We start from the raw sequence: 111,293 nt of genomic DNA, 5'->3' as shown, positions 1-111,293 counted from the left end.
GGCGAGTTCAGCAAGGTCGTGCTGGCCCGGACGCTCGAACTCTCCTCCGACAGACCGCTGGACATCCCCGCCATGCTCCAGCGGCTCGCCCGCAGGGACCCCTCCGGCTACACCTTCGCGCTCCCCACCGGGCCCGGCCGCAACCTGCTCGGCGCCAGCCCCGAGCTGCTGGTGTCCCGCCGGGGCGACCGGCTCATGTCCAACCCGCTGGCCGGATCGACCCCGCGCAGCGCGGACCTCGCCGAGGACGTCCGCCGGGCCGCCGCCCTGCTCCAGTCCGCCAAGGACCAGCACGAACACGCCGTCGTCGTCGACGCTGTGCACCAGGCCATGGCCCCGTACTGCGTCTCCCTCGACGTCCCGGAGCGGCCCACCCTGCTCCGTACGGCGACCATGTGGCACCTGTCCACCACCGTGACCGGAGTGCTCGCACGGCCCGACGTGTCGGCCCTGGAGATCGCCTCCAGCCTGCATCCGACCCCGGCCGTCTGCGGCAGCCCCACCGACGTGGCCCGCCGGGTGATCGGCGAGACCGAACCCTTCGACCGCGGCTTCTTCACCGGGATGATCGGCTGGGAGGACGCCACCGGCGACGGCGAGTGGGTCGTCACCATCCGCTGCGCCGAGGCCGAGGAGAACCGGCTGCGCCTGTACGCCGGGGCGGGGATCGTCTCCGCGTCCGAGCCCGACGCCGAAACCGCCGAGACCGCCGCGAAGTTCCGTACCTTCCTCGAGGCCGTCGGAGCCCGGCTGTGACCGGCTCCGCGCCCGCCTGGCACCCCTGGCCGGCCGAGTTCGCCGAGCGCTACCGGGCGGCCGGCTGGTGGAGGGGCGAGACCTTCGGCTCGGTGCTGCGGGAGCGGGCCGCGGCCCATCCCGACCGGACCGCCCTCGTGGATCCGGCCGGCGGGGCCGACGGCGGCCGCCGCACCTGGACCTACGCCGAACTCGACGCGCGGGCCGACCGGATGGCCGCCGGCCTCGTAGCCCGCGGCATCGGCCCAGGCGACAGGGTGGTCGTCCAGCTCCCGAACACGGCCGAGTTCTTCGAGGTCGTCTTCGCGCTGTTCCGGATCGGCGCCCTGCCCGTCTTCGCCCTCCCGGCCCACCGGCGCACCGAGATCTCCTACTTCTGCTCCTTCACCGGGGCGGCCGCCTACGTGATCCCCGCGGTGCACGGCGGCCACGACCACCGCGAACTCGCCGCAGAAGTCCGCGCCGAAGTCCCGGGCCTGCGCGAGGTGTTCGTCGCGCACGGCGATCCGGGCGAGTTCACCGCGCTCGCCGACGTGCCGGTCGACGTGCCGGACGGAGGGCTCGGTGACGGGCCCGCCCCGCACGACCTCGCCTTCCTCCAGCTCTCCGGCGGCAGCACGGGCGTGCCCAAACTGATCCCGCGCACCCACGACGACTACATCTACTCGCTCCGGGGCTCGAACGAGATCTGCGGCGTGGACGCGGACTCGGTCTACCTGGTGGCCCTGCCCGCCGCCCACAACTTCCCGCTGTCCTCGCCCGGTTCGCTCGGCGCCCTGTACGCGGGAGGCCGGGTGGTGCTGTGTCCGCAGCCGGCGCCCGACGTGGCCTTCCCCCTGATCGAGTCCGAGGGCGTGACGATCACCGGTCTCGTGCCGCCGCTGGCCCTGCTGTGGACCGACGCCGCCGCGCACACCGACCGGGACCTGAGCAGCCTGGATGTCCTGTTGGTGGGCGGTGCGAAGTTCAGCGAGGAGGCCGCCCGGCGGGTCCGGCCGCGGCTGGGCTGCACGCTGCAGCAGGTCTTCGGGATGGCGGAGGGGCTGGTGAACTACACCCGCCTCGACGATCCCGAGGAGACCGTCGTCACGACGCAGGGCCGGCCCATCTCCCCCGACGACGAGATCCGGATCGTCGACGACGAGGACCGTGAGGTGCCCGAGGGCGAGCCCGGTCATCTGCTCACCCGCGGCCCGTACACGATCCGCGGGTACTGGAACGCACCCGAGCACAACGCCCGGTCGTTCACCGCGGACGGCTTCTACCGGACCGGGGACATCGTCCGGACGACTCCCACCGGACACCTGGTCGTCGAGGGACGCGCCAAGGACCAGATCAACCGGGGAGGCGAGAAGATCGCCGCCGAGGAGGTGGAGAACCACATCCTGGCGCATCCCGCCGTCCACGACGCCAACGTGGTCGGGGAACCGGACCCCTACCTCGGCGAGCGCACCTGTGCCTACGTGATCCTGCGCGAGGGCGCCGAAGCGCCGCGCCCCGCCGAGGTGAAGAAGTTCGTACGGGAACGCGGCCTGGCCGCGTACAAGGTGCCCGACCGGGTGGAGTTCGTCTCCGCCTTCCCGAAGACCGGCGTCGGCAAGGTCTCGAAACGGGACCTGCGCACGGCGGCCGTCGGGCCGCTCCCCCGGCCCGCCGCACCCGCCGCCGTCCCCGCCCCTCCCCACCAGCACTGAACGGAAGAACCCATGGCCCTGCCCGCCATCGCCCCCTACCCGCTGCCGACCGCCGACGAGCTGCCGGCCAACCGCGTCGACTGGACGGTGGACCCGGACCGCGCGGTCCTGCTCGTCCACGATCTGCAGAACTACTTCCTGTCCGCCTTCGACACGGACGCACAGCCCGTCACCGGCATGCTCCAGCAGGTCGCGCGCCTGAAGAAGGAGGCGGGCCGGGCCGGCGTACCCGTCCTCTACACCGCGCAGCCCGGCGGCCAGACCCCGGCCGAGCGCGGCCTCCAGCAGGACTTCTGGGGACCCGGCCTGCCCGCCGACCCGGAGGCGGCCGCGATACCCGCGGCCGTCGCGCCCGGCCCGGGCGACACGGTGCTCACCAAGTGGAAGTACAGCGCCTTCGTACGGACCGACCTCGCCGAGCGGCTGCGCGCGACGGGCCGGGACCAGCTCGTGATCACCGGCGTGTACGCGCACATCGGCGTGCTGATGACGGCGTGCGACGCCTGGATGCAGGACGTCCAGGCCTTCGTCGTCGCGGACGCCGTGGCCGACTTCTCCGCCCGCGAGCACCGGATGGCCCTGGAGTGGGCCGCCGGCCGCTGCGCCGTGGTCACCACGGCCGACCGGGTGTGCGCACAACTGTGAGACCGGCGCCGCGTCGCTCTTGCAGCCGCGGACGGCCTGGACGGCGGCCGTCCGCGGCTGCCGTCCAGGCCGCCCCTTCCGGAGCCACCGGACGACGGGACTTCGGCTCAGCGCCCGGACGGGGCGGCGGCGGCCACCGGCTGGTCGGTGTCGCCGTGCCAGGTGGGCCAGCCCAGGAGGCGGGGGCGTTCGGTGACCCATGCGTGGGTGTCGGCGCCGATCTCGGCGCTGATGAGGTCTTCGAGCAGGGTGTTGTAGCGCGCGACGAGGTCGCGGTGGGCCGGGTCGGCGGCGAGGTTGCGCGTCTCGTGCGGGTCCTCGGAGCGGTCGTAGAGGACCACGTCGTTCTGGGCGTACAGGTCCTCGGGGCCGGTGGGCCGATTGGGGTTGAGCGGGGAGAAGTAGCGGCCGAAGGTGTAGCGGCTGTCGGTGTAGCCGCGCAGGAACCCGCGCTTGCTCCAGTCCGGGCGGAGGTCGCCGGACTGGATCCGCCCGGGTGCTTCGGGGTCGGCGAACTCGAACCAGAAGGAGGCGTCCAGGGCCGTGACCGACTCGACGGCGGTGAGGACGCCGTCACGGATGGTGCCGCCGTTCAGGGCGGGGGTCATCGAACGGCCCTTGAGTGCGGGGTAGCGGGTGGCGGCCTCGGCCGGGCCGACGCCGGCGAACTCGAGCAGGGTCGGGGCGATGTCGACGGCCGAGGCGAGGGCCTCGATGCGCGCTCCGTGGGGGAAGTCGGGGTGGCTGAGGATGAACGGGACGTGGAAGTTCTCGTCGTAGACGAGGGCGCCCTTCTGGCGCAGGCCGTGCGAGCCGGCCATCTCCCCGTGGTCGGAGGTGAAGACCACGACGGTGTGGTCGGCCTGCCCGGAGGCCTCCAGGGCGTCGAGGACGAGGTCGATGCTGCGGTCCACGTCGCGGACGGCGTTGAGGTAGAAGTTCAGGCCGTCGTGCCAGTGCCGGTCGTCGGCGACGGGGCCGAAGATGGTGTCGAGCATCCGTGCGAACTCGGCCACGGCCGGTGCCGCCCCGGACAGGTCGTCGTGAAGGCTGGCGGGCAGGTCGAGGTCCCACCGGCGCTGGTAGACCGGAACGTTGGCGGCCGCCTTGGCCACGACGGCGTGGGCGAGGCCGAACGGGAGTTGCACCTGAGACGAGCCGCCGTAGTCGAAGCTCATGATGTCGTGCGGGTTGACGAAGTTGACCGCCATGAACCAGGGCTGGTCGGCTTCCACGACCGGGGCCCGGTTGCGCAGCCAGCGCACGGCCTGGCCGGCGATCACCGGGTCGAGCTTGAGCCCGGCCCAGGCACCGCCGTCGATGTCGCCCCAGTCGTTGAACTCGCTGAACCCGTAGGGCTCCAGCGCGTTCGTGGTGGGGCCGGGGTTCTGGGGGGTGACGTAGGCGTTGGAGAGGTGCCACTTGCCCTGGTAGGTGCAGTAGTAGCCGGCCTCGCGGAGCATCGTGCCGAGGGTGCCCAGTCGCGGGTCGAGCGGGCGGATGTACGGCATGTTGTCGTTGTCGTAGATCTCGGTGAGCGGCAGGTGCTGGCCGGTGTAGATGACGGACCGGGCGGAGCTGCACATGGCCGAGGCGGTGTAGTACCGCTCGAAGGTGGTGCCCCGCTCGGCGATCCGCTCCCGGGCGGGCAGCGAGAAGCCCTGCGGACGGGGAAGCACCGCGCGTTCCTCGTCGGTGACGATCATCAGGATGTTCGGACGGCGTGTCATGGCCCTCAGTCCTTCGAGGTGATCCAGGCCCGGCCCGCGTGTGACGCAAGAGGGCACGGGCACCCGGCGGTGCGTTCGGGCTGAATCTAGATCTGCGGCCACATGAAGCATGCGAGGACGCGGCCGGCCTCGGCCGTCCGGGTGATCCCGGCGAAGGGCCCTAGGCGGAGCGGTCCAGCGAGTTCTTCACGTACGCGCCCGGCGTCTGCCCGAAGTGGCGGCGGAAGGCCAGGATGTAGCCGTTGGTGCTGACGAACCCCACCCGGGCGGCGACCGCGCTGACCAACTGGCCCTGTTCCAGCAGGCTCAGGGAGTGGTTGAGCCGGAGCCGGGTGCGCCATTCGGAGAAGGCCATGCCCGTCTCGGCGCGGAAGGCCCGGCGCAGGCTGGTCGAACTCGTGTAGAGGTTCTCCGCCCACTCCGTGGCCGTGCGCGGGTCGCTCGGGGTCCGGGCCAGCTCCCGTGCCACGGCGCCCGCGGTGTGGCTGGTGGGCTGGGGCAGGGGCAGGCAGTTGCGGTGCCCGGCGGACAGCGCGGCGAAGACCCGGGGGTCGTCGGCCTCGGCCACGGTGCTGCGCATCCGGCCGAGGACCAGGCGGCGCTGGGCGCCGGTGATGTTGATCGTCGTGACGTCCCGGTACGGCAGTTCGAACAGATCCGCGTCGAAGGACTCGACGGCGATGACGGAGTCGGCCCCGAACCGTGCGCTGTGCGCGATGCCGGCCGGGATCCACAGGGCCAGCGAGGCGGAGAGTTCGTAGTCCCGGCCGAGGGCGGTGACCACGATCCGGCCGACCGGCACGTGCAGGAACTGGTGGAACTCGTGTACGTGCAGGGGGTGTCCGCCCTCGGCGATGAAATCGTCGTCGGTCGCGAGCACGGAGTCCGCCCGGATCTCCTCCTCGCGCACGCTGCGCAGTCCCGTCTCGGCCACAACATCCTCCCCGTACCGCAGAGGCCGTGTTCTTGACCTCTGATTGTGAGCGGTTCGCCTCCGGCATTGGACCGGACCCCGCTTTGGTAAGGCTAGCCTAACTTCGAGCTTGAGCAGGTGAGGAGCACCCCAACACCCATGAAGCAATCGGCTTCGCCGGCGCCGCCGCCGGCCCCACCACTTCCGAGGCCCCGTTCCTCGCGCGCAACGGTGATCGTGGTGCTCGCCGGCCTGATCCTGGCCGCCGTGACCATCGCGAGCATCGGCCTCGGCGCCCGTGACATCTCACCGCTCGAAGTGGTCCGGATCGTGCTCCACCCGGGCGCGGAGGGCTACAACAGCGACGTCCTGTGGACGGAGCGGATACCCCGCACCTTCCTCGGCCTCGCGGTCGGCGCCGCACTGGGCGCGTCCGGGCTCATCATGCAGGCGCTGACGATGAACCCGCTGTCCGAACCGGGCATCCTGGGCGTGCAGCAGGGTGCGGCGATGTTCGTCGTACTCGGCATCCTCTTCCTCGAAGTGTCCAGTGTGCAGGGCTACTTCTGGATGGCACTGACCGGTTCGGCGGTGACCGCCGTCCTCGTCTACCTGATCGGGACCCGCACCAACGCGGGCAGCAGCACCATCGGTCTCGTCCTCGCGGGCGTCGCCGTCGCCGCGGTGATGTCCTCGCTCATCACCCTGCTCGTCGTGCGCGACGAGGCCGTCTACGCCCACCTGCGCTTCTGGTCGGTGGGCCAGCTCACCGGCCGGGGCCAGTTCCTGGGCCAGATCACCCCGTTCGCGATCGTGGGGCTGCTGCTGGCACTGCCGCTGGGCCGCACCCTGAACCTGCTGAGCCTCGGCGACGAGACCGCCCGCGGCCTCGGCATCCGGGTGGAGCGGGCCCGGCTCGCGAGCGCGGCCGTGGCGGTCCTGCTGTGCGCCGCCGCCACCGCGGCCGTGGGGCCGGTGGCCTTCGTCGGGCTGGTCGCCGCGCACTGCGCCCGGATGCTCGTGGGCGCGGACCACCGCTGGTCCCTCCCCCTCTCCATGGTGTGCGGAGCCGTCCTGCTCGTCGGCGCCGACACCGCGGGACGGCTGGTGATCGACCACGGCGAGATCCAGGTGTCGGTGATGACCGCCCTGGTCGGCACCCCCTTCTTCGTGTGGCTCGCGCGCCGCCGCGACCTGGTCCGGATGTGAGTGGAATGCCGAGAACACACCAGGAGCGCAGCCGCGTCGAGCAGCCTCCCGGCGCCGCGCCCCTCCCTCCGCCCCGGGGCGGTTCCGGGGACACCGCCGCCGAGCTGAGGGCCGCCACGGTGCTCCGGCTGCGCCGCGCCCACCGGGCCAAGGGCCGCCGTGCCGCCACCGTCGCCTGCGTGCTCGTCCTGGCCCTGCTCGGCCTGGTCGTCGCCTCGGTGCTGCTCGGGGGCGTGAAGCGGATCCCGGCGGCCGACATCCTGCCCGCGGCCTTCGGCATGCGCACCGGCCTCGCCGACTACGTGATCTTCCGCATCCGGATGCCGCGCGCTCTGGCGGCCCTGCTCGCCGGAGCCCTCTTCGGCCTCTCCGGGGCCCTGTACCAGCGGCTGGTCCGCAACCCGCTGGCCACCCCCGACATGATCGGGATCTCCGCCGGGGCGGGAGCGGGCGCCACCACGATGCTGCTGTTCGCCCCGGCGGTCCCCTTCGGGGTTCCCGTGGCCGCCCTCGGCGGGGCCTTCCTCCTCGTGACGACGGTGCTCGCGCTGAGCCGCCGCGGCGGGCGCGTGGACACGTACCGCCTGGTCCTCGTGGGCATCGGCCTGGGTTCAGTGTGCACCGCCTACGTGAACTACCTGTTCACGGTGGCCGGCCAGCACGGCATCGCCCAGGTGATGCGGTGGCTGGTCGGCAGCGTCAACGACGTCACGTGGGAAGGGGTGTCCACGCTGGCGGGAGCGCTCGCCGTGTGCGGGATCTGCACGGCGCTGCTGTCCCGCTCCCTCGGGAGCATGGCCCTCGGCGACCAGCTCGCCCAGGGACTCGGCACCCGGGTGGCCGCCGCCCGGACCGCGACCCTGCTGCTCGGGGCGGGGGCCGCGGCTCTGGCCACCAGCGTGACGGGCCCGATCGGTTTCGTCTCCCTGATCAGCGGTCCGATCGCGGTCCGGCTGGTGGGCGCGGACCGGTCCGTGGCCCTGGCCGTCCCCATCGGCGCGGTCATCGTGCTCGGCGCCGATGTCCTCGCCCAGCACGCCCCCCTGATCAGCCCGGTGCCGACGGGCGTCCTCACGGCGCTGCTCGGCGCCCCCTACTTCGTCTGGCTGATCCTCCGGCGCAGGCAAGGAGCCACCGCATGAGCGCACGACCCGTACTCGCCGCCCCGGACGCCGGCTTCCGGCTCGAAGCCCGCGGCATCAGCGCCGGCTACGACCGCAAGCCGATCATCGAGGAGCTGTCCCTCGGGATCGAGCCCGGCCGGATCACCGCACTCGTCGGCCCGAACGCCTGCGGCAAGTCGACCCTGCTCAAGTCGGTCGCCCGGCTGCTGCCCGTCGCGGCCGGCTCGGTCCTCCTCGAAGGCCGGGAGATCCACGCCCTGTCCACCCGCGAAGTGGCCCGGCGCCTCGGCATCCTGCCCCAGTCGCCGATCGCCCCGGAGTCCATCACCGTCGGCGACCTCGTCTGGCGCGGCCGTCATCCGCACCGCCGGTTCGGGCAGCGGCGCACCGCCGCCGACGACGAGGTCATCGCGGACGCCCTGACGGCGACCGGCACGGCCGAGCTGATCGACCGCCCGGTCGACCAGCTCTCCGGCGGCCAGCGCCAGCGCGTGTGGATCGCCCTCGCGCTCGCCCAGGACACCCCGACGCTGCTCCTGGACGAGCCGACCACCTACTTGGACATCGCCCATCAGATCGAGGTCATGGACCTCCTCGCCGACCTCAACGAACAGGCCGGCAAGACGATCGTGCTGGTGTCCCACGACCTCAACCAGGCAGCCCTGTACGCCTCGACCATCGTCGCCATGCGCGACGGCCGGATCGTGCGCCAGGGCACCCCCGAAGAGGTGCTCACCGAGCGGACCGTGGCCGAGGTCTTCGGCCTCGACTGCCTCGTCGTCCCCCATCCCCGATCGCAGCGGCCGCAGATCTTCCCGCTGGGCCGTCGTACCCCCGCATAGGAGCCCAACACCATGTCCGTCCTGAACAGAACGAGCCGCCGCCCGGCCCGTGCCCTCGCCGCCGTCGCCGCGGCCGTCACCTGCCTCGGCCTGCTCACCGCCTGCGGCGAGGACTCGACGGCCGCGAAGGACAAGCCCGCCGCCGAAGCCGACGCCTCCGCCGGCTTCCCCGTCTCGCTCGCCAACGCGTGGGGCAAGACGCAGGTCAAGAAGAAGCCGGTGAAGGTCGCGACGGTCTCCGACGGTGACACCGCCATCGCCCTGGCCCTCGGCAACGTCCCGGTGATCACCCCGGACGTCGAGGACGGCGCCAAGATCCCCGAGTACAAGCAGCGGGCCATCGACAAGCTGGGCGCCGGCAAGCTGAAGACGTACGACGACGCCGACGGAACCGCCTACGAGGCCATCGCCGCCGAGGCCCCCGACGTCATCCTCGGCATGAACACCTGGGAGATGGACGCCGACTACGCCAAGCTCCAGCCGATCGCACCGGTGGTCACCTTCACCGACAAGGCCCACGCCGACACCCTCACCTGGCAGGACCGGCTGAAGACCGCCGCGAAGGCCCTCGGCCTGAGCGCCAAGGCGGAGGAGGTGATCGCGGCGAACGAGAAGGCCACGGCCGACGCCGCCGCCGCGCACCCCGAGTTCAAGGGCAAGACGTACACCTACACGGTCGTCCACCCCGAGCAGATCAGCTTCATGTCCTACGCCGCCCAGGACCCGGGCGTCTTCGAGAAGCTCGGCTTCACCAAGACCGACAAGGCGAAGAACTACGCGCCGGACAAGAACGCCGTGAGCCTGGAGAACCTCGACCAGCTCGACGCCGACGTCCTCCTCGTCACCTACCCCTTCGGCGACCGGGGCGTGATCAGCGCGACCGAGCTGGAGTCCAACAAGCTGTTCCAGTCGCTGAACGCGGTGAAGACCAAGCACTTCACGGTGATCCCCTCGGACAACTCCCTGTCCTCGGCCATCGCCTACCCGGACCCGCTGAGCGCCCCGTGGGTGGTCGAGCAGCTCACTCCGCTCCTCGCGAAGGCCGCCGCCGGCCAGTGACGACCGCCGTCACACGGTGTCCCGGACGGGCCCGTCTCCCTCGGGAGGCGGGCCCGTCCGCGTCCCGGTTGTGCGCAGGGTGCCAGTGCCGTGGCCCGTGGGTTGGATGCGGGGCGCACGGCTCGACGTAGCGTGGCCGCAACCCGGATGTACCGGACGGATGTGAAGGAGCAGTCGGATGTCCACCCGCAGTCCCCGCTCGGTCGTCACCTTCCCCATCGTGCTCAGGGAGCTGACGGTGTTGCGCGTCTCGGACGTCACGCCCGGGATGCGGCGGGTGACGCTCGGCGGGCCCCAGCTGCACGCCTTCGAGCACGCCGGTCTGTCCCTCCCGCCCCTGCGCACCGAGGGGTTCGACGACCACGTGAAGTTCTTCTTCGCCGAGGAGGGCCGGGAGCCGGTGCTGCCCCGGCAGAACGTGAGCAGCCTGGACTGGCCCTCGGACGGCCGTCCGATCTCCAAGGACTACACGCCGGTGCGGTTCGACCAGGTGGCCGGGGAGATCGACTTCGACTTCGTCCGGCACGACGGCGGGATCGCCTCGTCCTGGGCGCAGCAGGCGGCTCCGGGCCAGGTGACCTGGATCGCCGGTCCGAAGATGTCGCACGGTCACCCCGAGGGCGCGGACTGGCTGTTGGTGCTCGGCGACGAGACGGCCCTGCCGGCGATCGGCCGGTGGCTTGCGGAGATGCCCGCGGGGACCCGGGCCCGGGTGTTCGTCGAGGTCGGCGAGGACGGCCACCGCCAGGAGCTGCCGACGAAGGCCGACGCCGAGGTCACCTGGCTGGTCCGGGACGGTGTGCCGGCCGGCCGCAGCGACCTGCTGGAGCGCGCGGTACGGGACATGGAGTGGCTGCCGGGCACGGTCTTCGTCTGGGCGGCCGGGGAGGCCGTCACCCTCAAGGGCATCCGGCGTCATCTGACGGTGGACCGCGGTGTCCCGCGCGAGCAGACCCACATCACCGGCTACTGGCGGCGTGCGGAGGTCGCGCCGGGCCTCGCCGAGCCCGCCGACCCGGACGTCCTGGAGGGCGAGGACGCGCACGGGCGGCTGCACGAACTGACCGACCTGGCCCCCGGGCTGGCGATCCGCGTGGCCGTCACGCTGGGGCTGGTCGACCTCGTCTACCAGGGCGTACGGGAGCCTGCGGAGCTGGCCCGGCGCAGCGGGACCGAGCCGCGCACGCTGGGCGCGCTGCTGAAGTACCTCGTGGAGATCGAGGTGTTCGCGGTGGCGGAGGACGGGTACCGGCTCACCGCGGTGGGCGAGGAACTGGTGGAGGACGACCACTCGTTGGAGGAGTACGACCTGCGCGGCGCCCAGGCCGCCTTCGACCTGTCGCTGGCGGGCCTCGCCGAGCGGCTGCGTTCGGGCGGGAACGGCTGCCGGACGGCGTCCGGCGAGACCTTGGCCGAGGCGCTGCGCACCGATGTGCGGCTGGGCGGTTCGGCCCGTACCGCGATCGAGGACGAGGCCCGGTGGGTGGCCTCCGGAGTGGTGTCCGCCTTCGACTGGTCGGCGGTGGACGTCCTCGGCGCGTCGGGCAGCGGCGCCGGCACCGTCGTCAACGCGCTGGTCAAGGAGTTCCCCGGGCTGCAGGTGCGGCTCGCCGCCCTGCCGTCGGTGCTGGGCGTCCTCGGCGGGCAGATCCTCGATCCGGAGGTGCTGCCCCGGGTGGAACTCGTGGCGCAGTCCCATCCGGTGCCCTCCGGTGCAGGGACGCTGCTGCTGTGCCGGCTGCTGGAGTGGCTGCCGGACGAGGACGCGGTGCTGACCCTCTCCGAGGCGGCGGCCGCACTGCCGGCCGACGGCGCCCTGGTGCTGGTCGAGCAGGTGGAGGCGGCCGACCCGGACGACATCGACGCGGTCCTGCACCACCTGCGGCTCACCGCGGCGTTCGGCTCCGGGCTGCGCTCGGCGGCGGACGTGACCGGCCTGGCGGAGCGCGCCGGCCTCGGGGTCCGCGCCTGCCGTGACATCGGCTGGGACCACCGCCTGTGGGTCCTCACCCCGTCGGCCTGATCCGGCCGGGGCCGTCCGGCCCAGGTCCGGAAAACGCCGTACATGACCATGTTCGCGCCACTAGAATCCGGCCGGGTTCGGGCGCGACGCGGGGGGCCGAGTGGACGCATTGGTACCGGGTGATCCCGCGCGGGTGGGGCCCTACCACGTCGTGGCACGGCTCGGCAGCGGCGGCATGGGGCGGGTCTACCTGGCGCGGACGCCCGGCGGGCGGAGCGTGGCCGTGAAGGTGGTGCATCCGGAGCTGGCCCGGGATCCGGAGTTCAGGCGGCGGTTCGCCCGCGAGGTCGCCGCCGCGCGGGCGGTGGACGGGAGGTTCACCGCGCAGGTCCTCGCCGCCGGAGTGGACGACCCGACGCCGTGGCTCAGCACGGTGTTCGTACCCGGGATGTCGCTCGCCGAGGCGGTGGCCGAGCACGGTCCCTTCCCCGAGGCCTCGGCCCTCGCCCTGGCCCGCGGACTGGCGGCGGCGCTCTCGGCCGTGCACGCCGCCGGGCTGGTGCACCGTGACCTAAAGCCCTCCAACGTGCTGCTGGGCCCCGACGGGCCCCGGGTGATCGACTTCGGCATCTCGCGGGCCACCGAGGCGAGCGCCCTGACCCGGACCGGGATGACCGTCGGGTCTCCCGGCTTCATGTCACCGGAGCAGGCCTCCGGGGCTGCCGTCGGCACCGCCTCCGACGTGTTCTCGTTCGGGGCGGTGCTGGCCTTCACGCTCAGCGGCGAGAGCCCGTTCGGGGACGGCGCCACTCCGGCGCTGCTCTACCGGGTCGTGCATTCCGAGCCGCGGCTGGAGGCTCTGTCCGGGGTCGTGCTGGACCTCGTACGGCGTTGCCTGGCCAAGGACCCGGCGGAGCGGCCTTCCGTGGAGGCCCTGCTCGCAGAGCTCTCGGCCGGGGCGGACGGGACGGCTGAGGCGGACCGGGCGGACGGAGCCAGTCCGGTCGGATCCGGCTGGCTGCCGCCCGCCGTCGCGCACAGCCTGCTCTCGCGCGCCTCCTCGGCCCTGGCGGCGGACTCCGACCCGTCGCTGACGGCCGCTCCCGCGGGGTACGAGCCCACGCGGGTGGACCCGTCGGCCGCGGCCCTCGCCGACCCTTCGACCCCGCCTGAGGCGGCCGGGGCGGCCGGGGCGGGGTCCACGGCCCGCGCGCGGATCCGGAAGGCACCCTTCCTTGCCGCCGCGGCCGTCGTGGTGGCCGCGGCGATCGGCGCCCTGGCGTACACGGCGGTTCAGCACGGGAAGGATGCGGACGACCCGTCCTACGCGTCCCAGGACGACAACGGCGCCGCGACGTCCGAGGAACCCGCCCCGGAGACCACCGACCCGTTCGACGGCTGGTCCATGGCGGACGAAGCGGAGATCCGACTGCCCACCGGACACGGCATCGACGCCTCCGACTTCAAAAGCGCGAAGGCGGGGGACGGTTTCGACGTCAATCTGCACGAGAACGGGGACCTCGCCGGGGACGACATCCTGCTGCTCAAGGACGCGGATTCCGACGTGCACGGCGACTGCCTCGCGGAGGAGTGGACCTCCGACTACGGGACCCTGGTGGAGGACGCCGACTGGGGCGTCTCCGACACGATCTGCGTGCGCGTCTCCGGCGGCATGCTGCTCGTCCTGGAGGTCAACCACATCGCCGACGGCCAGGACGGGTACCTGGAGGCCCTCGCCGAAGTGTGGGAACAGGAGTAGTGGGACGGGGCGCCGGCACTCACTGCTCGCCGAGCACCATCCACTTCTCCGGCTCTCCCAGCGGTTCGAATCCCACCTCGGCGTAGACCGCGTGGGCGTCTGCGGTGGCCAGGAGGATGCGGCGCAGCCCGCAGGGGGCGAGGTGCTCCTTGACGGCGCTCACCAGGGCCGTGCCCAGGCCCTTGCCGCGTACGGCGGGATCGATGTAGACGTCGCAGAGCCAGGCGAAGGTGCTCTGGTCGGTGACCACCCGCGCGTAGCCGGCCTGCGCACCGGACGCACTGTCGTAGAGGCCGAAGTTCAGGGACTCGGCGATGGCCAGGTCCTGCTTCTCCCGGGGCCGGCCGAGGGCCCAGTACGCGTCCTGCGACAGCCACCGGTGTATCAGCGCGCGATCGAGGCGCTCGGGGGCGGTGGAGATTTCATAACCGGGCGGAAGGGCACTGTTCATGCCCGCATCCAAGCAGCCGGGCCGTACGCAGGCCAACGAATTCCCGCAGGACGGCGGGTGATCCGTCCGGCGTGTCCGTCGACGGCCGGCAGGGGCGGCCCGGTACCGCTGGAGGACCTCCGCGCTCCGGGGAGCGGGTATCGGTTCGGCCCTGGTGGACGATGTGGCGCGAGCCCGGCCACGGAACGGGTCCCGTGGCCGGTGGGCCCACCCGTCACCCGCGTCGGTGACGGGTCAGGCGGCGGCCGCCGGGGCGGCGACGGTCTCCCAGGCGTACCCGTCCGGGTCGGTGAAGGCCCCGGCGCCGGCGCCGAGGACGAGACGGTGCGATCCGGTGCCGTCGGCGGGGACGCCGACGTCCTTGGCGAGGGCGCGGCGCCCGTACAGCGCCAGCTTGACGGGGCCCTGCCCGGCGGCGAACTCGACGTACTTGCGGCCGTAGCTCTTCGCCACCACGAGGCCCCGGCCGACGTAGAACTTCCTGCTCTCGGCCACGTCCTCGGCTCCGAGCAGGAGGACGACCTGTTCGATCTCCCGGGTGGCCGGGCCGGTGTCCTTCTTCGCCGAAGTCGCGATCTTCAGGATCGTCCCGTCCGGGGCCCGTACGACGCCGCTGTAGCCCCAGAACGACTTCGAGGCGGGCTTGAGCGTCGTCGCGCCGGCGTCGAGGGCGGCGCCGACGAAGGCGTTGACGTCGGCCGGCCGGGCCACGGTGAGCGCGAGCGCGAACCCGCGGAAGCCGGTCGTCGGCGCGTCCGAGGCACGCAGGCGCACCTGCGTGCCCAGACCGAAGGCGGTGTAGAAGCGGTCGGCGGCCGTGGGGTCGGCCACCTCGAGGGTGACGGATGCGAGGGAAGTCATACCCGTCACGCTAGGCGCCGCTCCCCCGCCGGTGCTTCTCGATTCCTGACCGATCCGGTCAGGTGTGCAGACGGCTGTTGGAGCCTTCCTGGTCTCCCGCGCTCTCGTCGTTGAACCAGTAGTCACCGGCCGCCAGGTAGCGGAAGCAGTGCGTGCTCTCGTTGGGCAGTTCGACGGTGACCGCGCGCTTGCCGTCCTTGCGCGGCCGCAGGGTGTGGACCCCAGGCTGCCAATCGTTGAAGTCGCCCACCACACTCACCGTCCCGGCCGGGCTGTCCGCGGGGAGGACGAAGGTCACCTGGGTACGGTCCTTGCGCAGCTTGCGCTCCAGCATCAGGGGCTCCTAAGGGCACGGGGGCGGATCCCACCCATCCTGGGCACTGGAGCTGCCGCTCGCATGCCGACGCCGCCGCCGACCCTCCGGCATCACCCTTACGCCACCATCCGTAGCCGGATGCGTGCGGAACGCTCCTGCCCGGTCCGCGCCCGTGCGGGTCGCGTCGCGCCCCGTCGGCGGTTCGCCGGCGCGAACCGCGACACGTGCGGCATTAGGCTCGGAGGAGGCCGAGAAGGAGATGTGGCATGTGTCGCTGGCTCGCGTACCTGGGTTCGCCGATGCTCCTCGATGCCGTGCTCTACCGGCCGGAACACTCGCTGATCAACCAGAGCCTCCGCTCGCGGATGGGCGTCGAGTCGACCAACGGCGACGGTTTCGGCATCGGCTGGTACAGCGGGAACGACGACGGCACGCCTGCGGTCTTCCGTGACATCGGCCCCGCCTGGAACAACCGCAACCTGCGGGAGCTGGCCGCCCACGTGCGCTCCAGCCTGTTCTTCGCGCACGTCCGTGCCTCGACGGGCTCGGCGATCCAGCAGACCAACTGCCACCCGTTCCGGCACGGTCGCTGGCTGTGGATGCACAACGGCGCGGTCACGGACTTCCACCGGCTGCAACGGGACCTCTGCATGGCGGTCGACCCGGCGCTCTTCCCCTCCATCGAGGGCTCCACGGACTCCGAGGTGATGTTCTACCTGGCAGTCACGTTCGGCCTCGACCAGGACGTCCCCGGCGCCGTGGCCCGCATGGCGGGCCTGGTCGAGGATCTCGGAAGGCAGCACGGGGTGCCGAATCCGCTGCAGATGACGGTCGCGGTGAGCGACGGCGAGCGGGTGTGGGCGTTCAGGTATTCCAGCCAGGGCCGGTCCCGGTCGCTGTACTACAGCAGCAGGGCCGACACCGTACGCCATCTCTATCCGGAACTGGACTACCTCCGCGAGGTCTCCGACGAGACCCGGATCGTGGTCTCGGAACCCCTGGGCGACCTGCCCGGCGTCTGGAACGAGCTGCCGGAGGCCAGCTATTCGGTGATCCCTTCCGGCCGGCACACGGACTACTTCCCGTTCCACCCGAAGTCTCCGTGACCGGTCGGCCGGCCGCGCGCCGCGGGACGGCCCCGCCGCTGCGGCGGGGCCGTCCCTTGAGGTGCCGTGTTTGCCGTGTTGGCGCGTTGCGGCGTGTCACTCCGGCGCGGTCGAGTGCGTCCAACTCGTGCACAGCGCCCAGATGATGAACACGTCGATCGCGATGATGATGATGGACCACCAGGGCTGGTACGGCAGCCACATGAAGTTGAAGAGCACACTGAGGCTGGCGAGCGCGATGCCCGCGCCCCGGGCCACGTTCGATCCGGCGATCAGGCCCACTCCGGTGAGCACGACGATGATGCCGAGGACGAGATGGATCCAGCCCCATGCCGTCAGGTCGAATTCGAAGACGTAGCTGCCGATGCGCGCGTAGACGTCGTCATTGGCGATGGCCGCGATGCCCTGGAAGATCGCAAGGCAACCGGTCACGAGGAGGAGGACCGCGGCGAACAGCGTGCCCGTGCTCCCCGCACCATCGTGTTGGCTGCCGGGGAACAGCGGCGCGTTGCCCGGCGCAGGGCCGGTGTTCCAGTTCCCCCCGGTCGGTGTCGGCTGACCCATGGAATTCACCTCACAGATGGCGGTACGGCGCCGGACCGTCCTGCTCCGGCTGTGCCGGGTCACAGGCATCGGCGCCCACATCGCAGTGTCGTCCGGCGGACGGGTTGTTGTGATCACCCGAAGCGGGTGGTCTTCGCTCCCCCGGGGAGCGCGTGCGCCGTCAGGCCGGCAGCTGGCGCATTTCGAGGACCCGCAGGCCCAGGGACTGGAAGCGCGTGAGCAGACCGTACAGGTGGGCCTCGTCGGCCACGCTGCCGTGCAGGAGGGTCTGCTCCCGGACGGGGACCCGGGCGAGCTCGGGGAAGTTCGCGGCGAGCGTGTCCGGCACGACGCCCGAGACGCGGAATTCGTAGCGCATGAGAGCACTTCACTCCTCTCGGAACGAAGGCGTCGGGGGTGGGACTGGGACGGTGCCCGGCCCGCTCCTGGCCTTCGCTCCCATCGTCGGTCCTCGCCCGGCGGCTCGGCATCGCCCGGTACGGGCGAGAAGGCCGGGTGCCGCCCTCGGCCGCCGAGCCCGACCTCACGGCGTCACGGCGTCACGGCGTCACGGCGTCACGGCGTCACGGCGTCACGGCGTCACAGCATCCCGAGGTCCTGCGCCCGGTGCACGGCCTCGCTGCGGCGGGTGACGGAGAGCTTGCGGTAGATGCTCTTCAGGTGGGTCTTCACCGTGTTCGCCGACAGGTACAGCTCGGCCGCGATCTCCTCGGTGGACAGCAGCTCGGCGGCCTTGCGCAGCACCTCGGTCTCCCGCCCGCTGAGCGGCTCCACCACGGGCGGCTGCTGCCCGCCGGCCATCGACGCAGGCGCGCGTGCCGGGGTGCGGGAGTGCAGCCAGCCGTGCAGCCGGGCCAGCTCCGGTTCCCGGCGCAGGATCCGGCGCACCCAGGGACCGCTCTCCGTGAACATCCGGCGCAGTCCCTCCGGCCGGGCGAGCCCCAGCGCCTCCCCCAGGCGCCGCCGGGCCTCCTCGGGGTCGCCGTCCGCCGCGGCGATCTCCGCCCGGAGCAGGCGCGCCCGTGCCCGTACCGGCGCCGCCACGCCGTCGTCCGCCGGCATGCCCGCGAGCACCTCCGCCGCACGGTCCCCGTGGCCGGCGGCCAGCAGGGCGCGGGCCCGGGCCAGCACCTGCTCCGGCCGGTCGCCGTCCTCGCCCCCTGCGCCCTCCACGGCGTCCAGGACCTGGAGTGCGGCGACGGCGTCACCCCGTACCAGGTGTGCCGCCGACTCGGCCACCGCCAGCCCGGCCACCGCCCAGGAGTGCAGCCGTACCGGCGCCCCTGCCGTCCGCAGCGGACGGAGGGCGGCGAGCGCGGCCTCCGCGTCGCCTTCGGCCGTCGCGATCCCGGCGCCGGTCACGGCGGTCAGGACCGCGGCCACGGGTTCCGGCCGGGGCCCCGCCTCCGAGCCCGCCAGATCGAGGTGGGAGCGGGCGGCCGCCAGGTCGTCCTGCTGGAGGGCCACGCCCGCGAGGGCGAGGTGGCCGGCACCGGTCCGGCGTCCGGTCGGCAGGGCGTACTGCTCGGCCGCGGCGAGCGAGGCGCGGGCGTGCGCGACCGCCTGCCGCAGCCGGCCGCGCAGCAGCTCGGCCAGGGCGAGTGAGCCGAGCGCGTCGCAGAGCGGGTACTCCGTACCGGGCTTCCCGCACACGTCGACGGCGGAGGTGAGGACCGACACCGCGCGGTCGGGGTGTCCGGCGCCGAGCTCGGCCGCGCCGAGGGCCGCCAGCACCAGGGCGCGGATCTCGGGACGCTCGGCGAGCAGGTGCGGCGGCAGTTCAGGGAGCACGCGCTCGATGTCGGTCGCCGCCCGTTCGGTGGCCGTCAGGTCGTCCGCCAGCCGCCCTGCGAGTACGCCGACGAAGGCGCGGGCCAGCCTCGCCGCAGGGCCGGCGTCCGGGCCCGGGTGGGCGTCCGCCCGCCGCAGCCCGGCCTCGCACCCCGCGAGGTCCTGTTCGGCGAGCCGGCAGGCCGCGCCGACCAGTGCGGGAGCCGCACCCGTCCGATCGGCCGGCATTCCGGCGAACACCCGGCCCAGCTGATCCGCGTCCAGGCCGGTGAAGAGCCGGCCGATCGCCAGGTTGTCGACCACGTGCGCCGCCGCGAACTCCCAGTCACCGGCGGCCGCGCCCTGGACGACCGCTTCCGTGAGCCGGCCGGTGCGGGCCAGCCAGCGCGCCGCCCGCCCGTGCAGCCGGGGTTCGAGTCCGGGACTGCGCTGCCGCAGGTGCGCGCGCAGGACTTCGGCGAACAGCGGATGCAGCCGGTACCAGGCCGACGCGTCGATCCGTTCCAGGAACGCGTTGTCCCGGGCCAGCCCGACGAGCGTCCGGGCGGCGTCGCTGCGGCCGGTCAGCTCGTCCGCGAGCTCCGGATGGATGCGGTCCGTGACGCAGACCCGCAGCAGCAGGTCCTGCGTCAGCGGCGGCTGCGCGTCGAGGACCTCCTTCAGGAGGTAGTCGGCGATGATCGTGCGGTCGGCGGCGAACTGACGGAGGAACCTCTCGGGGTCGGCGCTGTGCTGCATCGCCAGGGCGCACAGGCGCACCCCCGCCGCCCACCCCTCGGTCCGCTCCACCAGCAGCCGGATCCCCTCCTGGGAGACCGCCAGCCGGTGCTCGCCCAGCAGCGCCTCGGCATCCTCGTGGGTGAACCGCAGGTCCGCCTGGCGGATCTCCGTGATCTCGCCGGCCGCCCGGTAGCGGTGCAGCGGAAGGACCGAGTCCGTGCGGCCGGTGAGCACGATGCGCAGGCCCCCGGCCGCGTTCCGGAGGACAAAGTCCAGGCCCTCCGCCACCGCCGCGGGCGGCCGGGCCGTGTCGAACTGGTCGAGCACGAGGACGGCGGGCTGCGCCGACTCGGCCAGCCCCTCCGCCAGACGTACCAGGAACGACCGGGTCACTCCTTCGGCGCGCGTGGGCCTGCCCACCCCGGCCGGCAGCGCCACCCCGCCCCGGTGGAGCGCCTCCAGGACGTACGCCCAGAGTGCGCCCGGGGCATCGCCCGGCTCGACGGTCAGCCACACCGGGGGACGCGGCGCGAGCCCGCCCGCCGCCCAGTGCGCGGCGAGCACCGTCTTGCCCGAACCGGCCGGACCGTTGACGAGGGTGAGCGGCCCCCGGGCCCCGGCCGTCATGCGGTCCAGCAGCTCGGGCCGGTGCACGAGGAGCTGCGGCACGGCCGGAACGGCGAACCGCGCCGTGAGCATCGGGTCACCGGACGACGCCGGGCTCCCATACGGCGGGCGTACGGGTGAATCGGGCCCTGCGGGGTTCTCCATGCGGTCACCGGGTCGGGTCGGGTGGTCTGCGGAACGACTGCGGGTGCGGGTAGCCGGGGCGGATCGTGGCTCGCCCGCGCTCTCCACTGAAACCGTGATCAGTGGTGATCACCAGTCGTGTCACCTGATCCGGGTGACGTGTCCCGTTCGGCGCAGGCTACGGCCGTGTTCACCGCGCCTCGGCCGACGACAGGGCAGCCTGGGGAGGGAGGTCCGCCCGGGAGCCCTTCGCACGTCGACCGGGCGGCCCTTCCCCGGCACCCTTCAGCGGCACGGCGGGCCGACGACCGATCGCGCCGGTGGCTCCCGCCTCAGCCTCCGGCCAGCTCGGCGTTCGCGCGCTCCGTGACCAGGGCCAGGACGCGGCCCGCGGTCACGAGGTCCTCGGCGGGGATTCCGGCGTACAGCCGGGCGGCGATCCGGGCGCTCTCCGCGGAGGTGCTGTCGTACAGCTCCCGTCCGGCGTCCGTGAGCCGCATCCGGGCCGCCTGCGCCGGGTCCTCTTCCAGCAGCTCGGCGGCCGTCAGCTCCTCGATCGCTCCGTGCACGACCGACGCGTCGGTCTTCAGCGAACCGCGGACGTCGCCGACGAGCTCGTCGCGGCCGATGGACCCGCCGGCGGCCACGACGGCCCGGAGCGTCACGCTCTGGTGGAACGTGGCACCGTGGCGGACCAGCACGTCCTCCAGGAGGGCCCGCCCGGCGTGGTGCGCCAGGGCTATGGCACGGGCGTTGACCGCGGTGGGTGCGGTGGTGGTCATGGTTGCTCCTCGTCGTTCTCGGTGTACGGATCAAGAGGTGCGTCGAGCAGGGTCGCCAGCTCGCGGGTGAACTGCCGCGTGCGCGGGCCGTCCTGTCCCCCGAGCGGCTCCAGCAACTGGTCCAGCAGGCCCTGGACCACCTTGACCGCGCGGCGCGCGACATCGCTCCCCTGCTCGGTGAGCGACAGCTGCACGGCGCGCGGGTCGTCGGGGTCCCGGGTGCGGGCGACGAGTCCGGCGGCCTCCAGGGCTCGGGCGAGCTTGGACACGTACAGCGGTTCGAGCCCCGTGTGGTCGGCGAGCTGCCGCTGACTGGGCCGCAGCCCGGAGCGCCCCATGCCGTACAGCGACGCCACCAGCGCGTACTGGGCATGGGTCAGTCCCAGCGGTGCGACCGCCCGGTCGACGGCCACCCGCCACTTCATCGACAGGCGCCAGACCAGAAATCCCGCCGTGGCGCCCTCAGTTGTTGAACTCACAGCAAAATACGGTACATGGCTACTATGTACATGGCTACTGTTTTCCCGCAGGCACCGGGCAGGATGTGCGAGTGGACCAAGTGAGCATCAGCGAAGAAGACCGCCGGCTCCTCGGACTCTGGGCCGCAGGTTGCGCCGAGCGGGTGCTGCCGGTGTTCGAGGCGCGGGCTCCCGATGACGCACGCCCGCGCGAGGCGATCGAGGTCCTGCGGGCGTTCACGCGCACGGGGAAGCGGACGGCGCGATTGCGCTCCGTCGCCTGGGCGAGTCACAAGGCTGCGGGCGAGGTCGGGGATCCGGCCGCCGCTGCCGCCGCGCGCGCCGCCTGCCATGCGGCAGCGGCTCCCTACATCCACTCATTGGCCACCCCTCACCAGGCGAAACACATTCACGGGCCGGCCCTTTACGCCGCGCTCGCCCGCGAGCTCTCGGCGGGCGATGACGCCGCCGCCGGTGACGAGGAGCTGCGGTGGGCGATCGGGCACGCGTCGCCGGAGGTACGCGCGCTGGTGCGGCTGATGCCGGCCTGCGAGCCCGGTCGCAGCCGACTGGCCGTGCTGCGCCACCAGTTGGACTCGGCCTTGCGCCACTGACCCCTCAGGCGCCCCCGATCCGGTGAGCAGCGGCTCACGGATAATGACGAGCAGCCGGAACGGCGGCTCGTGTCGACTGGGGGAAGAGCCATGCGCATAGGTGTTTATCTCGCACATCCGCGAGCGGGAAGCTTCAATCACGCGCTGTTCGACGCGGTGGTGGAGGAGCTGCGAGGGCGGGGCTGTCAGGTGGTGGCGCACGATCTGTGCGCCGAAGGGTTCGCGCCGGTCCTCTCCGCCGAGGAGACGGGGACGGTGCGGTCGGCGTCCCGGGCCCACGACGCGCAAGTGGAGCTCCACCGGGCCGAGGTGGCGACGCTCGACGGCATGGTGTTCGTCCACCCGAACTGGTGGGGCATGCCACCCGCCGTGCTCGCCGGCTGGGTGCAGCGCGTACTCGCGCCCGGCGTCGCCTACAAACTGGGCACCGCGGAGGGCGAGCCCGCCGGACTGCTGAAGGCCGGCAAGGCGCTCGTCCTGAACACCTCCGACACCCCCGCCGATCGCGAGGAGAGCGAGTTCGGCGATCCGCTGCAGAGCATCTGGTCGGCATGTGTCCTGCCGTACGTGGGAGTTGCAGATGTACGCAGGGTCGTCTTCCGTACCGTCACCGACTCGGACGACGGGCAACGCGCGGGGTGGCTCGCCGAGGCGCGCCGGCAGGCCGCCGCGCTGCTGACCTGATCCGCGAAGGCCCTCCGCAGGGCGTCTCCCGACGGGCAGGGAGGCGAAGATATTGGCGGAAGCGGCCACGCTGGCCGGAAATCCTCGGCCAATTTGGTGACAGGCGCACTGATGTTTCATCATTGTGACAGCGCGTCAGCTCTTGGCGTGCGTCGAGGAGGCGGGGGCGCCGGGGGGTCCCCCGTTCACACCGGCCGAAGCCGCAGGCGAGTTCTCGCTCTCGCCGTGCGCCGCCGGGGCTCCCGTCCCGTTTCCGTCACCAAGGCAAAGGCCCATGTCCGCCCAGCAGCTCTCGGACCTCATACGTTTCGCCCGTCACAACTCGCCCTTCTACCGGGACCTCTACGCGTCCCTGCCGCCGCACGTCGACCGCCTCACCGACCTGCCGGTGGTCGACCAGCAGGAGTTCTGGGCGGCCAACACCCTGCACGACAGCCGCGTGCTGACCGGCCCGCTCAGCGAGGCCACGGTCTACAAGACCGGCGGCACCACCGGGGCCCCCAAGTTCTCCGTCTACACCCGCGACGAGTGGCGCACCTTCGTCACCTCCTTCGGCCAGGGCCTCGTGGACACGGGGCTGCGCCCGGGACACCGCGTCGCGGACCTCTTCTACGCCGGGGAGCTGTACGCCAGCTTCCTCTTCGTCCTCGACTCGCTCGCCCACGCGCCCGTGGACAACGTCCGCCTGCCGATCGGCGGCGGCGCGCCGCTGGAGACGACGATCCCCACGCTGCGCGATCTCTCCGCCCAGGTCCTGGCCGGCACGCCCACCACCCTGTGCCGGCTCGCCGAACAGGTCGTTTCGGCCGGTGTCCGGCTCGACTCCGTCGAGCTGCTGCTCTTCGGCGGCGAGGCGCTCTTCGACGACCAGCGGCGCCTGCTGGCCACGGCGTTCCCCCGCGCCGAGGCCCGTTCCGTCGGATACGCCAGCGTCGACGCCGGCCTCCTCGGCCGCGCCGTGCCCGGCCCCGACGCCCGGGTGCACCGCGCCTTCACCCCGTACTCGGTCGTCGAGATCCTCGACGACTCCACCGACGAGCCCGTCACCGAACCGGGGCGGCCCGGCCGTGTCGTCGTCACCAGCCTCTTCCGCCGGCTCATGCCGGTCATCCGCTACCCCGCCGGTGACCGGGCCGAGTGGACCGGCACCGGCCCCGGGCACTTCCGGATCCTCGGCCGCGCCGAGGAAGGCGTACGGGTGGGCCCCGTCTCCCTCTACACCCAGGACGCCCAGGACGCCGTGACCGCGGCGGACACCGCAGGGCAGGTGGTCGGCATGCAGCTCGTCGTCCGCCGCTGGGACGGCCGCGACGGGCTCGTCCTGCGGCTGGCGACGGCCCCCGGCCACTCCGGCCACGACCGGGAGCAGCTGGCCGGGGCCGTCGTCGCGGAGCTGGAGACCGTACGTCCGCTGTATCCGGAGAGCGTGCGCGCCGGGTTCGTGCACCCGCTCTCGGTGGAGTGGGCCCGTCACCGCGACCTCGCCGTCAACCCGCGCTCGGGCAAGCTCGTCCGGGTCCTCGACGAGAGGCCGACGGCATGACCGCCGCCCCCAGCGCCCCCGCGGCCGCTCCCCCGGGCCGGCGCACTCCGCTGATCCTGCGCAACCGGGCCTTCGCCGCCGTGTGGCTGGGCCAGGTCCTCACCCAGGCCGCCGTGCGCATGTTCCAGGTCGGCGTGTCCTGGTGGCTCGTCGCCTACGCCGTGCAGGGCGCCCGCGGCCTGGCCTCCGGGCTGTTCATGGCCCTGTGCACGCTGCCCGCCGTGGTGCTGGCTCCCGTGGTGGCCCGTACGGTGGCCGGGTTCGCCCACCGTTCGGTGCTGCGGACCGCCGCCGGCCTGGCCGCGGCCACCGCGGGCGTCCTCGCGGTATGGGCGCAGGGCGGCGGACCGCCGCTCGCCGGGGTGTACGCCGCCGCTCTCGCCCTGGCCACCTGCCAGGCGTTCTTCGACCCCTGTCTGACCACCTCGGTGCCCGAACTGGTCGACGACGCCGACATCGAGACGGCGACCGGCTTCGAGCTGTCCACCCAGTCCCTCGCGGGCCTCGGCGGGGCGCTGCTCGGCGCCCTGACCGTCGACCGGGCCGGTGTGGCGGGACTCGCCGCGGGCTGCGCGGCCGCCTATGCCGGTGCCGCCCTCCTCGTCGCGAGCGCCCGCTTCCGCAACGCGGCGTCGTCCGCGGCCGGCTCGGACGCGCCGCCGGCGCAGCGCCCGCTGCGCCGCATCCTCGGCGAACTGCCCTACGTGCGGCGGATCCTGGTCTGCTTCACCGCGGCGAACCTCTTCACCGCCGCCGTGTTCGTCGTCATCCCGCTCTACACCCGTTCGGTCCTGCACGGCGGTGGCGGCACGGTCGCCCTGCTGGAGGCCGCGCTGGGCGCGGGCGCCCTCGTCGGCGCCTTCACCGGCACCCGCGTGCCCGGGCGGCCCACGGTCGCCGGCGCCTGGTGCCTGGGGCTGATGGCCCTCGCGCTGGCGGTGCCCGGCCTGTTCGCCCACCGTCTGGTCATCGCGGGCTGTCTGGCCGTGGCCGGCTGGTGCGCCGGGGCCGTGAGCGTCCGCTTCGTGGCCCTCTTCCAGCGGCTGGTGCCGACGGCGGACAAGCCCGGCTTCTTCGCCGTGATGCAGGCCGTACTGGGCGCCTCCCTGCCGGTCGCGTCGCTCGTGTTCGGCTCCGCGGGCGACCTGCTCTCCCCGCAGACGCTGTGCCTGGTGCAGGGTGTCGGCCTGCTGCCCGCCGCCTGCGCGCTGGCCCTGCTCGGGTCCGGTACGCCCCAGCCTCAGCCCGGGCCCGCGCCCTCGGTGGAGCAGGAACCCGTAGGAGGCACCCCGTGAACCCCGTCATCACCCCGGCAACCTCGGCGGACATCGCCGAACTGCGCCAGCTCTACTACGCCGTCTACGGGCCGCACTACCCGGTGGCCCTCGGCACCGACCCGGCCGAGATGGCCCGGCTCATGGAGGACCCGCACTCCCTGTGGCTCGTCGGCCGCTGCGCCGGCACCGGGGCCCTGACCGCGTCCGCCGCCATCCACGGTGAGCCGGGCAGCCGCATCGGCCGTCTGGAGGGCATCGCCGTCCACCCCGGGCACCGCTCGGGGGGCCTGGCCGCCGCCCTGACCGAGGCACTGTGCGCCGGAATGCTGGACACCGGGCGGCTCGACTCGGTGTACGCGACCGTGCGCACCGTCAGTTCCGGACCGCAGCGCGTCGTCGCGCGCAACGGTTTCCGCCCGCTGGGCATCCTGCCCAACGCGGTGGATCTCCGCAGCCGCGAAAGCCTCGCACTCTACGCGCGTCACTGCGCGGGTGTGCTCGACCGCCGGATCCCCGTCACCGAAGTTCCCGCCCCTCTGCTGCCGTTGCTGCGCACCGCGGAGGCCGCCCTCGGCATCCGCTACCCCGGGGTCCGCGCCGCTGCCGGCCCGCTCCCGGCGCCCTCGCCTCAAGGGGCCGCCGAACGGCTGGAGATGATCGAGGCGCCGGCCTTCGTACGCCGGCGTTTCCGCGAGCACTTCCCCCGCGCCGAGGGCTGGTTCTACCCGCTGCACACCCCGAACGTGCTCCTCACCCCGGAGGACGGCCGGTTCGAGGTCTACGCCTACCTCAACCGCGCCGGCGGGTACGCCTCCCTGCTGACCGCCCATCCCGACCCGGCCGCGGCGGCCGCGTACCTCGAACCCGTCACCCGGGCCCTGGCCCGCGCGGGTGCCGGCTACGTCGAGGCCCTGGTGCCGCTCGCACACCAGGAGGCCCTTTCGGCCTTCCTCGCCCAGGGGTTCGTCGCCGGGGCCCTCTACCCGGCGATGCGCGCCGACGGCGACGGCTTCCACGACTACGCCGTCCTGTCCCGATCCAGCGAGCGGATCGACTTCCGCGGCGTCGCCGTCGAACCGCCCCTCCAGCCCTATCTGGACTGCTACACGTCGGCCTGGGCGTCGACCCATCTGCCCACATCACCCGAGGTCGCCTCATGAATCCCATGAACACCACGCACCACGTGAACCCTCATCTCGCGCCGGTTTCCGTACCCGATCCGGCCCTCCTGCCGCACGTACAGCAGCTGTGCGACCTGACCGATCCGTACGCCTCCGGGCCCGCGGAGGACGCACTGTTCGCCGCCGCCATGGCGGAGACCAACGCCTGGCACACCGAGCGCTCCCCCTTCTTCCGCTCCCTGTACGAGGCCACCGCACCGGCCGAGCCGTACCGCACGCCGCTCGTCCACGCGAACTTCTTCAAGCGCCACGAGGTGCTCTCCATCCCGCGCGAGGACGTGGAGCTGCACCTGACCTCCTCCGGCACCACCGGCCAGAAGTCGCAGATGTTCTTCGACCACTGGACCATCCGCTCCGCCCAGCGCATGGTCGCCCGGATCTTCGAGCGCAACGGCTGGATCACCCCCGACCAGGAGGTCAACTACCTCCTCTACAGCTACGAGCCGGCCCCGTCCCTGAACCTGGGAACCGCCTTCACCGACAACTACCTGTGCGACTTCGCCCCCGCGCGCAGCGTCGAGTACGCGCTGCGGAACACCGGCGGCGACCACGAGTTCGACCCCTTCGGCTGCATCGCCGCGCTGCGCCGCTTCGAGCGCGAGGACGCCCCGGTCCGCATCCTCGGCTTCCCGGCGTTCCTCTTCTTCACCCTGGAGCGCATGCGGGCCATGGGCCTGCCTCCGCTGCGCCTGCCCGAGGGCTCCCTCGTCGTCCTCGGCGGCGGCTGGAAGGGCCACGCCGACCGGCGGATCGAGAAGGAGGAGCTGTACGCGCGCGTCACCGAGCAGCTCGGCATCCCGGGCGAGCGGATCCGGGACACCTTCGGGTCGGTGGAGCACTGCATCCCGTACATCGAGTGCGACCACCACCGGCTGCACGCCCCCGTGTGGTCCCGGGTGACGATCCGCTCCACGCGCACGCTCGAACCGCTGCCGTACGGGGAGCCGGGCTACCTGCACCTCGTGTCGCCGTACATCACCTCGGTGCCGGCTCAGAGCGTGCTCATGGGCGATCTCGCCTCCCTGCAGCCGGGCGACGCCTGCGGGTGCGAGCTGGAGACCCCCTGGTTCACCGTGCACGGCCGTGCCGGGGTGAGCCGCAACCGGAGCTGCGCCGTGGCCGCGGCGGAACTGATGAAGGGAATGGCGTGACCATGAGCGTGCACCACCACTACTGGCAGGGCTCCTTCGTCGGCGACGAGGAGGCGGGGCGCCGCCTCGCCGAGCTGCCGGCCGCCGTCGAGGCCGCGCTGGCGACGGAACTGGAGACCGAGACCGTCCTGGCCGCCTGCGACGCCCTCTCCACCGCGCTGTGCGACCCGGCCCACCCCGTGCACGCCCGGCTCGCCCCGCACCTGCCCGAAGGCGAGGACCCGGCCGTGCTGGCCGAGCTCGGTGTCCTCCTCGGCCGGCGGGAGCTGACCCGCAAGCTGCGCCGGGAGCTCGGCAGCGCGGCTCCGGGCCGGCTGAACCGGGCCGATCCGCGCGAGACGGTCTACGAGGCGTGGGCGCCCGTCGGCCTGGTCGCCCACATCGCACCGGGCAACGCCTCGACGGTCGCGCCGCTGAGCATCGTCGAGGGCCTGCTCGCCGGCAACGTCAACGTCCTCAAGACCAGCAGCGCCGACACCCTGCTCACCCAGCACCTGATGGCCGAGCTGGCGGCCCTGGACCCCAGCGGCGCGCTGGCCGCGCGGATCGCCGTACTGCGCTTCCCGTCCTCCCGGCAGGAGTGGCTGCGCCTGATGTGCGCGCCCGCGGACGCCGTCGCCGTGTGGGGCGGGGAGGGCGCCGTCGAAGGGGTGGCGGCCCATGTGCCGGCCGGCTGCCGGCTGGTGGAGTGGGGGCACCGGATCTCCTTCGCGTACCTGACGGCCGACGCCTGGTCGGACGCCGGGACGCTCGGCGCCCTCGCGGACGACGTGTGCCTGCACGAGCAGCAGGCGTGCTCCAGCCCGCAGGTGGTGTACCTCGACACCGAGGACGAGGGCGAGGTGTTCGCGTTCGCCGAGCGCTTCGCCGCGGTGCTCGGGGCGCGGCCGCTGGCCGTGACCGCCGCTGCGGCGGGCGGGCCCGATCCCGCGGAGGAGGCCGAGCTGACCACCACCGAGCTGGTGGCCCGGCTGGAGGAACACCTCGGCCTGACCCGGGTGTTCGCCGCGCCGGACGGCTCGTGGCGGGTCATGGCCGACACCAGGTCCCCGCTCACCGCCTCGCCGCTGCACCGCAGCGTGTGGGTCAAGCCGCTGCCCCGCAAGCGGCTGATCGCCACCTTGCGCCCGATGCGCCGCTATCTGCAGACCGCGGGCCTCGCGGGCAGCCGGAGCGACATCGCCGAGCTGTCCCGCACCGTCCTGGCGGCGGGCGTCACGCGTGTCACTCCGGTCGGCGCCATGCTGGAGAGCTACGCGGGTGAGCCGCACGACGGCGTGTACGCCCTGCAGCGCTACAGCCGCCGCGTCGCGGTCCAGGCCGACCCGGCCCGCTTCGCCACCACCGCCTGCCTGGACGACCTGGCCCGGCCCGTCGTACTGCCGCGGCCCGCGGGCCCGCTGCTGGGCAAGGAGGACGTGCAGGAGCTGGGCCCGCAGGTGGCACGGGCCGACGCCGAGCTGTACTTCCGCAGCGGGGGCAGCACCGGCGCGCCCGCGCTGTCGATCTTCAGCTACGACGACTACGACACCCAGATGCACGCCGCCGCCCGCGGCCTGCTCGCCGCCGGCTACGACCCGGTCGGGGACCGCACCGCGAACCTCTTCTACTGCGGCGCCATGTACGGCAGCTTCATCAGCTTCTTCTCCGTACTGGAGCGGCTCGGCGGGGTGCAACTGCCGCTGTCCGCAGGGCCGGACCACCGGGCGACGGCGCAGGCGCTGATCGACCTGGGCGCCGACACCCTCTTCGGGATGCCCTCCTACCTGTGGCAGCTGCTGCACGCGGAGGAGGAGGCGCTGCGCGCGTACGGAGGCCTGCGCAAGGTCTTCTACGGCGGCGAGCACTTCACCGAGGAGCAACAGCGCACGCTGAAGGAGACGTTCGGGATCGAGACGGTCCGCTCGATCACCTACGGCAGCACCGACCTCGGCCCGCTGGGCTACCAGTGCACCGAGAGCTCGGGCGGCGTCCACCACCTGCACGCCGACCTCCACACGATGGAGGTCCTGGACCTGGCCGAGGACCGGCCGGTGGCCCCGGGCGAGACGGGCCGGCTGGTCTTCGCCACGCACGCCCGGCGCGGCCAGCACCTGGGCCGGTACGTGATCGGTGACCTCGGCCGGGAGGTCCCGGGCCGCTGCCCGTGCGGCCGGCACGCGCCCCGCTTCGAGCTGCGGGGGCGCACCGGTGACGTGATGCGGGTGGCGACGTACTTCCTGGGCCACCGGCGCTTCCTGCAGCTGGCCGAGGAACAGGGCGGCCACCGGGGCGAGTTGCAGATCCGGCTCGATGCCGCTGATGCCCGCGAGCTGCTGACCGTACGGGTGGAGCGGGCCGGGACGACGGATCCGGAGCGGCTGCGGGAGGTCTTCCTGAGCGGCTACCCGGAGCTCCGTTCGGCGGTGGCGGAGCGGCTGCTGGACCTGGTGGTCGAGGCGGTCGACGGCGCGTCGCTGGACCGGAGCCCGACCAGCGGCAAGCTCCTCGCGGTGGTGGACGCGCGCCGCTAGGCGCTCGCGCGATCCGTCGCCGGACCCGCGCCGTCGTCCCCGGTCCGTGCACCGGGGGCGACGGCGCTTGGCCAACGACCGTGTGTTTCAGGACTGTTCATCCCCACGTGACAGTGGTCTATACCTTTAACACTAGGCTGGGTCACCTGAAACACGCACATGCACAGCCGTGGGGGGCTTTATGACCATTCATCATCTTCCGCAACCACCTTCCGACGAAGAGCTCTACTGGTACTTCGGACCGCAACGCCGCTGGGTCCTGATCGCCACCTCGCTCGCCTTCGTGTTCACGGCGGCGACCATGTTCACCTTCGCCCTGCGCACACCGGCGCTCTGGGCCTTCCTCGCCGTGCTCGGCCTCAACCTCGCGGCCCTGGCGCTCTCTTCCGTCAACAGCCTCCGCCAGCGCCGGCTCACCCGGCAGTCCCACGAGGTGCTCGTCCACGCCTGGCAGCCCGCCACCCCGCCCGGCGTCGACCTGTACCTGCCGACCTGCGGCGAGCCCCTCCCCGTCCTGGCCAACGCCTACCGCGCGGTGGCGGAAGTCGACTGGCCCGACGAGGCGTTGACCGTCTGGATCCTGGACGACGCCGACCGGCCCGAGGTCGCCGCACTGGCCGCCTCGTACGGCTACGAGTACGTCGTGCGCCCCGACCGCGGGCACCTGAAGAAGGCCGGCAACCTCAACCACGCGCTCACCCTGAGCAGCGCCGAGTTCATCGCGATCCTCGACGCGGACTTCGCACCCCGGCCGGACTTCCTGCGCCATCTCGTCCCGTACCTGGCCGACCCCGCCGTCGGCATCGTGCAGAGCCCGCAGTGCTTCGACACCGACGAGACCATGGGCTGGATCCAGCGCGCCGCGGGCTCCGCCCAGGAGTGGTTCTTCCGGTGGATCCAGCCGTCCCGGGACGCCAGCGACGCCGCCATCTGCTGCGGCAGCAACGCCGTCTACCGGCGCCGTGCGATCGACCTGGCCGGCGGCTTCGCCCGGCTCGACCACAGCGAGGACCTCTACACCGGACTCGCCCTCCACGAGCAGGGGTTCCGCACCCAGTACGTACCGGTGCTGGTCGCCAAGGGCACCTCCCCCGACCACGTCACCTCCTTCGTCAACCAGCAGTACCGGTGGGCGATGGGCAACCTCCACCTGCTCGGCACTCCCGTGCTGGGGCGGATGCGCGCGCCCTGGCGGATGCGGCTGTGCTTCTACGAGGGGATCGTCGGCTACCTCACCACGGCGGTGAACACCTTCGCGGCGCCCCTGCCGCCGCTGGTGATGATGTTCTGGTACCCGGACCACATCCGGCCCTGGCACGTGCTGCCGCTGCTCGCTCCGCTGTGGCTCTGGCACGTGCTGCTGCCGCGGATCAGCCGGACCCGCTGGCGGGTGGAGGTGATCCGGGCGAACGTCCTGACGAGCGTGGCCGCCGCGACGGCGTTCCTGCACACGCTGCGGGGCCGCAGCGCCGCCTGGGTGCCCACCGGCACGCGCAGCGCGTCGGCTCCGGGCGGGATGGCCCGCCGGGTGGTGGCCGTCTCACTGGCCTGGCTCGTCCTCTCCAACGGCGCGGCCGCCGCGGGGATCGCGCTGGCCGTGGCCCGCAACGGCTGGGAGCCCAACTGGGGCCTGCTCCTCTACCTCCTGGTTCAGTGCCAGATCAACGTCCCGCTGATCCGGGACCTGCTGGCCGAGCTGCACCCGGCCGTCGGACCGCTGCGCGCCCGCGTACGGGCCGCCCTGCGCCCCCGTGGCGGCGTGCTGCCGCGCCGCTGGCCCGAGACCGTCGCCGCGTCCGCCGTCATCCTGCTCACCGGCCTGCTGGCCTCGGGGTGGGTCGACCCGATGCTTCCCTGGCTGAGCTGAAAGGCGCCCTCACCATGTCCTTCCTCCGCACGCCCGGCCGGCGGAGCCCTGCCGCGCCGCCGTCCGGATCCCGTTCCGGCGTCGAGTCCGGGCCCAGCCCGCACCGGTCCGCCTTCCGGCCCGACATCGAGGGTCTGCGCGCGGTCGCCGTCCTCGCGGTCCTCGCCTTCCACGCCGGGATCCCCTGGGCGGCCGGCGGTTTCGTCGGCGTGGACGTCTTCTTCGTCATCTCCGGCTACCTGATCACCGGTCTGCTGGTCCGCGAGGCGATCACCACCGGCCGGATCCGGCTCGGTGACTTCTTCTCCCGGCGGGCCCGACGGCTGCTGCCCTCGGCCGCCGTGGTGCTCGGCGCGGTGGCGGTCGCCGGAGCATGGCTGACCGTGCCGCTGCGCCGCACCGACGTGGAGTACGACGTCGTCGCGGCGGCCCTGTCCCTCGCCAACTGGCGCTTCGTGGCGCAACAGACCGACTACCTCGCCGCCGGGCACGACCAGAGTCCGCTGCTCCACTTCTGGTCCCTCGCCGTCGAGGAGCAGTTCTACGTGGTCTGGGCCCCGCTGCTGGCGGTGCTCGTGCTCGGCGCGGCCCGGGCGGTCCGCCGGGGCCGGGCCGTCCGCTGCGTCGTCGTGCTGGTCGCCGTACCACTGACCCTCGCGTCGTTCGCCCTGGCCCTGCACTGGACGCGGCACTCCGTGTCCCTCGCCTACCTCGGAACGCCCTCGCGCGTCTGGCAGTTCGGCGTCGGCGCCCTGCTCGCCCTGCTGCCCTGGCACCTGGTGCGCGGGCCGCGACCGCTGCGGCTGCTGTGCGGCTGGGCCGGGGCCGCCGCGATCGGCTGGTGCGTCGTGTCGTACGACGCCGCGACCCCGTACCCCGGTCTCGCGGCGCTCGTGCCGACCCTGGCCACCGCCGCCGTGATCCTCGCCGCGATACCCGGCCGGGGCGAGCGGAACGCCCCGGGCACCTACGAGGTCGGACGGCTGCTGGCGGGGCGGGCGCCCCGGGCCGTCGGGCGGCTGTCCTACAACCTGTACCTGTGGCACTGGCCGGTGCTCGTGCTCGCCGAGGCCCGGACCGGCCCGCTCGGCTGGCCCGCGAAGACCGCGCTGACGCTGGCGGCCGTACTGCCCGCGCTCGCCACCCTGCGCTGGGTCGAGCAGCCGCTGCGCCGCAGCCGTACGGTCTCCGAACTCCCCCGCCGCGGACTGTCAGTGGGCGTTACGGCCATCGTGCTGCCGGTCGTCCTCGCCCTGGTGGTGGGCACCACGACCCTGCACCTGCTGGGCCCAGCCGCCCCGGTCGACCCGAAGGGGCTGCCCCCGGGCGCCGCCTCGGGCCCCACCCTGCTCGCCCGGACCTCCGGCACCCCGCTCGTGGACGGCCCGGTGGTGCCGAGCCCGCTCCAGGCGCGCGCGGACTTCCCGCCGGACGGGGCCTGCGAGGTCGCCCCGGCCGAAACCCGCAGCCCGGACTGCCTGTTCGGCGCCGTGGACAGCCCGGACCGGATCGTGCTGCTCGGCGATTCGCACGCCGGGCAGTGGTTCTCCCCGATACTGGCGCTGGCCGCCGGACGGGGCTGGGCGCTGCAGGAACTGGTGAAGCAGGGCTGCCCGCTGCCGGAGCTGGCGGTGGACAGCCCCCAGCTCGGCCGCGCCTACCGGGAGTGCGACACCTGGCGTGCGGACACCCTGGAGAGGCTGAGGCAGCAGCCGAGGCCCCTGCTCATCGTGATCGCCTCCCTCAACCGCTACACCGAGGACCCGAAGCTCCTGGCCGAGGGCTGGGAGAGGACGCTGCGGCAGCTCAGGGCGCTGGGCGCGCCGATCGTCTACGTCGAGGACACCCCCGTACCCGGCACGGACGTCCCGGCGTGCGTGTCCGGCAGCTCCGGGTCCGCCGGCGCCTGCGCGTTCAGCCGGAAGGACGCCCTGCCGTTTGATCCGCTGGCCGGCCGGATCTCCTCCGGCGCGCTGCCGGGCGTACGGAGCGTCAGTGTGAACCCGGTCCTGTGTCCGGGCGACGGGCCGACCTGCCCGGCCGTGCTCGACCGGATCCTGCTCTACCGGGACGACGCCCATCTGACCAATGTGGCGGCCGTCGTCCTGACCAACCGGCTGGAGCGGCTGCTCACGGAGGCCGGGGCGCTGCCCGCTCCGGCCGCGTCCGCGACGCCGGCGCCCGGCGCGGACGGGTGGAAGCAGCTGCTGCGGGACGACTTCGACGGCCCGGCGGGCAGTCCCCCGTCGGCCGCGCACTGGATCCACGACCTCGGCACCTGCTACCCGGGCTGCCCGGCGCCGCAGTGGGGCACGGGCGAGGTCGAGACGATGACGGACTCGACCGACAACGTCCGTCTCGACGGGAGGGGTGCGCTGGAGATCGTCCCCACCCGCAAGGACGGGCAGTGGAGTTCGGGGCGCGTCGAGACACGGCGCTCCGACTTCGCGCCTCCGCCCGGCGGGATCCTGCGGATCGAGGCGTCGATCGCCCTGCCGGAGGTGGCAGGCGCGAAGGCGGCGGGCTACTGGCCCGCGTTCTGGACGCTGGGGGCACCGCTGCGCGACGGGTACACGGGGTGGCCGGGGGTCGGCGAGCTCGACGTCATGGAGTCCGTGAACGGGCGGGACACCGTCTTCGGCACGATGCACTGCGGTGTTCTCGAAGGCGGCCCGTGCGAGGAGCCGGTGGGCCTGACCTCCGGCCGGCAGCCGTGCCCCGACTGCCGGACGGCGTTCCACTCGTACGCCGTCGAGGTCGACCTCGCTCCCGGAGCGGAGGAGGTGCGCTGGTACCTGGACGGCCGCGTGTACCACCGGGTGACGGCCGCCCGGATGGACGCCGGAACGTGGCAGCGGGCCGTGGACCACGGGCTGTTCCTGATCCTCAACGTGGCCGTCGGTGGCAAGCTCCCCCTCGCCGACGGCGCGACCGTCGGCCCCGCCACCGAACCGGGCCATCCGATGCGGGTCGACCACGTCACCGTCTCGGCCCGGGAGAGGGGCGCCTAGGCGGTTGTTCCGCGGCCGGGCCAGGCGATGTCGTCGACGGTCAGGAACGGCTCGCCGGCCACGGTCGCGGGGGTCGCCCCGGCGAACGCCATGACCTCCCGGTGCAGGTGGGACTGGTCGGCGTAGCCGGTGTCGGCCGCGACCCAGGCCGCGCCTTCACCCGCGACCAGGCGGTGGGCGGCGTGGTCGAAGCGGACCAGCTGCGCGGCGTGTTTGGGCGGCAGGCCGACCTGTGACCGGAAGCGGGACCACAGCCGCTTGCGACTCCACCCGGCCCCGGCGGCGAGGGCGTCGACCCGGACCTGGCCACGGGTGCCGAGGATCCGATGCCAGGCCCAGGCCACCTCCGGGTCGACCGGCCGCCCCGCCAGATGGCGACGGGTGAGCAGGGCGTCGGTGAACGCGAAGCGTTCCTGCCAGGACGAGGCATCGGCGAGCTGCTCGCGGATCCGTGCCGCCTCCCGGCCCCACAGGTCGCCCAGCGGGACGACGGCACCGGCGAGTTCGCCGGGGGAGGCGCCCAGAATCGAGTGCGCGATCACCGGGGACAGGCGCACCTGCACGCACGCGATGTTCTCTCCACGCGCCCGGGTCGCGCCTCCGGACCCGAGCCCGGGCCCGGCGACGAAGCTTCCCCGCTGCGGCCGCCCTGCGGCACCGTCGACGACGGGCGACCCCTCGCCGAACTCCAGGAGCAGGGTCACGGCCGGGTGCGGGACCATCCGGAGCGCTTCCGGGCCGTGAATGCGGAACCCGGCCATGGTGACACCGGCCATCCGGCTGGGCCGCCGTGGACATGCGACGCCCCACGTGGCCGCCCCGCGCACAAAGGTCCGCATCACCCCATGCTATGCGGGCCGACCGAGGGGAACATTCGTCCAATACCCCTGCGCGTACCGGCGGGGACAGTGCGCCCATGACTGTTCCTGCCGACAATCCGTACGTAAACGGCGGCGCCGAGGCCACCGTGAGTTCCACCGTGCCGCTGGACGACGGCGACATCCACGTGTGCCAGGACGGCCCCCGCGACGCGCCCGCACTCCTGCTCCTGCACGGGTCCGCGTCCTCGACCCGCTCGTGGAATCCGTTGGTTCCGCTGCTGACCGGATCGCACCACGTGATCCGGATCGACCTGCTCGGGCACGGCCGGTCGGCCAAACCGGCCGACTGCAGCTACGCGGTCCCGGACCAGGCCCTGCGGGCCGGCGCGGTACTGGACCGGCTCGGCGTCGGGCACGCCGTGGTGGTCGGGCATTCCAGCGGTGGCGCGGTCGCCACCGCCCTCGCCGAGCAGCGGCCCGAGCTGGTGACCGCGCTCGCGCTCGTCAACACCGGCCCCGGCCTGGACGCCTTCATCGCACCGGAGTCCGCCGCGGCCGGCCCCTCGCAGTGGCCGCCGTCCGACGAGCAGCTCCGCCGGTTCGCGCGTACGGGTTTCAGCCGCGTGGGCTACCGGATCCCGGAAGAGCTCCTGGACGACGTGCGCGGGATGACGCTCCACACGTTCACGGCGACGATGCGGGCCACCCGCTCCTACCTGGAGCAGCGGGCGCTGCCGGATCGGCTGTCGGTTCCGGGCAGGCCGCTCCTGGTGGTCTTCGGCGAGGACGACCGCAGATGGCGGTCCTCATCGGCCTCCGACTACTTGGCCGTTCCCGGCGCGGAGGTCGAGTTGCTGCCCGGTCTCGGGCACTCGCCCCAGCTCGAGGATCCACCGCGGACCGCGGCCCGCCTGCTGGCCTTCACCGCGAAGCACATCGCCCGGGTGGACTGAATCCACTGCCGGGGCGAATGCCGGCGCCCCGCTCGCGGTCCGCGGGCGGGGCGCCGGGCGCGGGGGCGCGCCGGCGGAGGGTCAGAACGCGAAGACGGCGTTGCCGTTCAGGGTCGCGGACATGACGCAGCTGTTGGAGAAGGTGTGCTTCCAGGCGACGCGGCTGCCCTTCCACACGCCGTCGGCCGTGACGGTGACCGGGGCGTAGTGCATGGGGCACGCCCGGTCCGGGTCCGGGGAGGCGAGCAGGCGGTCGAGCGCCCCGTCGGTGGAGTTCAGGGCCGCGCAGGCCGAGCCGGGGTCGGGGTGGGTGCCCAGGGCGGTCGGCGCACAGCTGAGGGTGGATGCCCGGACGACGGTGGACGCGTCGTCGTCGCCCTGCGCGACGGTGAGGACCATCGCGGACGGGGCGTACAGGCCGGCGGGCTGGGCCGCCGCGATTCCGGTGGCTCCGATCAGGGTGAGGACTGCAGCGGCGGAGGCAGCTGCGATGCGGTGACGCACGACGAGACTCGCTTTCGATTCAAAGGTTGAACGCGATATTTTCTTTCGATCGCGTCCTTGCGAGCTCAGACTGTCCGATATGGAGACGCGCCGCATGTCCATGACCGATTTACGGACAGAGCGTGTACATACGCGCGACCGAATGGTCGTTCGGGCAGCTCAGAGGGGGCGCGCCCACGTCGTCACCGGACGCCGACACGAGCGATACCGACCGTGACGTGCACCCTTGAGCCCACTGACCTGCTCTCGGCTGCGCCCGGTTCACCGAACGGCCACCCAGCTTGTCCGGATCCATGCGCTCGTCGCCGTCGCGGGGTCCGATCCGACGCCGATTACACGGGAGAGTTATAGATATATCCGAATTGGGCAACACGAGCCTTAGTTGCGGTGATTCGCGAGGGATGGAGGCCAAAGTGTGGCTCCTCGGCAGGACGCCGGGAACCGCACGGAGCCCGACCGGCTCGAACGACGCCGGTCCGGGCTGACAGTTGAAGGGGTCAGCTCCATGTCTGCTTCTCTCGCCACCCGCCGCGCCCTCTCCGCGGCCCTGGCCGCCGTCGCCCTGGTCGGCGCCGCCGCCCTGCCGGCCACCGCCGACGACCACCGACGCGACCGGAACGGGCATTCCTCCCTCGTCATCGGCGACGTCCAGTACGACAGCCCCGCCCGCAACGACCGCTCCAACCGCGCGCTGAACAGGGAGTGGGTCGAGGTCAAGAACACCGGCCGCCGCAGCGTCGACCTGCGCGGCTTCACCCTCACCGACCAGCAGGGCAACCGCTACCGCTTCGCCAACTTCCGCCTGGACGGCCGCTCCAGCGTCAAGGTCCACACCGGACAGGGCCGCGACACCCACCGCGACGTCTACCAGGACCGCCGCCACCAGATCTGGAACGAGCGCGACACCGCCACCCTGCGCGACAACCGCGGCAACGTCGTCGACACCGAGTCCTGGGGCCGCGGCGGCCACCGTCAGCACCGCCACTGACCTTTGAACGCGTGCGGCGTGCCGCGGCGACCTCGCCGCGGCACGCCGCACCCATGTCCCCCGTGTGCCGAAACCGCTAGCGGGTCGGGTAGTCCGTGTAGCCGCGGGCGTCGCCCCCGAAGAAGGTGGCCGGGTCCGGGGTGTTGTACGGGCCTTCGGTGCGCAGGCGGTCCGGCAGGTCGGGGTTGGCCAGGAAGAGGGCGCCGAACGCGAGGAGATCGGCGGTGCCGTCCTCGATCAGCCCGAGGGCCCGGTGGTCGGTGGGTCCCTCGGTCGCCGGGTTCAGCACGAGCAGCCCGGAGAACTGCTTGCGCAGGGCGAGGGTGACCTCACGGGCCTCGGGGGTGGGCTCCAGCACGTGCAGGTAGGCCAGCCCGAGTCCGTCGATCTCCTTGACCAGCGCCTCGTAGGCGGGCTGCGGGTCGGGCTCGGTGATGTCGTTGTACGTGTTCCCGGGCGAGATGCGCAGTGCGGTCCGCTCGGCGCCGATCGCGGCGGCGACCGCCTTGACCACCTCCACCGCGAAACGGATCCGGTTCTCGACCGGGCCGCCCCACTCGTCGGTGCGCAGGTTCGAACCGGGGGCCAGGAACTGGTGGATCAGGTAGCCGTTGGCCCCGTGCAGCTCCACCCCGTCGAAGCCGGCCTCCACCGCGTTGCGTGCGGCCTCGGCGTAGGCGGCGATGGTCGCCCGCACCTCGGCTCCGGTCAGCTCGTGGGGGGTCACGAAGTCCTTCATGCCTTCGCCGGTGAACAGCTGCCCCTGGGCGGCGACCGCCGAGGGGGCCACCGGGACGAGGCCGTCGGGCAGCAGCGACGGGTGGCCGATCCGGCCGGAGTGCATCAGCTGGGCGAAGATCCGGCCGCCGGCCGCGTGCACGGAGTCGGTGACCTCACGCCAGGCCGCGACCTGCTCGGCGCTGTGCAGGCCGGGGGTGAAGGGGTAGCCCTGGCCGACGACGGAGGGCTGGATCCCCTCGCTGATGATCAGACCGGCCGAGGCGCGCTGCGTGTAGTACTCGGCGACGAGGGCGGTGGCGATACCGCCCTCACCTGCGCGGCTGCGGGTCATCGGCGCCAGGGCGATGCGGTTGGAGAGGGTGGAGCCGGCGATGCGAACCGGTTCGAAAGCGCTGGTCATTTTCGCCTCACAGAGATAATTGGTCGGCCAAGCATTGGGTGCGAGATGCAGCGTACCTCATTACTTGGCCGACCAAGGTAAAATCTGGAGGACGGGTAGGATCCGAGGACGGACGACGACGGTCAGGGCGTGGTCCGCCGACCGGACCCTGCCGCACCCGACCTCAGGAGGAGCGCCCCCATGACCGCGGAAACCGCTCAGGAACCGCGCACCACCTCGCAGTGCACGGCCGCGCCCAGCGCCGTGCTCGACGGGCCGGTGAGTCATGCGATCAGCCGGGTCGCCCGCCTCCACCGGATCGCGGCGGGCCGCGCCCTGCGGGACCTGGGGCTGCACCCGGGGCAGGAGTTCCTGATGATGCACCTGTGGGACAACGGGGCCGTGCGCCAGTCCGAGCTGATCAAGACGGTGGGCCTCGACCCCTCCACCGTGACCAAGATGCTCCAGCGCCTCGAACAAGCCGGCCACGTACGGCGCCGCCCGGACCCGTCGGACCGGCGCGCCTCCCTGGTCGAGGCGACCGAGGCCAGCTGCGGGCTCCTGCTCCAGGTCCGCACGGCATGGGGCGAGCTGGAGCGCCAGACCCTGGACGGCCTGGACGACTCCGAACGCACCGAACTGGCCCGTCTGCTGGGCAAGGTGGAGTCCGCCCTGTACACGGAGCTCTCCCGGAGCTGCGCCGCCGAGCACGAGGAGACGCACGGCGGAGCGGGCGCCTGCTAGCACCTGCCCCGTAGCCGCGGCCCTGGCAGACTCGGGCCCATGCCCGAGGAACACACCGATGCGCAGCCGGCGGATCCGCTGCGCGCGTACGCGGAGTTCTACCCCGAGATCGTACGGGCCGGATCCCTGCGGCATGCGCTGCAGGCGGCGGCGGACCGTGCGGGGTGCGGACTCGCCATCGAACTCATGCCGCCGCCCCGCTGGCGGCACGTCCTCGCGCGGGCCCGGAGCGGCAACCGGTCCGTGATCGTCTCGATGACCCTCGGCCGACGGAGTTTCGCCGTCAACTGCCGGACCGACGGCGCCCCCGTGGCCCGGGGCGGCACCGCGGACCTGTCCGAGGCCGCCGGCGCACTGCACTCCTGGCTGCGGGGGCTTCGCGTGCCCGACCTCACCGCGCGGTGGCCCTTCCTCGGATCCGGGAAGCCGTCCGGGGCCGGGGAGCCCGGCGACGCGGTGTCCGTCGAGTGGCGGCAGTTGCGCGCTTCGGCTGCCGGCCCGCTGTACGCCCCGCTGTACGAACTCGTCGAGGCCGCCTTCACCGAACCGCGCCTGCGGGCCCTGTCCCCCGGCACCAGCCACGACTGGCTCCGCTTCAGCCGGCGTGCCACCCGTCCCCGCTGCACCGGCCTGCCGATGGCCCGGGCGATCGGGAACGGCCGCTATCAGGTGCGGACACACGAGGGCCGGATGCACGAAACCACCGGTACGGCCGAAACCATCGCCCTGATCCTCGACGGCCTGCCCGAGGAGTAGGGGCCCGGCCCCTCGGACCCGGGCCGAGTTGACTATCGTGATCTTGATCAAGGCTACGAACGAACCCGTCGTCGCCGACCGGCCGCTCAGCACGCAGGGGGATGCGCATGACCCGGACATCCGAATCCGAAGAGGTATCCCTGGCCCAGCCGTTCGGGGAGGCGTTCTCACGCGACCCCCACGCGGTCTACGCGGAACTGCGCGCCGCGGGGTCGGTGCACCGGGTCGCCCTGCCCGACGGTTCGCCGGTGTGGCTGGTGACCCACGAGGCGGACGTGCGCGCCGGATTGTCCGACCAGCGGCTGTCGGTCAACAAGAGGCATTCGTCCACGGGTTTCAGCGGCTTCTCGCTCCCGCCCGCACTCGACCGCAACCTGCTGAACATCGACCCGGACGACCACCTGCGCCTTCGCCGCCTGGTCGCGAAGGGGTTCACCGCCCGGCACGTCGAGGTGCTCCGCGACAGCATCGGGGCAGCCGTCGACGGCCAGCTCGCGCAGCTCGCGGCCGCGATCGCGGGCAGCGGCGAGGCGGACCTGGTGGCCGGGTTCGCCAGACCACTGCCACTGCGGGTCATCGGCGCCCTGCTCGACATCCCGGCCGGCGACCAGGAGCGCTTCGCCGCCTGGGTCTCCACCATGCTGAGCCCGCGCTCCCGCGAGGGACTCGTCCAGGCCATCGGTGACATCCACCGGTTCCTCGTCGACCTCGTGGCCCTGCGGCGGGCCGCGCCCGGTGACGACGTGCTGTCGAGCCTGATCGCGGCGCGCGACGAGGAGGACCAGCTCACCGAGGACGAACTCGTCTCGCTCGCCTTCCTGATCCTCGGGGCCGGCAGCGAGAACGTCCAGCACGTCATCAGCGCCGGCGTGCTCACCCTCATCGAGCACCCGGAGCAGCTGGCCGAACTGCGGGCACGGCCCGCGCGCGTGGCGGACGCGGTCGAGGAACTCCTGCGGTACACCAGCCCCAACCAGACCGCGATCCGGCGCTTCCCCACCGAAGCCGTCGAGATCGGCGGCGTACGGATACCGGCCGGGGACACCGTCCTCTTCAGCCTGGCCTCCGCGCACCGGGACCCGGCCCGCTACCCGGACCCCGACCGTTTCGACATCGACCGCGCCGACAAGGCCCACCTCGCCCTCGGCCACGGCATGCACTACTGCCTCGGAGCGCCCCTGGCCCGGCTCCAGCTCACCCTGGCCCTCGGCTCGATCATCGAACGGTTCCCCCGCCTCAGGCTCGCCCGCCCCGCGGACCGGCTCCGGTGGCACAGCACCTTCCGGTTCCGCGCCCTGCACGACCTGCCGGTCACCACCCTCCCCTGACCACGGCCCGGGCGGGCGGCCCTGTGGACCGCTCGGCCGGCGGTGTCCGGAATGCCCGTCCCCGGAGATCGCCGTAGCGTGTTTCCCGTGCGCCACACCACCGCGGCCGCGGCCGTGACGGCCACGTTGTGCGCGGCCGCGCTGGCCTGCTCCACCCAGGCCGGTCCGCCGCGCTTCCAGGCCCGGCCGGCCGACCCGCCGGCCCTGCTGTCCGCGCGCGTCACGGCCGTACCGGCGGAGAAGCTGGGCGCCTCCTACCGGAAGGGCTGCCCGGTCCCGCCCGAGCGGCTGAGGCTGATCCGGATGAACCACTGGGGTTTCGACGGCCGGACCCACGCGGGCGAGATGGTGGTCCACGAGAACGCCGTCCGCCCCCTCCTGCACGTCTTCCAGCGGGCCTTCGACGCGCGCTTCCCGATCCGCCGCATGCGCGTGATGGCCGAGTACCGCGACGACTCCGAGTCCATGGCCGACGACAACACCTCGGCCTTCAACTGCCGCCCGGTCACCGGTGATCCCCGGCGCCTGTCGCAGCACGCCTGGGGGGACGCGGTGGACATCAACCCCGTCGAGAACCCGTACGTCGACATCCACGGCGTCGTGCACCCCCCGAAGGGCCGCCCCCACCTGCAACGGTCCCTGAACCAGCCGGGTCAGATCCACCCGGGCGACGCCGTCACCGCGGCGTTCCGCGAGGTCGGCTGGCGCTGGGGCGGCCGCTGGGCCAACCGGGACTACCAGCACTTCTCCGCCAACGGCGAGTGAGCGGTCGGGCCCGGTGTCAGTCCCGGCCGAACCAGAAGTCGGCGAGGGAGTCCAGCTTCGCGTCCGGCGGCGCACCCAGTTCCCGCAGGTACCAGGGCAGGTTGCTGAACACGTGCAGCAGGGTGTACGCGAGCAGTTCGGCCGGATCGAGGCCCGTCCCGGTGCCACCGCCGTACGAGGCGAGGAGCCTGCGCAGCAGGTGGCGGTCGGCGCGGGTGACGAACAGTCCGGCCCCCACGAAGTCGTACGCGTGGTGGCCGATCATGGCCGGTTCGAAGTCGAAGAATCCGGTCAGGCGCCAGCCGTCGGGGTCCACCAGGAGGTGCTGCCGCATCACCTCGGTGTGCAGCAGGGCGCGCCGGGGTTCGCGCGGGAGCGGGACGGAGGCGAGGAAGTCGGGAATCTGTTCCAGCCACGCGTCGGCCAGTCCGTGGCCCCGCTGCTGGTCCACGGCCCCTTCCCGCTGTTCGTCGACGAAGGCGCCCCAGTCTCCGGGGCCGAGGACGTCGGCGAGCGGTTCGGGGTCCAGCGCGTGCAGCGCCGCCAGTGCCTCGCCGACCTCGGCCACCAGCCGTTCCCGGTCGACCTGCGGTATCCGCGGCCAGGCGTGCGCCAGGCTCTCGCCGCCGAGCCTCGACATCAGGACGTAGCGCCAGCCGTTCTCGTAGACGCCTGACTCCCGGACGTGCGGCGTCGCCACCGGCAGCCGTCCCTGCACGTGGGCGAGCACCCGCCCTTCGGCGACGCCGTCCCGGGCCGCAGCGGCCGGGAACAGCTTGAGGACGTGCTCGTCCCCGACCGCGTAGACCGGCTGGGAGCCGTCCTTGAAACGGACCAGGGGCGCTCCGCCCAGCCCCAGGCGGCCGCAGAGGTCCTCCGCCCCCGGCCGCATGATCGTTTCGTCGGGGACGACCTCGTCCCACTCCTCGTCCGTCTCCACCCAGGGCAGCATGATCGGGAACGTAGGCGGCGCGGGCTGCCGCCACAACCGGATTTCCGTCCCGGTGAACGCCCGGAACCACAGCATGTTTGCGCTGGTGGAAAACGGTGAGACGCCGTGTGCGCTGCGTTCCGGTACGACCGCCGCAGCGCACCAACGCCGCAGCCCGAGAGGTCCCCTCCAGGCCAGGACCGCGGCGGTCGCGCAGCATCGCGCGACCGGCTTCGGGCCAGAGGCGGCTAGGGAGAAGGGAGACCCTCATGATCGTGCTCGGAATCATTCTGCTGGTCGTCGGGTGGCTGCTCGGCATATCGATCCTGTGGACGATTGGCATCATCCTCCTCGTCATCGGCGCCGTGCTGTGGATCCTCGGGGCCGTCGGGCACGAGGTCGGCGGAAGGCGCCACTACTACTAGGGGCTTCGTCCGTCCCGGGCCGTCGGCTACGGCCGACGGCCCTTCGCAGGGGTGAAACCGGCGCGTACAGCCCCGTCCCTCGCGCAGCAGCCACGTAGAGTCGAATTTTGAGCCGGTTCGTCCTATTTCGGGGATGTGCGTTGCGTCGTCTCACTGTTGCTCTCGCGCTGCTGACCGCCTTTTCCTGCGGCTCCCTCCTGGGCCCGCAGGCCGTCTCGGCGGCCGTCTCGGCCGGGGGAGGGCCGTCGGGCACCGGCAGCCGGGGGACGAACATCCTGGTCGTCGGCATCGACAGCCGCGCCGGTCTCTCGGCGGCCGAGAAGAACCGGCTCCACGTGGGCGGCAAAGGGTGCAACTGCACGGACGTCATGATGCTCGTGCACGTCTCCGAGAGCGGGCAGCGCGCGAGCGTGGTCTCCCTCCCGCGCGACTCGTACGTCGAATACGCCGGCACCACCACCACCGCCCGCCTAGGCAAGATCAACGGCGCTTACGCCCTGGGCGGCGGCGCGCTCACGGTGGCCACCGTCGAGAAGGCCACCGGTCTGCACATCGACCACTACCTGGAGACCGGCTTCAGGGGCTTCGAGCAGACGATCGACAACCTCGGCGGCGCGACCGTCTGCACGGACCGGCCCCTCACGGACGAGAACTCGGGCCTCGACATCGGCGCCGGCCGTCACCACACCAACGGGAACGACACCCTGCGCTACGTACGGGCCCGGCACGTCAACCTCCGGCCCGGGGACCTCGGCCGCGTCCGCCGCCAGCAGCACGTGGTCAACGACCTCCTGGCCCGCCTCACCGTCGAGGGGGCCCTGTCCAGCCCCGTACGCACGGCGCGGACCGTGCACGCCCTGCTGAAGTCCGTACGCACCGACGCGCGGACCGGGCCGGGCGACCTGATCCGCATCGGCTGGGCGCTCGGCCGCCTCCGTGCGGACCGGATCGAGTACGCGACCGTCCCGATCCGGCTCTTCGACCACCGCGTGCCCGGGGTGGGCTCCACACTCGTGTGGGACGAGGCCCGCTCCGCCGCGCTGTGGGACGCGCTGGGCGCGGACCGCCCGCTCACGGGCGACACCCGCATCCAGCCCGTCGCGGAGACCCCTGCGCCGACCGACCCCGCCGGGATCGCCGTCCGCGTGGACGACGCCGCCGTCGCCGCGGCCCTGCGCCGCAACGGGTTCGTCGTCAGCGACACCTCGCAGTCCGCACCGTCCCCACGCCCTGCGGGCCCCCCGGTGATCCGGTTCGCCGCCGGCCAGGAGGAGAAGGCGGCGACCCTCGCGGCCGCTCTGCCCGGCTCCCGCCTGGAGGCCCGCCCTGAGGCCCACCCGGAGGCCCGCCCGGATCAGGGCGCGGTCTTCGACGTCGCCGTCGGCACGCAGCCCGTCCTGGTCAAGACCGTCACCTACGACCGCAACCTGGCCGATGGCGCCCCTGTCACCGGCGACCGCCTCCGCTGCGCGGGCGGCTCCGCGGCCGCCGCGCCCGAGGCCACCACCACGAGCACGGCCACGGGCACCACCGCGACCGCCGGCCGGCCGTAGGACGCGGGCGGTCGGGGGGCGGCACGGAGACCGCAGGGCGACGATGAGAGGTGTGGACGTAGCGCAGCCGCAGCACGCACCGGGTGAGCGGCCGCAGGAGCCGGCCCGGGCGCCCTCCCGCTCCGCGGGCACCGGTACCGCCTGCCGCTGTCCGGGGTTTCCGCGCCGCAGGACCGGGGCCTCCCGGGAGGAGCGGGTGCAGGATGCATGAGGAGATGCCGTTCGAGGATCTGATCAGCGGCGCCGCCCAGGACGCCGGCGGATGGCTGGGCGCGCTGCCGGTGGCGCTGATCGCCACCAGCAGCGAGGGGCTGGTGGTGCGCTGGAACCACGGCGCGCAGGAACTGCTCGGCTACACCCCGCCCCAGGTGCTCGGCCGGCACATCGCCGATCTGCTGCATCCGGGTGCCGACCGCAGCCTGGGCCGGTCCCTGTGGGAGACGACCGCCACCGGTCGCGGGGTGATGGGTACGGTCACCGCCTGGCACCGCAGCGGTCACCCGCTGGAGCTCGAGATCTGGGCCTGTCCCGTTCCCGACCGGCGCCACGGCGCCTCGGCGGTCCTGGTCTTCGCGGCGGACGCTCATGCCGCCCGCCGCATCCGCGGGTCCTCGGCGGTCTGGGACGGGTTGTTCGCCCGCTCCCCCGTCGGCATCGCCGTCCTCGACACACAGCTGCGGTTCCTGCAGGTCAACCCGGCGCTCGAAGCGATGAACGGGCTCGCGGAATCCGCCCACGTGGGCCGGCGCCTGGCCGAGCTCCTGCCCGAGGTGAACGCCGGCGAGATGGAGGAGGCGATGCGGCAGGTCCTGGACACGGGTGAACCGGTCCTCGACCGGCGCCGCACCGGCCGGACCCCGGCCGACCCGGAGCACGACCACATGTGGTCGTGCTCCTACGTGCGCGTGGAGGACCCCGCCGGCCGGCCGATCGGCATCATCGCCTCGCTCCTGGACATCACCAGGCAGCAGCGCGATCAGACCGAGGTCGAGGCGGGCCGCCGCAGGCTCGCGCTGCTGAGCGAGGCCAGCTCGCGCATCGGTGCCAGCCTCGACCTGGAGCGCACGGCGCAGGAGCTGGCCGACCTCGCCGTCCCGCACCTCGCCAGCGCCGTCACCGTCGACGTGCTGGACTCCCTCGCGAGCGGCAACGAGCCGGGCCCCGGGCTGGCCGCGGGCGTGGCCCTGCGACGGCTGGGAAAGGCGCCGCTGACCGGCTCGCCCGTCACCCAGGTCCTGGCGCCGCTCGGCAGGACGCTCACCTTCCCCTCGGCCGCCCCGTACACCCAGGCCCTCACGGCCCGACAGCCCTTCCTGATCGCCCAGCTCGACGAACGGGCCGTCGCCACGGCCGCCCGGCACACCCACAAGCCCGCGCAGCTGCTGGAGACGGGCGTGCACTCGTTCATGATGATCCCGCTCGTCGCGCGGGACGTGGTCCTCGGCGTCGCGACCTTCTACCGCGCCCGGCCCGGCGGTGCCTCCTTCGGGTCCGACGACGTCACGCTCGCCGCCGAACTCGCCGCCCGGGCCGCCATCAGCATCGACAACGCGCGCCTGTACCACCACGAGCACGAGACCGCGGTCGTCCTCCAGCGCAGCATGCTCCCCCAGCACGTCACGCCTCCGCCGGGCATCGAGATCGCCCACCGCTACCTGGCGGCCAGCGACGTCAACGAAGTCGGCGGGGACTGGTACGACGTCCTCCCCCTCACCGGAGGCAGGGCCGCGCTGCTCATCGGGGACGTCATGGGTCACGGCATCGCGGCCGCCGCGGTCATGGGGCGCCTCTCCGCGACCGTACGCGCCCTCGCGCGCCTCGACATGTCCCCGACGGCGCTGCTGCACCAGTTGGAGGCCACCCTCGCCGACCTCGCCGAACCGATGCTGGCCACCTTCCTCTACGTGGTCTGCGACCCCGCCACGGGCCACTGCACCATCACCCGCGCCGGACACCCGCCACCGGCCGTGGCCGAGCCCGACGGCACCGTGTACCTCGTCAAGACCCCGCCCGGCGTCCCGCTGGGCGTCGGTGGCATCACCTTCACCACCACCGAGATCACCCTGCCACCCGGCAGCCTGCTCGTCCTCTACACCGACGGCCTGATCGAAGCCCGCAGCCGTGACATCGACGAACGCCTGGGCGAGCTCACCGGCCTGCTCACCGAACCGGACCAGCCACTGGACCACCTGTGCGACACCCTGATCGCACACCTGGTGCCGGCTTCCGCGGACGACGACATCGCCCTCCTCGCCGCCCGCATCGGCTCGGCCCCCCACCTCCCGCCCGCCTGACCACCCACGGTCCACCCTGAGCGGTACGGGGCCTCGGGGGCCGGCCGGGAGGGGATCCGGATCGCCCCGCGCCCTGTCAGCGGCGGGCGGTAGCGTCTCGCGCATGGGTTTCACCAGCGCGTGGGCGATCACCAGCCACAGCGACGACGACGTGGCCCGCCTTGCTCCGAGGCTGCTGCCCGCGATGCGCGCGGACCATGCCCGGGCCGATGCCCGACGCCGCCGGCTGGATTGGCAGCGCGCCCCGCTCCCGGACCACAACACCTGGTACGCGCCTGCCGGAAGCCCGGATGCCACGGCGGCGGACGCCCACGCGGTGGAATCGTTCCGCGCGCTCATGACGCCGGGCCGCCACGTCGACGAGGTCTGCGACGGCAGCGCGGACCCTTCCTTCTACGTCGTGGACGACGTGTGGGACGGGCAGAGCCGCGACGGGATGTTCATCTCCGTCCACTCCAAGGAGTACGCGGTCGCGTCCTTCTTCCACGCCGTGGGCCCGGCCCGCGCCGCTCTCCTGCCCGGCTGGTGCGGCAACTTCCTCCTCACTTCCGCCGAAGTCCGCCGGCACCTGCCGCGGGTGGAGCAGGCCCTCACCTTCACCGCGGCCGACCGCACCACCGCGCAGGCCCAGGACTGGCTGGACTACTCGGAGGGCGAAGAACGCGTCCTGGACGGCCCCCTGCGCGTCTGGCGCGCCGCCGTCCGGAGCGGCTCGGGCCTGTGCGGACTGTCGGTCCACGTCTCCTGAGTGCGCCCGGCAGCTCGCTCGGCGCCACGGGCGAGCCGGAGCGGGCCAGGGCGTCGGGGTGTCCGGGCCGCGGAGCGGGTCGCCGTCCAGGGCGAGCCGCTGTGCACCGGCATGATCGACGTCCCGCCCCGCCCGCATGGCGATCACCGGCGGGGGACACGAGAATGAGAGCTGCCCGGACGAGCGTCCTGTGGCCCCGGAGAGGCACGACGCATCGGCCGAACCCCATCGGCCGCGCACCTGCCGCTGCCCGCCGGGCAGCGGCTGCACGCCGTGGAGGGCTGATGCGTCCCTATCCGCCGATTGCCGAGCACGGTCTGATCGGAGACCTGCAGACCTGTGCGCTCGTCTCCTCCGAGGGGGTGATGGACTGGTTCTGCTCGCCCCGGTTCGACTCGCCCAGCGTCTTCGCCGGACTGCTCGACCACGAGCGCGGTGGATACTTCGCCATCACCGCGGAGGCGCCCGAGGGCGCCGCGGGTGGTGGGCCTGGGGCCGAGGCGGGGGTCGTCACCCGCCAGCTCTACCTGGCCGACACCGCCGTGCTGATCACCCGCTTCCTCACGCGCGAGGGCGTCGGCGAGGTGGTCGACTTCATGCCCGTCCACGATCCGCACACCGCCACCGACCGCCACCAGGTGGTGCGGGTGCTGCGGGCGGTACGGGGCTCCGTGCGCTTCGCCCTGGAGTGCCGGCCGCGCTTCGACTACGGCCGCGCGCCCCACGTACTCGCCCTGGACGGTGCCATCGCGCGCTTCGAGGGGCCGGGCATCACCGCACACCTCCAGGCCGTGGGCCCCGTCCCGCTGGAAGCCGACGGTGACGACGTACGTGCGACGGCCACCCTGGCGGCCGGTGAGCGCGCGGCCGTCGTCCTGACGGTGTGCGACGGCGCGAGCGAGCCCCCACGGCTCCTGAACGCGGACGACCTGGCCGAGGCGTTCAGCTCCGTACGCCGCTTCTGGCACGGCTGGATCGGACACTGCACCTACCGCGGCCGCTGGCAGCAGATCGTCAACCGTTCCGCGATCACCCTCAAGCTGATGACGTACGCGCCCACGGGCGCCCCGATCGCCGCCGCCACCATGGGCCTGCCCGAGCAGGAGGGCGGCGAGCGCAACTGGGACTACCGCTACACCTGGATCCGCGACGCCTCCCTGGCGGTGCGCGCCATGCGCGACCTGGGGTTCACCGATGAGGCGAACGCCTTCCGCATGTGGCTCCAGCAGCGGATGCACGACGGAGGAGCCCCCAACGGCGAGCCGCTGCAGATCATGTACCGGGTCGACGGGGACCCGTACCTGACCGAGGAGGTCCTCGGACACCTGGCGGGCTGGCGGGGGTCCGCCCCGGTGCGCGCCGGCAACGGCGCCGCCGGGCAGCTGCAGTTGGACATCTACGGGGAGGCCGTCTTCGCCCTCGGCCAGACGGGCCGGACCGGCGAGGTCGTCGGCTACGACGGCTGGCAGCACTCCGCCGCCGTACTGGACTGGCTGTGCGACCACTGGGACCGGCCCGACGAGGGCATCTGGGAAACCCGGGGCGGCCAGAAGGACTTCACCTACAGCCGCCTCATGTGCTGGGTCGCCCTCGACCACGGCATCCGCCAGGCCGCCGCCCTCGCCCGCCCGGCCGACGTACCCCGGTGGACGGCCGCGCGCGACGCCATCCTGCAGCAGATCATGACGCGCGGGTGGAGCGAGGAGCGGCGGGCGTTCGTACAGCACTACGGCAGCAACGTGCTCGACGCCTCCCTGCTGCTCATGCCGCTGGTCGACTTCATCACGCCGAAGGATCCGCGCTGGCTGTCCACCCTGGAGGCGATGGACGGCGAACTCGTCTCGGACAGCCTCGTCTACCGCTACGACCCCGCGGCCTCCCCCGACGGCCTGCAGGGCTCCGAGGGCACCTTCTCCCTGTGCACCTTCCTCTACGTGTACGCCCTCGCGCGCGCCGGACGGCTGGAGCAAGCCCGGTACGCCTTCGACAAGATGCTCACCTACGCGAACCACGTGGGGCTGTTCGCGGAGGAGATCGGCCCCACCGGTGAGCAACTGGGCAACTTCCCCCAGGCCTTCACCCACCTCGCCCTCATCGCCGCGGCCCTCGCCCTCGACTCGGAACTCGACCGGGACGCGAGCCGCTAGGACACGAGCCGTTAGGACGCGTCCGGGCGATCAGGTGCGCACCGCATCAGAAGATGACCGCGGCGAAACCGTTCCTCCGTGAGCGGCTCGCGCAGCATCCGCCCGACTTCCACGAACCCGGCCTCCCGGGCCAGCCCCGCGAGGACGTCGATCGGCCACCGGTAGGCCGTCGTCACCTTGTGGTCGAACGCCTCCACCGGCCCGCCCTCGGCCTCGAAGAAGGCGAGCAGGAGGGTGCCTCCCCGGGCCAGGACGCGGCGGAACTCGGCGAGGTAGGACGGGATGTCCCGCGGCGGGGCGTGGATGACCGAGTACCAACACACGATGCCGCCCAGCGTGCCGTCGGCCAGGTCCAGGGCGTCCATCGAACCGAGCTCGAACCGCAGGTCGGGGTATGCCTCCCGGGCAAGGCCGATCATCACCGGCGACAGGTCGAGGCCGAAGGCGTCGAGCCCGAGGTCGCGCAGGTGTGCCGTCAGATATCCGGGACCACATCCCAGCTCGGCGACGGGCCCGGCATCAGCGACTCGCGCGAGATCGGCGAACGCGGCGAGGACCGAGCGGTCCAGCGGAAGGCCGTCGAGCCCGTTGCGGACGAGGTCCGCGTAGAGAACGGCGACGGCGTCGTAGGCGTCTGATGTCACCCGGAGGTGCGTGGAGTGTTCCGTCACAGGGGACGACAATAGGGCGTGCACGATCGAGTCCGACACGGCCGTGCCCCCCTGCCGGATGTCCTGCCCGTCAGCCCCCCACGGGTGCGGGGGCTCCGAACCACTGCGCCAGGGAGGCGGCGAGGCCCTGCGCCGCGTCCGCCCGGCCGTCGGCCGCGTCCGCAGCCCAGGCGGTGCATCCGTCGGGGCGCACGAGCAGTCCGGCCGGCGCGGGCCCGGCGGGGCAGGTGGCTATGACCACCCGCACCCGGTCCCCGTACCCCTCGGCCACCGCCCTGAGGTCCGCGTCGTCCGCGAGATCCAGGAGCAGCGCCCTCCCGTCGTGCATCAGGTCCGCGAGGCGGCGCCCGTCGGCGAGTTCGAGGTCGGGGGCGCTGCGGCCCACCAGCCGGTGACGGCCGGGAAGGTCGTACCGCTGCCCCACTCCGGAGATCTTCTTGACGAAGTGGGTGGTGCCGGGGACGGTGCCGATCAGGTCGGTGACGACATCGAGCAAGGCGCGGGAATGCGGGTCCGGCCGCATCAGGGCGACCTGCGCCCTGGTCCACTCGAGCACCCACGCCCCGATCGGGTGCCGCTCGGCCGTGTACGAGTCCAGGAGCCCTTCGGGTGCCCGCCCCCGGACCACCGCGGCGAGCTTCCAGCCGAGGTTCACCGCGTCACCGATGCCGAGGTTCAGCCCTTGTCCGCCGAACGGCGAGTGGACGTGCGCGGCGTCGCCCGCGAGCAGCACCCGGCCGGCCCGGTAGTCGGCCGCCTGGCGGGCGTTGTCGGTGAAGCGGGTGGCGGTGTGCACCTCGGTGACCGTGAGGTCCGCCAGTCCGGTGACCCGCCGCAGGCTCGCCTGCACCTCCTCGGCGGTGACCGGTGCCTCGCGGTCGGCGGGCGGGCCGTCGAACTCGACCGTGAGGATGCGGCCGGGGACGGGGCCGTGCACGTACGTTCCGGTGCCGGTGTGGTTCCAGCCGGTCTTCAGGGTTTCGGCGCCGGTCATGGTGACGACCGCCTGGTGGCCGGTGATCCGCGGATCCGATCCGGGGAACGCGAAGCCCGCGAGCTTGCGCACCGTGCTGCGTCCGCCGTCGCAGCCGACGAGCCAGCCGGCGCGTATCGTCCGGTCCGGCCCGCCGCCGACCGGGGCCGTGCGGACGACGACCCCGTCGCCCTCGGCGTCCTCGGCGTCGAAGCCCGTCAACTCCACGCCCCGGTGCAGATCGACGCCGAGCTCTGCGGCGCGTTCTTCGAGCAGCCGCTCGACTTCCTGCTGGGGTACGAGGGCCACGTCCCCGGCCGGCCCGGCGTGCGCGAAGTCGGGGTCGGCCTCGTCCAGCAGTGCGCCGCTGAGCATGATCCCGCCGAAGTGGCCGGCGAACTTGGGTGGCGTGCGCGGTGGTTGTCCGCCCGGTGCGCCGCCCGGCCGGCCGCGCATGAAGGCCCGGAACTGGTCGAGCGTGCGCTGCTGCACTTCCGATAGCGCGGGCAGCAGCCCGCGTCGGTAGAAGGCTTCGGCGGTCGGCGTGTTGATCGCCCCTGCCTTGATGGTCCGGTCCACGTCCGTACGTCGCTCCACGACGGCCACCCGGGCCCCGCCGAGGCGGAGTTCGCAGGCCAGCATCAGCCCGACGGGGCCGCCGCCGGCCACCACCACGTCCACGTCCGGCGCTAAGTTCGACTTCGACTTTGAGTTCGAGTGCGAGTCCATGCATTCACTATAGTCACTCAAATCTTGTAGTCGCTATAGTGTTCTCATGAATCAAGGGAACGACGCGAAGGAAGCACCGCTCTCCCTGCGCGAGCTCAAGAAGCGCGAGACCCGGCAGCGGATCTCCGACAAGGCGACGATGCTGTTCGCGGCCCGGGGCTTCGACCACGTGACCGTGGCCGAGGTCGCCAAGGCCGCGCACGTCTCGACGATGACGGTCTTCAACCACTTCCCGCGCAAGGAGGACCTCTTCCTTGACCGGATCCCCGAAGCCGTCGAGCTGTTCACGGGAGCGGTGCGCGAGCGCGCGGAGGGCGAGTCCCTGCTCGCCGGCCTGCGCCTGCTGCTGCTCCGACTCCTCGACGAGCGCCACCCGTTGGCGGGCGTCGGCGACACCTTCCCGCACTTCTGGCGGATCGTGCTCGGCTCCCCCGCACTGCGGGCGCGGGCACGCGAGGGCGTGGAGGAGGTGGAGAACGCACTGGCCGAAGCGATCGGCGGCCCCGACGCCCGCCTGACGGCGGCCCTGACCGTGGCCGCGTACCGGGCCGTCTACGTGACCACGGCCGGCCGGCTGCTCGCCGGCGAGCGCGCGGCGGACGTGGCAGAAGACCACCGCATGCGGGTGAACGCGGCGTTCGACGCCCTGGAGCGGGCCCTGCCGGAGCCGCTCCCGGGACAGGCCTAGCCGGGTACGCCTGACCGCGTTTCAGTCGGCGGGCTTGCCCGTCACCTCCAGCAGCTGGGGCTCGGCACAGTTGCACGCCACCACCTGGGCCGGGCCGGGGGTGTCGGCGGGTGGGAGCTCGATCAGGGCGGTCAGGCTGAGCTTCGCGTTCGAGCTTCGCCACCACTTGCCCTTGGCATCCAGCAGCGCGCCCTGCTGGGAGGCGTCGCCGAAGCTGAAGGAGACCGTGGAGTTCTTGCCCTTCGCCCGCTCCTCGCGCAGGAGCGGACAGGCGACCAGGGAAGCGCCGTTGTCCAGCTTCAGCACGGGCAGCTCGGGACCGGTCACCTCGTGCTCGAACGCGTAGGTGACCAGCCCCTTGAGCTTCGGCTCCTGCGCCTTCTCGCCCAGTTTCCCCACCACCCCGTCGGTCAGGGGGCCCGCCGCGAACGGTGCGGTCTCCGGCTCGTCCGGGGTCGTGAAGCTCAGGTAGTCCGCGAAACGCCCGCACGCTTCCCGGTCCGTCGCCGCGGTCGGTGACAGTACCGCCGCGTCCGCATTTCGACTGACGGCTGCCACCGGATCCTTCCGCACCTGCACCGCCGTCGGCGCGTACAAGACGTTTTCGCTGACCAGCGGCACCGATGCCGCCGTGGCCACCCAGGTCTCCACGGCCGCCTTCCACTCGCCCCCGGGCGCTTCCTGGACGAAGTAGTGGACGGCCGTGGCCGGCCCGCTCTCCCCTCCGTTCGCCTTGCTCAGCGTGACGAAAGACCTCGGGTACGACGGCTGGTCCCGCTCTGCCGGAATGGCGAACACCGGATTCACCAACCCTGACACCACGTGCTGGGGGCCCTTCCACACCGCGTGAACGGCGGCGTCCGCTCTCCACTCCGTCATGAGCGGACCGGTCGCGACCTTGGCCGCGCCATCGGTGTCCTTCCAGACTGCCGGGGTGCGGCGCTCCCACTCGAACCGGCTGAAGACCTTCTCGGCCTCCGCCTGCGTGATCACCAGCGGGGGCGGCGGCGGAACCGACGGCTTCGGCTCCTCGGCGGACGCCCCGCCACCACCGCCGTTCCCGCCCGTACACCCAGCGGCCCCCGCCACCGTCAGTACCACGGCCGTCCCGACCGCTAACCCTCTGACCCACCCCACCAGAAGTCCCTCCCCTGAAAACCCGCGAGGAAGGCTCCTCCCCCTCACGTATCAGGACCCTACGGGGCGGGCAGGCGGCCGACGGAGCCGCCCTGCTCATGGGTCACTCCCGTCGTGGATCTTCGGCCAAGGCCTTGAGCGAGAGCGACACGCGTTCACGGACCATGTCGACGTCGAGGATCTCCGCGGTGATCTCCTGGCCGACGGAGACGACCTCCGAGGGGTGGCTGATGGGGAGCCATGACAGCTCGGGGATGTTGATCATCGCGGTGAAGCCTCCGATGTCCACGAACGTGACGCAGAAGTCGGCGATGTGGGTGACCGTGCCGGTGACGACCTGGCCCCGTTGCAGTCCCCGGGTCTTGAGGAAGGCCCAGTTGCGGTCGCCCGGTGTGGGATCGGTCCGCCAACGGGCCCGTACCACTCCGTCGGCGTCCGGCAGGACGGCGGTGAACAAGGGCGCGCGTTCGTCGGCGTACGTGGGCAGGAGCGCTGCCGCTCCCGCACGGGAGATCCGGGCGGCCAGCTCCGGGAACTCCTCCTCGTCGACGACGGCGCTGTGGATCCGGCCGTCCTCGTCCTGCCAGACCCCTTCGATGAGGCCGTCCACCGGGAAGGCACCCAGGACCGCGTCGATGTCGGAGGACAGGTCCGGCCACACGGCCAACCGGGCGCGGGGGGCGAGTCCGGCACGCACCGCGTCAAGGGTCTCGCGGGTGAGGCGGTGGAAACGGGAGACGCCTCCGACGGGCCGCTCCTCCAGGAGTCCCGCCTGGCACGAGACGACGGCGTAGCGCAGGCGCGCCCAGAACTCGTCGTCGCCCGGCCGCTGGACCTCGTCCCCGTCGGTCTCCCGGTCGGTCTCCCCGTCGTACGGGGATGCGTCCATGCGTTCCGGGAAGAGCCCGAGCGCGCGGGCCCGCGCCTGCGCCTCCTCGCACGGGAAGGCGCTGCCGATGTAGAGGTACTGGTCCCATCCCACGTGCACGGCGAACGCGCCCTCCGCCTCCAGCAGGCACCAGGCACCGCCGTCGCGCAGCATGACCCGCACCAGTTCGAGCGCGGTGCCGAGCGGAACCTCCGCGCCGTCGTGGAAGCCCGCCCGGCCGGAGGGACCGCTCGGGAAGAGTGCGTCCAGTCCGTGGGCCTCCATGGGCGGCTCGGCACCGAAGTGCACGAGGGACGAGACGTGCGGCTCGCGTACGGCCAGGCGGTCGATGCCGGAATCGACGGCGAACGCCTCGATCGCCCGGAGGTAGGCCGCCTCGACCTCGCCGTGATCACTGACGCAGTCCTCGGGGCCGGTGTAGCAGCCGCGTTCGTCGCGGTCGGCGGGGTCGTACTTGGTGACGCGGTAGACATAGGGGAGCACGCCCCCATCCTCCCTTCCAGCAGGAAGCCGGCGTCGCCCGGGTCTGTCGGCGCCGGCCGGCGCCCCCTAGCGGGCGCCCAGCACCTCCAGGAGCCGCCGGCCGAACTCTTCCGGGCAGTCGGTGTAGCCACTGTGCCCGCCCGGGAGTTCGGTCACTTCAAGGCCCAGCCGGTCCGCCAGCTCCGCGGCCGGGCGGTAGGGCAGGTGCCCCCTGGTGTCGCGGCCCGCGGCCAGCACCAGGCGTTCGGACACCGCCGCAAGGGCAGTCTCGTCGGGGACGTACGACGTGAACTGGCGCAGCTCGTGTTCCAGGAAGAGCGGGAAGTTCGCGTTCAGGCGGCCGATCATCTCGGCGGTGCGCGGCGGCAGTCCGGCCGGGTCGGGCATGGGCTTCAGGGTGCCGCCGATCCCGTTGAGGAAGTACGCCGCCGCGGCGCCGAGACCGTCGGCGCGGAAGGCCTCGTAGACCCTTTCGAAGAACAGCCGCTCCTCGACGTCCGGCAGCAGCCGGGCGCAAGGCGGCTGGTCCGCGACGACCGTGCGCAGCCGTTCGGGGTGGCGGGCGAGCAGGTCGAGGGCGACGATCGCACCCGAGCTGCTGCCGTAGACGTACGCCTCCTCGCCGGCCGGCAGGAGGTGGGCGAGCAAGCGGTGGGCGTCCTCGCTCTGCACGTCGACCCGCTGGTCCACGGGGCCGGAAGTGGCGATCCGGCTACGGGAGTAGCCGCGCGGGTCGAGGGTGACGACCGTGTACCGCTCGGCGAGGGCGTCGGCGATCCCGTCGAAGACGGCTGCGTCCCCGCCACCGCCCGGGAGCAGGAGCAGCACGGGCCCGGTGCCGCGTATCTCGTGGTGGAGGTCGGCTCCTGGGACCTGCAACGTTCCCGCTCTCATCGCCTCTTGTCCTCTTCTTCCACTTCTTGTGCTTCTTGTGCTTCTTGTTCTTCTTCTTCGTTCACCGACGGCCAGTGCGTGAGTGTCACGTGGAGGGCGTCGACGGTCCGCCTCCAGGACGTGCCGGTGTCCCTGGAGTGCCCGAATCCGCCGGTGGCTTCGAGGCTGCTGTAGCCGTGGAAGGTGCTGCGCAGGAGGCGGACCGCGTCGGTCACGTCGGGTTCGCCGAGGCCGTAGGCGCGCAGCATCCCGTACGTCAGCTCGATGCTGCGCAGATGTCCGGGGGAAGCGGCGACCCGCTCCGGGTCCAGCTGGATCTGGGTGGCCGCGTAGCGCCCGGGGTGGCGCAGTGCGAAGTCCCGGTACGCGTCGGCGAAGGCTGCGAGCGCGTCCTTGCCCGAGCGGCCCGCGACGGCCACGGAGATGCGGTCGGCCATCTCGCCGGCGGCGACCACGGCCACCCGGGCGCGCAGGTCCTGCACGTTCTTGACGTGCGCGTACAGGCTCGCGTCCTTCACGCCGAAGCTCCGCGCGAGCGCGGACACGGTGACGTGGTCGAAGCCCACCTCGTCGGCGAGATCGGCTGCGGCCCGGATGACCCGGTCGACCGTCAGTCCCACGCGCGCTGCCATGTGCGCCCCCTGCCCCTCCATGCCTAGGAGCCCTAGGCATGGATCTAATATACATAGGCAGCGGCGCGATCAGCCGTTCAGCGACTGCATCAGCTCCGGGGCGTAGCGGTCGCCCGAGGCCACGCCGTGGGGGGCCACGGCGTCGATGGCGGCCAGGTCCGCGTCGGTGATCGTCACCGCGGTGGCGGCGATGTTCTCCTCCAGGTAGCGGCGGCGCTTGGTGCCCGGGATGGGCACCGCGCCCTGGCGCAGGGTCCAGGCCAGCGCGAGCTGCGAAGGCGTGACCCCCTTCTCGGCGGCGAGACGGCGCACCTGGTCGACGACGGCCAGGTTGCGGTCGAAGTTCTCGCCCTGGAAGCGGGGGTCGGTGCGGCGGAAGTCGTCGGCGGCGAAGTCGTCCGGGCTGGTGATCGCGCCGGAGAGGAACCCCCGGCCGAGCGGGGAGTACGCGACGAGCCCGATGCCGAGCTCGCGCAGGGTGTCGAGGACGCCGTCGTGCTCGATGCCGCGCTCGAAGAGGCTGTACTCGGTCTGTACGGCGGCCAGCGGGTGGACGGCATGGGCGCGGGCGATGGTGGCGGGCGCGGCCTCGCACAGGCCGATGTGGCGGACCTTGCCGGCGGCGACGAGCTCGGCCAGGGCGCCCACGCTCTCCTCGACGGGCACGTTCGGGTCGATGCGGTGCAGGTAGTAGAGGTCGATGTGGTCCGTTCCCAGGTGGCGCAGGGAACGGTCGGCCGAGCGGCGAATGTACTCGGGCGTGGCGTTGTGGCCGCGGAAGGCGCCCTCGTCGGTGAACTCGACACCGGTCTTCGTGGCGATCACGGCGGCTTCACGGCGGCCGGCGAGGGCCTTGCCGAGGAGCTGCTCATTGAGGAAGGGGCCGTAGCCCTCGGCGGTGTCGAGCAGGGTGACGCCGAGCTCCAGGGCGCGGTCGATCGTGGCCAGCGACTCGGTCTCGTCCGTGGCTCCGTAGTGGGCGCTCATGCCCATCAGGCCGAGCCCCTCGGCGCCGACCTCGAGCCCCTGGCCGCCCAGTGCACGGATCTCCATCGCGGTCTCCATCATGATCTCCCTCGCAAGTAACTAACTGGATAGATAGAGCGTGCACCACAGGCGCGCCAGATGTCAATAACTGGATAGTTACTTGCTAGGCTGCGAGCCATGGCAAGGGATTCCAGCGCGACCAAGGCACGGCTGCTCGACGCGGCCTTCTCCGAGTTCGCGGCGTACGGCATCGCCGGCGCGCGGGTCGACCGCATCGCCGAGGCCGCGCAGGCGAACAAGCGGCTCATCTACGTCTACTACGGCAACAAGGAGCAGCTCTTCGACGCCGTGCTCCAGCGGGCGCTGGAGACGGGCTCGGAGTCCGTGCCCTTCGACGTCGACGACCTGCCCGGGTACGCGGGCGCGATCTACGACCACCTCGTCGAGCGGCCGTCGCTGATGCGTCTGGTGCTGTGGAAGCAGCTGGAACGTCCGGGGAGCACGGACACCGAGGCGGCGTCCTACCAGGGCAAGATCGCAGCCGTGCGGCAGGCGCAGGAGGCGGGCCGGATCGACGACGGGGTGGACGCCGCCGACGTGCTGACGCTGGTGATGGCCATGTCGCAGGCGTGGTTCGGCGCGTTCGGCGGTCCTGCGGTGGACGGCACCACGGCGGTCGGCGAGCCGGGTACCGGCTGGGCGCCCGAGCAGCTCGCCCGCCACCGGGCGGCCGTGGTGGAGGCCGTACGCCGGATCACCGCACCGCACGCACACGGGCACGGGCACGGGAATTGAAGCCCGGCAGGGTGAAGTGACGCCTGGTCAGCTCCCTGGTCCCACCGCCACGGCGGGGAGCGGCTGGGCCCCGGGGGCCGCGCTGCGGAACGAGCGGCGATAGCTGTCGGGCGGGACCCCGACGATCCGTTTGAACTGGCGCCGCAGTGTCGTGGCGGTCCCCATGCCGGTGGCGAGGGCCACCGCCTCGATGGTCTCGTCGGTGGCCTCCAGCAGTTCCTGGGCGCGGCGTACGCGCTGGGTCAGGAGCCACTGGAGCGGTGTCCGGCCGGTCACCGACCGGAACTGGCGTCCGAGATGGCGCGGGCTTGTGTTCGCCTTGCGCGCCATGTCGGTCACCGTCAGGGGCTGGTCCAGCCGCTGTTGGACCCAGGCGAGCAGGTGGGCGAGTACGTGGTCGCCCCCGGCCTGCACCGGTGTGGCCACGAACTGGGCCTGACCGCCCGGCCGGTGGGGCTGCATGACGAGGCGCCGGGCGACGGAGTTGGCGATGTTGGCGCCGTGGTCGAGGTGGATCAGGTGGAGGCAGAGGTCCACGGCGGCGGCCTTGCCCGCAGCCGTGAGGACGCTTCCGTTGTCCGTGTAGAGGACGTCCGGGTCGACGACGGCCAGCGGATGACGTGCGCTCAACTCCGCCGCATGGGCCCAGTGGGTGGTAGCCCGGCGCCCGTCCAGCAGGCCGGCGGCGCCGAGTACGAACGCTCCGGTGCACAGGGACGCGATCCGGGCCCCTGCCGCGTGGGCCGCGCGTACGGCCTCGATCAGCTCCGCCGGCGGCGGTTCGTCGATGTCGGCGCACGCGGGCACGATCACCGTGTCGGCGCCGACCGCGCGGTCCAGCCCGTGGTCGGGTTCGACCGTGAACGGGCCGACCCGCACCGGCCCGGGCCCGCAGAGCAGTACGTCGTACCAGCCCTCCGTGGCCTCGCGCGGAGGGTTGCCAAAGATCTCGTGGGCCACCGCCAGTTCGAAGTGCAGCAGGTGACCGGCGGTCAGCAGTGCGACAGTGGGCATGTCCGAAAGTGTACGCATGATGTCGTTCCAGACCATCACCGTCGGACGCCGCCCGCACCGAGACTCGATCCACCAGGACATCGAGAGCGGGGAACGATGAGCACGACAGCGGCAGTGGTGGTTTACGGGGCGACCGGGCACACGGGGCGGTTCGTCGTCGCCGAACTACGGAGGCGTGGCTTCGCCACCGTCATCTCCGGCCGAGACGCGGACCGGTTGGAGGCGCTGGCCGCCGAGTGGGGGGACGTGCAGGTGCGGCCGGCCACCGTGGACGACGCGGGCTCGCTGGACCGGGCCCTCGCCGGCGCGGCGGCCGTCGTCAACTGCGCGGGACCCTTCGCGCTGACGGCGGGCCCGGTCGTGGAAGCGGCCCTGCGCGCGGGGATCCCGTACGTCGACGTCGCGGCGGAGATCGAGGCGAACGTCGCGATGTTCGCCGACCACGCGGAAGCGGCCCGGAAGGCGGACACGCCCGTGGTGCCGGCGATGGCGTTCTACGGCGGGCTGGGCGACCTGTTGGTGACCGCGGCGATGGGGGAATGGACCGCCGCGGACGCGGTGCACGTCGCGTACGGGCTGAACGGCTGGCACCCCACGCCCGGTACCCGGGTGGCGGGCCGGGTGTCCCACGAGCGTCGCGCGGGCCGCCGGGTGCGGTTCGCGGGGCCGGCCGGACTGCGTCACCTGCTGAGGAGTGACGCGGGCGGCACGTGGGGCCCGGCCCTGGTCGCTGTCTTCGGTGTCTCCTTCTGGGCCGCCGCTGCCTTCCCGGCCGACGCCGGGGCAGGCTTTCCCGTCGGAGCCCCGGACCCGACCGTGATGAGCGGGCACGGCGCCGCCCACATGGCCGCCGGAATGGTCGGGTACCTCGCACTGTGCGCCGCGTTCGTCGTCCTGTCCCGCCCGCTCGCCGCCCGCGGGCACCGCGGCTGGGCCGTGGCCTCCCGTCTCGTACCGGTCGCGGTCCTCGCCGGCTTCATGGCCTCGGCCGCCTCCGTCCTCGCCTTCACCGCGGGCGCGGGACTCGGTCTCCTCTGGCTGACCGCAGTGACGGCCCGCCTGGCCCTGACTCCGGCGCTCCCACGCACCGTCTGAGGGGGGCGGCAGGTGGTCGGGCCCGAGCGCCGGCCCTCACGGCCCTGCCCCGTCACCTGCCGTGATCAGCGGGTGGGGAACGGCGCGAGGTCAAGATCCCACTGGTCAGCTGCCTGGAGCAGGGCCTCCGTGTTCGCCCGGACCTCTACGAAGTACTGGTAGATGTCCGCCCTGTCCTCACCCTGCTGCCATGGAGACGATGCCTCCAGGGACAGGTGAATGCGGATCACCGCCTCGGCTTCGTCCTCGCTTCGGCCGGCGAGGCTGAAGGCCAGGACCGGATGTCGTCGTAACGGTTACCCCGGACCGTGGCGAACTGGTAGCGCAGCGGACGAAGCTCCACGCGGTGGGTGCGGTCACTCAGGATCGTGGCCGCAGGATCCCACGCGGCGCATCAGCCTCGACGCTATACCGTGTGGTCATGTCAGCGTTCATACAACAACTCCCCGCCCTCATCGGCGTGGTGATCGGCGCCCTCGGCTCGTACTTCGCGACGACGCGCGGCGATCAGGCCCGCTTCCGCCGCGAGCAGGCGGCCCAGTGGGACGAGCGGCGGCTGACGGCCTACGCCGACTACGCCAGGTCGCTGAAGAAGAGCGTCACCCTGGCCTACCGGATCGCGGCGCACCTCGGCAACGACCCCCACCCGCATCCCATGTCACCCGAGGAAGCGGCGCCACAGCTCGCCGATGCCACGGACGCCCGCGATCCGGCCGGGGAGGCACTGTTGATGCTCGGCACCCCGGACGTGGTGGAGAAGGCCCGCGCATGGGTCGTCGTGGTGATGGAGATGGAAGCGTTCCTGCGGGACCGCACGCACAGCCCGGAAGCCTGGTCGACCCTGCTCAAGCGCCAACGCGCCGCGCGCGAGGGGTACTACACCGCCGTCCGACGTGACCTGGCCCTCCCGCCCGGCCATTCCGGGGAGTGGCGGCTTGCCCCTCCCCCGACACCCTGAGTAAGCGATCTCAGGCGAGTCCGACCAGTTCGGCGATCGTCCCGCCGAGCACCCGGTCGCGTACCTCTCCCGGACTGGTGACCCGCTCCACCATCGCCCGGGCGAGGACCGGGTCTCCGTACGGGGCGTCCGAGCCGAACAGCGTCCGGTCCGGGATCTCCTTGATGGCCAGCCGGACCGCGAAGACGATATTGGCCGTGGACAGCTCCAGGTACATGTTCGAGTTGTCCCGGACCAGCTCGACGGCCTCCATCCAGTTCGTCCCTCCGAGTTGGCTGACCACCAGCGGAACCCTCGGGTACCGGCCGGCCAGCGCCGACAGCGTCCTCACGTCGGCCGCCGTGGTCGGAGCGGATCCGTGCACGACCACGGGCAGCCCGCCGTGGTCGGCCGCCGCCCGGAGTACCGGTTCGATCATCGCCGCCCGTCCCGGCGGCGGCGTCAGTTCGCCGATCCCGTGCAGCCCGCGCCCGACGACCTCGCGTTCCACGGTCGCGGCGATCCGTTCCGGCTCCAGGTCCAGCGGTACGGACAGGAAGCCGATGAACCGCTCCGGCCGTGCGGCGAGTGCGGCGTCCCATTCCCGCCACGCACGGCGATGTCCCTCGGCCGAGCCCACCCGACCCCCGATGGCCTCTTCCAGGATCGCCATCTCCCGGCGCAACGAGGCGAGGTCACCGGCCCGCTCCGGGTGTGGGCGGGTGGAGAACAGCACGGCGCGGTCCACACCGGCCTCGTCCAGCAGCCCCACATGTGCGTCGACGGGGTCGTGGACGTGGCTGTGCGCATCGATGATCATCATTCACTCTCTCCTTGACGGTCGGCCCGGAATGCGGCCGGCCCGTTCACTGTTGCTCCCTGACACGGTGGGAAGGTCAAGCGGGAGGGAGCCGGGGTCGGTGCTGATCGGAGAGCTGGCGCGTCGTGCCGGCGTCAGCGAGCGGCTGCTGCGCTACTACGAGGGGACGGGTCTGATCCACTCGGAGCGCCGCGCCAACGGCTACCGCGAGTACGACGACCGGACGGTGGTGACGGTGCGGCGCATCCGCACGCTGCTGGCCGCCGGCCTGCCGACCCGCGTCATCCGCCAGATCCTGCCCTGCACCTTCGACGAGACGGCGCTGCGTCCCTGCCCCGGCGTTCTCACCAGCCTCCGCGATCGGCTGACCGTCCTCGACCGGCGTGCCGCCGAACTGGAAACCGCGCGCCACCTGCTGCGCCGGACGATCACCGCCACCGAGGCAGGTCAAAACCCGGCCCTGCGAGACTGACACCATGGCACATGACGACGCGGTCGCGAGGATGGCGGATCTCTTCGATCCGGAGCCGAAGACGTGGGGCCTGCGGGGCGACCCCCACGTCTGGCGAGCCCTTCGCGATCACCTGTCGGGTACGGACGTCCCGGAGTCGGTCGACGAAGTGGTCCGCCTTCTGCGCGCAGCGTTCAGTGAGCTCGTGGGTATTGACCTCGTCGGCGACCTGGCGTCATCCGCGTACCGGGAGCAATACGCCCACGGCGGCATGTCCAGCGGAGTGGTCTCTCTCGACACGTGGCGGGAGCGATTGATACCTCTGCTCGCGGAGCGTGCGAGGACGCTGTTGGGGTCCTGATCTCGGCCGTTTCGCACAGGCCGGCGCCGTGTCCGCGCCGGCGTCCCTGCCCGCGGTGGGATTCGTGCCGTCAGTCGCCTCCGCCGCCACCGCAGGAGGAGCCCCCACCGCAGGACGCACCATCCCCGCAGGAGAAGCTGACACCGTCGTTCTTCGACGATCGGGAAGGCCGTTGCCTCTGCGCCCGTCTGCCGCCGAATACGCCGCCGCGCCAGGCCTGGAAGAGCCCCCAGGCGAGACCGATCCCCGCGACTACCAGGTATTCCATTTCTGTTACCCCCGTTTCCTTTCCAGCTGTGACCCTAGCTCGCGCCGCGGTCACGCACTGGCCGGGGGCGCGGGGGCGATCGCTACGAGTTCGACCTCGAAGCCCTCCTCGTTCTCCAGGTACGCGGCATAGTGTCGCGCACCGCCCGCGTGCGGATGCCGGTCGGGGAACAGCAGGTGCCAGCCGTGCCCGGTCGCTTCGCGGGCCAGCCTGTCGACCTCGGTGGCGTCTTCGACGTGGAAGGCCAGGTGGTTCAGCCCCGGCCGGCAGCGGTCGTGCCGGTCGGCGGTGAGGGCCGGGGACTGTTCGAGGACGAGGTAGGTCGGCCCGAGCCGCCAGCTGCGCCCGTTGTCCCAGTGCTGGAAGAGGGCGTACCCCAATTCCTCCAGGAGCCAGCCGAACGAGGCGACCGCGCGGTCGAGGTCCGGGACCCACAGTTCGACGTGGTGCAGCGTGCCGTGGGCGGGCCGGACGGGGGCGACGTGGTGGGGTGCGTTCACAGGCTGATCACTCGACGAACCTACCCTTCGGGGCACCCCGCAACCGATCGGGTGACGTCCGAAGGCAAGGGCATGTCAGCCGTGCGCACCAGGCCCCCGCGGCCGAGGCTGGGGACACTGTCCGGACCGGAACTCGACGTGAGCACACCACCCATGAGCACATCACCCCTGCCCCACGCCCAGTTGGACGAGCGCTACAGCGACAAGGACGCGGTGGCCGTCCCGTGGCCGACGGCCGTGGCGCAGCTGACCGGGGCCGAGCTGTACTGGCTGACGACCGTACGCCCCGACGCCCGCCCGCACGTCACGCCGCTGATCGGCGTCTGGGCGGACGGCGCGCTGCACTTCTGTACGGGTCCGCGCGAGCGCAAGGCCGAGAACCTCCGCGCCAACCCGAACGTCGTGCTCACCACCGGCAGCAACTCCCTCCACGGGGGCCTCGACCTGGTCGTCGAGGGCGAGGCGGCGCGCGTGACCGACTCCGGGCGGCTGCGCGCGCTCGCCACGGCGTGGGAGGCGAAGTACGGCTCGGAATGGCACTTCGACGTCGGCGACGGCGTCTTCGTCAACCCCGAGGCCGGGGAAGCGGTGGTCTTCGCGGTCTCCCCGCGCACGGTCTTCGGCTTCGGCAAGGCCCCGTACAGCCAGACCCGCTGGCGCTTCGCCTGAGGTTCGGCGCCGAGCGGGGAGGGGCGGGGCGGGGCGGGCCTGCGGGTTCCTACAGGCTGAGGGCGTCCTCCGCGTTGTCCATCCAGGCCGTCACGGAATTCTTGTCGGGCGAGACGTACAGGCCGGGAGTCGACGCCTTGAGCGGAGTCTGCGCCAGATCCGACTCCGTGTTCATGGTCATCTCGATCGAGTCGACGGTCTTCCCCTTGCCGTCGTTGGCGCCGCCCATCAGGCCGGCGTACGCCGACTCCCCCGGGTCGAGCCTGATCGCGTCCTCGATGCCGGGAGCCGTGCCGCGCTCCGTGGCCTGGCCGTCCAGGCTGCCGAAGGTCACGACCGGATGCCCCAGCACCCTGCACGCCTTGGCGCCCTTGTTGGTGATCTTCAGCAGGTAGCTGCTGGTCGTGGGCTCCGCCAGGGCCGCGGTGAACTTCACGTCGAAGGTGCTGCACGGGAAGACGTCGAAGTCGGGGTCGGTCGACGACTTCGGCGGCTTCGGAGTGGTGGGCTTCGTGGGCTTCGTCGGCTCCGGGGTCGTCGAAGGCTTGGACGACGCGGACGGCGCGGACGGCGCGGACGGCGCGGTCGGTGTCGCTGACGTCGTCGGGCTCGCGGACGGCCCGCCCGCCCCGCCGCCCGCGTCGTCGTCGGTGGGCCCACAGGCGGTCAGGGCCAGTGCGGATACGGCGGCGAGGACGACTGCGGCTCTGCGTACGGTGCTCATGGCGTTGGGTCCCCCCAAGGAGAAGCGCGAGGTGCGCCGGGCTGGGCTGAGCGGGGCTGAGCGGGGTCGAGCTGGGGTTGTGCTGAGCACCAGCGTCCCGTAGAAGCTTCACAGCTTGGTGACGGTGTCTTGCCGAGTCCACCACGATCGCCTCGGCGCTAGCATCAGCGTCCATGGTGAGACCCGAGGACAACGGCCGTACCCCAGGAGCGGCTTCCGGCGCCTGGCGCGTCACCGTGCTGAAGCAGGGGCGGCGCAGGGCCGGCCCGCCACCGTACGAACCTTCGCACCGCCAGGGTCAGCCGCTCGCCCGGCGGGACGACCTCAGGGTCCACGGCACCGCCGGGAAGATCAGCTGCATCGACTCCTCGGGCCACACCCTCTGGACCGCCCCCTGTTCCGGCAAGCCCAACGCCGCCCACATATCCCGCGGCCGGGTCCTGGTCACCACGGACTCCCTCGCGTACACCGCCTGGGGCAACCTCGGCCCCGCCCTGCTCCTCGACCTGGCGGACGGCACCCTGATCACCGAACTGCGCGGGGAACGCGGCGCGGCCCTGGGCGGCGGCCGTTTCCTCCTCGGGCTGGAGGGCTACGACGCCTTCGACACCTGGGAGTACGACCGCGACGGCACCCTGGTCGACTCCTGGCGCAGCTACGGGCACTACGTCATCGGTACGGGCATCCGCGTCGTCGAGACCGACCGCAACCTCCCCACCCGCGGCCGGGTGGTACGGCTGCTGCCGGGCGGCACGGTCGAACGCGGCCCGCTGCTCACCGACCCCCAGGCCCCCCGGCCGCTCGTCCTGACGGACGGCACCATCCTGGTCCTCGACGCCGGAGTGCTACGGGCCGTCAGCCGCCGGCTGGAGGACTCCGTCCTCGCCGAGCTGCTTCCCGTGGACCCGGGCGAGGCCTGGCGCTACCACGGCCACCTCCACCGTGCCGGGGACAAGGTCACGGTCCAGCTCAGCGAGCGACACCCCGATCACCCCTCCAAGCACACCCTCCACACCTGGACCCTCGCCCTCCACCCGGCCCGGTGACCGCCCCTGACCCACGGGACGGCCCCCAGGAGGCACGGGAGGAGGCGAGGCTCAGCGGCAGAGGGCCGTGTCCACGAGGCTCTCGAGGTGCTGCGTGGCAGCCTCGTCGGTCGGGATGCCGGTCACCGCGATGTTGGCGGCGCGGCCGTCGTCGGTGACTCCGCCCCGGGTCTCGTATCCCGCGATGTCGCCGCCGTGGCCCCAGGAGACACCGCCGCACGACAGCGGCCTGCTGATGAGCCCCAGTCCGTAGCCGGCGCCGGTGTCCCCGAGGGGAACGGTCGTACGCATCTGGGTCAGCTGGGCGTCCGGGAGGAGACGGCCGTCCAGGAGCGCGGCGTAGAACCGGTTGAGGTCGGAGTTGGTGGAGATCATCTGACCTGCGGCCCAGCCCGCGGAGGGATCGATTTCGGTGACGTCGCGCAGGGGAGCGCCTGCCGCATCCCGGTGGTATCCGTGGGGATGGGCTTCTCGGATGGCCATGTCACCGGCGACCGGGAAGGAGGTGTGGCGCAGCCCGATGCGCTTGATGACGCGCCGGTCCACCTCCTCGGCGAGGGGCCGGCCGGTGACCTTCTGGATGATCAGGCCCGCCACCACGTAGTTCGTGTTGCTGTACCCCCAGTCCTTCCCGGGGGCGAAGACGGCCTTGCGCCGGAAGGCGATGTCGAGGAGGTCGCGGGGTTCGAAGTACCGGTGCCGAAGGATGTCGTCCCCGACGAGGTCCTCGTATTCGGGAAGTCCGCTGGTGTGCTGGAGGAGCTGGCGGACGGTGATGTGCTGCCCGTCGAACCCCTCCCCGCGGACGAGCCCCGGAAGGTAGGTGTCGACCGTGGCGTCGAGGTCGATCTTCCCTTCACCGACGAGTTGCAGCGCCACCACGGCGGTGAACGTCTTGGTGCTGCTGCCGATCCGCACCTGGCCGTCCCTCGGCACCTTCGAACCGCCGGCCAGGTCGCCCACCCCCGCAGTATAGGTACGGGTGCGGCCTTCACGGTCCGTGACGCTCGCCAGGGCTGCGGGCAGGCCGTCGGAGTGCACCAGCGCGTTCAGGCCCTGCTGGACGGCGTCCGGCCTGGCGGAGGCGGACGCGGTCGGCGGCGCCGGCACCCCCATCGTCATGACGCCCAAGGCCGCCAGCGCGACGGCGAGCGTGGCCGGCACGGCTCTGCGCCGGCCCCTCCGCTGCCGCGGGGACGGACCAGACCTTCGCCATGTCTGCTGCTCGCGCACGGGTCAACTCCTACGGAATCATGGGGAACCGGCGGTATGTGCCGGTCCCAGCTTGTCCGCTTTCGGCCGCGCGCAACGATCCTGCTACCCGCCCGGCGCCTGGTGGGGACAACCCCCGGTGTGCCCTCAGGTGGGGCGGCCCGTGTGCCGAACCCGGGCCGTTCCGCAACCCGCGATCAGCCGCGTTCGAAGCAGTGCGAGCGGCCGATCACGGAGAAGCCCCGGCGCCCGTACCAGTGCCGTGGCCAGTCCGTCGCGTCGGCGGTCAAGAAGCGGGTACCGCAGCCCTGGTCGGCGGCCAGGCGCAGGGCGGTGCTCAGGACGGCGTCGGCGTAACCGTTCCGGAGGTGGGCCTGCGAGGTCATCAGGTCCTCGATCTGGGCGGTGCCGGTCGCCGGGTCGAGGTAGAGGTCGGCCCATGAGGCGACCTCTCCCTCCGCCGTGCGGGCGCCGATGAAGTGGACGCCGTCGGCCCCGCGTCGGCGCACCTCGCGCCGGTCGACGAGATGGCGCAGGACCTCGTCCCCGACGGTCGGGAGGAAACCCTGCCAGCGCCGGGTGAGCGGGGCGCGCAGGGCGTCGAGGTCCACTTCCCCGGCGGGCCCGCCGCCGACCGGCACCGGGCCGGTGTGCAACATGACCAGGTACGTGGAGTGCGTGTATCCGGCGCGGATCAGCGGCTCCGCACACGCCGTGCCGGCTTCGTCGTCCAGGACGGAGATCAGCCGGTGGGGCAGGTACCCCAGTGCCTCTTCCACGAGGGCGGGCACCGCCTCGGGGTCGATGTCGACGGCGGGCGCGTCGATGACGACCTGGTTGTTCGCACGGGAGTGTGCGAAGGCGTCGTCGTACACGGCGAACCCGCCGGGCAGGTCGACGGAGCGCGCGGCTTGGCGGCGGGCGAAGGCCGACAGGAAGGTGTCGATCCGCTGACGTTCTGATCCGGGCATGGGCGGAGCCTATGCGTGCCCGGGCCGGGGCAGCCTCCGAATTTCACGCGGTACGACGGACATGTGAGACTCCTGCGAGCGCCGCCGGAAGGGATGCCGGTACACCGACCCGACGAAACAGGCCCCCTGCCATGACCGACGCCCTCACGCGCCTCCTCGAGATCGCCCCACCGCCGAGCGAGCCCCGCCGGAAGGACTGGAACGAGGTCGAGCGCACCCTTGGTACCGGGCTTCCCCGACGCGGCGGCGATCAGTGCTCCCGCTTCTCCGCTGCGGTGCCGCGCTTGTCCTCCACGTGGACGACGTGGAGTTCGGTTCCGTCCCGGTGGCGCTTGGACCGCCCGTGGAGACCGACCGCGAGGCCGGAGCCGTCATCCGGTTTGTCAGGGCCCACGTAGGTGAGGACGTCATGATGGTGGCCGGTGACCACCCAGCCCTCGGCCTGCGTGAGGTCGGGCACCGCGAAGTCTGCGGCCGCGGATCCGACGCGGCCCTCCTTTCGCAGAGCACTGACACAGGCCGGCGATCCGCCGAGAGCGTCGTGGCATGAGCGGTCGGGTCCAGTCCGTTGCACGGCGGCGGCCCGTGTGATCATGACCGTCAGCACATCCGCACCTCATGGGGGGACCATGCGCACCCGCACCACCACGGCCGCGACCGGCTTCGTTGCCGCACTCGCGGCGCTGCTCGTCCTGGCCGGCTGCACCGCGTCCAAAGGCGGCCCGAGCGCGAGTCCGAGCGCTGCGGCGAGTTCCGTGGCCGCCGTGCCCCCGCAGAGCAGCGGGCCCGGGGCCGGGGGCGGCTTCGAGGGGCCTCGGCCGCAGGATCAGAACCTCTTGGCGTGGACCGGCGACCCCAACGACGCGGGTCACGTCACCGCCCAGTCAGCCGCCGGGGTCGGCGGGCGGGTCACCCTGGTACGGATCGTCCTGCGCGAGCAGATCACCTGGTCGAACATCTGGCTGGGCCTGGCCGGCATCGACCCGAACGCCCAGCTCGCCAACTGCTACCTCGGCGTGTACGACGCCACCGGCAAGCTGGTCGCCGCGACCCCGGACGTCTCGCCCCAGCTGATGACCGACGCGATCGCCAAGCCGCTGGCCCTCGCCAAGCCGTTCACCGCTCCCCCGGGGACCTACTTCATCGCTCTCCTCCTCAACGGGAACTGGGCCACCAACGCCCTCACCCTGAAGTCCACCGGTGCCGGGATTTCGGTCAACGCCGGTCTGACGCCACCCAATCTCCGGTACAGCACCATCCTGACCGGCCAGACCTCCCTGCCGGCCACCGTGAACCTCGCCGAGCAGTCCACCAGCACCATCAACACCGGCTGGGCCAGCCAGTGGTACGCGATCTCCTGAGCCCCGGCGGCTGAACGAGGCCCTGCGATGCCCGGCCCGCGCCGTGATCCGCCCATCACGGCGTCGGCCCTTCCGGTGTGGGCGGGGGTGCGGGGACGGATCCGCGTGAGCGGGTGGGTGGAGGGAGCTGGGTCGCGGCGATCGCGGCGAGCGCGAGTCCGAACCCGACGAGCTGGACCGGGCCGAGTGTCTGGCCCAGCAGGACGGCCCCGAGCACCGCGGCCACCAGCGGCGAGAGCAGGACGAGGACCGCGACCGAAGCGACGGGCAAGGTGGCGATGCCGCGGAACCAGAGGACGTAGGCGATCAGACCGCCGACCAGGCCCAGCCAGAGGTAGCCGAGGGCGGCGGGCGCGTCGATCGCGGGTGGCGTCCCCTCGACGAGGAAGGTGACGGGCACCAGGAAGACGCCTCCCGCGGTGAGTTGCCAGCCTGCGAAGGCGGTGGGACCGGCCTCGGCGGGCCGTCCCCAGCGTTTGGTCAGGGTCAGGCCGAGCGCCATCGAGGCCGCGCCGACAAGGCCCGCCGCGATTCCGATGACGTCGAATGCCGCATCCGGCCCGATCACCACGAGGCCGACGCCTCCGACGCCGATCACGCCCCAGGTGAGGCGCCAGGCGGACGGGCTCTCGTGGAGGACCGTCACGGCCAGGACGGCGACCATGAGCGGCTGGGCCGCGGCCACGGTGGCGGCGACACCGCCCGGCAGGCGTTCGGCCGCGACGAACAGCAGGGGGAAGAGCAGCCCGATGTTCAGAACGCCGAGCACGGCGGCCTTCCCCCACCACGCGCCGCGCGGCAGGGTCCTGGTGATCGCGAGCGCGATCAGGCCGGCGGGTAACGCACGCAGCAGGCCCGCGAACAGCGGGTGCCCCTGCGGGAGAAGCTCGGTGGTGACGACGTACGTCGTGCCCCACACCAGAGGTGCGAACGCCGTCAGGGCGGTGCGGGGCAGGTTTCCGCGGGGACCGTCCGTGCCGGCTCTGCGGATACCGCTCGAAGCATCTGTAGGTGTCGCACTCGGACTTGAACCTGTCATGTACGCAGTCTCAGTCGACGCGATCGATGAGTCCAACACATGTTTGTCAGCTCATCGATCTCGATTCAAGATGGATGCATGGAGCTCCAGCAGATGCGTTACGTCGTCGCCGTCGCCGAGACGAACAGCTTCACCCGGGCCGCCGAACGGTGTCTGGTCGTCCAGTCCGCCCTCAGTCACCAAATCGCCCGCCTGGAAGGGGAACTCGGCGCGCGGCTCTTCGAGCGCACCAGCCGCCGGGTGCGGCTGACGCCCGCCGGCGCAGCGTTCCTCCCGGCCGCCCGTCAGTGTCTGGACGCCGCCGAGCGCGCGGCCGCCGAGGTCGCCGCGGCTGTCGGTGAGGTACGCGGACGGCTCGCCGTGGGCCTGATCCCCACGGTCGCCGCGGTCGACGTCCCCGGTGCACTGAGCGAGTTCCGGCAGCGGTATCCGCACGTACGCATCAGCCTGTGCGTGGGAGCGAGCGAGGACCTCGTCGAGCAGGTCAGGCAAGGAGCCGTCGACGTGGCCTTCCTCGGGCTGCCGACCACGGCACGGCCCCAGGGTGTCGCCGCCCGCGAACTCGCCCGCGACCGACTCGTCGCCGTGGTCGCGCCGGACCATCCGCTCGCCGACGAACCGGTGGTCGACCTGCGCAGGCTCTCGTCCGAGGTGTTCGTGGACCTGCCGGCCGGAACGGCCGGACGGGTCCAGTCCGACCTGGCCTTCTCGGCCGCCGGTCTCGGCCGTGACGTCGCCTTCGAGGTGACCACCGCGGACTTCATCGCCCGGCTCGTCGCCCAGGGCCTCTGCGTGGCCATGCTCCCCGCCGCCTACGCGCCCCAGCTCGCCGGCGTCGTCACCATCGAGGTCACCGACGCGCCGGCCCGCGTGGAGTACGTCATCTGGGGCCGCACCGGCAGCACACCGGCCGCGACCGCCTTCCTCGACGTCCTCGACGTTCGCGATGTTCTCGACCGCCACGAGGGGACCCGGCAGCCATCGGCGATATATGCCGGTGGGTGACTTACCATGTCGGCATGAGTGATCGTGCGATGCAGGAACCGACCCTTCTCCTCCTGACCGCGCTCGCGGACGAGCCCCGCCACGGGTACGCGATCGCGCGCGAGGTGGAGTTGATCTCGGGCGGTCGCGTCAAGATGCGGACGGGCACTCTGTACGGAGCTCTGGAGCGGCTCCTCGGGCAAGGGCTGATCGAGGTCCACGAGGAGCAGATCGTCGACAGCCGGCTCCGGCGCACCTACGGCCTCACCGCCACCGGACGGGAGAATCTGGCCGCCGAGGCGGAGCGGATCGCCGCCACCGCACGCGAGGCCACCCGCCGCCTCGGCGTCACGGGCGAGACGGCCACGGCGTGAGCCGTCGCCTGCTACGCCTGTATCCCGACGGTTTCCGCCGCGCCTTCGGGGAGGAGATCGCCGAGGCCTACCGGGAGGCGACCGAGGGCGCAGGCCCGCTCGAACGCCTGCGGGAGGCCTGCGACATCGTGGCCCACGCGCTGCGGCTTCGCCTGCGGGTGGGGTCCGCGCAGCGCGGCGGGCGCCTCTTCGCGGCCGCCGCTCCCTTCGCGCTGGCCGCGACGGGCGCGCACGCCGCGTTCCGGCTCGCCTCGACCCTCAACCTCGCCTACGTCTCCGGGCGCCCCGACTTCGAGGACCCGATCGGGTACGCGATCAACGGCTGCTACCTGCTGACCCTCCTCGGCGCGGTCGTCGCGCTGGGCGGCCGCTTCGCGGCCGGGGCGCGGTGGATGTTCGCCGGAACGGCCGGAACCGCGTCCTGCCTGCTGGCCGCGGCGCTGCCGGGCGCCCTGGAGATGCCGCTGGAGCACGCGGCGTACCTGGCGCCGCCCTTGCTGGTCGCCGCCCTTCCCCTCGTCTGTCCTCCGGACCTGCGACCGCCCCGCCGGATCAGGAGCGCTGCCGGCCTCACGGCCCTGATGCTCTGGGCTCCGCTGACCGTGGTGATCCTCGCGCTGCTGGATGCGAGCGGCCTCGGCATGATCCTGCTGTGGCGCTTCGCCGTGCTCGTGTCCGCCGCGCTGGTCCTGGCAGGGCGCGCGGCCTTGTCGGAGGTGCGTACCGGCGGCCAGTTCGCCCTGGCCGCCGCGCCCTTCCTCGTCGCTGGCTACTTCGCCGGGGTGGTGGGCGAGGAGACCGCACTCCCCTGGCTCGCGCTGCTCGCGGTCACCGCCCTGGCCGTGCGCCTGTGGCGCCGTAGGAGCCCGGGCCCGGCCGGACGCGGCTGAACCGTACCGGGTCGGCGGCCTCACCCCGCAACGGTCAGGTGTCGCGGCCGCTCACGCTGACGCGGATCTTGGACTGGCCGTGGCCGAGTTCCTCCCAGTCCTCCATGAAGCGGGCCGCCAGTCCGTGCCGGGCGGCGAGGTCGACGAGGGTCTGGGTCCGGTAGTAGAAGTCCTCGCGCAGCACCTGGTGTTCGGCGCCGGTGGTGCGGTCGAAGGTGAAGTCGAAGTGACCCCCGGGTGCGAGGACGCGCCCCACGTGGGCGAGGCACTCGTCGATGACGTGGATCGGTGAGTGCGAGAACACGCTGTGGGCGTGGACGACGTCGAAGTGCCCCTCGGGGAGGAAGTCCAGCGTCAGGTTCTTGGTGATCGTCAGGTGCGGGAGCTTGGCCTGCAGCCCTCGTTCCGTCAGGGTGCCCTTCGCCGCGATCAGGATGTCCGGCGAGATGTCGATGCCGTAGTAGTGGCCCGCGTCGAGGTAGTCGATGAAGCGCCAGCCGGCGCGGAGGTTTCCGCAGCCGATGTCCAGCATGCGCGATCCGGGCTTCAGGCCGTGCCCGAGCAGGTAGTCGAACTGCATCCGCCCCAGCGCCAGCCAGCGTTCGTGGGTCTGGCTGCCGACGGCCGCCTCCGGGTTGCGGCGGGTGTCCGAGGCCATGACGGCCCGGTAGTAGCTGACGTGGTCGGGGTGCTTGAAGGCGAGCCACCGGTCACGGGCGGCCCGCTTCAGGTACGGCGCGATGCGGTTCGGACGGCTCGCGGCGTAGCGGACCTTGTGGACGAGGGATTCGCGGTTGGCGGTGAGGTTCTTCCTGGTGGCCATGGGCACTCCGTCTCCGTCGCAAGGCGAACTCCCGGTGGTGGGCAGGAGCAGCCCGGCCGCCGGAAGGATCTTCGGGTTCAGGTCTCCACCATACGTCGGTCATCGGCATATACAAACCACTTGACCGATGCGTGCGGCATGAGCTTCCTTGACCTCGTGCAGGACCGGGCGACTCCGGGGTGGCAGAGACTTCATGGACTTCGTAGGCGAGTGAATTGCGGCGATATCGACCAGATTGCCACCCGACACCCTGCCGACCTACGCAACGCGCCCACCAACCGGCCCGCACCCGCCGTCACCATCCCCCGATGGGGGTGACTCACCGTCAGCCGCCGTTCTGGCACCATGACGAGGTGACTCACATACGTCAGACCGTCGGCTCGCGGTCGCCGCTGGAGCCGGAGATCGGGTTCTCCCGCGCAGTGCGGGCGGGATCGTACGTAGCCGTCGCCGGTACGGCCCCCATCGGGGACGACGGCTCCACCGTCGGCCCCGGCGACGTCCACGCCCAGACCGTACGGTGCCTGGACATCGCCGAGAGGGCGCTGCGGGATGCGGGGGCGACCCTCGCGGACGTCGTGCGGACCCGCATCATGCTCACCGACGTGACGCAGTGGAAGGAGGCCGCACGTGCGCACGGCGAGCGGTTCGCCTCGATCCGGCCCGCCACCACCTTCGTGGAGGTGTCCCGTTTCATCGATCCCGCGTGGCTCGTCGAGGTGGAGATGGATGCGGTGACGGCTGATCAAAAGCCGCAGTGAAGTGCGGGGTTGCCGGACCGGGTGTGCTCTGCCGCCGAGGGCCGGGCGGGGCGCCCTGTTAGCGTGGCCCCCTGACCAGGGGGGAGAGCGCGCATGACATCGAGCACGTTTCGGATCGGTGGGGACCTGGAGGTACGCAGGCTCGGTTTCGGGGCCATGCGACTGCCGACCGGGCCCGGCACCGCCACCCGCGAGGCCTCCCTCGCGGTCGCGCGGCGGGCGGTCGAGCTCGGCGTCACCCTGATCGACACCGCCCACCTGTACGGCTGGGGGGCCAACGAGGAGCTCCTCGCCGAGGCCCTGCACCCCTACCCGGACGAGCTGGTCATCACCACCAAGGTGGGCGTCGCCCGATCGGCGGCCACCGGCGAAGGGGGCCTCGACGGGCGGCCGGACGTCCTGCGGGGGCAGGTCGAGCAGGGCCTGCGCCGACTGCGGGTGGAGCGGATCGAGCTGTTGCAGCTGCACCGCATCGATCCGGAGGTGCCCCTCGCCGACCAGCTCGGTGCGCTGCGGGAGCTCCAGATCCAGGGCAAGATCGGCCGGATCGGGCTGTCGGAGGTGTCCGTCGCGGAGCTCGAGCAGGCGCGCGGCCTCATCGACGTGGCGAGCGTGCAGAACCGGTACAGCCTGCTCCACCGCGCACACGAACCGGTGCTCGCGGCCTGCGAGGCGGCGGGGATCGCCTTCCTGCCGTGGCAACCCGTCGCCGGAGCGGTGTCGGCGGCCAAGCCGGGCGAGACGGCGACGGCCGAGAGCGCCGCGGCGGCGGCAGCCACGGCGGCAACTGCGACCGCCATGGCCTCCGTTGCCGCCGAACTCGACGCCACCCCGGCGCAGGTCGCGCTCGCATGGCTGCTCGACCGCTCGCCGGTCATCCTCCCGATCCCGGGCACCGCACGGATCGACCACCTGGAGGAGAACGTCGCCGCGGCACACCTCCGCCTCTCCCCCACCCACCGCGACCGTCTGACCCAGGGCTAGAGCCGAGCCGTGTGAGTCATGCCGTGTGAGTCATGCCGTGGGGGCGGGCTTCCCGTCGAGCAGCCGGGTGCGGAACAGGTCGAGGACGGTGTCGAGCGCCTGCCGTGTCGGCTGTCCCGGCTCGTCGATGAGGTGCTCCGTCAGGACGGAGTGCGGCGCGAGGGCACTCGCGGGGTTGGCCGCGCCTTCGTCGAGCTCGACGGCGACGAAGGCGTCACCGAGCTCCCGCCGCAGGTACGCGAACCGGTCGCCGGGGACCAGCCGGTCGCCCCGGAACCGCAGACCCAGCACCTGGAGCCCGTCGCGCTCGCAGCGTCCGCGGACGACCGCGAGCTCCTCGGGGCTGATGTCGATGGCGCCGGCACGGCTCGCGGTACAGGCCAGCGGGAGCGAGGGCTGGGACAGCACCGGCGCGACGAGGCGTTCGTCGGTGGCCATGGCGAGGGCGAATCCGCCGGTCAGGCACATGCCGACGGCGCCGACCCCAGGGCCGCCGCAGCGCTCGTGCTCGGCGGCGGCGAGGGCGCGCAGCCACCGTACGACGCGCGAACTGCGCCCCGTGGCCAGCAGGGTGAACTCGCGGCTCACGCACACCTGCCACAGGGACGACGCCATGGCGCGGCCGGTTCTCGCCCATCCGACGGCACCGGGGCTCGCGTCGCGGCCGGGCACGCCGAAGAGGACGGGGAGTACGGCGGTGCAGCCGACCGCCGCCACGCGTTCGGCGAACTCGATGACCTTGGGGGTGATGCCCGGGATCTCCGCCATGATGATCACAGCGGGGCCCGTGCCCTTGCGCAGCACCGAGCGGGTGGCGCCGTCATGGGTGAACGTGGTCTGCGTGAAGCCGTTCAGGTCGTGGTCCGGCACGCGCCTGCTCCTTCGGTCGACTCTTTTGGGCCACCCAGAAGTTACCGATAGGTAGACGCTGGTGGTCAACCCATGGAACCGACGGACGCAGAGCGTCGGGCTCTCGCGGGGCACCTACGACGTACCTCACCGCCTCCACGGCGGACCGGCAGGACGGCGGCCTCGGCACCGCGCCGGAAACGGATGGAAGCGCGAGTTCACCGCCGGCGAACTCACCGAAGCCACCGCGGTGGACGCCGTCATCACGACCGGCCAGGCGGAGTGGAACGGCACCCCGAAGGCGTACACGACCGGCAAGTTCGACCGCCGGCACGTCGTCCGTGTGGACCAGCGGCCCGCTCCAGGGGGCCCGCCGCATCCGCGGTGTTCCCGAGCTCACGCTGACCGTCCGCAGCTCCGCCGCCGCCACGACCCTGGTGGCCTACCTGTTCGACGTCGGCGCTGACGACACGGCCCACATCATCACGCACGAACCCCTCACCCTGCCGGAGCTGTCCCCCGGCTGTCCGTCATCCACCGCCCCGGGTCAGACGAGGGTGCGGGTGCGGGTGCGGGTCCACAGGGTGAGGTCGCTGCTCGTCGCGACGGCGAGGGTCCGGCCCGACGGCGAGAAGCCGACCGCCCGCAGCTCCGAGTAGTTCGCGTGGTAGATGTGCCACCACCTCTCGCCGTGCGGGCCGGAATGCGGGGGCCCGCCGTCGGTGGAGAGCAGTACGCGGTCGTGCGGCCAGGCTGGGCTCACCACCTCCAGCCTCCAGCCGTCCGCGGTGGTGCGGTGCAGGCCGCCGCCGTGGAGGCCGGCGATGCGGACCCGGGTTCCGGCGACCGGCCCCAGACCGGGGCAGGAGAGGTCGGGTACCGCGTCCGGCGTGCTGTCGTCGGGATCAGGGTCCCGGTCGCGCGCGATCTTTTCCCCGGTGACCGAATCGAAGAGGCCGTGGCCGTCGTTCGAAACGACCATCACCAGGTCGTGTCCGGTGTCGGGATGGGCCGCGAAACCGATGCCGAGCAGCCCGCCCACCGGGACGAGGGGCTCGAAGACCGGTCGCCAGGGAACCGGGGCCGGGACCACGGGGGCGGCGAGCATCCGGTCCCGCAACTCCTGCTGGTACGGGGACAACCCTGCCGGCACACTGCTGCTGCTCGTTCTCGTCACCGGACCATGATGCGCCCCGCTCCCGGTCCGTCCGTAACGGAGGGGCGGGGGCCGCGCCAACGGCCCCCGCCTGCGCGTGTTCCGGACCGCGGCGCCCGCGCGAGCGGTGACGAATCTTCAGGGATCCGCCGCAGGAGCAGTATGCGCCGCGCAGTGGTTGTTCAGAGCAGCTGGTTCTTCGTGAACGACTCCGGCCGCGCGCGGTGGCCGTGAACTGGGGGGATCCGTGGGCACGGGAATTGTTCACGGCCGCGGGGCCGGGCCCGGGAAAAATTCAGCAGGGCGGGCATACCCGAAATTGCTGGCATGTCTGCTTATCGGCAAGTGGTGTTGCCCACCGCCGCGCTCGGGCATGGTTGAGGAGCGCCCTCGGCCTCCTGGGCCGGGAGCGGACAGCCCGTAGCGCCAACTGCGGGCCCGTGCAGGCGCGATGCACTTCCTCCGGACCGTTGCTTTCGAAGGAGTTGTCCTCGTGGTCATTTCGCTGACTTCCTTTCCGCGCCTCTGCGGGCGCCCCTCTGCACTCGGTGTGAAGATCGTCGTGGTCGTGGTGGTGGCCGTGGTGACGGCCGTCATGGGCGGGCTCGGGTACTCCCCCGGTACGGCGCTCGGCGTGATCGTCATGGTGACGACCACCGCCCTGGAGCTGGGCCGCCGGATCACCGCCGACAGCGACCGTGGCGACGGCGCCGACGGCGACAGCGGCTTCCGTGACGACGGCGTCCGGTCCGACCGGACCGGCCGGTAGCGCCGTGGGCACGGGGCGGCGGGGGCGGCCGCAGCGGCCGCTCGACACCACCGTCCCGGCCCTGGCGGAGCTCGCGCAGGAACTGCGCGAGCTCCGTGCCACGGCCGGGCTCACCCTGGACAACCTCTACGCCGTCACCCACTGGAGCAAGGGCGCGCTCAGCGCGGCCACCACCGGGCGGGACCTGCCGCGCTGGGACCTCGTCAAGGCGTGGGTGACCGCCTGCGATCCGGACGCCAACCTGGACCTCTGGCAGGCCCGGCACCGCCGTGCCCGCGCGCAGTACGAGCGGACCCGCCTCGTCCTGCCCGCGGGCCGCCCGCCTGCCGGCCGTACCGCCCCCGCGCCGCGGGTGCCGGACAGCCCGGCCGGGCCACGTCCCAGCTCGCTGGAACGCGACGCCTGGCGGACCCTCGCCCCCGACCGCAGGCCATGGGGGGTCGCCGCCCATCCGGCCCCGATCCCGCTGCGCTTCGCCACCGTCGGGCCCGACTTCACCGACACCGGATCCGACGCCGCCGACCGCACCGGCCACTACGAGCAGATCGGGGAGATCTTCGCCCTCACCGAAACGCGGCGCCTGCTGGTCCTCGGCGACCGCGGCAGCGGCAAGACCCAGCTGGCCCGCCATCTGGGCACCCGGCTGCTGACGGCGGACGGCGGCGGCTCCGCGTCCGTGGTGCCCGTACTGGTGTCGTTGCGCGGATGGCGCCCCGAGCGGGGCCCCGACAGCCTGCTCGCCTGGATCGCCGACGCACTCACCGGCTGCACCACCGAGGACGTCCGGACCCTCCTCGGACGGCACCGGCTGCTGCCCATCCTCGACGACTTCGACAGTCTGACCCTGCGTCAACGCGGCCGGGCCCTGTACATCTTCAACCAGCTGCCGCAGCAGGCCCCGTTCGTCCTCGTCAGCGGGTGGGCGGAGTTCACCCGGACCGTGGAGAAGACCGACACCGTCATCGCCGGGAGCGCCGGTGTCCGGCTGCTCCCCGTGGGCGTCGGCGACCTCGACGGCTGGATCCAGCGCAGCTCCCGCTCCCGTACGAAGGAGCAGGACTGGGCGCCGGTCCTGGCGGCGCTCGCCGACCGGCCGGACCTTCCGGCCGCCACCGTCCTCGCCGACCCGACGCTGGCCGGCGCGGCCAGACTGCTCTACACCGACGGCCGGGCCGTGCCCGCCGAGCTGGTGGCCGAGGGCGCCACCGTCGAAGCCCTCGAAATCCGGCTGGTCCAGCACCTCTTCGGCTCCTTCCCGCCGTACCGCCAGCACGGCGGCATCGGCGGGCACCAGCTCCAGGAACAGCACCGCCACCGGGCGCTGCACCTGCTGGCCCGGCGGGAGCAAGAGGAGGAGGCACCCGTGGGCGACCTGCGGGTGCTGTACCGGGGGCGCCGCCCCTCCCGCCGCCGGGCGGGCGTCCAGGCGGCCCTGCTGTCCCTCCTGTCGTGGGTGTTCCTCGGTTTCGTGCAGGTGCAGTTGGGCGACGGCACGAGCACGTACTCCTCGTCCGGTTCCCCCTCCCCGGTCGAGTCGGCCGCGCTCGTCCCGGGAGTGATCATCGGGGTCGGCTGGTACGTGTACCTGCGGCACCGGCTGGACGGCAGGGCGGCACGGACGGACCCCCTCGGCCGGGTGCGGTCGTGGCTGCTGCGGAGCATCCCGGCCGGGGTGGCCCTGGTCCTCGCGATGGGGGTCGGTCCGGGGGCGGACGCCGAACGGTTGTCCCTGGTCGTGTCCGCGTCGCTGCTGGCGGGTGCGGTCTGGCTGGCCGAGCAGGCCTCGCGCCGGCCGGCGCCGCACTGGTTCCTGGCCGAACTCGCCGTCCTCCCCGTGCTGATGTTCGTGGCGCTGCTGGGGCAGGCCCTCGCGGCCCTGCCGGTGCTGCTGCCCGTCCTGCTGGGCGTCACGGTGACCGGGCACTGGCTGCGGGCGGTCCTGACCTCGCGCTTCGCACTGTGGGGTCTGTACCCGGGGGTCGTGCTCGGCCTGCTCGCCGATGCGACGGACCCGGACGTCCTGCGGGCCGGGCGGGACGGCTGGTCCTTCACGCACCCCGCCGTGGCGCGGTGGTACCGGAAGGCCGCGGTCGGTTCGGCCGACGCGGAGAACACCGCGGAGCCGGTTCCGGTTCGCCGTGGAGGGTGGTCGGGACCCCCGGGATCCATGCCTCCGGGCTCCGTGACGCCGGGACCGGTGCCGCCGGGACGCGTGCAGTTGCCGCCCCCGCCGCCGCCTCCGCTCCCGCCCGCCGGAGGACCGGCAGGATGAACGGACCCGCCGCCCGTGCGGGGCGGCGGGCCCGTCCCCGTGCTGCTAGGCGGTCGGGGAAAGGAGGGTGTCCTCCGGTTTGCGCGCCGTGGGCTGGGTGCTGCCGGCGACGATCAGGGCGAGTAAGACCGCGGCCGCCTCGCTCTGCAGGATCCGGGCGGCCTGCTTCAACCGGCCGGGATCGGGGACCGGGATGGACAGGGCCACGCATTCCGCGTTCGGGCCCGCGGTGATCGGCACCGCCGCGCACACCGTGCCGAGCGCGTACTCCTGCAGGTCGAGGAGGGGGGCGTTGGGCGGGCGGGTGTCGAGCTGGTGGAAGAGGTCCTGCTGGCTGGTGAGGGTGTGGGCGGTGAAACGGGTGAGCCGGTGGCGGGCCAGGTGGTCCTTCCTGTCGTCGTAGTGGAGCTGGGTGAGCAGCGCCTTGCCCACCGCGGAGGCGTGGGCGGCGGCGCGGAAGTCGACCCACTCCTCGACCACGGGGGTGGCGGGGCCGTCGGCGTACTGGGTGATGGAGACCTCGCCGTCGGTGTAGCGGGCGACGTAGACGGCTGCGCCGACCGCGTCCCGCACCCAGGCGAGGGTCTCGCGCAGGTGCCCTCGGCCCTCTCCGTTCACCGAGTCGGCCAGGAGGAGCGCGTGGCCGGCGAGGTAGGCATCCGGTCCTATCGGGGTGGCCAGGTTGGCGCGGATCAGCTGTTCCACGGCGCGCGCCAGGACCAGCTGCGGCAGCTTCGTCTCGCGGGCGATCTGCGTCAGGTTCACCCCGCCCGAGAAGCGGTTGATGACTTCCAGGACGCGCAGCGCCTGGTGGACGGATTCCAGCGCGGCGGGCGCCGGGCGTCCTTCCGGGGTCTTACGGGCCGCGTGGGTCAGGTGGGGCTGTTTGAGCGCTTCCAGCGCCCAGGCGTTCGCCTCCTCCGTCAGGTGCAGGGGGTTGAGCCGGGCGTTCTGCGCGACGGCGACCGCGACCTGCGGGCCGGGGGTGAAGACCTCCCCCAGGTCGGGGTGTTCCTCGTACGGGCGGGCGGTGAGGGCCTGGCGCAGGCGTGCGGGGAGCCTGAGAGGGGGGCGTCCGGCCCGGCCGGGGCCGGCGGCGAGGGCGGTCAGGTCCTGGGTGGTGATGGGCGGCGAGGTCCAGATGACCGAGGCTCCGAGGGCCTCTTCGAGGTGTTCCGGGGCCGGCGGCAGGGTCGGCAGGTGCTCGTCGGGTGGCAGGGTCCGGGCCTGGCGCTTCCAGTAGCGGGCGGTGGCGACCTCGGCGCGGGCGAGGTGGTGGAGGTAGAGGCAGCGTGCGGCGGTCTGCGAGCCCGCACCGGCCGCGTACTGGAACCAGAACTGCGCGCCGTCCGTACGGTCGGCCAGGTGCAGCAGGCAGCCGAAGAGCAGCGCCGAGTCCGTGCCGTGGGGCCAGGAGCCGGCGTCCAGGGCGCGTTCGGCGAAGTCCCGGCTCTCCACGAGGGACCACGTGAGGTCGTCCAGGCCGCGGGCGGCCCGCACGTGGCAGGCGGCGTCCAGGACGAGGTCGTCGGTGGCGGCCGGGGCCGGCTGCCCCCGGGCGGGCAGGAGTTTGGCGGTGGTGGTTCCGATCGCCGAGCGGGCGCGGTCGGCGACGATCCGGCGGGCGATCCGGCGCCGGGCGGCCCCCTCGTCGTATCCGGCGTACTCCTCCGCGAGTACCGTCGCGTCCTCCAGGGCCGCGTCCAGTTCGCACAGCGGCATGTCACGGTCGCAGGGCATGTCGCTCACTGGTCCTTCTCCTCTCCGGGGATCCAGTCGACCCCGAGCTTGCGGGACAGGGTTCGGCGTGCGCCGCGGATGTGCGAGCGGACGGTCGCGGGGGTGATCCCCATCATCCGGGCGACGGTGTCGGAGTCGTTGCCGAGGAGGAAGGCCAGCAGCACCACGTCGTACTGTCGTTCGGACAGGCCGGCGATCGCCGCGTACAGTCCGAGCTTCGACTCCAGCAGTTCCAGTCGTTCTCTCGAGGACCGGCGCAGCGCGGCGAACCACGCCGTCTCCACCATGGCCACCTGCCGGCCCAGGACCGCCAGCCGCCGCTCGACGTGCTCGCGCAGCACCGCCCAGGCGAAGCCGTGGAGGCTCGCCTCCTTCAGCGCCTGGCGCCACACCTTCAGCAGGAAGGTGAACACGTCGTCGACGACTTCCTCGGCGTCCTTCGGGTTGCCGAGCTGCAGGTGGGCGTAGCGCAGATAGGCGCGGTGCTGCTGGGAGTGGAACGCGGTGAACTCCACCGGAAGGACTCCGGCCAGCTCGCTCGAGACCGCCTGGTCCCCCGATGGATCGAATTCGCCTTCGCTCATACGCTCCCCCACAGCTGTTCAGCGCTCCCCGCCGGGGTGGCGGAGAGCTCACGGTGGCGGGCCGGGGGAACGGCGAGGCGGTGCGGGGAGGTTGGCCCGTCCGCTCCCGTCCGTGCTCCCGCGCCCGGCAGGCGCACGCGCGCCCTGAACCCATCGGCCAGGTCGACGGCATCGGCCACGCCGACCACTTCGGCCACGAGAAAATCGACTACGAGACATACAAGAGGTGCGAGACAACGGACCGCGGTGGCGGCTAACAGCGCGAGGGCGACCGTCTCGGCAACATTCACTTCGGCGCGGAACCTTCCAAGTGGACCATGCGTAAATCGGCGTGCCTGCCCCCGGACCAGCAGCCGAGGAGCGCCAGGCACGCTCCCACTCACCACCCCATCGGAAACCGAGCCGGATCGTGCAAGCCGGTCCGGGAAAATCTTCAGAAGGAAGCGCATCCGCCTCCCCGCGCGCCCTGGTCCGCCCGCGCACGCCCCCGGCACACCCGTCCGCGCGGCCTTCGCCGAAGTGCGCCCGCGCGGGCTCGGCAGGGGCTCTCCCAGGGGCGCCACCGCTGTTTCTTTCACACGATCGGATGCTGCTACGGCCCCATCCGGTGGGACACGTCCCGACTCCCCCTTCCCCGGGCGCGGATACCTGCATGGTGGGTCCAGCTTTCGGCGCCCCGGTGATCCGCGCGCGCCCGTCGAAGAGGAAGGGCCCGTATCCGAATGGCGTTCGCGAGGAGTCTGCTGCCCGCCGTGCTCTCCCTGGCCCTGACCGGTGTACCCGCCGCGCTCCCGGACGCCGCGGCCTCCTCGGCCGCGGCGCCCGCGGCGGCCGCCGTGATCTACGACGGTCAGGTCCGCCACGAGACCGCTCTGTTCAGCGTGAAGTCCACCAACAACGCGGCGGCCCAGGAGTTCGCGGTGACCGGCACCCGGCTCTCGCGGGTGAGCGTCTGGCTGGCGAGCGGGGCGGCGACGGGCACCGTGACCGCCCAGATCCGCCGGGTGCGCACGGACGCGGGGTCGGCGATCGCGTCGAGGACCCTGAACCTCGCCACCCTCGGCGGCGCCGGAGCCGGCTGGGTCGAATTCCCGGTCGACGCCGCCGTCACCCCGGGTACCACGTACTACCTGTTCCTCCAGGCGACCACCGCGGAGAACAAGCCGATCGCCTGGTACGGCACCACGCGGTCCGTGCCCGGCTCGCTGACCAGCTGGAACTACGACCGGGCGTACTGGGGCGGCTGGCACGCCTACGCCTCCCGGCTGGCCTTCCACGTCAATCCCACCGGCAGCGAGCGCTGCGGGGAGACCGAGCCCTGCTACGTACCGACTTCGGCGCTCGCGGCCCGTACGTCGGGCCTGCTGACCAACCGGGTGGCCACCGAGGCCGTCCTGCCCTCCTTCGCCGTGGGCGCCTCCTACGTCGACGGGAGCAACGTGCTGCGCCTGCCCTCCGGCCGGTGGCGGTACCTGCCCGACGGGGCCTCGGCGTCGGCCGTCGTCGGGGCGGACGACCCGGGCGCCCTGGCACAGATCACCGAGAGCCGCGCGTGGCTGGCCGCGGGCAGGGTGCCGGGTACCACCGCCGTGCAGCGGGCCGCGGCGCAGCGCGCCCTGCTGTCGATGCGGGCGCTGCTGAAGCCCAACGGGGCGTTCGCCGCGGCGTGGTCGCCGCCCTGGGAGTACTCGTGGCCGCGGGACGGCGCCTTCGCCGCGGCCGCGTTCGCCGCCACGGGGCACGACGAGGAGGCGTACCGGATCCTGGACTACGACGCGCTGACCCAGCGGGCGGACGGGACCTGGGAGGCCCGTACCAAGCTGGACGGCAGCGGACCGCCGGACGCGCGCAAGTGGCAGCTGGACGGCAACGGCTGGGTGCCCTGGGCGACGTGGCAGTGGTACCAGGCGGCCCCGCCCGTCGGCCGGGACGAACGGCTGGGCCGGCTCTACCCGATGGTGCGGAAGGCGGCCGACTACGCGGCGCGTTCCCTCGGGCCGGACGGGCTGCCTCCGGCCTCCCCGGACTACTGGGAGCTGGACACGACGACCGCCAACATCGGTACGGCCGCGCCGCTGCTGGCCGGGCTCAACGCCGCCGCCGACCTCGCCGACCGACAGGGCATGAGCGGGGACGCGGAGCGCTGGGCGGACGCGGCCCGGCGGCTGTCCGCCGCGATCGCCACGCACTTCGCCCCGCTGGGCTACCAGCGGACCGTCGACGGAAGGCACGGCCGGGACAGTGCGGTGGCCTTCATGGCGCCCCCGTTCAACGCCGCCCCGGCCGATCTCGGCGGGGCGCTGGACTCCACCTACCGGGCGCTGCTGCTGCCCAACGGCGGCGTCTCGCCGGGCAACGACCCCTCCTTCAGCTGGGGTTCGTACGCGTGGACGGCCAGCACCTCCTTCTTCGCCCTCGCCTGGTCCGGTACGGGCGAGCAGGCGAGGGCCGGCCGGGTGCTCGACTGGGTGCTGTCCAAGCGCAACGGGCTGGGCGAGCTCCCCGAAACGGTGAACGGGGCCGGGCTGCCGTCGTCGGTCGCGCCCCTGGGCTGGACGGACTCGCTGCTGGTGCTCACCGCGCTGGCCCTGGAGGGCTCTCCGCAGCCGACCCCGCCGGCGCGGGCGGTCACGGGCGGCCGCGGGCCCGGCGGGAATCCGACGCCCGGACCCGGCAGGGCGGCCGCGGATTCAGTAACGTGATCCGCCTCTGAACGCGGTTCACGTGCACGGTGCTTCGTCGGGAGGCGGTCATGCGGGGCGGAACGGTTGCGGTGGTCGGCGGAAGCATCGCGGGATGCGCCGTCGCCACTGCGGTGGCGCGGGCGGGTGCCGGCGAGGTCGTGGTGCTGGAGCGCACGCGCGGGCGGCTCGAGGACCGGGGCGTGGGCCTCTGCATCCACAACGAGCGGGCCGTGGAGCTCGGCGCGAGCGGGGCCCTGCCCGCGGGGATCGCGGCGCACCGGCTGGAGCGGCGCCGCTGGGTGGTGCGGGACGAGGCCTCCGGGCCGGGCGGGCGGACGGTGTGGGAGCAGCCGTTCCCCTTCCATTCCTACCACTGGGGACTGCTGTGGCGCGGGCTCCGCGCGTCGGTCCCGGATTCGGTGGTCTACCGGCAGGGTGAGGCGGTGACGGGTGTCGGGCCGGCCGGGGACGCGGGCGCCGAGGTGCGGCTCGCGGGCGGCTCCGTCGAGCGGTTCGACCTGGTCGTCGGCGCCGACGGGTACCGGTCGGTGGTGCGCGAGGCGCTCTGTCCGCGGTCCCGGCCGCACTACGCCGGGTACGTGTGCTGGCGCGGGAACTTCGACGCGGCGCTGCTGGCGGGGCTGGGCAGTGACGCGGACTCGGTGCCGGAGGCGGTGACCACGATCTGCTTCGCGGGCGGCAGCTGCGTGGTCTACCGCATCCCCGGGCCGGACGGGCCGCGGGTGAACTGGGTGCTCTACGCCCCTCCGCCGCGCGGCGGAGGGCTCCGCTTCGACGACCCGACGAGCTTCCCGCCGGGCGGTCTGACCCCCGGACTGGCGGATCACCTCGGGGCGTTGCTCGACCGGGAGTTTCCGCCGTACTGGGGGCGGGCGCTCGCGCTGACGGCTCCGGAGGACACCTTCGTCCAGCCCATCTACGACCTGGAGACCGCCCCCACCGCCGCGGGCCGGCTGCTGCTGGCGGGCGACGCGGCCACCGTCGTACGCCCGCACAACACGAGCGGGGCCGCGAAGGCCCTGCAGGACGCCACCGCCCTCGCCGAGGGGTGGCGGCGCGCCGGGTCGTTCGAGGAACTGCTGCGCGGCTACGAGCAGTCCCGCGGGGCGGCCGGACGCGATCTGGTCGCGCTGGCCCGCCGGCTGGGCCGGGCCCAGGTCGAGGAGACCCCGTCCTGGGCGGCCATGAACGGCGGCGAGATGGCGGCGTGGTGGCAGGGCCAACTCGCCGGCGCCCCGGGCATCGGGGGCCAGGCAATGACCCCGTAGCCCCGACCCGACGGCCGGCCACCAGCCGCCATCGGCTACCGCTACCGGCTACCGGCCGCCGATGACCGTGTTGCTGGTGATCGTGCCGTCCGCGCCGGAGACGGTGACCGCGTGGCGGACGCCGTCCGGTCCGAGGACCACGGCCAGCCAGGCGCTGCCTCCGCCGTCCTGCGCGATCACGCGCAGGCTCTCGACCTTCCCGCCCGTCACGGTCGCGGCGGCCTTGTCGGCCGCCTCGCCGATGGCCAGCGAGGGCAGGGGCGCCGGGGCGGCCTTGTGCAGCCCGCCCCTGCCGGCGGGGGCGTCCGGTGCGCCGGGGCCGACGGGCTCCGCGCGCCGCTCGGACGCCTCCGGACCGCCGCGGTCGCCCTTGAACACGTGCGGCGGCACGCCCTCCGGGCCGCGCTTGAACCCGCCCTTCTCGCCGGGCTCGGCCCGGACGACGCGCGGGCCCCGGTCCCTGTGGTGGTCGTGGTCGGCCACTGCGGCCACCGCCACTCCCCCGCCGACGACCACCACGGCCGCGCCCGCCGCCACCCAGCGGGCGGTCTTCGTACGCGGCACCAGGCGGCCCAGATCCGCTCGCTTGCGGGCTCCGGCCTCCGGCGCGTTCTCGGGCTGCTCGGTCGGCGGGACGGAATCAGACATACAGGCGCTCCTCAGTACAACCGGGCACCGCGCCCGGCTCGTTCCCGAGCATGCTGAGCGGATGCTGAAGCCCCGCTGAAGCCACCTGAAGACCTCTTCAGCCAGGCGCGGGCGGGGCCTGAGATCCTGTCCGGCATGCGCGTACTGGTGGTGGAGGACGAACGACGGCTGGCCGTGGCCCTGCAGCGGGGGCTCCAGTCGGAGGGGTTCTCGGTGGACGTGGCCCACGACGGGCCCCAGGGCCTGTGGATGGCCACGGAGCACGACTACGACCTGATCGTGCTCGACATCATGCTGCCCGGGCTGAACGGCTACCGGGTCTGCTCGAAGCTGCGCGCCGCCGGCAACGAGTCGGGGATCCTGATGCTCACGGCGAAGGACGGGGAGTACGACGAGGCGGAGGCCCTGGACACCGGCGCCGACGACTTCCTGTCCAAGCCGTTCTCCTACCTCGTCCTGGTCGCCCGGCTGCGCGCGCTCGGGCGGCGTACGGGCCGCAGGCGCCCCCAGGTGATGCGCTTCGGCGACCTGGTGCTCGACCCGGCCCGGCACTCCTGTTCCCGGGGCGGCACGGAGATCCGGCTGACCGCACGGGAGTTCGCGGTGCTGGAGTACCTGGCCCGGCGCTCGGGCGAGGTGGTGCCCAAGCGGGACATACTGGAACAGGTGTGGGACAGCGCCTTCGACGGCGATCCCAACGTCGTCGAGGTCCACGTCAGCGCGGTGCGCCGCAAGATCGACGCGCCGTTCGGCCGCGCCGCGCTGGAGACCGTACGGGGTGCCGGGTACCGGCTGGCGGTCGACGGTGGCTGAGCGGCCCGGGGCGCGGCCCGGTCCCCTATCCCGCCTCCTCCGCCGGGCGGGCGCCGCCCTGCGCGCGGTCGCGGTCGCGGCCCTGAGCCGGTGGCCCGGGCTGCGGAGGCTGTGGCCCACCACCGTACGGGCCCGGGCCACCGTGGGGGCCAGCGTGGTGGTGGCCGCGGCGCTGTCCCTCGCCTCGTTCGCCCTGCTCGGGCTGCTCGAGGGCAACCTGATGCGCAACGCGGAGAACGACGCCCGGCGGCAGGCCGAGACGGTGGCCCAGCTCGCCGCCACCGGGAAGCTCGGGCGCGTGCGCGCGCCCGCCCGCGGCGTCGAGTTCGTCCAGGTGGTGAGCGCCGACGGGCGGGTGCTGTTCGCCAGCCCGAACCTGCTGGACGTACCCCCGTTGCCGCCGGCCACCCCCGGCCTGCCGGGGCCCCGCGTCCACACGTGGAAGGTCCGCCCGTTCGGCGGCGAACACCGTCAGCGGGTCGTCCAGGTCATCACGGACACCCCCGACGGTCCGGCGACCGTCTACGCCGGCGCCTCGCTGCGGGACGCGGACGCGGCCGACGACACGACGACCGCCGCCCTCGTCATCGGCATGCCCCTGCTGCTGGCCACCGTAGCCCTGGTGACCTGGAGGGTCACCGGTCATGCGCTGAGGCCGGTGGAGGAGATCCGCGCCGAGGTCGCCGCGATCTCCGACCGCGACCTGCACCGCAGGGTGCCGGTCCCGGCCACCCGCGACGAGGTCGCCCGCCTGGCGGAGACGATGAACGCCACCCTGGACCGGCTGGAGGCGTCCGGCATCCGCCAGCGGCAGTTCATCGCCGACGCCTCGCACGAACTGCGCAGTCCCATCACCGTCGTGCGCACGCAGCTGGAGGTGGCCCTGGCCGTCCGGGACCCCGAGCTGTGGCCCGAGCTGATCGGCGGGGCCCTGGAGGACATCGAACGGCTCCAGCACCTGGCGGCCGATCTGCTGCTGCTCGCCCGGATCGACGCGGCCCAGCCCGTGGCGGCCGTCCCGCTGGACCTGACCGCCCTCGTGCGGGAGGCGGTGGAGGGCCGCCTCGGCGACCGCGTCCCCGTACGGACGGACCTCGAAGCGGATGTCGAGGTCACAGCGAGCGCACTGTGGCTCGGCCGGGTCGTCACCAACCTCGTCGACAACGCGCAGCGCTACGCCGACCGGACCGTCGACGTCACCCTGCTCACCACCGCACGCGGCGCGGTGCTGGAGGTCGTCGACGACGGGCCGGGTATCCCCGCGGCCGACCGGGAACGGGTCTTCGAACGGTTCACCCGGCTCGACGACGCACGCAGCCGTGACCACGGCGGAGCGGGCCTGGGCCTCGCCATCGCGCGTGACCTGAGCAGGCACCACGGCGGAACGCTGACGGCCGAGGACTGCGCGAGCGGCGCCCGGCTGGTGCTCGGGCTGCCGCTGACACAGCCGGGCTGACGGCGGTCCGCCCGTGTCCGGGTGCGGCGCGTCCTAACTCGTCCAGGAACGCGTCCTACTTGTCCAGGAAGAGGAGCTCGTCGGAGCGGCGGGTCATCCGCAGGGTCTTGCCGTCGTCGCTGATGTCGATCAGCCTGTGCAGTCCGGTCTTGGTCTTGCCGTCCGGCAGGATGCGGTACTCGTCGCCGGCTCCGGCGAGGTAGGCGGAGAATCCCGCGAGCGAGGTGATGCCCGCGTCGGAGTCCAGGTAGTCCTTGAGCCGGCGGAACAGCTTGGGCAGGATGACCGACCCCGTGATGTCGTCCGTGATCGACTCGATACCGGAGATCAACGCCCCGTCGGTGGTCTTGTCCTCGGCCCACAGCCCTCTGGGCGGCGCGGCATCACGTGCCTCGCGGGCGGCGGCCTGGAGGACTTCGCGCAGGTATCCGGGCAGGCCGGGATAGAACATCGGATAGGCCAGACCGTCCTCGACCAGACGGTAGTTGGCGCTCTTCTTCATCAGGCCTTCGTCGACCGAGACCTCGTAGCCGCTGTACACGGGCTGGCGGACGCTGCCGTCGAAGACCAGCGCGATGCAGCGGCCGTAGGCGTCGGCGCCGCTGGTGAGGATGAAGCCGGGCACCTGGACGGGAACGGTGGTCACGGTTTCGTTCTCGTGCCGGTCGATGCTGGTGAATCCGAGGTGCTTCAGCAGTGCGTCGCCGGCCTGGTGCCCGAACTTCCTCGGCTGGTGGCGTTCCGGACCGTAGCCCGGCTTCTTGTAGTGCGTCTCCAGGGCGTCCACGCCCTCCAGGCGTACGGCGGCGCGTCCGTCCGCCTTGGGCACGACCTTGGCGCGGCCGCCCACGAGCTTCCAGTCCGCCACGTCGTCCGGGACGAACGGGAGGGTGTCGCCGTCCGGCTCGGCATTGCCGTCCACCCGGAACGACCCTTTGATCAGCAACATGGACATGATGACTCCCGGGGATGAGACGGATTGTCACTTTCCGTGGTGAATCATCACTCACAGTACACATCGTTCCCGGAAAAATGTGGTGCCCCGCCCCGGTCCGCTCCCTAGACTCGCCGTACGCGCTGCCGAAACGGCACTGCGCGCCTCATGCCGAGTCCGAAGAGAAGGGGAGCAGCGCCATGTGCACGTACCGCACCGCCGCCTTCGCTCCCCCGTCCCGGTACGACGTGATCCCGGTGTCTCGTGACGCTCGGTGCCGGCTGCGCGGCCGTCACCGTATGCCCGTGACGCACTTTTAGGTCCCCTCCCCTCCCCCGCCTTCCGTACGCCACCGCCTGACCGGACCCGTTCCGGGCCACGGGCGGGACGGCCGTCCACGGCTGCCGGGCGCGGGTGACGGGGCTGTCGTCGGGGAATTCGCGCCGCCCTCTTCATCTCTTCACTCGAAAGGCCTCGGGCCATGCGCGCCAACGGGCGACCCCTCACCACCACTTCCCCCTCCGCCGTCCGGAATCTGGGCATCCTCGCCCACGTGGACGCCGGCAAGACCACGATCACCGAGCGCATCCTGTTCGCGACCGGTGCCACCCACAAGCGGGGCGAGGTCCAAGCCGGAACGACCGTCACCGACTACGACCCCCAGGAACGCGACCGCGGCATCACCATCTTCGCCGCGGCCGTGAGCTGCACCTGGGAGGGACATCGGATCAACCTGATCGACACCCCGGGACACGTCGACTTCTCCGACGAGGTCGAGCGTTCCCTGCGGGTGCTGGACGGGGCCGTCGCGGTGTTCGACGCCGTCGCCGGAGTCGAGCCGCAGAGCGAGTCGGTGTGGCGGCAGGCCGACCGGCACGGTGTGCCGCGGATCGCGTTCGTCAACAAGCTCGACCGGGCCGGCGCCGACCTCGACAATGCGGTCGCGTCGATCCGCCGACGGCTGGGCGCCGTACCCCTCGTGGTGCAGCTGCCCATCGGCCGGGAGAACGCGTTCACGGGCGTCGTCGACCTGCTGGGGATGCGCGCGCTGCAGTGGCACGCCGGCTCCGACACGTACGAGACGGGTCCGGTCCCCGAGCCGCTGCGCGAGGAGGCCGACCGGCGGCGCCGGCTCCTGGAGGAAACGGTGGCGGAGCTGCACGCCGACGCGCTGGAGGAGTTCTGTGCCACCTCGGCGCTGACCGGGCGGACGCTGGCCCGCGCCCTGCGGGAGCTGACCCTGCGCGGGGACGGCGTGGTGGTGCTGTGCGGCTCGGCGTACCGCAACCGCGGGGTCGAACCGCTCCTGGACGCGGTCCTGGCGTACCTGCCCTCGCCCGCCGACATGCCGCCCGTACGGGGGATGGCGGACGGCGCGGAGCAGGAGCGCGCACCCGATCCGGCGGGGCCGTTCACGGCCCTCGCCTTCAAGGTGACGGCGACCGCGACCGGTCGGCTCACCTATCTGCGGGTGTACGCGGGCACCTTGCGCAAGGGCGCGACCGTACTGGACCCGGCCACCGGCCGGACGGAGCGGATCGGCCGGATCCTGCGGGTCCAGGCGGACCGGCACGAGGAACGGGAGGAGGCGGTCGCCGGTGACATCGTCGCCGTGATCGGGCTGAAGGCCGCGCGGGCGGGCACGACCCTGTGCGCGCCGGGGGCTCCGCTGGTCCTCGAACCGCCCTCGGTGGCCGCACCGGTGGTGTCGGTCGCGGTCGAGGCCCGTCGCAGCATCGACACCGGGCGGCTCTCGGCGGCCCTGGCGCGGCTCGCCGAGGAGGACCCTTCGCTGGTGGTGCGGTCCGACGCGGAGACCGGGCAGACCGTGCTGTCGGGGATGGGTGAACTGCACCTGGAGGTCGCGGTGGAGAAGATCCGCAGCGGCCACGGGGTGGAGGTCGTCGTCGGCCGGCCGCAGGTCTCCTACCGGGAGACCGTCGTGCGCGGGGTGACGGGCCTGGTCTACCGGCACGTCAAACAGGACGGTGGAGCGGGCCAGTTCGCGCACGTCGTCCTCGACGTCGAGCCGTTGGAGGAGGAGGGCTTCGAGTTCCGGTCGGCGGTCGTCGGCGGGCGCGTGCCGCAGGAGTACGCGCGCGCCGTGGAGGCCGGCTGCCGGGACGCCCTCGCCGAGGGCCCGCTGGGCGGCCATCCGGTGACGGGGCTGCGGGTCACGCTCACCGACGGGGCGACCCACTCCAAGGACTCCTCGGAGATGGCGTTCCGGGCGGCGGGCCGGTTCGCGCTGCGCGAGGCGCTGCGCCTCAGCACAGTGGAACTGCTGGAGCCGGTCGTCGAGGTGACGGTGACCGTGCCCGAGGACGGGGTGGGGGGCGTGCTGGGTGATCTGGCGGCCCGCCGCGGCCGGGTCTCGGGGTCCACGGCGCAGTCCGGGACCGCGGTGATCACCGCGTCCGTGCCCCTGGCCGAGCTCTTCGGCTACGCGTCGCGGCTGCGCGGCCGCACCCAGGGCCGGGGCACCTTCACCACCCGTCCGGCCGGTCTCGCGCCGGTACCGGCCTCGGTCGCGGCGGCCCTGCCGGCCCGCTGACCGCGCGGCGCGCGCCGCGCCGTCGCGAGCCGGGCCCTCCCGGCCCGCCCCGCTCCCGTTCTCCGGGGGCGGGGCGGGCCGGTGCGCTCGCGCTAGTCTGCGGAGGCCCCTCGGGTCCCCGCAGACAGACAAGGTGAACATGTTCGAGCCGGTGCAGGACAATCCCTATCCCGACAGCCACGTCCTGGGCGAGGGCCCCGAGCCGCACCCGCTGCTGCGGCCCGTGCTGCCCCTACTGGGGCGTTGGCACGGCCGGGGTCAGGGCGAATACCCGACGCTGGAGAAGGACTTCCGCTACGAGCAGGAGATCACCTTCAGCCACGACGGCCGCCCTTTCCTGCGCTACGAGGCGCGCGCGTGGCTGATCGACGACTCCGGGGCCCCGGTCCGGCCGGCGGGACGTGAGGCGGGCTGGTGGCGGGTGACGCCCGACGCCTCCCTGGAGGTCGTGCTCGCGCACCCGACCGGCATCGTCGAGACGTACGTCGGACGGGTGTCCGGCACGTCCGGTACCTCCGGTACGGAGATCGAGATGGAGATCGAGACCAAGGACGTATCGCTGACCCCGCTGGCCAAGGAGGTCACCGGCACGCGGCGCCGCTACACCGTCGGCGCCGGGGAGATGACGGTCCTTCACGACATGGCGGCGGTGGGTCAGCCCCTGCAGCACCACCTCACGACGCACCTGCGCCGGCGCCCGCCGGCGTAGGCGCGGTGGGAATCACCCGGGTGCCCGGCACGGGCTGCGGGTGCTCCCGTCGGCGCCGCCGCATAGTCGTGGGAGGCCCCGCGACGGCGGCGCCGCACCGGAGGGAGTGATGGTGGTGGAGGTCGGACGACGCGCCGCGCTCGCGGCGCTGTTGGCCGCAGGGCTCGTACCCTGCTCCGGTGCCACGGCGGCGCAGCCCCCTGCGCGGGCCGCGGGCGAACCGGCGGCGGGCACACCGGCCGTGGGCCGTCCGGCCGCCGGTGCTCCGGCCGCCGGTGCTCCGGCCGCCGGTGCTCCGGCCGCCGGTCCGCGCCCGCCGGCCTCGCTCCTCGGCAGTGAGATCCGCCGACTGCCCACCTCGCGCAAAGTCATCGCGCTCACCTTCAACGCCGCGTGGGACGAGGCCGGGCTCGACACCGTGCTGGCCGAACTGCGGCGGCGGAAGCTGCCCGCCACCTTCTTCCCGACCGGGGGGTTCGCCGACGCCCACCCCGCGGCGGTCCGCGCCATGGGCGCCGCCCACGGCCTCGGCAACCACTCGTACAGCCACCCCTACTTCGGCGAGATCAGTACGGCGGAGCGCACCGAGGAGGTGCGGCGCGCGGACGCGGCGATCCGGACGGCATCGGGGACCGAGCCGCTGCCGTTCTTCCGCTTCCCCTACAGCTCCACCACCCGGCAGTCCGTCGCCGACGTCAACGCCCTGGGCTACGCGGCGATCGAGTTCACCGCCGACACCAACGGCTACCTCGGCCCGAAGGGCGGCATGACCGTGGACGAGGCGGTCGAGCGGGCCGTCGACGCCTTCACCCCCGGAGCGATCATCCAGATGCACGTCGGCAGCAGCGGCGACGGCGTCGTCCTCGACGCCGACGCCCTCCCGCTGATCATCGACGCGGCCCGGGCCGAGGGCTACGAGGTCATCGACCTGCGCGAGTTCCTGATTCCGTAGGCGTCCTGGGCGCAGGAGCGGTGCGGCGCGCGTACCGGCGGGCCGCGAGACCCCAGGACAGCCCGAAGCACAGCCAGTACGGCGACCACAGCAGCAGGTCCCAGCAGGCCAGGGTGCGCGCGAGGTCCAGGTGCGCCGGGGGTACGGAGGCCCGGCCGGCCAGCAGCCACAGGTCGCCGGCGAACCCGTAGCCCAGCAGTCCGACCGCGCGCGCCACCATGAACGTGCAGCCCGCCCAGGCCCCGGCGAGCAGCACCGCGCGCCGGACCCCGCCGTGCGGTCCGAAGCGGCCGCGCAGGTGGAGGGCCGCGGCCATGCCCACCACGGCGAGCGCCACCGACAGCCAGTGTTCGGTCACCGTGTTCCCGGCGCGATCGAGCAACTGGGACCGGGCCGCGGCCGGTAGCGGGGTCTGACGTGCGAGGACCGCGCCCCCGAGGGCCCAGTCGAGCTTCATCGCCCCGTACCCGAAGGAGCACCAGAAGGCCGTACGGGCCGCCTGCGCACCGCTCCGGTCGGCGGCCGTCATCGTACGGACTCCGCGCGCGTGCGCCGGTGGTAGGACACGATCACCACGCACCAGGCGGCGAGTTGAGCCGCTCCCCCGAGGCCGTCGGCCACCGCGGCCCATCCGCCGGACAGCACGTCGAGTCCCTGGCGCCGCAGGGTGACCGCCATCCCGAGCGACTGCAGCAGCAGGCCGAGGGCGAGGGCGCCGAGCAGCGCCCAGCGGGGGATCCACCGTCCCCGGCGGGCGACGGTCGCCGCGACCACCGCCGCCGCCACGACGCCGAGGAGCGCGTTGCCCGCCTGCGCCGCCGCGGGGTGCTCGAAGCGTGCCCGCACGGCCTCGGGCGCGGGGCTGCCGGGCATGCCGATCTCCCCGCGCGCCGCCATGTACAGCTTCAGCCCCGCGTACAGCAGCATGTACGCGACGGCGAAGGCCGCGGCCAGCCGTACGAGACGGCCCGCGGGCGCGGGCCGAGCGGGCGTGAACAGCATCCGGCGCGCTCTGTCCGCGTACTCGTCGAGGATCATGTCCTCAGGGTGGGCGGCGCGGTCCGCCGCGCACGTCATGCCCGGGGAGCATCCTCCTCCCCCGAACGGTGGAGGGGTCCCGGCCGGTCGGGGACGTCTTCGGCCGGGGCCGGAATCGGGGCGGGAGTCGGTGCCTTGCGTGCGCAGCCGATCCGCCGGCGGAAGACCCAGTACGTCCAGGCCTGGTAGGCGATGACCACGGGTGCGCCGCAGGCCGCGACCCAGGTGAGGATCCTCAGCGTGTACGGGCCGGCCGCCGCGCCCGCGACGGTCATGCTCCGGTCCGGGCCGGTGGACGAGGGCAGGACATCGGGGAACAGTGCCAGGAAGCAGCCCGCGACCACCGTGGCGACGGCCAGCGCGGACAGGGCGAACGCCCGGCCCTCCCGCGCCGGCTCCCGGTGGGGTCCGGAGCGTGGTGCGGTCGTGGTGCTCATGGGTCCACGTTCCGCCGCGGCCGCGGGCGCCGGTAGCGGCAACAGGCCGATGGGTCCATAGGATGGTTCTATGCCACTGCCTCCCCGTGTCCCCGATCTCGCCGCCCTCGACCTGCTGCTCAGCGTCATCGAACTGGGCAGTCTCGGCAGGGCCGCCGAGGCGCACGGCATCAGCCAGCCGTCGGCCAGTTCCCGCATCCGCTACCTGGAGAAGCTGGTCGGCCTGCCCGTCCTGGAGCGGACGACGCTCGGTTCCCGGCCCACGCCGGCCGGCGCGCTGATCGCCGAGTGGGCGGGGACGGTGATCGAGGCGGCGCAGCAGTTGGGTGCGGGGATCGACACCCTGCGGGAGCAGCGCGACTCGCGGCTGCACGTGGCGGCCAGCCAGACCGTCGCCGAGTACCTGTTCCCGAAGTGGCTGGTGGCGCTGCGGGCGTCCGCCGCCGTCCCGGCCGCCGTCACCCTGGAGTCGGGGAACTCGGCCGGGGTGGCGCAGGCGGTCCTGGAGGGCCGGGCCGGGATCGGCTTCATCGAGAGCCCGCGGGCGCCGAAGGGGCTGGAGAGCCGCCCGGTGGCCGTGGACCGCCTGGTCGTCGTGGTGGCGCCCGGGCATCCCTGGGCCCGGCGTTCCGCGATCACCCTGGAGGAGCTGGCGGCCACGCCGCTCGTCCAGCGCGAGGCCGGCTCGGGGACCCGTACGTCCTTCGAGCGGGCCGTCACCGCCCGCATGCCCGACTGGCGGCGGCCCGGGCCCCTGCTGGAGCTCTCCTCCACGACGGCCATCAAGACGGCGGCGGCCGCCGGGGTCGGGCCGGCCGTGGTCAGCTCGCTGGCCGTGTCCGTGGAACGCGCGTCGGGCACCTTGAAGTCCCCCGCCGTGGCCGGCTTCGACATGACCCGCTCCCTGCGCGCCGTATGGCCCCAGGGGCAGCGGCCGGCCGGACCGGCGCGGGACCTGTACGCGATCGCGCGGCGGGCCGGCGCGGGGGCCGGCACCGGCGGCACCGGCGGCATCGAGGGGTCATAGAACGAACCTATGGATGCATCGACCGGCTGGTGCTACCGGCGCGGAACTCCCGGGCGGAGGGTGGAGTCAAGAAAAGCTCCCCCCGATGAAGCAGGGACACCATGTACACCCTCCTCTTCCTCTTGATCTTCTTGTGCGTCGTGGCGGTGGTCCGCGACTGGCCGGCCCGGGCCCGGATGCCCCTGTGGACGGGAACCCTGATCGTCACGGTGCTGGCGTTCCTGCCCCACGTCATCGACCACACCTTCCACATCGCCCTCTGAACACCGCGTTCCGGAGGAGGAGACCTCTCATGAGCACCACCACCCTGACCCCCGAACCCGCCGCCACCACCGCCGCCACCGCGGCCGGCGTTCCGGCCCGGCTCTCCCACCGCCTGGGCCTCTGGTTCGCCCACGCCTACGTCATCGGCCTCTGCGGCACCCTGGCCGGCGCCTACTTCTTCCAGTTCGGGCTGTGGGAGTACCCCTGCCCCATGTGTCTGCTCCAGCGCATGTTCTTCCTGCTCAGCGCACTGGGCCCGGCCTGGATCATCGCCCGCTCCCGCAAGGGGGCCATGACCACCGGCGAGTGGACCTCCGGCTGGGGCTGGGCGATCCTGGCCGCCGTGACCGGCAGTACCGTCTCCGCCGCCCAGGTCCTGATGCACATCGTGCCCCCGGACCCCGGCTACGCCGGCGCCCTGTTCGGCCTGCACCTCTACACCTGGGCCCTGATCACCTTCCTGGCCGCCGCCGTGACCGCCGCGGCCGCACTCTTCCTGACCCCTTCCAGCGAACCCCTGGACGCCGGACTCACCTCCCCCGCCCTGCGCCGGGCCGGCGTGGTCACCCTCGCCGTGCTCGTCGTCTTCGCCGCCAGCAACCTGCTCGCCTGCTTCCTCCTCCAGGGCTTCCACTGGCAGATGCCCGGCGACCCCACCGGATACCGGTTCTTCACCGACCTCGGCCGCTGAACCCCTCCGGCCCGGATTCCCCCCGCCCCGCCCCGCCCCGATTCCCCGGCCCTCCCGGCCGGGGAATCGGGCGTGGGCGGCCACGGCTCGTCGCGGGGGTCGGTTATCGTCCGTCACTCAACCGACTGATCGGCACAGGGGGATGCAGCAGGTGAGCGAGAAAGACGTGCTGGCGCGGAGCTTCGAGGAACACCGGCCCCATCTGCGGGCGGTGGCCTACCGGATGCTGGGCTCGCTCAGCGAGGCGGAGGACGCCGTACAGGAGGCCTGGCTCAGACTGAGCCGCTCCGACGCGGGTGCGGTGGAGAACCTGGGCGGCTGGCTGACCACCGTGGTCGGCCGGGTGTGCCTGGACATGCTGCGCTCGCGGACCACGCGGCGCGAGGATCCACTGCACGACCAGGACGGGCAGGTCCGCATCCCCGACCCGGTCGTCAGCCGGGCCGACGGCCTCGACCCCGAGCAGGAGGTGCTCCTGGCCGACTCGGTCGGCATCGCCCTCATGGTCGTCCTGGAGACGCTCGCCCCCGCCGAGCGCTTGGCCTTCGTCCTGCACGACCTGTTCGCCGTCCCCTTCGACGACATCGCCCCCGTCCTGGGGCGCTCCGCGGCCACGACCCGGCAGCTCGCCAGCCGCGCCCGGCGCCGCGTCCAGGGCGCGGCGCCCGCCCCGGACCCCGACCGGGCCCGGCTGCGGGCGGTCGTCGACGCCTTCCTCGCCGCCTCGCGCGGCGGGGACTTCGACGCGCTGGTCGCCGTCCTCGACCCGGATGTCGTGGCCCGCTCCGACGGCGGCGCGCTGCGCCCGGGCCTGGTCCGCCGCGGCGCGGCCGACGTCGCCTCCCAGGCGATCACCTTCGCGCGGTTCGCGGCGGCGGCCCGTCCCGTGCTGGTCAACGGGATCCCCGGAGTGGTCGCGACGGCGGAGGGCCGGGCGATCTCGGTCATGGCGTTCACCATCCAGGACGGCAGGATCACCGCGCTCGACATCCTCACCGACCCCGAGCGCCTCGCGCGCATCGACCTGAGCGTCCTGGAGGACTGAGCCGCCACGCCGGCAACGACCGTACGGTGCGCGGGGCTGTCCCGCCCCGCGCACCGCACGGTGACGCGGCCGTACGGCTCTGCGCCCGCCCGGCGAGGGAGACTTCGGACCCCGAGCCGGGCATCGGCGCGCGGAGCCGCTTGCCGTGCGAAGCCCGTCCGCTCCGCAATCCGAACGACGCGAGCGGCAGACTGGGGCCATGGACTCAGGACTTGCCGCACTGCTGGGCGCCGCCGTCGGTTCCGCGACCACCCTCGGCGCCGCGATCGTCAACAGCCGTGCTCAGGCACGGTCCCACCACGCCCAATGGAGCCGCCAGCATCGCCGCGACGCCTACGCCCGCTACCTCAGCGCTCTCCATGACCGCGACATAGCCATGGACGCCGTCCTTGCCGCGCTGCGTCCGGACCAACCCGACCTGCGCGATGTCGACGAGAAGACGGACCGCTTCATCACCCTGGCCCGCGAGGTCCATCGCGCCGTCGAGGTCGTCATCCTCGAAGGGCCGGCATCCGTCGCGGACATCGCGGAACGCATCACCGTCGCCTCCGGCGATCTCTCGCACGTCATGAGACGGTTGGCCGTGAACGCCCACGCGGGCGACACGACCCGCAAGGCCGAAGACTTCACGCTTGCCGCCGAACGAGAGCGAACCCTCTACCAGGCAGTCAAGGACTTCCGTCTCGCAGCCCGCAGCACCATCGGCACAGCCGACTGACCCGCCCGAGAGGGATCACAAGAGGGAGGATTCCGGTGCACACCGTGCCCTGGGTGCGTGTCGTTCCCGAGCAAGGCGCCCTGCCGGTCGATCTGCTGCTGACCGGCAGGACGTACGTGGCGCGGCTCGACGGACGGCGGATGTGCGACACGGACGGCGTCTTCCGGGAGTTCTACGACGGACTGGGGCTGCCCGACTACTTCGGCTGGAACTGGAACGCGCTCCACGACTGTCTCGGTGATCTGTCATGGCTGCCCGCGGACCAGTACGTACTGATCGTCGACGCCGCGGACCAGGCAATGCCCGGCGACGCCGCCGGACGGCGGCAACTCTTCCGGACCCTGCTGCGGGCAGGGCGGCGGTGGTCCTCCGTCAAGCGGCCCGAGGGCATCGATCTGAGCAGGCTCCTGGTCGTCATGTCCTGCGCCCCGGCATCCGTTCCGGATGTGCGGGCACAGGTGCGATCGTGCTGGGAGGAGACCGTCGCGTCAGAGGAACGGCTTCGTCCCGCCGGCGATGTCAGTGGGCGCCCCTAGCGTTCGGGCATGATCTTCACCCCCACTCAGGACACCCTTCCGCCCGTTCCGCCGGCGCAGCGGCTCGATGCCGCGCCCTCGGGGCTCGCCGAGACCGTCGAGCTGACGGCTGCTCATCTCGACTCCCGCATACACACCGTGGCGGATTTCGAACGCGTCCTCGACGGACTCGTACGGCAGGCGCACCGCAACCGGCACGCGCTCGCGCTGGCCCTGTCCACGGCGCTGGGTCACCGCTACCCCGAGGAGGAGACCGAGGCGGACCGGCTCACCGCGGTGGACGTGGTGGTGGCCGCGCCCCTGTGGCGGGTGACGGCGTACAGCCTCAAGCCCGGGTCCGTACGCCGGCAGCGCGGGCACGAGGAGTGCGCGCAGGGCGGGCTGGAGATGGTGATGGCGGCGCGGGTGCGCGAGATCGGGTACGCACTGCGGTCCGGCGACCCCCAGCCGTTCCTGCTGGCCACGCCCACCTGGGACACGGGCGCGCTGGACGCGGCCGAGCTCGTGGAACGACTCGTGGAGTACCGGCGGCTGGGCGCCCGTCCCGGACCCGCCGACTTCGGGCAGGCCCTGCTGCGCGTACGGCGGGACGATCCGGCGGCCCCGGAGGCCGCCGAGGCCGCGGCCCGGATCGGGACCGCCGAGGGCGATCGGCTCGCCGCCTGGATCGGCCCGGACGGTGAACCGGGCACACCGCGCCGCAGGGTCGTCATGCCCGATCCGGGGGCGCACCGGGCCTGGGCGCGGGCCGGCGCGGCCGTGCCGCAAGTCGCCTTCGTGAGCGGTGAACGGCCGGCCCTGCGGTGGGAGTTCCCGGACGCGTTCCAGTGGCTGGGCCGCCCCCACGAGGGCTTCACCCGGTGCTACCACTGGGACGGCGGGCACGCCGTGCGGGCTTCGGTCCTGCCCGAGGACCGGGACACCCAGGCCGCATGGCTGCTGCCGGGCGTGACATTGGCCGCGACGGTCGGCGACTACGGCGGCACCTGGATGCTGCCGCACCTCGCCCGGCTGGGCGGGCCCGCGGGAACCGGGCTGCACTCCGCCATCGCGGCGGGGCTGGGCGGGCGGTACCCGGACGACCGCCGCCCGGCGGTGGAGGCCCTGCTGGTGCTGGCGGGCCGGGGCGAGCTGGACGCCCCGCTGCTGGGCCGCGAGCTGGCCTCGATGGTGGCCCTGGGCACGGTCAAGCCCAACCGGCTGGCGGACGCGGCCCGTTCGGCCGCGGCGGCGGGCGCGTACGCCACGATGTGGGCCGTCCTCGCCGAGGTGCTGCCGACCCTCCTGCCTTCGGTACGGGGTGCGGGCGAGGTGCTGGCCGTCGCCGCCGATTGCGTGGAGCGCTGCGGGGCCACGGGCCCGGCGCCGGCCGAGGTGGCGGCAGCGGCGGCCCGCACCGGGTCGTCCCGGCTGGTCACCGAAGCCCGCCGCCTGGCCTCCGCGCTGACGCATCCTCACGGGTCGTGACCGAGGGAATTCGGCAGGTAGTAATTAGGTGAATTCCTGACTGAATTCCCGTCAACAAGCGTCCGCTTCATATCTCGATTTGATAACAACCCGCTCCGGATGGCCTGGACCATTGCGGCGCAACGCGCGTAACTCCCGCGTTTTTATTGAGAGTTGATTGTTCGTCAAATCAAGTCGACAGGTAACGGAAAGATTTCTCGAACCGGACTCCCGTTTGTCCGAATTCTCCGCGGCATTCGTCTGGCAGGCTTCCGCGCACCCAGTCTTCCGACAACGATTTGAGGTGCCCATGACAGGACGACGCAGACGTCGCGCCGCCGCCGACCACCGCCGCAAACCGCGGAGGTTGATACTCATCACCGCCGCCACGGCAGCGGCGGCGGTGATCGCCGCAGGTATCGCCTACTCCGGAATCGGCGACGGCGCCCAAGCGGCAGCGCCCGTACAGGCCGCGGAGGCCGCCGCACCGGCCGCCGCGCCCGCCCGGGACCAGGAGCCGGAACCGATCGCCGCCGCGCCCGCCAACGAGAACGCGCGCGGCATGGTCTACGACGGCCTCCAGGCCGCGCCGAAGGGCGACCGGTGCGTCGGTGTCTACCGCACCGACACCGGCCTGTGCACCCACGGCCCCGACGCCCCGCCCAAGGGCGTCGACATCACGAAGGAGATCCCGCCCGCCGTCAAGGAGACGGCACCGGCGGCCGATCCCTCCCGCCCCGCCGCCGAGGACCCGGCCTCCAAGGAAGGTGGCGGGCGTCCTCAGGACGCGCCCGCCGCCGACGCCGCGGCGACCAAGGCGAAGGCGCCCGAACCGGCCGCGGCCGGCGGCAGCCAGGCCGTCGCCGCCGGTCCCGCGGGCCAGACGGTCCAGTGCGACGGCGACGGCAGCACCGGCAACCGCGTACAGGTCGTGTACGTCCACGCCCCCGGCAAGGACCGCTACTCCGAGTACGTCGCCTCGTTCCGCAAGTGGGCGGCCGACGCCGACCTCATCTACTCGGCGAGCGCCCAGGAGACCGGCGGCGTACGCCACATCCGCTACGTCACGGCCGCGGACTGCACCCCCACGGTGCTCAACATCGAGCTCCCGGCCTCGGCCCTGGCCGAGTTCAGCGCGACCAACAACGCGCTCGCCGGCAAGGGCCTCGACCGCCGCGACCGCAAGTACATGATCTTCGCGGACAGCCAGGTCTACTGCGGCATCGGCACCTTCGCGGGCGACGAGCGGCCCGGCCAGGCCAACCAGAGCAACTTCGGCCCGTCCTACGGCCGTACGGACTCCGGCTGCTGGGGCGGTCACACCGCCGCGCACGAGCTCGGGCACAACCTGGGCGCGGTCAACAACAGCGCCCCGAACACCAGCCGTGGCGCCCACTGCACCGACGAGTACGACGTCATGTGCTACTCGGACACCCCGTACTACCCGCAGATGCGCAACATCTGCACCAACCAGGCGGCCGAGAACATCCTGGACTGCAACCACGACGACTACTTCCACACCAGCCCCAAGGCCGGAAGCTACCTGGCCACGCACTGGAACATCGCGGACAACCAGTTCCTGATGCGCACGAAGGGCGGTGGCGGCACCGACCCGGGTCCGAACCCGAACCCGACGCCGACCCCGACGAAGAAGCCGACGCCCACGCCGACGAAGAAGCCCGGCGGCGGCCCGACGGCGACGGCGGCCCAGATCCAGTCCGACTCCGTCGTGGTGAGCTGGCCCAAGGTCGAGGGTGCCTCCTGGTACCAGGTCCTCCTGAACGGCAAGCACCTGACCTGGGTCCAGTCGCAGGCGCTGCGCATCTACAACCTCCAGCCCAACACGTCGTACACGGTCACCGTCTCCGTCCGCGACAGCTCCGGGCGTGACAGCGGACCGGGCAAGGCCGCGTCCTTCAAGACGCCGGGAACCGGCGGCGGGGCGACCACCCCGGGCAGCAAGTACACGCTCGGCAACGGCAGCACCGGCATGGCCGCCGAGGTGTGGGGCGGCCGTACCGCCGACGGCACGGTGCTCGTCGGCGGCCGCGCCAACGGGTACGCCCAGCAGCAGTGGTTCTTCGACGACGCCGGCAACGGCCAGGTCCGCATGCGGTCCGCGGTCTCCGGCAAGTGCCTGCAGCCGGGCGGATCGCCCTCCGCGGGCATGTGGGTCGCGCAGCAGCCCTGCGACAAGGGCAACGGCGCGCAGGCCTGGAAGCTGACCTCCCGCGGTGGCGCGTTCACCGTCACCGACCCGAGCGGCGGCTTCGCCCTCACCGTCAGCAACCGCCCCTACTACGGGAACTGGCTGCTCGACCTCCAGCGTGCGGACGGCCGCGCGGCGCAGGCCTGGACCGTCCAGAAGGCCGGCTGAGCACTGCCGCGACACGAGGCCACGGCGCCCCGGGCCCTTGCGGCCCGGGCGCCGTGACGCCCTGACGCCGTGAACCCGCCCCGGCGGACGGCCGCCTCGCGCGGCCGTCCGCCGGTCCCCCTCATCTCGACCGGAGCACCCCGACGATGCGCATACGAATCGCTTTCTCGGCCGTCCTGACCGCACTCGGCCTCATGTTGCTGACCCCTGTTGCGGCCCACGCCCACGGAGACACCGTGAAGGTGGTGGTGACCGGGCAGCGGACGGGCCACGTCACCGCCGACATCACCTGGGAGAACGACGGGGACGCCGTCGACGAGGCGGTCGCCGCGACCGTGAACGCGGTCAGCGTCGACGGCACCCGCACCATGGGGCCCTGGCGCCTGGTCCGCGATCCCGGTGCGGCGCCCGCCGGCTGGACCACGGCCGAGACGCTGCCGCCGGGTTCCTGGAAGGTCAGCGTCGACGTGGGGTTCCCGGCCCTCGGACACGGCGACCTCGAAGTCGCCGTACCCGTGGTGGACCCGGCTCCGGGCACCGGCGCACCGACCGCCTCCGCCCCGGCTCCCGGCACGCCGACCGCCGCACAGCCCTCGGCCGGCGCCCCGTCGGCCGGTTCGCCGTCGGCCGCCGCTCCGGCCGCGTCCTCGGCTCAGGTGCCGGCCGCCGAAACCGAGGGGTACGCGGTCTGGTGGACGACGGCTGGTGTGGCGGCGACCGCCCTGGCCGGGGCGGCCGTCGGTCTCTTCCTGCGCCGCCGCCGGATGCGCCGCCGACTGGGATAGCGGAACCGTCGGGCTACGCCGTGGTGTGCCGGAGCCCGGCCGCCACGGCTTCGACGAAACGTTCCAGCCCCTGCGGGTTGATGCGCAGGAACAGGTTCGGCTCGATGAGTTCCAGTTCCATGACCACCGGTTCCCCGGCCTCGTCGAGCGCCAGGTCCACCCGGGCGAACAGCAGGTCGCCCGGCGCGGGAACCGCGGCCAGCGCCGCCCGCGCCGTACTGATCTCCGCCTCGGAGGGCCGGTACGGGGCCGCCCCGGGGTGCGGCACCCGGAAGTTGTCCGTCACCCCGGCCTCGGTCAGCACCGGCTGCTTGCGGATCGCGTGGCTGAAGGTGCCGCGGAAGAAGACCAGGGCGCGTTCGCCCTCCTCCACGCGGCGCAGGTACGGCTGGACCATCGCGGTACGGCCCTGGTCCAGCAGCATCCGGGCGTGGCGCACGGCGTCCGCCCGCCGTCCGGGCTCGTACCGTGCGGTGTCGCGCGCGCCCGCGGAGACCGTGGGCTTGACCACCACTCCGTGGGGCCCGTCGAAGTCCTCCTCGCCGCAGTGGCCGCCCGGTTCGATGAAGCGGGTCGGCACCACGGGGACCCCGCGCCCGGCGAGTTCCCGCAGATAGCGCTTGTCGCTGTTCCAGCGCACCAGCGGCGCCGGGTTCCACAGCCGGGTGACCCGGGCCGTCGCATCGGCCCACGCCAGGAACTCCTCGAGGCGTCCCGTGTAGTCCCAGGTCGACCGGATGACCGCCAGGTCGAAGCCGTCCCATTCCTTCGGGTCCGCGTCCCAGGCCACGGCTTCCGCGGACATGCCCGCGGCGCGCAGGGCCGCCAGGATCAGCGGGCGGTCCGGGTCCTCGTCGGCACCGGCGCCGCTCGTCACGATCGCGATCCTTGCCGCACTCATCCGACTCTCCCCTCGTCACGTGGCGCGATCACTCTTCCACGGGCGATCCGCCGGCGGGAGGGAACCCGGCCGGTGGGATCGTGCGTCGTACCGGGCGACGTCGTGCTCATGGCTGCGGGACGGGAAACGGGCCTAGGCGAGGGGCGGGGCGGCAGTGGCGGAGCGGGCCGATGGCGGGGTGCGCGAAGGCGACCGGCCGCGCCGGGGTGACCTGCCGCGCCGAGGCGACCGGTGGCGGCACCGTGACCGGTGGCGCTGGGGCAGGGACGCGCGGGGGCGCTCGGCATGGACGCGTGGGCGCGTACCGGCGTCACTCGCCCTGCTGGCCGCCGGTCTCCTGGCCTGCCACCGGGCCGTGCCCAACGGGGTCGGCCGCCTCGGCAGTCTGCTGGAGGCCTTCCTGCCCTGGCTCGGCCTGGCGGTGCCGGTCCTGCTCGTACCCGCGCTGGTACGCCGGTCGGCGACCGCGCTGCTGGCCCTGCTGCTGCCCGCCGCCGTGTGGGCGGTCCTCTTCGGCGGGCTGCTGCTCCCCTCCGACGGCGGCCCCCACCACATCACGGCGGTCCAGCACAACGTCAGCGACGAGAACCCCAATCCCACGGGCACCGCGGCCGCCCTGCTCCGGGCCGCGCCGGACCTCGTCGCCCTGGAGGAGCTGACGCCCGCCGCCCTGCCGGCCTACGAGGCGGCCCTGGCCGAGGAGTTCCCCCACCACGCGGTCGAGGGCACGGTCGGGCTCTGGTCGAGGTACCCGCTGACGGACGTCCGGCGCCTGGACATCAAGCCGGCCGGGATCGGGGAGGGCTGGAGCCGTGGCCTGCGGGCCGGCGTGCGCACGCCTCGCGGCGAGATCGCCGTGTACGTCGCCCACCTGCCCTCGGTGCGCATCCGGCCGAGCGGTTTCAGCTCCGGCCCGCGGGACGAGAGCGCGGGTCTGCTGGGCGCGGCCGTCGCCGCCGAGCGGCTGGACACGGTGATCCTGCTGGGCGACCTCAACGGCACGGTGGACGACCGCGGTCTCGCCCCGCTCACCTCGCGGCTGCGGACGCCCCGGCGGGGCCTCGCCTTCAGCTGGCCCGCCGCCCTGCCGGTGTCCCGGATCGACCAGATCCTGACCCGTTCGGCGACGGCGTCCGACGTCCGGACCCTGCCCGCCACCGGCAGCGACCACCTGCCGGTCGCCGCCCGCATCACGCTCGGCGCCTCATAGCCGGATCACGATCTTTCCCCGGACGTGGCCCTCCCTCAGGTAGCGGATGGCATCGGGTACTTCGGCCAGCGGATAGGTGCGGTCGACGACGGGGGTGACCGAGCCGGCCTCGATGAGCTCCGTGAGGACCTGCAGGTCGCTGTGGTGGTGCTCCATGGCGGCGACGGTGCGCAGGCGGTGGCCGACGAAGGGGGACAGCAGGAGCGCGCCGAGCTGCCGCTCGTTGCCGCCGAGCCACCGGCCGCCGCCTTCCCCGCCGACGATGACGAGGGTTCCGCGCGGGGTGAGGGCGCGGCGGAGCCGGGAGACGGGGCGGTTGCCGGCGATGTCGAGGACGAGGTCGTAGCGGCGGCTGCCGTCGACGGGGTCGTGCTCCGTGTAGTCGACAACCTCGTCGGCGCCGATGGAGCGGACCATGTCCGCCTTGGCGGCGCTGCACACTCCGGTGACGCGGGCGCCGAAGGCCTTGGCCAACTGCACGGCGTACGTGCCCACTCCGCCCGAGGCGCCGAGGACGAGGACGGACTGCCCGGCCTCGACCCGTCCGACGTCGCGCAGGGCCTTGAGCGCGGTGCACGCGGAGACGGGCACGGCGGCGGCCTGTTCGAAGCCGACGTTGTGCGGTTTCGGTGCGAGCGTGTCCTCCTTGGCGCAGGCGTACTCGGCGAACGAGCCGTCGCAGCTGCCGTACACCTCGTCGCCGGGCCGGAAGCGGGTCACGTCCGCGCCGACCGCCTCCACCCGCCCCGCGAGGTCCATGCCGCGGATGCGCACCTTGGGTGCCCGCAGGCCGAAGCCCATGGCGCGCACTGCGTACGGCAGGCCCGCCATCAGGTGCCAGACGCCCTGGTCGACGCCGGCCGCGTGGACCCGTATGAGCACCTCGCCGCGGCCCGGCACCGGCCGGTCCGTCTCTTCGAGCCGCAGGACCGCAGGCGGTCCGTAAGTGTCCTGGACGATGGCCTTCATGAGTCGTCTTCCTCTGTCTCTGTTTCGGTCTCGGAGTACTGGAACACCGCGTCGAGCGGTACGGAGAACACGCGGGCGATCTCGAACGCCTTCTCCAGGGAGGGCGAGTAGCGGCCCTGCTCGATGGCGATGACGGTCTGCCGGGTCACGCCGATGCGGCGGGCGAGCTCCGCCTGGGTCATCTCGCCGTTGGCGAAGCGCAGGGCACGGATGGCGTTGGTGACCTTCGTGGGCCTCACCACGGCTGGAAGCCCAGCCGGTAGGCGGCGATCTTCGCCGTGGATCCGAGGAGCGCCGACAGGACGAACGCCAGGTAGATGGCGTTGGCGATCCAGAACTGGTCCGCCTCGGCCATGGCCAGGACGAGCCCGGCCACGCCGCCGATCACGACGAAGGACTGTCCGACGTACTCGCCGAAGCGGTGGATCTCCCGGTCGCGCTGGTCCTTGGTGGTGTCCTCCTTCGGCGCGAGCAGCGCCACGGTGATGTGCAGGACGATCGAGGCGACGATCGCCCCGCCGACCGACCACAGCAGCGCGGCCGCGTACGGCACCTCGGCGAGCGGGGTGTCACCGGCGCGGCCCAGGATCACCGCCAGGTACGCCCCGTAGGACACGACCGTGACCACGATCATGATCCACGCGCGTTTCTCCTCGACTGCCACGACCACTCCTCATGTAAAGAAAACCCGACATCTGCAGTGTCAAGCAAGCCCAACATGATGTCAAGATTTCTATACACGCCCGGGTGGCCGGGGGCTCCCCGCTGCTCTCGGTACGGTGCTTCGGCCTCCGCCGGGCGCCTCAGGGCGCGTCGAGGAGCTCGGGGCCGTTGTTGCGGACGTTGTTGACGGCGGTCGACACCGCG

The 111,293-nt window shown here is 72.8% G+C and carries 109 protein-coding genes (2 of these 109 only partly in view); 64 read left to right on the top strand and 45 right to left on the bottom strand.

Going from position 1 to position 111,293, the window contains the following annotated elements; translation table 11 throughout:
* The 3 genes in view from dhbC to ACIPYQ_RS14820 are tightly spaced (at most 12 nt apart) and all read left to right on the top strand, a layout consistent with a single transcriptional unit that may run on beyond the window.
* Positions 1-756: the 3' portion of an isochorismate synthase DhbC gene (dhbC, locus tag ACIPYQ_RS14830; protein WP_401250565.1), read on the top strand. It extends 450 nt beyond the left edge of the window; only the last 756 of its 1,206 coding nucleotides appear in the window; its start codon lies off the left edge, out of view; its stop codon occupies positions 754-756.
* The gene (locus ACIPYQ_RS14825) at positions 753-2,450 is read left to right on the top strand and encodes a (2,3-dihydroxybenzoyl)adenylate synthase (protein WP_401250562.1); all 1,698 of its coding nucleotides are present in this window, start codon (positions 753-755) and stop codon (positions 2,448-2,450) included. The genes dhbC and ACIPYQ_RS14825 overlap by 4 nt, the downstream gene beginning before the upstream one ends.
* 12 nt (positions 2,451-2,462) lie before the next feature.
* On the top strand, positions 2,463-3,095 hold the full coding sequence (locus ACIPYQ_RS14820; protein WP_401250559.1) for an isochorismatase family protein: 633 nt from the start codon (positions 2,463-2,465) through the stop codon (positions 3,093-3,095).
* 107 nt (positions 3,096-3,202) lie between these two features.
* Here ACIPYQ_RS14820 and ACIPYQ_RS14815 read toward each other — a convergent pair whose 3' ends face one another.
* Both ACIPYQ_RS14815 and ACIPYQ_RS14810 read right to left on the bottom strand, forming a co-directional pair.
* Entirely contained in the window at positions 3,203-4,825 is a 1,623-nt protein-coding gene (locus ACIPYQ_RS14815; protein ID WP_401250556.1) for a sulfatase-like hydrolase/transferase, read from the bottom strand.
* 160 nt (positions 4,826-4,985) lie between these two features.
* On the bottom strand, positions 4,986-5,759 hold the full coding sequence (locus ACIPYQ_RS14810) for an AraC family transcriptional regulator (RefSeq protein ID WP_401250554.1): 774 nt from the start codon (positions 5,757-5,759) through the stop codon (positions 4,986-4,988).
* 219 nt (positions 5,760-5,978) lie between these two features.
* Here ACIPYQ_RS14810 and ACIPYQ_RS14805 point away from each other — a divergent pair, with 219 nt between their 5' ends.
* The 6 genes from ACIPYQ_RS14805 (at position 5,979) to ACIPYQ_RS14780 (ending at position 13,694) form a co-directional block, all read left to right on the top strand.
* Entirely contained in the window at positions 5,979-6,947 is a 969-nt protein-coding gene (locus ACIPYQ_RS14805; RefSeq protein ID WP_401250551.1) for a FecCD family ABC transporter permease, read from the top strand.
* 5 nt (positions 6,948-6,952) lie between these two features.
* The gene (locus tag ACIPYQ_RS14800; protein WP_401250548.1) at positions 6,953-8,089 is read left to right on the top strand and encodes a FecCD family ABC transporter permease; all 1,137 of its coding nucleotides are present in this window, start codon (positions 6,953-6,955) and stop codon (positions 8,087-8,089) included.
* Entirely contained in the window at positions 8,086-8,913 is an 828-nt protein-coding gene (locus ACIPYQ_RS14795; protein ID WP_401250545.1) for an ABC transporter ATP-binding protein, read from the top strand. Before ACIPYQ_RS14800 ends, ACIPYQ_RS14795 begins: the two co-directional genes overlap by 4 nt.
* Before the next feature lie 12 nt (positions 8,914-8,925).
* Positions 8,926-9,972: an ABC transporter substrate-binding protein gene (locus ACIPYQ_RS14790; RefSeq protein ID WP_401250543.1), complete on the top strand. Its 1,047-nt coding sequence runs from the start codon at positions 8,926-8,928 to the stop codon at positions 9,970-9,972.
* A gap of 178 nt (positions 9,973-10,150) precedes the next feature.
* The gene (locus tag ACIPYQ_RS14785) at positions 10,151-11,995 is read left to right on the top strand and encodes an SIP domain-containing protein (protein ID WP_401250540.1); all 1,845 of its coding nucleotides are present in this window, start codon (positions 10,151-10,153) and stop codon (positions 11,993-11,995) included.
* A 133-nt stretch (positions 11,996-12,128) separates the two neighbouring features.
* Entirely contained in the window at positions 12,129-13,694 is a 1,566-nt protein-coding gene (locus ACIPYQ_RS14780) for a serine/threonine protein kinase (protein WP_401250537.1), read from the top strand.
* Positions 13,695-13,713: 19 nt separating this feature from the next.
* Here the strand turns inward: ACIPYQ_RS14780 and ACIPYQ_RS14775 are convergent, their stop codons facing one another.
* From ACIPYQ_RS14775 to ACIPYQ_RS14765, 3 genes are all read right to left on the bottom strand, one after another.
* Positions 13,714-14,145: a GNAT family N-acetyltransferase gene (locus tag ACIPYQ_RS14775; protein WP_401250535.1), complete on the bottom strand. Its 432-nt coding sequence runs from the start codon at positions 14,143-14,145 to the stop codon at positions 13,714-13,716.
* A 234-nt stretch (positions 14,146-14,379) separates the two neighbouring features.
* Positions 14,380-15,006, bottom strand: coding sequence for a glyoxalase (locus tag ACIPYQ_RS14770; RefSeq protein WP_401250532.1), 627 nt, complete (start codon positions 15,004-15,006; stop codon positions 14,380-14,382).
* Between the two features lie 58 nt (positions 15,007-15,064).
* On the bottom strand, positions 15,065-15,340 hold the full coding sequence (locus ACIPYQ_RS14765; protein WP_401250529.1) for an isoamylase early set domain-containing protein: 276 nt from the start codon (positions 15,338-15,340) through the stop codon (positions 15,065-15,067).
* Positions 15,341-15,588: 248 nt separating this feature from the next.
* Here ACIPYQ_RS14765 and ACIPYQ_RS14760 point away from each other — a divergent pair, with 248 nt between their 5' ends.
* Positions 15,589-16,428, top strand: coding sequence for a class II glutamine amidotransferase (locus ACIPYQ_RS14760; RefSeq protein WP_401250526.1), 840 nt, complete (start codon positions 15,589-15,591; stop codon positions 16,426-16,428).
* A gap of 96 nt (positions 16,429-16,524) precedes the next feature.
* On the opposite strand, the gene ACIPYQ_RS14755 is transcribed toward ACIPYQ_RS14760, so the two are convergent.
* The 5 genes from ACIPYQ_RS14755 to ACIPYQ_RS14735 all read right to left on the bottom strand — a co-directional run bounded on the left by ACIPYQ_RS14755 (position 16,525) and on the right by ACIPYQ_RS14735 (position 21,514).
* Positions 16,525-16,992 (bottom strand): hypothetical protein, encoded by a 468-nt coding sequence (locus tag ACIPYQ_RS14755; protein WP_401250523.1) that lies wholly within the window; start codon positions 16,990-16,992, stop codon positions 16,525-16,527.
* Between the two features lie 160 nt (positions 16,993-17,152).
* Positions 17,153-17,350 carry a hypothetical protein gene (locus ACIPYQ_RS14750; RefSeq protein WP_361762715.1) on the bottom strand — a complete coding sequence of 66 codons (198 nt, stop codon included), beginning with the start codon at positions 17,348-17,350 and terminating at the stop codon, positions 17,153-17,155.
* A 221-nt stretch (positions 17,351-17,571) separates the two neighbouring features.
* Positions 17,572-20,202, bottom strand: coding sequence for a LuxR C-terminal-related transcriptional regulator (locus tag ACIPYQ_RS14745; RefSeq protein WP_401250520.1), 2,631 nt, complete (start codon positions 20,200-20,202; stop codon positions 17,572-17,574).
* 383 nt (positions 20,203-20,585) lie between these two features.
* Complete coding sequence (locus ACIPYQ_RS14740; protein WP_401250517.1) at positions 20,586-21,035, bottom strand: MarR family transcriptional regulator; 450 nt, start codon at positions 21,033-21,035, stop codon at positions 20,586-20,588.
* A complete protein-coding gene (locus ACIPYQ_RS14735) occupies positions 21,032-21,514 on the bottom strand; it encodes a MarR family transcriptional regulator (protein ID WP_361762706.1) in 483 nt (160 codons plus the stop codon). The genes ACIPYQ_RS14740 and ACIPYQ_RS14735 overlap by 4 nt, the downstream gene beginning before the upstream one ends.
* An 80-nt stretch (positions 21,515-21,594) precedes the next feature.
* Between ACIPYQ_RS14735 and ACIPYQ_RS14730 the strand changes: the two genes are divergently transcribed.
* The 9 genes from ACIPYQ_RS14730 (at position 21,595) to ACIPYQ_RS14690 (ending at position 35,334) form a co-directional block, all read left to right on the top strand.
* Positions 21,595-22,107: a putative immunity protein gene (locus ACIPYQ_RS14730; RefSeq protein WP_401250514.1), complete on the top strand. Its 513-nt coding sequence runs from the start codon at positions 21,595-21,597 to the stop codon at positions 22,105-22,107.
* A gap of 90 nt (positions 22,108-22,197) precedes the next feature.
* Positions 22,198-22,791 carry an NAD(P)H-dependent oxidoreductase gene (locus tag ACIPYQ_RS14725; protein ID WP_401250511.1) on the top strand — a complete coding sequence of 198 codons (594 nt, stop codon included), beginning with the start codon at positions 22,198-22,200 and terminating at the stop codon, positions 22,789-22,791.
* 274 nt (positions 22,792-23,065) lie between these two features.
* A complete protein-coding gene (locus ACIPYQ_RS14720; protein ID WP_401250508.1) occupies positions 23,066-24,334 on the top strand; it encodes a phenylacetate--CoA ligase family protein in 1,269 nt (422 codons plus the stop codon).
* Positions 24,331-25,629 carry an MFS transporter gene (locus ACIPYQ_RS14715; protein WP_401250505.1) on the top strand — a complete coding sequence of 433 codons (1,299 nt, stop codon included), beginning with the start codon at positions 24,331-24,333 and terminating at the stop codon, positions 25,627-25,629. The genes ACIPYQ_RS14720 and ACIPYQ_RS14715 overlap by 4 nt, the downstream gene beginning before the upstream one ends.
* Positions 25,626-26,771: a GNAT family N-acetyltransferase gene (locus tag ACIPYQ_RS14710; protein WP_361762691.1), complete on the top strand. Its 1,146-nt coding sequence runs from the start codon at positions 25,626-25,628 to the stop codon at positions 26,769-26,771. Before ACIPYQ_RS14715 ends, ACIPYQ_RS14710 begins: the two co-directional genes overlap by 4 nt.
* A 23-nt stretch (positions 26,772-26,794) precedes the next feature.
* Positions 26,795-27,943 carry an acyl-protein synthase gene (locus ACIPYQ_RS14705; protein ID WP_401250884.1) on the top strand — a complete coding sequence of 383 codons (1,149 nt, stop codon included), beginning with the start codon at positions 26,795-26,797 and terminating at the stop codon, positions 27,941-27,943.
* Positions 27,944-27,945: 2 nt separating this feature from the next.
* Complete coding sequence (locus ACIPYQ_RS14700) at positions 27,946-30,456, top strand: acyl-CoA reductase (protein WP_401250502.1); 2,511 nt, start codon at positions 27,946-27,948, stop codon at positions 30,454-30,456.
* Positions 30,457-30,637: 181 nt separating this feature from the next.
* Positions 30,638-32,323 (top strand): glycosyltransferase family 2 protein, encoded by a 1,686-nt coding sequence (locus ACIPYQ_RS14695; protein ID WP_401250499.1) that lies wholly within the window; start codon positions 30,638-30,640, stop codon positions 32,321-32,323.
* A gap of 14 nt (positions 32,324-32,337) precedes the next feature.
* Complete coding sequence (locus ACIPYQ_RS14690; RefSeq protein WP_401250496.1) at positions 32,338-35,334, top strand: SGNH hydrolase domain-containing protein; 2,997 nt, start codon at positions 32,338-32,340, stop codon at positions 35,332-35,334.
* On the opposite strand, the gene ACIPYQ_RS14685 is transcribed toward ACIPYQ_RS14690, so the two are convergent.
* Complete coding sequence (locus ACIPYQ_RS14685) at positions 35,331-36,173, bottom strand: helix-turn-helix domain-containing protein (RefSeq protein ID WP_401250493.1); 843 nt, start codon at positions 36,171-36,173, stop codon at positions 35,331-35,333. The two genes, ACIPYQ_RS14690 and ACIPYQ_RS14685, sit on opposite strands and share 4 nt — an antisense overlap.
* 77 nt (positions 36,174-36,250) lie before the next feature.
* Between ACIPYQ_RS14685 and ACIPYQ_RS14680 the strand changes: the two genes are divergently transcribed.
* Positions 36,251-37,108 carry an alpha/beta fold hydrolase gene (locus tag ACIPYQ_RS14680; protein ID WP_401250490.1) on the top strand — a complete coding sequence of 286 codons (858 nt, stop codon included), beginning with the start codon at positions 36,251-36,253 and terminating at the stop codon, positions 37,106-37,108.
* Positions 37,109-37,189: 81 nt separating this feature from the next.
* Here the strand turns inward: ACIPYQ_RS14680 and ACIPYQ_RS14675 are convergent, their stop codons facing one another.
* Positions 37,190-37,612: a subtilase-type protease inhibitor gene (locus tag ACIPYQ_RS14675; protein WP_401250487.1), complete on the bottom strand. Its 423-nt coding sequence runs from the start codon at positions 37,610-37,612 to the stop codon at positions 37,190-37,192.
* Positions 37,613-38,117: 505 nt separating this feature from the next.
* Between ACIPYQ_RS14675 and ACIPYQ_RS14670 the strand changes: the two genes are divergently transcribed.
* Positions 38,118-38,600, top strand: a complete 483-nt coding sequence (locus ACIPYQ_RS14670) for a lamin tail domain-containing protein (RefSeq protein WP_361762676.1) — start codon at positions 38,118-38,120, stop codon at positions 38,598-38,600.
* A 76-nt stretch (positions 38,601-38,676) separates the two neighbouring features.
* On the opposite strand, the gene ACIPYQ_RS14665 is transcribed toward ACIPYQ_RS14670, so the two are convergent.
* The gene (locus ACIPYQ_RS14665; RefSeq protein ID WP_401250484.1) at positions 38,677-39,741 is read right to left on the bottom strand and encodes an alkene reductase; all 1,065 of its coding nucleotides are present in this window, start codon (positions 39,739-39,741) and stop codon (positions 38,677-38,679) included.
* Positions 39,742-39,921: 180 nt separating this feature from the next.
* Here ACIPYQ_RS14665 and ACIPYQ_RS14660 point away from each other — a divergent pair, with 180 nt between their 5' ends.
* The 4 genes from ACIPYQ_RS14660 to ACIPYQ_RS14645 all read left to right on the top strand — a co-directional run bounded on the left by ACIPYQ_RS14660 (position 39,922) and on the right by ACIPYQ_RS14645 (position 43,313).
* The gene (locus ACIPYQ_RS14660) at positions 39,922-40,464 is read left to right on the top strand and encodes a MarR family winged helix-turn-helix transcriptional regulator (protein ID WP_401250482.1); all 543 of its coding nucleotides are present in this window, start codon (positions 39,922-39,924) and stop codon (positions 40,462-40,464) included.
* Positions 40,465-40,503: 39 nt separating this feature from the next.
* Entirely contained in the window at positions 40,504-41,220 is a 717-nt protein-coding gene (locus tag ACIPYQ_RS14655; RefSeq protein ID WP_401250479.1) for a DUF6193 family natural product biosynthesis protein, read from the top strand.
* Positions 41,221-41,327: 107 nt separating this feature from the next.
* Complete coding sequence (locus tag ACIPYQ_RS14650; RefSeq protein WP_401250477.1) at positions 41,328-42,548, top strand: cytochrome P450; 1,221 nt, start codon at positions 41,328-41,330, stop codon at positions 42,546-42,548.
* Positions 42,549-42,635: 87 nt separating this feature from the next.
* Positions 42,636-43,313, top strand: coding sequence for a M15 family metallopeptidase (locus ACIPYQ_RS14645; RefSeq protein ID WP_361760845.1), 678 nt, complete (start codon positions 42,636-42,638; stop codon positions 43,311-43,313).
* Between the two features lie 16 nt (positions 43,314-43,329).
* Here ACIPYQ_RS14645 and ACIPYQ_RS14640 read toward each other — a convergent pair whose 3' ends face one another.
* Positions 43,330-44,265 (bottom strand): phosphotransferase family protein, encoded by a 936-nt coding sequence (locus tag ACIPYQ_RS14640; RefSeq protein WP_401250473.1) that lies wholly within the window; start codon positions 44,263-44,265, stop codon positions 43,330-43,332.
* Between the two features lie 248 nt (positions 44,266-44,513).
* Here ACIPYQ_RS14640 and ACIPYQ_RS14635 point away from each other — a divergent pair, with 248 nt between their 5' ends.
* The 5 genes from ACIPYQ_RS14635 to ACIPYQ_RS14615 all read left to right on the top strand — a co-directional run bounded on the left by ACIPYQ_RS14635 (position 44,514) and on the right by ACIPYQ_RS14615 (position 51,411).
* The gene (locus tag ACIPYQ_RS14635; protein WP_361760839.1) at positions 44,514-44,669 is read left to right on the top strand and encodes a DUF6131 family protein; all 156 of its coding nucleotides are present in this window, start codon (positions 44,514-44,516) and stop codon (positions 44,667-44,669) included.
* A 140-nt stretch (positions 44,670-44,809) separates the two neighbouring features.
* A complete protein-coding gene (locus ACIPYQ_RS14630) occupies positions 44,810-46,222 on the top strand; it encodes an LCP family protein (protein WP_401250469.1) in 1,413 nt (470 codons plus the stop codon).
* Between the two features lie 203 nt (positions 46,223-46,425).
* Positions 46,426-48,516: a SpoIIE family protein phosphatase gene (locus tag ACIPYQ_RS14625; protein WP_401250466.1), complete on the top strand. Its 2,091-nt coding sequence runs from the start codon at positions 46,426-46,428 to the stop codon at positions 48,514-48,516.
* Positions 48,517-48,619: 103 nt separating this feature from the next.
* Positions 48,620-49,264 (top strand): hypothetical protein, encoded by a 645-nt coding sequence (locus ACIPYQ_RS14620; protein ID WP_401250463.1) that lies wholly within the window; start codon positions 48,620-48,622, stop codon positions 49,262-49,264.
* Between the two features lie 284 nt (positions 49,265-49,548).
* Positions 49,549-51,411 carry a glycoside hydrolase family 15 protein gene (locus ACIPYQ_RS14615; protein WP_401250460.1) on the top strand — a complete coding sequence of 621 codons (1,863 nt, stop codon included), beginning with the start codon at positions 49,549-49,551 and terminating at the stop codon, positions 51,409-51,411.
* Positions 51,412-51,422: 11 nt separating this feature from the next.
* On the opposite strand, the gene ACIPYQ_RS14610 is transcribed toward ACIPYQ_RS14615, so the two are convergent.
* On the bottom strand, positions 51,423-52,082 hold the full coding sequence (locus ACIPYQ_RS14610) for a class I SAM-dependent methyltransferase (protein WP_401250458.1): 660 nt from the start codon (positions 52,080-52,082) through the stop codon (positions 51,423-51,425).
* Positions 52,083-52,152: 70 nt separating this feature from the next.
* On the bottom strand, positions 52,153-53,784 hold the full coding sequence (locus tag ACIPYQ_RS14605) for an FAD-dependent oxidoreductase (RefSeq protein ID WP_401250455.1): 1,632 nt from the start codon (positions 53,782-53,784) through the stop codon (positions 52,153-52,155).
* A gap of 46 nt (positions 53,785-53,830) precedes the next feature.
* Between ACIPYQ_RS14605 and ACIPYQ_RS14600 the strand changes: the two genes are divergently transcribed.
* Positions 53,831-54,472 carry a TetR/AcrR family transcriptional regulator gene (locus ACIPYQ_RS14600; RefSeq protein WP_401250452.1) on the top strand — a complete coding sequence of 214 codons (642 nt, stop codon included), beginning with the start codon at positions 53,831-53,833 and terminating at the stop codon, positions 54,470-54,472.
* Between the two features lie 21 nt (positions 54,473-54,493).
* Here the strand turns inward: ACIPYQ_RS14600 and ACIPYQ_RS14595 are convergent, their stop codons facing one another.
* The 5 genes from ACIPYQ_RS14595 to ACIPYQ_RS14575 all read right to left on the bottom strand — a co-directional run bounded on the left by ACIPYQ_RS14595 (position 54,494) and on the right by ACIPYQ_RS14575 (position 59,560).
* The gene (locus tag ACIPYQ_RS14595; RefSeq protein WP_401250449.1) at positions 54,494-55,561 is read right to left on the bottom strand and encodes a hypothetical protein; all 1,068 of its coding nucleotides are present in this window, start codon (positions 55,559-55,561) and stop codon (positions 54,494-54,496) included.
* A 151-nt stretch (positions 55,562-55,712) separates the two neighbouring features.
* Positions 55,713-56,981: a S1 RNA-binding domain-containing protein gene (locus ACIPYQ_RS14590; RefSeq protein WP_401250446.1), complete on the bottom strand. Its 1,269-nt coding sequence runs from the start codon at positions 56,979-56,981 to the stop codon at positions 55,713-55,715.
* Positions 56,982-57,047: 66 nt separating this feature from the next.
* Positions 57,048-57,875 carry an alpha/beta fold hydrolase gene (locus ACIPYQ_RS14585; protein ID WP_401250443.1) on the bottom strand — a complete coding sequence of 276 codons (828 nt, stop codon included), beginning with the start codon at positions 57,873-57,875 and terminating at the stop codon, positions 57,048-57,050.
* Entirely contained in the window at positions 57,872-58,507 is a 636-nt protein-coding gene (locus ACIPYQ_RS14580) for a TetR/AcrR family transcriptional regulator (protein ID WP_401250440.1), read from the bottom strand. Before ACIPYQ_RS14580 ends, ACIPYQ_RS14585 begins: the two co-directional genes overlap by 4 nt.
* A 69-nt stretch (positions 58,508-58,576) precedes the next feature.
* Positions 58,577-59,560: an aldo/keto reductase gene (locus tag ACIPYQ_RS14575; RefSeq protein WP_401250437.1), complete on the bottom strand. Its 984-nt coding sequence runs from the start codon at positions 59,558-59,560 to the stop codon at positions 58,577-58,579.
* A gap of 111 nt (positions 59,561-59,671) precedes the next feature.
* Here ACIPYQ_RS14575 and ACIPYQ_RS14570 point away from each other — a divergent pair, with 111 nt between their 5' ends.
* The gene (locus ACIPYQ_RS14570; RefSeq protein ID WP_401250434.1) at positions 59,672-60,289 is read left to right on the top strand and encodes a TetR family transcriptional regulator; all 618 of its coding nucleotides are present in this window, start codon (positions 59,672-59,674) and stop codon (positions 60,287-60,289) included.
* Between the two features lie 27 nt (positions 60,290-60,316).
* On the opposite strand, the gene ACIPYQ_RS14565 is transcribed toward ACIPYQ_RS14570, so the two are convergent.
* The gene (locus tag ACIPYQ_RS14565; protein ID WP_401250432.1) at positions 60,317-61,303 is read right to left on the bottom strand and encodes a helix-turn-helix domain-containing protein; all 987 of its coding nucleotides are present in this window, start codon (positions 61,301-61,303) and stop codon (positions 60,317-60,319) included.
* 96 nt (positions 61,304-61,399) lie between these two features.
* Here ACIPYQ_RS14565 and ACIPYQ_RS14560 point away from each other — a divergent pair, with 96 nt between their 5' ends.
* A complete protein-coding gene (locus ACIPYQ_RS14560) occupies positions 61,400-62,398 on the top strand; it encodes a DUF998 domain-containing protein (RefSeq protein WP_401250429.1) in 999 nt (332 codons plus the stop codon).
* Positions 62,399-62,463: 65 nt separating this feature from the next.
* On the opposite strand, the gene ACIPYQ_RS14555 is transcribed toward ACIPYQ_RS14560, so the two are convergent.
* Positions 62,464-62,628: a hypothetical protein gene (locus ACIPYQ_RS14555; RefSeq protein WP_401250426.1), complete on the bottom strand. Its 165-nt coding sequence runs from the start codon at positions 62,626-62,628 to the stop codon at positions 62,464-62,466.
* Between the two features lie 191 nt (positions 62,629-62,819).
* Between ACIPYQ_RS14555 and ACIPYQ_RS14550 the strand changes: the two genes are divergently transcribed.
* Positions 62,820-63,356, top strand: coding sequence for a hypothetical protein (locus ACIPYQ_RS14550; protein ID WP_401250423.1), 537 nt, complete (start codon positions 62,820-62,822; stop codon positions 63,354-63,356).
* A gap of 10 nt (positions 63,357-63,366) precedes the next feature.
* Here the strand turns inward: ACIPYQ_RS14550 and ACIPYQ_RS14545 are convergent, their stop codons facing one another.
* A complete protein-coding gene (locus ACIPYQ_RS14545; protein WP_401250421.1) occupies positions 63,367-64,158 on the bottom strand; it encodes an amidohydrolase family protein in 792 nt (263 codons plus the stop codon).
* A gap of 97 nt (positions 64,159-64,255) precedes the next feature.
* Between ACIPYQ_RS14545 and ACIPYQ_RS14540 the strand changes: the two genes are divergently transcribed.
* Positions 64,256-64,627: a MerR family transcriptional regulator gene (locus ACIPYQ_RS14540; RefSeq protein ID WP_401250419.1), complete on the top strand. Its 372-nt coding sequence runs from the start codon at positions 64,256-64,258 to the stop codon at positions 64,625-64,627.
* 4 nt (positions 64,628-64,631) lie between these two features.
* Positions 64,632-64,967: a hypothetical protein gene (locus ACIPYQ_RS14535; protein ID WP_401250416.1), complete on the top strand. Its 336-nt coding sequence runs from the start codon at positions 64,632-64,634 to the stop codon at positions 64,965-64,967.
* Between the two features lie 318 nt (positions 64,968-65,285).
* Here the strand turns inward: ACIPYQ_RS14535 and ACIPYQ_RS14530 are convergent, their stop codons facing one another.
* On the bottom strand, positions 65,286-65,735 hold the full coding sequence (locus tag ACIPYQ_RS14530) for a VOC family protein (RefSeq protein ID WP_401250414.1): 450 nt from the start codon (positions 65,733-65,735) through the stop codon (positions 65,286-65,288).
* A 153-nt stretch (positions 65,736-65,888) separates the two neighbouring features.
* Between ACIPYQ_RS14530 and ACIPYQ_RS14525 the strand changes: the two genes are divergently transcribed.
* Positions 65,889-66,404 carry a pyridoxamine 5'-phosphate oxidase family protein gene (locus ACIPYQ_RS14525; RefSeq protein WP_361760777.1) on the top strand — a complete coding sequence of 172 codons (516 nt, stop codon included), beginning with the start codon at positions 65,889-65,891 and terminating at the stop codon, positions 66,402-66,404.
* 49 nt (positions 66,405-66,453) lie between these two features.
* Here ACIPYQ_RS14525 and ACIPYQ_RS14520 read toward each other — a convergent pair whose 3' ends face one another.
* On the bottom strand, positions 66,454-67,128 hold the full coding sequence (locus ACIPYQ_RS14520) for a DUF4232 domain-containing protein (RefSeq protein ID WP_401250411.1): 675 nt from the start codon (positions 67,126-67,128) through the stop codon (positions 66,454-66,456).
* A gap of 173 nt (positions 67,129-67,301) precedes the next feature.
* Between ACIPYQ_RS14520 and ACIPYQ_RS14515 the strand changes: the two genes are divergently transcribed.
* Entirely contained in the window at positions 67,302-68,174 is an 873-nt protein-coding gene (locus tag ACIPYQ_RS14515) for a hypothetical protein (RefSeq protein WP_401250408.1), read from the top strand.
* 51 nt (positions 68,175-68,225) lie between these two features.
* On the opposite strand, the gene ACIPYQ_RS14510 is transcribed toward ACIPYQ_RS14515, so the two are convergent.
* From ACIPYQ_RS14510 to ACIPYQ_RS14500, 3 genes are all read right to left on the bottom strand, one after another.
* Complete coding sequence (locus tag ACIPYQ_RS14510) at positions 68,226-69,296, bottom strand: serine hydrolase domain-containing protein (RefSeq protein WP_401250881.1); 1,071 nt, start codon at positions 69,294-69,296, stop codon at positions 68,226-68,228.
* A gap of 287 nt (positions 69,297-69,583) precedes the next feature.
* Positions 69,584-70,357, bottom strand: a complete 774-nt coding sequence (locus ACIPYQ_RS14505) for a GNAT family N-acetyltransferase (protein ID WP_401250405.1) — start codon at positions 70,355-70,357, stop codon at positions 69,584-69,586.
* 250 nt (positions 70,358-70,607) lie between these two features.
* Positions 70,608-70,817 (bottom strand): hypothetical protein, encoded by a 210-nt coding sequence (locus ACIPYQ_RS14500; RefSeq protein ID WP_401250402.1) that lies wholly within the window; start codon positions 70,815-70,817, stop codon positions 70,608-70,610.
* A 169-nt stretch (positions 70,818-70,986) separates the two neighbouring features.
* Here ACIPYQ_RS14500 and ACIPYQ_RS14495 point away from each other — a divergent pair, with 169 nt between their 5' ends.
* Entirely contained in the window at positions 70,987-71,718 is a 732-nt protein-coding gene (locus tag ACIPYQ_RS14495) for a hypothetical protein (protein WP_401250399.1), read from the top strand.
* Between the two features lie 55 nt (positions 71,719-71,773).
* On the opposite strand, the gene ACIPYQ_RS14490 is transcribed toward ACIPYQ_RS14495, so the two are convergent.
* Positions 71,774-72,673, bottom strand: a complete 900-nt coding sequence (locus ACIPYQ_RS14490; RefSeq protein ID WP_401250878.1) for an EamA family transporter — start codon at positions 72,671-72,673, stop codon at positions 71,774-71,776.
* Positions 72,674-72,835: 162 nt separating this feature from the next.
* Between ACIPYQ_RS14490 and ACIPYQ_RS14485 the strand changes: the two genes are divergently transcribed.
* The 3 genes from ACIPYQ_RS14485 to ACIPYQ_RS14475 are packed head-to-tail and all read left to right on the top strand — an operon-like array spanning position 72,836 to position 75,005.
* Positions 72,836-73,762, top strand: a complete 927-nt coding sequence (locus ACIPYQ_RS14485) for a LysR family transcriptional regulator (protein ID WP_401250396.1) — start codon at positions 72,836-72,838, stop codon at positions 73,760-73,762.
* A 14-nt stretch (positions 73,763-73,776) separates the two neighbouring features.
* On the top strand, positions 73,777-74,115 hold the full coding sequence (locus ACIPYQ_RS14480; protein WP_401250394.1) for a PadR family transcriptional regulator: 339 nt from the start codon (positions 73,777-73,779) through the stop codon (positions 74,113-74,115).
* On the top strand, positions 74,112-75,005 hold the full coding sequence (locus ACIPYQ_RS14475; RefSeq protein WP_401250392.1) for a hypothetical protein: 894 nt from the start codon (positions 74,112-74,114) through the stop codon (positions 75,003-75,005). The genes ACIPYQ_RS14480 and ACIPYQ_RS14475 overlap by 4 nt, the downstream gene beginning before the upstream one ends.
* A 34-nt stretch (positions 75,006-75,039) precedes the next feature.
* Here the strand turns inward: ACIPYQ_RS14475 and ACIPYQ_RS14470 are convergent, their stop codons facing one another.
* Entirely contained in the window at positions 75,040-75,828 is a 789-nt protein-coding gene (locus ACIPYQ_RS14470; protein ID WP_401250389.1) for a class I SAM-dependent methyltransferase, read from the bottom strand.
* 353 nt (positions 75,829-76,181) lie between these two features.
* Between ACIPYQ_RS14470 and ACIPYQ_RS14465 the strand changes: the two genes are divergently transcribed.
* Positions 76,182-76,589, top strand: coding sequence for a RidA family protein (locus ACIPYQ_RS14465; RefSeq protein WP_401250386.1), 408 nt, complete (start codon positions 76,182-76,184; stop codon positions 76,587-76,589).
* Positions 76,590-76,682: 93 nt separating this feature from the next.
* On the top strand, positions 76,683-77,573 hold the full coding sequence (locus ACIPYQ_RS14460) for an aldo/keto reductase (protein ID WP_401250383.1): 891 nt from the start codon (positions 76,683-76,685) through the stop codon (positions 77,571-77,573).
* Positions 77,574-77,603: 30 nt separating this feature from the next.
* Here ACIPYQ_RS14460 and ACIPYQ_RS14455 read toward each other — a convergent pair whose 3' ends face one another.
* Positions 77,604-78,443, bottom strand: a complete 840-nt coding sequence (locus ACIPYQ_RS14455) for a dienelactone hydrolase family protein (RefSeq protein WP_401250380.1) — start codon at positions 78,441-78,443, stop codon at positions 77,604-77,606.
* Between the two features lie 47 nt (positions 78,444-78,490).
* Here ACIPYQ_RS14455 and ACIPYQ_RS14450 point away from each other — a divergent pair, with 47 nt between their 5' ends.
* Positions 78,491-79,081, top strand: coding sequence for a CocE/NonD family hydrolase C-terminal non-catalytic domain-containing protein (locus ACIPYQ_RS14450; protein ID WP_401250875.1), 591 nt, complete (start codon positions 78,491-78,493; stop codon positions 79,079-79,081).
* Here ACIPYQ_RS14450 and ACIPYQ_RS14445 read toward each other — a convergent pair.
* Positions 78,970-79,530, bottom strand: coding sequence for a hypothetical protein (locus ACIPYQ_RS14445; RefSeq protein ID WP_401250873.1), 561 nt, complete (start codon positions 79,528-79,530; stop codon positions 78,970-78,972). The two genes, ACIPYQ_RS14450 and ACIPYQ_RS14445, sit on opposite strands and share 112 nt — an antisense overlap.
* A 541-nt stretch (positions 79,531-80,071) precedes the next feature.
* Between ACIPYQ_RS14445 and ACIPYQ_RS14440 the strand changes: the two genes are divergently transcribed.
* Complete coding sequence (locus ACIPYQ_RS14440; RefSeq protein WP_401250377.1) at positions 80,072-80,347, top strand: hypothetical protein; 276 nt, start codon at positions 80,072-80,074, stop codon at positions 80,345-80,347.
* Positions 80,310-82,619, top strand: a complete 2,310-nt coding sequence (locus ACIPYQ_RS14435; RefSeq protein WP_401250375.1) for a helix-turn-helix domain-containing protein — start codon at positions 80,310-80,312, stop codon at positions 82,617-82,619. The genes ACIPYQ_RS14440 and ACIPYQ_RS14435 overlap by 38 nt, the downstream gene beginning before the upstream one ends.
* A 45-nt stretch (positions 82,620-82,664) precedes the next feature.
* Here ACIPYQ_RS14435 and ACIPYQ_RS14430 read toward each other — a convergent pair whose 3' ends face one another.
* Entirely contained in the window at positions 82,665-83,495 is an 831-nt protein-coding gene (locus ACIPYQ_RS14430) for an IclR family transcriptional regulator C-terminal domain-containing protein (protein WP_401250870.1), read from the bottom strand.
* An 869-nt stretch (positions 83,496-84,364) separates the two neighbouring features.
* A complete protein-coding gene (locus ACIPYQ_RS14425; protein WP_319732568.1) occupies positions 84,365-84,943 on the bottom strand; it encodes a sigma-70 family RNA polymerase sigma factor in 579 nt (192 codons plus the stop codon).
* Between the two features lie 722 nt (positions 84,944-85,665).
* Here ACIPYQ_RS14425 and ACIPYQ_RS14420 point away from each other — a divergent pair.
* A complete protein-coding gene (locus tag ACIPYQ_RS14420; protein WP_401250372.1) occupies positions 85,666-87,645 on the top strand; it encodes a hypothetical protein in 1,980 nt (659 codons plus the stop codon).
* 50 nt (positions 87,646-87,695) lie between these two features.
* A complete protein-coding gene (locus ACIPYQ_RS14415; RefSeq protein WP_401250370.1) occupies positions 87,696-88,916 on the top strand; it encodes an FAD-dependent monooxygenase in 1,221 nt (406 codons plus the stop codon).
* Positions 88,917-88,964: 48 nt separating this feature from the next.
* Here the strand turns inward: ACIPYQ_RS14415 and ACIPYQ_RS14410 are convergent, their stop codons facing one another.
* Complete coding sequence (locus ACIPYQ_RS14410) at positions 88,965-89,564, bottom strand: hypothetical protein (RefSeq protein ID WP_401250367.1); 600 nt, start codon at positions 89,562-89,564, stop codon at positions 88,965-88,967.
* Between the two features lie 135 nt (positions 89,565-89,699).
* On the opposite strand from ACIPYQ_RS14410, the gene ACIPYQ_RS14405 reads away from it, so the two are divergent.
* On the top strand, positions 89,700-90,377 hold the full coding sequence (locus tag ACIPYQ_RS14405) for a response regulator transcription factor (RefSeq protein WP_319720920.1): 678 nt from the start codon (positions 89,700-89,702) through the stop codon (positions 90,375-90,377).
* A gap of 100 nt (positions 90,378-90,477) precedes the next feature.
* Complete coding sequence (locus tag ACIPYQ_RS14400; RefSeq protein WP_401250866.1) at positions 90,478-91,833, top strand: sensor histidine kinase; 1,356 nt, start codon at positions 90,478-90,480, stop codon at positions 91,831-91,833.
* A gap of 55 nt (positions 91,834-91,888) precedes the next feature.
* Here the strand turns inward: ACIPYQ_RS14400 and ACIPYQ_RS14395 are convergent, their stop codons facing one another.
* Positions 91,889-92,788, bottom strand: a complete 900-nt coding sequence (locus ACIPYQ_RS14395) for a thermonuclease family protein (RefSeq protein WP_401250364.1) — start codon at positions 92,786-92,788, stop codon at positions 91,889-91,891.
* 460 nt (positions 92,789-93,248) lie between these two features.
* Here ACIPYQ_RS14395 and fusA point away from each other — a divergent pair, with 460 nt between their 5' ends.
* From fusA to ACIPYQ_RS14380, 3 genes are all read left to right on the top strand, one after another.
* Positions 93,249-95,321, top strand: coding sequence for an elongation factor G (gene fusA, locus ACIPYQ_RS14390; RefSeq protein ID WP_401250361.1), 2,073 nt, complete (start codon positions 93,249-93,251; stop codon positions 95,319-95,321).
* A 139-nt stretch (positions 95,322-95,460) separates the two neighbouring features.
* Entirely contained in the window at positions 95,461-96,030 is a 570-nt protein-coding gene (locus ACIPYQ_RS14385; RefSeq protein WP_401250358.1) for an FABP family protein, read from the top strand.
* 115 nt (positions 96,031-96,145) lie between these two features.
* On the top strand, positions 96,146-96,982 hold the full coding sequence (locus tag ACIPYQ_RS14380; protein WP_401250355.1) for a polysaccharide deacetylase family protein: 837 nt from the start codon (positions 96,146-96,148) through the stop codon (positions 96,980-96,982).
* Here the strand turns inward: ACIPYQ_RS14380 and ACIPYQ_RS14375 are convergent.
* The 3 genes from ACIPYQ_RS14375 to ACIPYQ_RS14365 are packed head-to-tail and all read right to left on the bottom strand — an operon-like array spanning position 96,951 to position 98,457.
* On the bottom strand, positions 96,951-97,511 hold the full coding sequence (locus ACIPYQ_RS14375; RefSeq protein WP_401250352.1) for a hypothetical protein: 561 nt from the start codon (positions 97,509-97,511) through the stop codon (positions 96,951-96,953). The two genes, ACIPYQ_RS14380 and ACIPYQ_RS14375, sit on opposite strands and share 32 nt — an antisense overlap.
* Positions 97,508-98,020: a hypothetical protein gene (locus tag ACIPYQ_RS14370; protein ID WP_401250350.1), complete on the bottom strand. Its 513-nt coding sequence runs from the start codon at positions 98,018-98,020 to the stop codon at positions 97,508-97,510. The genes ACIPYQ_RS14375 and ACIPYQ_RS14370 overlap by 4 nt, the downstream gene beginning before the upstream one ends.
* 35 nt (positions 98,021-98,055) lie before the next feature.
* Positions 98,056-98,457 (bottom strand): cytochrome d ubiquinol oxidase subunit II, encoded by a 402-nt coding sequence (locus tag ACIPYQ_RS14365; protein ID WP_401250347.1) that lies wholly within the window; start codon positions 98,455-98,457, stop codon positions 98,056-98,058.
* A 70-nt stretch (positions 98,458-98,527) separates the two neighbouring features.
* Here ACIPYQ_RS14365 and ACIPYQ_RS14360 point away from each other — a divergent pair, with 70 nt between their 5' ends.
* The 9 genes from ACIPYQ_RS14360 to ACIPYQ_RS14320 all read left to right on the top strand — a co-directional run bounded on the left by ACIPYQ_RS14360 (position 98,528) and on the right by ACIPYQ_RS14320 (position 107,346).
* Complete coding sequence (locus ACIPYQ_RS14360; protein WP_401250344.1) at positions 98,528-99,484, top strand: LysR family transcriptional regulator; 957 nt, start codon at positions 98,528-98,530, stop codon at positions 99,482-99,484.
* Positions 99,485-99,585: 101 nt separating this feature from the next.
* Positions 99,586-99,747, top strand: a complete 162-nt coding sequence (locus ACIPYQ_RS14355) for a hypothetical protein (RefSeq protein ID WP_361760690.1) — start codon at positions 99,586-99,588, stop codon at positions 99,745-99,747.
* A gap of 29 nt (positions 99,748-99,776) precedes the next feature.
* Complete coding sequence (locus ACIPYQ_RS14350; protein ID WP_401250340.1) at positions 99,777-100,439, top strand: disulfide bond formation protein B; 663 nt, start codon at positions 99,777-99,779, stop codon at positions 100,437-100,439.
* A gap of 151 nt (positions 100,440-100,590) precedes the next feature.
* Positions 100,591-101,484 (top strand): RNA polymerase sigma factor SigJ, encoded by an 894-nt coding sequence (sigJ, locus tag ACIPYQ_RS14345; RefSeq protein ID WP_361760684.1) that lies wholly within the window; start codon positions 100,591-100,593, stop codon positions 101,482-101,484.
* Between the two features lie 199 nt (positions 101,485-101,683).
* Positions 101,684-102,202 (top strand): proline dehydrogenase, encoded by a 519-nt coding sequence (locus tag ACIPYQ_RS14340; RefSeq protein ID WP_401250337.1) that lies wholly within the window; start codon positions 101,684-101,686, stop codon positions 102,200-102,202.
* 53 nt (positions 102,203-102,255) lie between these two features.
* Entirely contained in the window at positions 102,256-102,738 is a 483-nt protein-coding gene (locus ACIPYQ_RS14335; protein WP_401250334.1) for a barstar family protein, read from the top strand.
* Between the two features lie 9 nt (positions 102,739-102,747).
* Complete coding sequence (locus ACIPYQ_RS14330; protein ID WP_401250331.1) at positions 102,748-104,205, top strand: DUF6493 family protein; 1,458 nt, start codon at positions 102,748-102,750, stop codon at positions 104,203-104,205.
* Between the two features lie 289 nt (positions 104,206-104,494).
* Positions 104,495-106,561: an RICIN domain-containing protein gene (locus tag ACIPYQ_RS14325; RefSeq protein WP_401250328.1), complete on the top strand. Its 2,067-nt coding sequence runs from the start codon at positions 104,495-104,497 to the stop codon at positions 106,559-106,561.
* Between the two features lie 146 nt (positions 106,562-106,707).
* Positions 106,708-107,346 carry a hypothetical protein gene (locus ACIPYQ_RS14320; RefSeq protein ID WP_362232415.1) on the top strand — a complete coding sequence of 213 codons (639 nt, stop codon included), beginning with the start codon at positions 106,708-106,710 and terminating at the stop codon, positions 107,344-107,346.
* Between the two features lie 13 nt (positions 107,347-107,359).
* Here ACIPYQ_RS14320 and ACIPYQ_RS14315 read toward each other — a convergent pair whose 3' ends face one another.
* Complete coding sequence (locus ACIPYQ_RS14315; protein ID WP_401250325.1) at positions 107,360-108,247, bottom strand: RimK family alpha-L-glutamate ligase; 888 nt, start codon at positions 108,245-108,247, stop codon at positions 107,360-107,362.
* 211 nt (positions 108,248-108,458) lie between these two features.
* Here ACIPYQ_RS14315 and ACIPYQ_RS14310 point away from each other — a divergent pair, with 211 nt between their 5' ends.
* Positions 108,459-109,457 carry an endonuclease/exonuclease/phosphatase family protein gene (locus ACIPYQ_RS14310; protein ID WP_401250863.1) on the top strand — a complete coding sequence of 333 codons (999 nt, stop codon included), beginning with the start codon at positions 108,459-108,461 and terminating at the stop codon, positions 109,455-109,457.
* On the opposite strand, the gene ACIPYQ_RS14305 is transcribed toward ACIPYQ_RS14310, so the two are convergent.
* The 4 genes from ACIPYQ_RS14305 to ACIPYQ_RS14290 all read right to left on the bottom strand — a co-directional run.
* Positions 109,452-110,426: an NAD(P)-dependent alcohol dehydrogenase gene (locus tag ACIPYQ_RS14305; RefSeq protein WP_401250322.1), complete on the bottom strand. Its 975-nt coding sequence runs from the start codon at positions 110,424-110,426 to the stop codon at positions 109,452-109,454. The two genes, ACIPYQ_RS14310 and ACIPYQ_RS14305, sit on opposite strands and share 6 nt — an antisense overlap.
* Positions 110,423-110,668 carry a helix-turn-helix transcriptional regulator gene (locus ACIPYQ_RS14300; RefSeq protein WP_401250320.1) on the bottom strand — a complete coding sequence of 82 codons (246 nt, stop codon included), beginning with the start codon at positions 110,666-110,668 and terminating at the stop codon, positions 110,423-110,425. Before ACIPYQ_RS14300 ends, ACIPYQ_RS14305 begins: the two co-directional genes overlap by 4 nt.
* A complete protein-coding gene (locus tag ACIPYQ_RS14295; RefSeq protein ID WP_401250317.1) occupies positions 110,662-111,090 on the bottom strand; it encodes a hypothetical protein in 429 nt (142 codons plus the stop codon). The genes ACIPYQ_RS14300 and ACIPYQ_RS14295 overlap by 7 nt, the downstream gene beginning before the upstream one ends.
* Positions 111,091-111,229: 139 nt before the next feature.
* A protein-coding gene (locus tag ACIPYQ_RS14290) for an SOS response-associated peptidase (protein WP_401250314.1) crosses the window boundary here: on the bottom strand, positions 111,230-111,293 show its final stretch. The gene runs 665 nt beyond the window's last position; only the last 64 of its 729 coding nucleotides appear in the window; its start codon lies beyond the right edge, outside the window — the gene reads right to left on this strand; the stop codon is at positions 111,230-111,232.

The organism is Streptomyces sp. NPDC090045, assembly GCF_044747975.1.
Lineage (GTDB): Bacteria > Actinomycetota > Actinomycetes > Streptomycetales > Streptomycetaceae > Streptomyces.
This window is presented reverse-complemented; position numbering and strand designations above follow the sequence as displayed.

Excerpts from the sequence above, each read along its gene's own strand:
- ACIPYQ_RS14820 (WP_401250559.1), top strand. The coding sequence starts at position 2,463 with ATGGCCCTGCCCGCCATCGCCCCCTACCCGCTGCCGACCGCCGACGAG.
- ACIPYQ_RS14815 (WP_401250556.1), bottom strand. The coding sequence starts at position 4,825 with ATGACACGCCGTCCGAACATCCTGATGATCGTCACCGACGAGGAACGC.
- ACIPYQ_RS14800 (WP_401250548.1), top strand. The coding sequence starts at position 6,953 with ATGCCGAGAACACACCAGGAGCGCAGCCGCGTCGAGCAGCCTCCCGGC.
- ACIPYQ_RS14795 (WP_401250545.1), top strand. The coding sequence starts at position 8,086 with ATGAGCGCACGACCCGTACTCGCCGCCCCGGACGCCGGCTTCCGGCTC.
- ACIPYQ_RS14790 (WP_401250543.1), top strand. The coding sequence starts at position 8,926 with ATGTCCGTCCTGAACAGAACGAGCCGCCGCCCGGCCCGTGCCCTCGCC.
- ACIPYQ_RS14785 (WP_401250540.1), top strand. The coding sequence starts at position 10,151 with ATGTCCACCCGCAGTCCCCGCTCGGTCGTCACCTTCCCCATCGTGCTC.
- ACIPYQ_RS14775 (WP_401250535.1), bottom strand. The coding sequence starts at position 14,145 with ATGAACAGTGCCCTTCCGCCCGGTTATGAAATCTCCACCGCCCCCGAG.
- ACIPYQ_RS14770 (WP_401250532.1), bottom strand. The coding sequence starts at position 15,006 with ATGACTTCCCTCGCATCCGTCACCCTCGAGGTGGCCGACCCCACGGCC.
- ACIPYQ_RS14765 (WP_401250529.1), bottom strand. The coding sequence starts at position 15,340 with ATGCTGGAGCGCAAGCTGCGCAAGGACCGTACCCAGGTGACCTTCGTC.
- ACIPYQ_RS14760 (WP_401250526.1), top strand. The coding sequence starts at position 15,589 with ATGTGTCGCTGGCTCGCGTACCTGGGTTCGCCGATGCTCCTCGATGCC.
- ACIPYQ_RS14755 (WP_401250523.1), bottom strand. The coding sequence starts at position 16,992 with ATGGGTCAGCCGACACCGACCGGGGGGAACTGGAACACCGGCCCTGCG.
- ACIPYQ_RS14750 (WP_361762715.1), bottom strand. The coding sequence starts at position 17,350 with ATGCGCTACGAATTCCGCGTCTCGGGCGTCGTGCCGGACACGCTCGCC.
- ACIPYQ_RS14745 (WP_401250520.1), bottom strand. The coding sequence starts at position 20,202 with ATGCTCACGGCGCGGTTCGCCGTTCCGGCCGTGCCGCAGCTCCTCGTG.
- ACIPYQ_RS14740 (WP_401250517.1), bottom strand. The coding sequence starts at position 21,035 with ATGACCACCACCGCACCCACCGCGGTCAACGCCCGTGCCATAGCCCTG.
- ACIPYQ_RS14725 (WP_401250511.1), top strand. The coding sequence starts at position 22,198 with ATGCGCATAGGTGTTTATCTCGCACATCCGCGAGCGGGAAGCTTCAAT.
- ACIPYQ_RS14720 (WP_401250508.1), top strand. The coding sequence starts at position 23,066 with ATGTCCGCCCAGCAGCTCTCGGACCTCATACGTTTCGCCCGTCACAAC.
- ACIPYQ_RS14715 (WP_401250505.1), top strand. The coding sequence starts at position 24,331 with ATGACCGCCGCCCCCAGCGCCCCCGCGGCCGCTCCCCCGGGCCGGCGC.
- ACIPYQ_RS14700 (WP_401250502.1), top strand. The coding sequence starts at position 27,946 with ATGAGCGTGCACCACCACTACTGGCAGGGCTCCTTCGTCGGCGACGAG.
- ACIPYQ_RS14695 (WP_401250499.1), top strand. The coding sequence starts at position 30,638 with ATGACCATTCATCATCTTCCGCAACCACCTTCCGACGAAGAGCTCTAC.
- ACIPYQ_RS14690 (WP_401250496.1), top strand. The coding sequence starts at position 32,338 with ATGTCCTTCCTCCGCACGCCCGGCCGGCGGAGCCCTGCCGCGCCGCCG.
- ACIPYQ_RS14685 (WP_401250493.1), bottom strand. The coding sequence starts at position 36,173 with ATGCGGACCTTTGTGCGCGGGGCGGCCACGTGGGGCGTCGCATGTCCA.
- ACIPYQ_RS14680 (WP_401250490.1), top strand. The coding sequence starts at position 36,251 with ATGACTGTTCCTGCCGACAATCCGTACGTAAACGGCGGCGCCGAGGCC.
- ACIPYQ_RS14670 (WP_361762676.1), top strand. The coding sequence starts at position 38,118 with ATGTCTGCTTCTCTCGCCACCCGCCGCGCCCTCTCCGCGGCCCTGGCC.
- ACIPYQ_RS14665 (WP_401250484.1), bottom strand. The coding sequence starts at position 39,741 with ATGACCAGCGCTTTCGAACCGGTTCGCATCGCCGGCTCCACCCTCTCC.
- ACIPYQ_RS14660 (WP_401250482.1), top strand. The coding sequence starts at position 39,922 with ATGACCGCGGAAACCGCTCAGGAACCGCGCACCACCTCGCAGTGCACG.
- ACIPYQ_RS14655 (WP_401250479.1), top strand. The coding sequence starts at position 40,504 with ATGCCCGAGGAACACACCGATGCGCAGCCGGCGGATCCGCTGCGCGCG.
- ACIPYQ_RS14650 (WP_401250477.1), top strand. The coding sequence starts at position 41,328 with ATGACCCGGACATCCGAATCCGAAGAGGTATCCCTGGCCCAGCCGTTC.
- ACIPYQ_RS14640 (WP_401250473.1), bottom strand. The coding sequence starts at position 44,265 with ATGCTGCCCTGGGTGGAGACGGACGAGGAGTGGGACGAGGTCGTCCCC.
- ACIPYQ_RS14635 (WP_361760839.1), top strand. The coding sequence starts at position 44,514 with ATGATCGTGCTCGGAATCATTCTGCTGGTCGTCGGGTGGCTGCTCGGC.
- ACIPYQ_RS14625 (WP_401250466.1), top strand. The coding sequence starts at position 46,426 with ATGCATGAGGAGATGCCGTTCGAGGATCTGATCAGCGGCGCCGCCCAG.
- ACIPYQ_RS14620 (WP_401250463.1), top strand. The coding sequence starts at position 48,620 with ATGGGTTTCACCAGCGCGTGGGCGATCACCAGCCACAGCGACGACGAC.
- ACIPYQ_RS14615 (WP_401250460.1), top strand. The coding sequence starts at position 49,549 with ATGCGTCCCTATCCGCCGATTGCCGAGCACGGTCTGATCGGAGACCTG.
- ACIPYQ_RS14605 (WP_401250455.1), bottom strand. The coding sequence starts at position 53,784 with ATGGACTCGCACTCGAACTCAAAGTCGAAGTCGAACTTAGCGCCGGAC.
- ACIPYQ_RS14600 (WP_401250452.1), top strand. The coding sequence starts at position 53,831 with ATGAATCAAGGGAACGACGCGAAGGAAGCACCGCTCTCCCTGCGCGAG.
- ACIPYQ_RS14585 (WP_401250443.1), bottom strand. The coding sequence starts at position 57,875 with ATGAGAGCGGGAACGTTGCAGGTCCCAGGAGCCGACCTCCACCACGAG.
- ACIPYQ_RS14580 (WP_401250440.1), bottom strand. The coding sequence starts at position 58,507 with ATGGCAGCGCGCGTGGGACTGACGGTCGACCGGGTCATCCGGGCCGCA.
- ACIPYQ_RS14575 (WP_401250437.1), bottom strand. The coding sequence starts at position 59,560 with ATGGAGATCCGTGCACTGGGCGGCCAGGGGCTCGAGGTCGGCGCCGAG.
- ACIPYQ_RS14570 (WP_401250434.1), top strand. The coding sequence starts at position 59,672 with ATGGCAAGGGATTCCAGCGCGACCAAGGCACGGCTGCTCGACGCGGCC.
- ACIPYQ_RS14565 (WP_401250432.1), bottom strand. The coding sequence starts at position 61,303 with ATGCCCACTGTCGCACTGCTGACCGCCGGTCACCTGCTGCACTTCGAA.
- ACIPYQ_RS14560 (WP_401250429.1), top strand. The coding sequence starts at position 61,400 with ATGAGCACGACAGCGGCAGTGGTGGTTTACGGGGCGACCGGGCACACG.
- ACIPYQ_RS14550 (WP_401250423.1), top strand. The coding sequence starts at position 62,820 with ATGTCAGCGTTCATACAACAACTCCCCGCCCTCATCGGCGTGGTGATC.
- ACIPYQ_RS14545 (WP_401250421.1), bottom strand. The coding sequence starts at position 64,158 with ATGATGATCATCGATGCGCACAGCCACGTCCACGACCCCGTCGACGCA.
- ACIPYQ_RS14535 (WP_401250416.1), top strand. The coding sequence starts at position 64,632 with ATGGCACATGACGACGCGGTCGCGAGGATGGCGGATCTCTTCGATCCG.
- ACIPYQ_RS14525 (WP_361760777.1), top strand. The coding sequence starts at position 65,889 with ATGAGCACATCACCCCTGCCCCACGCCCAGTTGGACGAGCGCTACAGC.
- ACIPYQ_RS14520 (WP_401250411.1), bottom strand. The coding sequence starts at position 67,128 with ATGAGCACCGTACGCAGAGCCGCAGTCGTCCTCGCCGCCGTATCCGCA.
- ACIPYQ_RS14515 (WP_401250408.1), top strand. The coding sequence starts at position 67,302 with ATGGTGAGACCCGAGGACAACGGCCGTACCCCAGGAGCGGCTTCCGGC.
- ACIPYQ_RS14510 (WP_401250881.1), bottom strand. The coding sequence starts at position 69,296 with ATGACGATGGGGGTGCCGGCGCCGCCGACCGCGTCCGCCTCCGCCAGG.
- ACIPYQ_RS14505 (WP_401250405.1), bottom strand. The coding sequence starts at position 70,357 with ATGCCCGGATCAGAACGTCAGCGGATCGACACCTTCCTGTCGGCCTTC.
- ACIPYQ_RS14495 (WP_401250399.1), top strand. The coding sequence starts at position 70,987 with ATGCGCACCCGCACCACCACGGCCGCGACCGGCTTCGTTGCCGCACTC.
- ACIPYQ_RS14485 (WP_401250396.1), top strand. The coding sequence starts at position 72,836 with ATGGAGCTCCAGCAGATGCGTTACGTCGTCGCCGTCGCCGAGACGAAC.
- ACIPYQ_RS14480 (WP_401250394.1), top strand. The coding sequence starts at position 73,777 with ATGAGTGATCGTGCGATGCAGGAACCGACCCTTCTCCTCCTGACCGCG.
- ACIPYQ_RS14470 (WP_401250389.1), bottom strand. The coding sequence starts at position 75,828 with ATGGCCACCAGGAAGAACCTCACCGCCAACCGCGAATCCCTCGTCCAC.
- ACIPYQ_RS14460 (WP_401250383.1), top strand. The coding sequence starts at position 76,683 with ATGACATCGAGCACGTTTCGGATCGGTGGGGACCTGGAGGTACGCAGG.
- ACIPYQ_RS14445 (WP_401250873.1), bottom strand. The coding sequence starts at position 79,530 with ATGCTCGCCGCCCCCGTGGTCCCGGCCCCGGTTCCCTGGCGACCGGTC.
- ACIPYQ_RS14425 (WP_319732568.1), bottom strand. The coding sequence starts at position 84,943 with ATGAGCGAAGGCGAATTCGATCCATCGGGGGACCAGGCGGTCTCGAGC.
- ACIPYQ_RS14420 (WP_401250372.1), top strand. The coding sequence starts at position 85,666 with ATGGCGTTCGCGAGGAGTCTGCTGCCCGCCGTGCTCTCCCTGGCCCTG.
- ACIPYQ_RS14415 (WP_401250370.1), top strand. The coding sequence starts at position 87,696 with ATGCGGGGCGGAACGGTTGCGGTGGTCGGCGGAAGCATCGCGGGATGC.
- ACIPYQ_RS14410 (WP_401250367.1), bottom strand. The coding sequence starts at position 89,564 with ATGTCTGATTCCGTCCCGCCGACCGAGCAGCCCGAGAACGCGCCGGAG.
- ACIPYQ_RS14405 (WP_319720920.1), top strand. The coding sequence starts at position 89,700 with ATGCGCGTACTGGTGGTGGAGGACGAACGACGGCTGGCCGTGGCCCTG.
- ACIPYQ_RS14395 (WP_401250364.1), bottom strand. The coding sequence starts at position 92,788 with ATGTCCATGTTGCTGATCAAAGGGTCGTTCCGGGTGGACGGCAATGCC.
- fusA (WP_401250361.1), top strand. The coding sequence starts at position 93,249 with ATGCGCGCCAACGGGCGACCCCTCACCACCACTTCCCCCTCCGCCGTC.
- ACIPYQ_RS14385 (WP_401250358.1), top strand. The coding sequence starts at position 95,461 with ATGTTCGAGCCGGTGCAGGACAATCCCTATCCCGACAGCCACGTCCTG.
- ACIPYQ_RS14375 (WP_401250352.1), bottom strand. The coding sequence starts at position 97,511 with ATGACGGCCGCCGACCGGAGCGGTGCGCAGGCGGCCCGTACGGCCTTC.
- ACIPYQ_RS14370 (WP_401250350.1), bottom strand. The coding sequence starts at position 98,020 with ATGATCCTCGACGAGTACGCGGACAGAGCGCGCCGGATGCTGTTCACG.
- ACIPYQ_RS14365 (WP_401250347.1), bottom strand. The coding sequence starts at position 98,457 with ATGAGCACCACGACCGCACCACGCTCCGGACCCCACCGGGAGCCGGCG.
- ACIPYQ_RS14360 (WP_401250344.1), top strand. The coding sequence starts at position 98,528 with ATGCCACTGCCTCCCCGTGTCCCCGATCTCGCCGCCCTCGACCTGCTG.
- ACIPYQ_RS14355 (WP_361760690.1), top strand. The coding sequence starts at position 99,586 with ATGTACACCCTCCTCTTCCTCTTGATCTTCTTGTGCGTCGTGGCGGTG.
- ACIPYQ_RS14350 (WP_401250340.1), top strand. The coding sequence starts at position 99,777 with ATGAGCACCACCACCCTGACCCCCGAACCCGCCGCCACCACCGCCGCC.
- ACIPYQ_RS14340 (WP_401250337.1), top strand. The coding sequence starts at position 101,684 with ATGGACTCAGGACTTGCCGCACTGCTGGGCGCCGCCGTCGGTTCCGCG.
- ACIPYQ_RS14330 (WP_401250331.1), top strand. The coding sequence starts at position 102,748 with ATGATCTTCACCCCCACTCAGGACACCCTTCCGCCCGTTCCGCCGGCG.
- ACIPYQ_RS14325 (WP_401250328.1), top strand. The coding sequence starts at position 104,495 with ATGACAGGACGACGCAGACGTCGCGCCGCCGCCGACCACCGCCGCAAA.
- ACIPYQ_RS14320 (WP_362232415.1), top strand. The coding sequence starts at position 106,708 with ATGCGCATACGAATCGCTTTCTCGGCCGTCCTGACCGCACTCGGCCTC.
- ACIPYQ_RS14315 (WP_401250325.1), bottom strand. The coding sequence starts at position 108,247 with ATGAGTGCGGCAAGGATCGCGATCGTGACGAGCGGCGCCGGTGCCGAC.
- ACIPYQ_RS14305 (WP_401250322.1), bottom strand. The coding sequence starts at position 110,426 with ATGAAGGCCATCGTCCAGGACACTTACGGACCGCCTGCGGTCCTGCGG.